This is a genomic window from Microbacterium trichothecenolyticum, from assembly GCF_041938625.1.
GTDB lineage: Bacteria > Actinomycetota > Actinomycetes > Actinomycetales > Microbacteriaceae > Microbacterium > Microbacterium trichothecenolyticum_D.
On the sequence record NZ_CP169427.1, the window covers coordinates 1823859 to 1937018 of the forward strand.

General features: G+C 69.8%; 107 protein-coding genes, 1 tRNA gene and 1 pseudogene (2 of these 109 running past the window's edge). 72 read left to right on the forward strand and 37 right to left on the reverse strand.

Annotation, left to right across the window (positions count from 1 at the left end):
- The 7 genes in view from ACEYYH_RS08220 to der are tightly spaced (at most 1 nt apart) and all read left to right on the forward strand, a layout consistent with a single transcriptional unit that may run on beyond the window.
- Positions 1-212, forward strand: partial view of a ParA family protein gene (locus tag ACEYYH_RS08220; protein ID WP_374977713.1) — the 3' portion only. Its footprint begins 673 nt before the window's first position; 212 of the gene's 885 nt are visible here — the last part of the coding sequence; the start codon falls outside the window, past its left edge; its stop codon occupies positions 210-212.
- A complete protein-coding gene (locus tag ACEYYH_RS08225; RefSeq protein ID WP_374977714.1) occupies positions 196-1017 on the forward strand; it encodes a segregation and condensation protein A in 822 nt (273 codons plus the stop codon). The genes ACEYYH_RS08220 and ACEYYH_RS08225 overlap by 17 nt, the downstream gene beginning before the upstream one ends.
- Positions 1007-1630 carry an SMC-Scp complex subunit ScpB gene (gene scpB, locus ACEYYH_RS08230; protein WP_374977715.1) on the forward strand — a complete coding sequence of 208 codons (624 nt, stop codon included), beginning with the start codon at positions 1007-1009 and terminating at the stop codon, positions 1628-1630. Before ACEYYH_RS08225 ends, scpB begins: the two co-directional genes overlap by 11 nt.
- Positions 1627-2400 (forward strand): pseudouridine synthase, encoded by a 774-nt coding sequence (locus ACEYYH_RS08235; RefSeq protein ID WP_374977716.1) that lies wholly within the window; start codon positions 1627-1629, stop codon positions 2398-2400. Before scpB ends, ACEYYH_RS08235 begins: the two co-directional genes overlap by 4 nt.
- Positions 2401-3507, forward strand: coding sequence for a prephenate dehydrogenase (locus ACEYYH_RS08240; RefSeq protein ID WP_374977717.1), 1107 nt, complete (start codon positions 2401-2403; stop codon positions 3505-3507).
- Positions 3500-4228 carry a (d)CMP kinase gene (gene cmk / locus ACEYYH_RS08245; RefSeq protein WP_374977718.1) on the forward strand — a complete coding sequence of 243 codons (729 nt, stop codon included), beginning with the start codon at positions 3500-3502 and terminating at the stop codon, positions 4226-4228. Before ACEYYH_RS08240 ends, cmk begins: the two co-directional genes overlap by 8 nt.
- 1 nt (position 4229) lies before the next feature.
- Positions 4230-5765, forward strand: coding sequence for a ribosome biogenesis GTPase Der (gene der, locus ACEYYH_RS08250; RefSeq protein ID WP_374977719.1), 1536 nt, complete (start codon positions 4230-4232; stop codon positions 5763-5765).
- Positions 5766-5815: 50 nt separating this feature from the next.
- Here der and ACEYYH_RS08255 read toward each other — a convergent pair whose 3' ends face one another.
- Positions 5816-6244 (reverse strand): GNAT family N-acetyltransferase, encoded by a 429-nt coding sequence (locus ACEYYH_RS08255; RefSeq protein WP_374977720.1) that lies wholly within the window; start codon positions 6242-6244, stop codon positions 5816-5818.
- 83 nt (positions 6245-6327) lie between these two features.
- On the opposite strand from ACEYYH_RS08255, the gene ACEYYH_RS08260 reads away from it, so the two are divergent.
- The 3 genes from ACEYYH_RS08260 to ACEYYH_RS08270 all read left to right on the forward strand — a co-directional run bounded on the left by ACEYYH_RS08260 (position 6328) and on the right by ACEYYH_RS08270 (position 9438).
- Positions 6328-7230: an NUDIX domain-containing protein gene (locus ACEYYH_RS08260; RefSeq protein WP_374977721.1), complete on the forward strand. Its 903-nt coding sequence runs from the start codon at positions 6328-6330 to the stop codon at positions 7228-7230.
- A gap of 85 nt (positions 7231-7315) precedes the next feature.
- Positions 7316-8938 (forward strand): LuxR C-terminal-related transcriptional regulator, encoded by a 1623-nt coding sequence (locus ACEYYH_RS08265; protein WP_374977722.1) that lies wholly within the window; start codon positions 7316-7318, stop codon positions 8936-8938.
- Between the two features lie 104 nt (positions 8939-9042).
- Positions 9043-9438: a hypothetical protein gene (locus tag ACEYYH_RS08270; RefSeq protein ID WP_374977723.1), complete on the forward strand. Its 396-nt coding sequence runs from the start codon at positions 9043-9045 to the stop codon at positions 9436-9438.
- Here the strand turns inward: ACEYYH_RS08270 and ACEYYH_RS08275 are convergent.
- Together ACEYYH_RS08275 and ACEYYH_RS08280 are read right to left on the reverse strand one after the other, a co-directional pair.
- Positions 9350-9733, reverse strand: coding sequence for an RNA-binding S4 domain-containing protein (locus ACEYYH_RS08275; protein ID WP_374977724.1), 384 nt, complete (start codon positions 9731-9733; stop codon positions 9350-9352). The genes ACEYYH_RS08270 and ACEYYH_RS08275 overlap by 89 nt on opposite strands.
- Positions 9730-10407, reverse strand: coding sequence for a lysoplasmalogenase (locus ACEYYH_RS08280; protein WP_374977725.1), 678 nt, complete (start codon positions 10405-10407; stop codon positions 9730-9732). Before ACEYYH_RS08280 ends, ACEYYH_RS08275 begins: the two co-directional genes overlap by 4 nt.
- 37 nt (positions 10408-10444) lie before the next feature.
- Between ACEYYH_RS08280 and ACEYYH_RS08285 the strand changes: the two genes are divergently transcribed.
- Positions 10445-11623 carry a low temperature requirement protein A gene (locus ACEYYH_RS08285; protein ID WP_374977726.1) on the forward strand — a complete coding sequence of 393 codons (1179 nt, stop codon included), beginning with the start codon at positions 10445-10447 and terminating at the stop codon, positions 11621-11623.
- A gap of 9 nt (positions 11624-11632) precedes the next feature.
- Here the strand turns inward: ACEYYH_RS08285 and ACEYYH_RS08290 are convergent, their stop codons facing one another.
- Positions 11633-12220, reverse strand: a complete 588-nt coding sequence (locus ACEYYH_RS08290) for a GNAT family N-acetyltransferase (RefSeq protein ID WP_374977727.1) — start codon at positions 12218-12220, stop codon at positions 11633-11635.
- 131 nt (positions 12221-12351) lie between these two features.
- Here ACEYYH_RS08290 and ACEYYH_RS08295 point away from each other — a divergent pair.
- Positions 12352-12428: transfer RNA gene (locus tag ACEYYH_RS08295), tRNA-Pro, on the forward strand.
- Between the two features lie 70 nt (positions 12429-12498).
- Here ACEYYH_RS08295 and panD read toward each other — a convergent pair.
- Complete coding sequence (gene panD, locus ACEYYH_RS08300) at positions 12499-12885, reverse strand: aspartate 1-decarboxylase (protein WP_374977728.1); 387 nt, start codon at positions 12883-12885, stop codon at positions 12499-12501.
- 97 nt (positions 12886-12982) lie between these two features.
- Between panD and ACEYYH_RS08305 the strand changes: the two genes are divergently transcribed.
- The 3 genes from ACEYYH_RS08305 to ACEYYH_RS08315 are packed head-to-tail and all read left to right on the forward strand — an operon-like array spanning position 12983 to position 18520.
- The gene (locus ACEYYH_RS08305; protein WP_374977729.1) at positions 12983-14455 is read left to right on the forward strand and encodes a DUF3375 domain-containing protein; all 1473 of its coding nucleotides are present in this window, start codon (positions 12983-12985) and stop codon (positions 14453-14455) included.
- On the forward strand, positions 14448-15173 hold the full coding sequence (locus ACEYYH_RS08310) for a DUF4194 domain-containing protein (protein ID WP_374977730.1): 726 nt from the start codon (positions 14448-14450) through the stop codon (positions 15171-15173). The genes ACEYYH_RS08305 and ACEYYH_RS08310 overlap by 8 nt, the downstream gene beginning before the upstream one ends.
- Entirely contained in the window at positions 15170-18520 is a 3351-nt protein-coding gene (locus ACEYYH_RS08315) for an ATP-binding protein (RefSeq protein ID WP_374977731.1), read from the forward strand. The genes ACEYYH_RS08310 and ACEYYH_RS08315 overlap by 4 nt, the downstream gene beginning before the upstream one ends.
- Positions 18521-18523: 3 nt before the next feature.
- On the opposite strand, the gene ACEYYH_RS08320 is transcribed toward ACEYYH_RS08315, so the two are convergent.
- From ACEYYH_RS08320 to ACEYYH_RS08355, 8 genes are all read right to left on the reverse strand, one after another.
- Positions 18524-19129, reverse strand: a complete 606-nt coding sequence (locus ACEYYH_RS08320; RefSeq protein WP_374977732.1) for a GNAT family N-acetyltransferase — start codon at positions 19127-19129, stop codon at positions 18524-18526.
- Complete coding sequence (locus tag ACEYYH_RS08325; RefSeq protein WP_374977733.1) at positions 19126-21228, reverse strand: penicillin acylase family protein; 2103 nt, start codon at positions 21226-21228, stop codon at positions 19126-19128. The genes ACEYYH_RS08320 and ACEYYH_RS08325 overlap by 4 nt, the downstream gene beginning before the upstream one ends.
- Positions 21229-21232: 4 nt before the next feature.
- Complete coding sequence (locus ACEYYH_RS08330; RefSeq protein WP_374977734.1) at positions 21233-23605, reverse strand: GNAT family N-acetyltransferase; 2373 nt, start codon at positions 23603-23605, stop codon at positions 21233-21235.
- Positions 23602-24915 carry a lysine N(6)-hydroxylase/L-ornithine N(5)-oxygenase family protein gene (locus tag ACEYYH_RS08335; RefSeq protein ID WP_374977735.1) on the reverse strand — a complete coding sequence of 438 codons (1314 nt, stop codon included), beginning with the start codon at positions 24913-24915 and terminating at the stop codon, positions 23602-23604. The genes ACEYYH_RS08330 and ACEYYH_RS08335 overlap by 4 nt, the downstream gene beginning before the upstream one ends.
- Positions 24912-26384, reverse strand: coding sequence for a pyridoxal phosphate-dependent decarboxylase family protein (locus ACEYYH_RS08340; RefSeq protein WP_374977736.1), 1473 nt, complete (start codon positions 26382-26384; stop codon positions 24912-24914). The genes ACEYYH_RS08335 and ACEYYH_RS08340 overlap by 4 nt, the downstream gene beginning before the upstream one ends.
- A 60-nt stretch (positions 26385-26444) precedes the next feature.
- Positions 26445-29051, reverse strand: coding sequence for a PEP/pyruvate-binding domain-containing protein (locus ACEYYH_RS08345; RefSeq protein WP_374977737.1), 2607 nt, complete (start codon positions 29049-29051; stop codon positions 26445-26447).
- Between the two features lie 93 nt (positions 29052-29144).
- Entirely contained in the window at positions 29145-30473 is a 1329-nt protein-coding gene (locus ACEYYH_RS08350) for a flavin monoamine oxidase family protein (RefSeq protein WP_374977738.1), read from the reverse strand.
- Positions 30474-30560: 87 nt separating this feature from the next.
- Positions 30561-31049: an adenosine-specific kinase gene (locus ACEYYH_RS08355; RefSeq protein WP_374977739.1), complete on the reverse strand. Its 489-nt coding sequence runs from the start codon at positions 31047-31049 to the stop codon at positions 30561-30563.
- 97 nt (positions 31050-31146) lie between these two features.
- Between ACEYYH_RS08355 and ACEYYH_RS08360 the strand changes: the two genes are divergently transcribed.
- From ACEYYH_RS08360 to ACEYYH_RS08370, 3 genes are all read left to right on the forward strand, one after another.
- On the forward strand, positions 31147-31620 hold the full coding sequence (locus tag ACEYYH_RS08360; protein WP_374977740.1) for a hypothetical protein: 474 nt from the start codon (positions 31147-31149) through the stop codon (positions 31618-31620).
- Positions 31607-33169, forward strand: a complete 1563-nt coding sequence (locus tag ACEYYH_RS08365) for a multicopper oxidase family protein (protein ID WP_374977741.1) — start codon at positions 31607-31609, stop codon at positions 33167-33169. The genes ACEYYH_RS08360 and ACEYYH_RS08365 overlap by 14 nt, the downstream gene beginning before the upstream one ends.
- A 66-nt stretch (positions 33170-33235) precedes the next feature.
- A complete protein-coding gene (locus tag ACEYYH_RS08370; protein ID WP_374977742.1) occupies positions 33236-33910 on the forward strand; it encodes a biotin/lipoate A/B protein ligase family protein in 675 nt (224 codons plus the stop codon).
- A 9-nt stretch (positions 33911-33919) separates the two neighbouring features.
- Here ACEYYH_RS08370 and ACEYYH_RS08375 read toward each other — a convergent pair whose 3' ends face one another.
- The gene (locus ACEYYH_RS08375) at positions 33920-34846 is read right to left on the reverse strand and encodes an Lrp/AsnC family transcriptional regulator (protein WP_374977743.1); all 927 of its coding nucleotides are present in this window, start codon (positions 34844-34846) and stop codon (positions 33920-33922) included.
- Between the two features lie 219 nt (positions 34847-35065).
- Here ACEYYH_RS08375 and ACEYYH_RS08380 point away from each other — a divergent pair, with 219 nt between their 5' ends.
- The 6 genes from ACEYYH_RS08380 to ACEYYH_RS08405 all read left to right on the forward strand — a co-directional run bounded on the left by ACEYYH_RS08380 (position 35066) and on the right by ACEYYH_RS08405 (position 41815).
- Positions 35066-36388, forward strand: coding sequence for an MFS transporter (locus tag ACEYYH_RS08380; protein ID WP_116193743.1), 1323 nt, complete (start codon positions 35066-35068; stop codon positions 36386-36388).
- 7 nt (positions 36389-36395) lie between these two features.
- Positions 36396-38084 (forward strand): amidohydrolase, encoded by a 1689-nt coding sequence (locus ACEYYH_RS08385; RefSeq protein ID WP_374977744.1) that lies wholly within the window; start codon positions 36396-36398, stop codon positions 38082-38084.
- Positions 38081-39745, forward strand: coding sequence for a thiamine pyrophosphate-binding protein (locus ACEYYH_RS08390; RefSeq protein ID WP_374977745.1), 1665 nt, complete (start codon positions 38081-38083; stop codon positions 39743-39745). Before ACEYYH_RS08385 ends, ACEYYH_RS08390 begins: the two co-directional genes overlap by 4 nt.
- Positions 39742-40707: an agmatinase gene (gene speB, locus ACEYYH_RS08395; protein WP_374977746.1), complete on the forward strand. Its 966-nt coding sequence runs from the start codon at positions 39742-39744 to the stop codon at positions 40705-40707. The genes ACEYYH_RS08390 and speB overlap by 4 nt, the downstream gene beginning before the upstream one ends.
- A gap of 89 nt (positions 40708-40796) precedes the next feature.
- Entirely contained in the window at positions 40797-41267 is a 471-nt protein-coding gene (locus ACEYYH_RS08400) for a hypothetical protein (RefSeq protein ID WP_374977747.1), read from the forward strand.
- 137 nt (positions 41268-41404) lie between these two features.
- Positions 41405-41815, forward strand: coding sequence for a DUF2809 domain-containing protein (locus tag ACEYYH_RS08405; RefSeq protein WP_374977748.1), 411 nt, complete (start codon positions 41405-41407; stop codon positions 41813-41815).
- Between the two features lie 30 nt (positions 41816-41845).
- Here the strand turns inward: ACEYYH_RS08405 and ACEYYH_RS08410 are convergent, their stop codons facing one another.
- Entirely contained in the window at positions 41846-42568 is a 723-nt protein-coding gene (locus ACEYYH_RS08410; protein WP_374977749.1) for an NADPH-dependent F420 reductase, read from the reverse strand.
- Positions 42569-42630: 62 nt separating this feature from the next.
- On the opposite strand from ACEYYH_RS08410, the gene ACEYYH_RS08415 reads away from it, so the two are divergent.
- Positions 42631-43605, forward strand: a complete 975-nt coding sequence (locus tag ACEYYH_RS08415) for a L,D-transpeptidase (protein ID WP_374977750.1) — start codon at positions 42631-42633, stop codon at positions 43603-43605.
- A gap of 38 nt (positions 43606-43643) precedes the next feature.
- Positions 43644-44636: an aldo/keto reductase gene (locus tag ACEYYH_RS08420; protein ID WP_374977751.1), complete on the forward strand. Its 993-nt coding sequence runs from the start codon at positions 43644-43646 to the stop codon at positions 44634-44636.
- A gap of 74 nt (positions 44637-44710) precedes the next feature.
- Here ACEYYH_RS08420 and ACEYYH_RS08425 read toward each other — a convergent pair whose 3' ends face one another.
- The 3 genes from ACEYYH_RS08425 to ACEYYH_RS08435 all read right to left on the reverse strand — a co-directional run bounded on the left by ACEYYH_RS08425 (position 44711) and on the right by ACEYYH_RS08435 (position 47205).
- The gene (locus ACEYYH_RS08425) at positions 44711-45241 is read right to left on the reverse strand and encodes a hypothetical protein (protein ID WP_374977752.1); all 531 of its coding nucleotides are present in this window, start codon (positions 45239-45241) and stop codon (positions 44711-44713) included.
- Positions 45190-46500: a hypothetical protein gene (locus ACEYYH_RS08430; protein WP_374977753.1), complete on the reverse strand. Its 1311-nt coding sequence runs from the start codon at positions 46498-46500 to the stop codon at positions 45190-45192. Before ACEYYH_RS08430 ends, ACEYYH_RS08425 begins: the two co-directional genes overlap by 52 nt.
- Positions 46501-46617: 117 nt before the next feature.
- A complete protein-coding gene (locus ACEYYH_RS08435; protein ID WP_374977754.1) occupies positions 46618-47205 on the reverse strand; it encodes a GNAT family N-acetyltransferase in 588 nt (195 codons plus the stop codon).
- A 50-nt stretch (positions 47206-47255) separates the two neighbouring features.
- On the opposite strand from ACEYYH_RS08435, the gene ACEYYH_RS08440 reads away from it, so the two are divergent.
- Positions 47256-48053, forward strand: a complete 798-nt coding sequence (locus ACEYYH_RS08440; protein ID WP_374977755.1) for a glycosyltransferase — start codon at positions 47256-47258, stop codon at positions 48051-48053.
- Positions 48054-48055: 2 nt separating this feature from the next.
- Here the strand turns inward: ACEYYH_RS08440 and ACEYYH_RS08445 are convergent, their stop codons facing one another.
- Complete coding sequence (locus tag ACEYYH_RS08445; RefSeq protein ID WP_374977756.1) at positions 48056-48487, reverse strand: DUF1294 domain-containing protein; 432 nt, start codon at positions 48485-48487, stop codon at positions 48056-48058.
- A gap of 41 nt (positions 48488-48528) precedes the next feature.
- On the opposite strand from ACEYYH_RS08445, the gene ACEYYH_RS08450 reads away from it, so the two are divergent.
- Positions 48529-48957, forward strand: coding sequence for an SRPBCC domain-containing protein (locus ACEYYH_RS08450; RefSeq protein ID WP_374977757.1), 429 nt, complete (start codon positions 48529-48531; stop codon positions 48955-48957).
- Between the two features lie 14 nt (positions 48958-48971).
- Complete coding sequence (locus ACEYYH_RS08455) at positions 48972-49340, forward strand: holo-ACP synthase (RefSeq protein WP_374977758.1); 369 nt, start codon at positions 48972-48974, stop codon at positions 49338-49340.
- Between the two features lie 28 nt (positions 49341-49368).
- Here ACEYYH_RS08455 and ACEYYH_RS08460 read toward each other — a convergent pair whose 3' ends face one another.
- On the reverse strand, positions 49369-50100 hold the full coding sequence (locus ACEYYH_RS08460; RefSeq protein ID WP_374977759.1) for a LuxR C-terminal-related transcriptional regulator: 732 nt from the start codon (positions 50098-50100) through the stop codon (positions 49369-49371).
- A gap of 561 nt (positions 50101-50661) precedes the next feature.
- Between ACEYYH_RS08460 and ACEYYH_RS08465 the strand changes: the two genes are divergently transcribed.
- The 11 genes from ACEYYH_RS08465 to ACEYYH_RS08515 all read left to right on the forward strand — a co-directional run bounded on the left by ACEYYH_RS08465 (position 50662) and on the right by ACEYYH_RS08515 (position 61922).
- A complete protein-coding gene (locus ACEYYH_RS08465) occupies positions 50662-50982 on the forward strand; it encodes a TcmI family type II polyketide cyclase (RefSeq protein ID WP_374977760.1) in 321 nt (106 codons plus the stop codon).
- Between the two features lie 40 nt (positions 50983-51022).
- Positions 51023-52744, forward strand: a complete 1722-nt coding sequence (gene accA / locus ACEYYH_RS08470; RefSeq protein ID WP_374977761.1) for an acetyl-CoA carboxylase carboxyl transferase subunit alpha — start codon at positions 51023-51025, stop codon at positions 52742-52744.
- 10 nt (positions 52745-52754) lie between these two features.
- The gene (gene accB, locus ACEYYH_RS08475) at positions 52755-53309 is read left to right on the forward strand and encodes an acetyl-CoA carboxylase biotin carboxyl carrier protein (RefSeq protein WP_374977762.1); all 555 of its coding nucleotides are present in this window, start codon (positions 52755-52757) and stop codon (positions 53307-53309) included.
- Positions 53306-54814: an acetyl/propionyl/methylcrotonyl-CoA carboxylase subunit alpha gene (locus ACEYYH_RS08480; protein ID WP_374977763.1), complete on the forward strand. Its 1509-nt coding sequence runs from the start codon at positions 53306-53308 to the stop codon at positions 54812-54814. Before accB ends, ACEYYH_RS08480 begins: the two co-directional genes overlap by 4 nt.
- Positions 54811-55077: an acyl carrier protein gene (locus tag ACEYYH_RS08485; RefSeq protein WP_374977764.1), complete on the forward strand. Its 267-nt coding sequence runs from the start codon at positions 54811-54813 to the stop codon at positions 55075-55077. The genes ACEYYH_RS08480 and ACEYYH_RS08485 overlap by 4 nt, the downstream gene beginning before the upstream one ends.
- A 78-nt stretch (positions 55078-55155) precedes the next feature.
- Entirely contained in the window at positions 55156-55647 is a 492-nt protein-coding gene (locus ACEYYH_RS08490) for an SRPBCC family protein (RefSeq protein ID WP_374977765.1), read from the forward strand.
- A complete protein-coding gene (locus tag ACEYYH_RS08495) occupies positions 55644-56078 on the forward strand; it encodes a cupin domain-containing protein (RefSeq protein ID WP_374977766.1) in 435 nt (144 codons plus the stop codon). The genes ACEYYH_RS08490 and ACEYYH_RS08495 overlap by 4 nt, the downstream gene beginning before the upstream one ends.
- Positions 56075-57355 carry a beta-ketoacyl-[acyl-carrier-protein] synthase family protein gene (locus tag ACEYYH_RS08500; RefSeq protein WP_374977767.1) on the forward strand — a complete coding sequence of 427 codons (1281 nt, stop codon included), beginning with the start codon at positions 56075-56077 and terminating at the stop codon, positions 57353-57355. Before ACEYYH_RS08495 ends, ACEYYH_RS08500 begins: the two co-directional genes overlap by 4 nt.
- A complete protein-coding gene (locus ACEYYH_RS08505; RefSeq protein ID WP_374977768.1) occupies positions 57352-58620 on the forward strand; it encodes a beta-ketoacyl synthase N-terminal-like domain-containing protein in 1269 nt (422 codons plus the stop codon). The genes ACEYYH_RS08500 and ACEYYH_RS08505 overlap by 4 nt, the downstream gene beginning before the upstream one ends.
- Positions 58621-58640: 20 nt before the next feature.
- The gene (locus tag ACEYYH_RS08510; RefSeq protein ID WP_374978190.1) at positions 58641-61187 is read left to right on the forward strand and encodes an FAD-dependent oxidoreductase; all 2547 of its coding nucleotides are present in this window, start codon (positions 58641-58643) and stop codon (positions 61185-61187) included.
- A gap of 36 nt (positions 61188-61223) precedes the next feature.
- Positions 61224-61922, forward strand: a complete 699-nt coding sequence (locus ACEYYH_RS08515) for a TcmI family type II polyketide cyclase (protein WP_374977769.1) — start codon at positions 61224-61226, stop codon at positions 61920-61922.
- An 18-nt stretch (positions 61923-61940) separates the two neighbouring features.
- On the opposite strand, the gene ACEYYH_RS08520 is transcribed toward ACEYYH_RS08515, so the two are convergent.
- Complete coding sequence (locus ACEYYH_RS08520; RefSeq protein ID WP_374977770.1) at positions 61941-62825, reverse strand: alpha/beta fold hydrolase; 885 nt, start codon at positions 62823-62825, stop codon at positions 61941-61943.
- A gap of 51 nt (positions 62826-62876) precedes the next feature.
- Between ACEYYH_RS08520 and ACEYYH_RS08525 the strand changes: the two genes are divergently transcribed.
- The 3 genes and pseudogenes from ACEYYH_RS08525 (at position 62877) to ACEYYH_RS08535 (ending at position 64188) form a co-directional block, all read left to right on the forward strand.
- Entirely contained in the window at positions 62877-63176 is a 300-nt protein-coding gene (locus ACEYYH_RS08525) for a DUF1905 domain-containing protein (protein WP_374977771.1), read from the forward strand.
- An 82-nt stretch (positions 63177-63258) separates the two neighbouring features.
- Positions 63259-63369: pseudogene (locus ACEYYH_RS08530) on the forward strand (DUF2510 domain-containing protein); the annotation flags it as partial.
- Complete coding sequence (locus ACEYYH_RS08535) at positions 63370-64188, forward strand: hypothetical protein (RefSeq protein WP_374978298.1); 819 nt, start codon at positions 63370-63372, stop codon at positions 64186-64188.
- Between the two features lie 111 nt (positions 64189-64299).
- On the opposite strand, the gene ACEYYH_RS08540 is transcribed toward ACEYYH_RS08535, so the two are convergent.
- Together ACEYYH_RS08540 and ACEYYH_RS08545 are read right to left on the reverse strand one after the other, a co-directional pair.
- Positions 64300-65688 carry a DUF222 domain-containing protein gene (locus ACEYYH_RS08540; RefSeq protein WP_374977772.1) on the reverse strand — a complete coding sequence of 463 codons (1389 nt, stop codon included), beginning with the start codon at positions 65686-65688 and terminating at the stop codon, positions 64300-64302.
- A gap of 203 nt (positions 65689-65891) precedes the next feature.
- A complete protein-coding gene (locus tag ACEYYH_RS08545) occupies positions 65892-66041 on the reverse strand; it encodes a hypothetical protein (RefSeq protein ID WP_374977773.1) in 150 nt (49 codons plus the stop codon).
- A 599-nt stretch (positions 66042-66640) separates the two neighbouring features.
- On the opposite strand from ACEYYH_RS08545, the gene ACEYYH_RS08550 reads away from it, so the two are divergent.
- The 10 genes from ACEYYH_RS08550 to ACEYYH_RS08595 all read left to right on the forward strand — a co-directional run bounded on the left by ACEYYH_RS08550 (position 66641) and on the right by ACEYYH_RS08595 (position 75443).
- Complete coding sequence (locus tag ACEYYH_RS08550) at positions 66641-67060, forward strand: type IV pilin protein (RefSeq protein ID WP_374977774.1); 420 nt, start codon at positions 66641-66643, stop codon at positions 67058-67060.
- A gap of 81 nt (positions 67061-67141) precedes the next feature.
- Positions 67142-67534, forward strand: coding sequence for a prepilin-type N-terminal cleavage/methylation domain-containing protein (locus tag ACEYYH_RS08555; protein ID WP_374977775.1), 393 nt, complete (start codon positions 67142-67144; stop codon positions 67532-67534).
- Entirely contained in the window at positions 67531-68073 is a 543-nt protein-coding gene (locus ACEYYH_RS08560) for a prepilin-type N-terminal cleavage/methylation domain-containing protein (protein WP_374977776.1), read from the forward strand. Before ACEYYH_RS08555 ends, ACEYYH_RS08560 begins: the two co-directional genes overlap by 4 nt.
- Positions 68064-69620 carry a hypothetical protein gene (locus tag ACEYYH_RS08565; RefSeq protein WP_374977777.1) on the forward strand — a complete coding sequence of 519 codons (1557 nt, stop codon included), beginning with the start codon at positions 68064-68066 and terminating at the stop codon, positions 69618-69620. Before ACEYYH_RS08560 ends, ACEYYH_RS08565 begins: the two co-directional genes overlap by 10 nt.
- Positions 69621-69626: 6 nt before the next feature.
- Complete coding sequence (locus ACEYYH_RS08570; RefSeq protein WP_374977778.1) at positions 69627-70511, forward strand: prepilin peptidase; 885 nt, start codon at positions 69627-69629, stop codon at positions 70509-70511.
- 28 nt (positions 70512-70539) lie between these two features.
- Entirely contained in the window at positions 70540-71574 is a 1035-nt protein-coding gene (gene pilM, locus ACEYYH_RS08575; RefSeq protein WP_374977779.1) for a type IV pilus biogenesis protein PilM, read from the forward strand.
- Positions 71571-72218: a hypothetical protein gene (locus tag ACEYYH_RS08580; RefSeq protein ID WP_374977780.1), complete on the forward strand. Its 648-nt coding sequence runs from the start codon at positions 71571-71573 to the stop codon at positions 72216-72218. The genes pilM and ACEYYH_RS08580 overlap by 4 nt, the downstream gene beginning before the upstream one ends.
- 3 nt (positions 72219-72221) lie before the next feature.
- The gene (locus tag ACEYYH_RS08585; RefSeq protein WP_374977781.1) at positions 72222-72905 is read left to right on the forward strand and encodes a hypothetical protein; all 684 of its coding nucleotides are present in this window, start codon (positions 72222-72224) and stop codon (positions 72903-72905) included.
- Between the two features lie 5 nt (positions 72906-72910).
- Positions 72911-74203 (forward strand): type IV pilus twitching motility protein PilT, encoded by a 1293-nt coding sequence (locus ACEYYH_RS08590; protein ID WP_374977782.1) that lies wholly within the window; start codon positions 72911-72913, stop codon positions 74201-74203.
- 1 nt (position 74204) lies between these two features.
- The gene (locus ACEYYH_RS08595) at positions 74205-75443 is read left to right on the forward strand and encodes a type II secretion system F family protein (protein ID WP_374977783.1); all 1239 of its coding nucleotides are present in this window, start codon (positions 74205-74207) and stop codon (positions 75441-75443) included.
- 108 nt (positions 75444-75551) lie between these two features.
- Here ACEYYH_RS08595 and ACEYYH_RS08600 read toward each other — a convergent pair whose 3' ends face one another.
- Positions 75552-77219, reverse strand: coding sequence for a GspE/PulE family protein (locus tag ACEYYH_RS08600; RefSeq protein ID WP_374977784.1), 1668 nt, complete (start codon positions 77217-77219; stop codon positions 75552-75554).
- Positions 77220-77306: 87 nt separating this feature from the next.
- Here ACEYYH_RS08600 and ACEYYH_RS08605 point away from each other — a divergent pair, with 87 nt between their 5' ends.
- The gene (locus tag ACEYYH_RS08605) at positions 77307-78323 is read left to right on the forward strand and encodes a YihY/virulence factor BrkB family protein (RefSeq protein WP_374977785.1); all 1017 of its coding nucleotides are present in this window, start codon (positions 77307-77309) and stop codon (positions 78321-78323) included.
- Positions 78320-79087, forward strand: coding sequence for an NAD(P)H-hydrate epimerase (locus ACEYYH_RS08610; RefSeq protein ID WP_374977786.1), 768 nt, complete (start codon positions 78320-78322; stop codon positions 79085-79087). Before ACEYYH_RS08605 ends, ACEYYH_RS08610 begins: the two co-directional genes overlap by 4 nt.
- 25 nt (positions 79088-79112) lie before the next feature.
- Here the strand turns inward: ACEYYH_RS08610 and ACEYYH_RS08615 are convergent, their stop codons facing one another.
- The 4 genes from ACEYYH_RS08615 to glgP all read right to left on the reverse strand — a co-directional run bounded on the left by ACEYYH_RS08615 (position 79113) and on the right by glgP (position 85755).
- Positions 79113-79424: a hypothetical protein gene (locus ACEYYH_RS08615; RefSeq protein WP_374977787.1), complete on the reverse strand. Its 312-nt coding sequence runs from the start codon at positions 79422-79424 to the stop codon at positions 79113-79115.
- 76 nt (positions 79425-79500) lie between these two features.
- Positions 79501-80232, reverse strand: a complete 732-nt coding sequence (locus ACEYYH_RS08620; protein ID WP_374977788.1) for a glutamine amidotransferase — start codon at positions 80230-80232, stop codon at positions 79501-79503.
- A 215-nt stretch (positions 80233-80447) separates the two neighbouring features.
- Complete coding sequence (locus ACEYYH_RS08625; protein ID WP_374977789.1) at positions 80448-82985, reverse strand: rhamnogalacturonan lyase; 2538 nt, start codon at positions 82983-82985, stop codon at positions 80448-80450.
- 217 nt (positions 82986-83202) lie between these two features.
- On the reverse strand, positions 83203-85755 hold the full coding sequence (gene glgP / locus ACEYYH_RS08630) for an alpha-glucan family phosphorylase (RefSeq protein ID WP_374977790.1): 2553 nt from the start codon (positions 85753-85755) through the stop codon (positions 83203-83205).
- A gap of 64 nt (positions 85756-85819) precedes the next feature.
- Between glgP and ACEYYH_RS08635 the strand changes: the two genes are divergently transcribed.
- The 3 genes from ACEYYH_RS08635 to ACEYYH_RS08645 all read left to right on the forward strand — a co-directional run bounded on the left by ACEYYH_RS08635 (position 85820) and on the right by ACEYYH_RS08645 (position 88032).
- Positions 85820-86047, forward strand: a complete 228-nt coding sequence (locus ACEYYH_RS08635; protein ID WP_374977791.1) for a response regulator — start codon at positions 85820-85822, stop codon at positions 86045-86047.
- The gene (locus ACEYYH_RS08640) at positions 86037-86666 is read left to right on the forward strand and encodes a CYTH domain-containing protein (RefSeq protein WP_374977792.1); all 630 of its coding nucleotides are present in this window, start codon (positions 86037-86039) and stop codon (positions 86664-86666) included. Before ACEYYH_RS08635 ends, ACEYYH_RS08640 begins: the two co-directional genes overlap by 11 nt.
- Positions 86667-87000: 334 nt before the next feature.
- Positions 87001-88032 carry an IS110 family transposase gene (locus ACEYYH_RS08645; protein WP_374975758.1) on the forward strand — a complete coding sequence of 344 codons (1032 nt, stop codon included), beginning with the start codon at positions 87001-87003 and terminating at the stop codon, positions 88030-88032.
- A 115-nt stretch (positions 88033-88147) separates the two neighbouring features.
- Here ACEYYH_RS08645 and lpdA read toward each other — a convergent pair whose 3' ends face one another.
- Both lpdA and ACEYYH_RS08655 read right to left on the reverse strand, forming a co-directional pair.
- Positions 88148-89545 carry a dihydrolipoyl dehydrogenase gene (gene lpdA / locus ACEYYH_RS08650; RefSeq protein WP_374977793.1) on the reverse strand — a complete coding sequence of 466 codons (1398 nt, stop codon included), beginning with the start codon at positions 89543-89545 and terminating at the stop codon, positions 88148-88150.
- Between the two features lie 10 nt (positions 89546-89555).
- Positions 89556-90236 (reverse strand): copper resistance protein CopC, encoded by a 681-nt coding sequence (locus tag ACEYYH_RS08655; protein ID WP_374977794.1) that lies wholly within the window; start codon positions 90234-90236, stop codon positions 89556-89558.
- A gap of 105 nt (positions 90237-90341) precedes the next feature.
- Between ACEYYH_RS08655 and ACEYYH_RS08660 the strand changes: the two genes are divergently transcribed.
- Complete coding sequence (locus tag ACEYYH_RS08660) at positions 90342-90743, forward strand: hypothetical protein (protein WP_116193711.1); 402 nt, start codon at positions 90342-90344, stop codon at positions 90741-90743.
- A gap of 61 nt (positions 90744-90804) precedes the next feature.
- Here ACEYYH_RS08660 and ACEYYH_RS08665 read toward each other — a convergent pair whose 3' ends face one another.
- A complete protein-coding gene (locus ACEYYH_RS08665) occupies positions 90805-91155 on the reverse strand; it encodes a hypothetical protein (RefSeq protein WP_374977795.1) in 351 nt (116 codons plus the stop codon).
- A 166-nt stretch (positions 91156-91321) separates the two neighbouring features.
- Between ACEYYH_RS08665 and ACEYYH_RS08670 the strand changes: the two genes are divergently transcribed.
- The 3 genes from ACEYYH_RS08670 to ACEYYH_RS08680 all read left to right on the forward strand — a co-directional run bounded on the left by ACEYYH_RS08670 (position 91322) and on the right by ACEYYH_RS08680 (position 93219).
- A complete protein-coding gene (locus ACEYYH_RS08670) occupies positions 91322-91825 on the forward strand; it encodes an FHA domain-containing protein (RefSeq protein ID WP_374977796.1) in 504 nt (167 codons plus the stop codon).
- On the forward strand, positions 91825-92517 hold the full coding sequence (locus tag ACEYYH_RS08675) for a MerR family transcriptional regulator (protein ID WP_116193708.1): 693 nt from the start codon (positions 91825-91827) through the stop codon (positions 92515-92517). The genes ACEYYH_RS08670 and ACEYYH_RS08675 overlap by 1 nt, the downstream gene beginning before the upstream one ends.
- Before the next feature lie 159 nt (positions 92518-92676).
- Positions 92677-93219: a MerR family transcriptional regulator gene (locus ACEYYH_RS08680; protein ID WP_374977797.1), complete on the forward strand. Its 543-nt coding sequence runs from the start codon at positions 92677-92679 to the stop codon at positions 93217-93219.
- 27 nt (positions 93220-93246) lie between these two features.
- Here ACEYYH_RS08680 and ACEYYH_RS08685 read toward each other — a convergent pair whose 3' ends face one another.
- Entirely contained in the window at positions 93247-94461 is a 1215-nt protein-coding gene (locus tag ACEYYH_RS08685) for a trans-sulfuration enzyme family protein (protein WP_374977798.1), read from the reverse strand.
- 133 nt (positions 94462-94594) lie between these two features.
- Positions 94595-95404, reverse strand: coding sequence for a ParA family protein (locus ACEYYH_RS08690; protein WP_116193705.1), 810 nt, complete (start codon positions 95402-95404; stop codon positions 94595-94597).
- A gap of 86 nt (positions 95405-95490) precedes the next feature.
- Between ACEYYH_RS08690 and ACEYYH_RS08695 the strand changes: the two genes are divergently transcribed.
- The 3 genes from ACEYYH_RS08695 (at position 95491) to def (ending at position 101465) form a co-directional block, all read left to right on the forward strand.
- Positions 95491-98898 (forward strand): pyruvate carboxylase, encoded by a 3408-nt coding sequence (locus ACEYYH_RS08695; protein ID WP_374977799.1) that lies wholly within the window; start codon positions 95491-95493, stop codon positions 98896-98898.
- Between the two features lie 73 nt (positions 98899-98971).
- Complete coding sequence (locus ACEYYH_RS08700; RefSeq protein ID WP_374977800.1) at positions 98972-100969, forward strand: AAA family ATPase; 1998 nt, start codon at positions 98972-98974, stop codon at positions 100967-100969.
- A gap of 4 nt (positions 100970-100973) precedes the next feature.
- Positions 100974-101465, forward strand: a complete 492-nt coding sequence (gene def / locus ACEYYH_RS08705; protein ID WP_116193703.1) for a peptide deformylase — start codon at positions 100974-100976, stop codon at positions 101463-101465.
- A 77-nt stretch (positions 101466-101542) separates the two neighbouring features.
- On the opposite strand, the gene ACEYYH_RS08710 is transcribed toward def, so the two are convergent.
- On the reverse strand, positions 101543-103369 hold the full coding sequence (locus ACEYYH_RS08710) for an AMP-dependent synthetase/ligase (RefSeq protein ID WP_374977801.1): 1827 nt from the start codon (positions 103367-103369) through the stop codon (positions 101543-101545).
- A 154-nt stretch (positions 103370-103523) separates the two neighbouring features.
- Here ACEYYH_RS08710 and ACEYYH_RS08715 point away from each other — a divergent pair, with 154 nt between their 5' ends.
- The 3 genes from ACEYYH_RS08715 to ACEYYH_RS08725 all read left to right on the forward strand — a co-directional run bounded on the left by ACEYYH_RS08715 (position 103524) and on the right by ACEYYH_RS08725 (position 106553).
- Positions 103524-104459, forward strand: a complete 936-nt coding sequence (locus tag ACEYYH_RS08715) for an ROK family glucokinase (RefSeq protein ID WP_374978191.1) — start codon at positions 103524-103526, stop codon at positions 104457-104459.
- A gap of 4 nt (positions 104460-104463) precedes the next feature.
- On the forward strand, positions 104464-105153 hold the full coding sequence (locus tag ACEYYH_RS08720; protein ID WP_374977802.1) for a lysophospholipid acyltransferase family protein: 690 nt from the start codon (positions 104464-104466) through the stop codon (positions 105151-105153).
- A gap of 62 nt (positions 105154-105215) precedes the next feature.
- The gene (locus ACEYYH_RS08725; protein ID WP_116193700.1) at positions 105216-106553 is read left to right on the forward strand and encodes a class II 3-deoxy-7-phosphoheptulonate synthase; all 1338 of its coding nucleotides are present in this window, start codon (positions 105216-105218) and stop codon (positions 106551-106553) included.
- Positions 106554-106841: 288 nt separating this feature from the next.
- On the opposite strand, the gene pknB is transcribed toward ACEYYH_RS08725, so the two are convergent.
- Together pknB and ACEYYH_RS08735 are read right to left on the reverse strand one after the other, a co-directional pair.
- Positions 106842-108797: a Stk1 family PASTA domain-containing Ser/Thr kinase gene (gene pknB, locus ACEYYH_RS08730; RefSeq protein WP_374977803.1), complete on the reverse strand. Its 1956-nt coding sequence runs from the start codon at positions 108795-108797 to the stop codon at positions 106842-106844.
- A 74-nt stretch (positions 108798-108871) separates the two neighbouring features.
- A complete protein-coding gene (locus ACEYYH_RS08735) occupies positions 108872-110026 on the reverse strand; it encodes a LysM peptidoglycan-binding domain-containing protein (protein WP_374978192.1) in 1155 nt (384 codons plus the stop codon).
- Positions 110027-110241: 215 nt separating this feature from the next.
- Here ACEYYH_RS08735 and ACEYYH_RS08740 point away from each other — a divergent pair, with 215 nt between their 5' ends.
- Complete coding sequence (locus ACEYYH_RS08740) at positions 110242-110592, forward strand: Rv2175c family DNA-binding protein (protein ID WP_374977804.1); 351 nt, start codon at positions 110242-110244, stop codon at positions 110590-110592.
- Between the two features lie 2 nt (positions 110593-110594).
- On the opposite strand, the gene ACEYYH_RS08745 is transcribed toward ACEYYH_RS08740, so the two are convergent.
- On the reverse strand, positions 110595-111689 hold the full coding sequence (locus ACEYYH_RS08745; RefSeq protein ID WP_374977805.1) for a polyprenyl synthetase family protein: 1095 nt from the start codon (positions 111687-111689) through the stop codon (positions 110595-110597).
- A 63-nt stretch (positions 111690-111752) separates the two neighbouring features.
- Between ACEYYH_RS08745 and ACEYYH_RS08750 the strand changes: the two genes are divergently transcribed.
- The 3 genes from ACEYYH_RS08750 to rsmH all read left to right on the forward strand — a co-directional run.
- Positions 111753-112118 (forward strand): DUF3040 domain-containing protein, encoded by a 366-nt coding sequence (locus ACEYYH_RS08750; protein WP_116193695.1) that lies wholly within the window; start codon positions 111753-111755, stop codon positions 112116-112118.
- 198 nt (positions 112119-112316) lie between these two features.
- Positions 112317-112748 carry a division/cell wall cluster transcriptional repressor MraZ gene (gene mraZ, locus ACEYYH_RS08755; RefSeq protein WP_056367092.1) on the forward strand — a complete coding sequence of 144 codons (432 nt, stop codon included), beginning with the start codon at positions 112317-112319 and terminating at the stop codon, positions 112746-112748.
- 105 nt (positions 112749-112853) lie between these two features.
- Positions 112854-113160: the 5' portion of a 16S rRNA (cytosine(1402)-N(4))-methyltransferase RsmH gene (gene rsmH, locus ACEYYH_RS08760; protein ID WP_374978193.1), read on the forward strand. It continues 659 nt past the right edge of the window; the window shows 307 of its 966 coding nt (coding positions 1-307); its start codon is at positions 112854-112856; the stop codon falls past the right edge of the window.

Below are 113160 nucleotides of genomic sequence, written 5' to 3' on the forward strand. Positions count from 1 at the left end.
ACGCGCGTACGCTCCACTCGCGCGAGGTGCTCGAGCGGGTGGTCGACGCCTTCGGCGACGACGTCCTCGAGACCGTGATCGGCCGCACCGTCAAGTTCCCGGATGCCTCCGTCTCGGGCATGCCGATCACCGAGTTCGCGCCGGAGCACGCCGCCGCGCAGGCCTACCTGCGGCTGGCGCGGGAGCTGGTCGCCCGTGGCGCTGTCGCCTGACGCTTCGGCAGGCTCACCGACCGGGGAAGGGTTCCGGGTCGCCCTCTCGAACTTCGACGGGCCTTTCGACCTCCTCCTCACCCTGATCTCGAAGCACGAGCTCGACATCACCGAGGTGTCGCTGTCGCTCGTGACCAACGACTTCATCGCGTACCTGCGCGATCTGGGTCCGGGTGAAGAGCTGGACGAGGCATCCGAGTTCCTCGTCGTCGCGGCGACCCTGCTCGACATGAAGGTCGCGGGACTGCTCCCGCAGGGCGAGCTCGTCGACGCCGAGTCGGTCGCCCTGCTCGAAGCGCGCGACCTGCTGTTCGCGCGACTGCTGCAGTACCGCGCGTTCAAAGAGGTGTCGACGTGGTTCGAGCGGTGCCTGCGCCGCGAGGCCGTGCGCCACACCCGCTCGGTGCGCCTCGACGAGAAGTACCGCAACGCCGTGCCGGAGCTGGTGTGGTCGCTGAGCGCCGACGACTTCGCGGCGCTGGCGCTCCTGGCGATGACGCCGAAGGAGATCCCGCGCATCGGGTTCGACCACCTGCACGCGCCGCTGGTGAGCATCCGGGAGCAGGCGGCGATCGTGGTGACGCTGCTGCGGGATGCCGGGTCCCTGACATTCCGCGAGCTCATCGCGGGCGTCGGTCAGCCCGGCGTCGTCGTCGCACGATTCCTCTCGGTGCTGGAGCTGTACCGCCACGCCGCCCTGTCCTTCGAACAGCTCGAACCGCTCGGCGAGCTGACCCTCCGCTGGAGCGCGCAGCGCTGGAGCGACGAGAACCTCGCCACCCTGGGAGCCGACTATGACCGATGATGCTTCGACAGACTCAGCGACCGGGGGTGACGCGCCCGTCGTGACCGTGACCGACGTCGCGCGGCGCCTCGAGGCGATCCTGCTGATCGTCGAGGAGCCGCAGAGTCTGGTGAGCCTCGCGACCGCGGTCGGCGCGCCGGTGCCCGCGGTTCGACAGGCCATCGAGTCGCTCGTCGACGACTACGACGGCAAGTCCGTCGGACCGGTCCGAGGCTTCGAGCTGCGTGAAGTCGGCGGCGGTTGGCGGCTCTACGTGCGCGAGGAACTCGACGACCTCGTCAGCGAGTACGTCGGCGGCCAGGCGCCGTCGCGCCTGTCGCAGGCGGCGCTCGAGACCCTCGCCGTCATCGCGTACAAGCAGCCGGTGACCCGCAGCCAGGTCGCGTCGATCCGCGCCGTGAACGTCGACTCCGTCGTGCGCACACTGCTGGCGCGCGAGCTCATCACCGAGCTCTTCGCGGACTCCGAGACCGGCGCCATCAACTACGGCACCACCGACGCGCTGCTCGTGCACCTCGGCATCAACTCGCTCGACGAGCTCCCGCACATCTCGCCGCTGCTCGACGGTGTCGATGAAGTCGAAGACAACCAGGACGAAGGAGTGCGTCGATGACCGGCGGATCGGAATCGACCGAGGGCGTGCGCCTGCAGAAGGCCCTCGCGAACGCGGGAGTCGCGTCGCGGCGCGTCGCCGAGCAGCTCATCGTCGAGGGACGCGTGCGGGTGAACGGCGCAGTGGTCACCGAGCTCGGCTCACGCGTCGACCCCGAGAACGACCTGGTGGACGTCGACGGCACGGCCGTCCAGTTCGACCAGTCCAGGCGGTACGTCATGCTCAACAAGCCCACGGGCGTCGTGAGCTCGATGAAGGACGACCGCGGTCGCCCTGACCTTCGCCGCTTCACCGAGGACTGGGATGAGCGCCTGTACAACGTGGGGCGATTGGATGCCGAGACCAGCGGCCTGCTCGTGCTCACGAACGACGGTGAGCTCGCGCACGTGCTCGCGCACCCGTCGTTCGGCGTCACCAAGGTGTACATCGCCAAGGTCGACGGCCGCGTGACGCCCCAGACGATCCAGAGGCTCCTGAAAGGCGTCGACCTGGAGGACGGCCCGATCTCCGCCGACAAGGCCCGGCTGCTGTCGTCGTCGGCAGAGGGCGGCGGCTCGCTTGTCGAGCTCACGCTCCACTCGGGGCGCAACCGTATCGTGCGTCGCATGATGGCGGAGGTGGGGCATCCGGTCGTCGAACTCGTGCGACGGCAGTTCGGCCCGCTGCACCTGGGAACGCTGCCAGCCGGGCGCGCCCGCGAGTTGACTAAGGTGGAGCGGGGCGCTCTGCTGACTCTTTCGCGCCAAGCCGCAGGTCAACAGGAGGATTAAGTGACAGCGACCTCCCTTGCTCCGCGCGTGCAGGGCACGGTGCGCATCGTCGGCGCAGGCCTGCTCGGCGCGAGCATCGGCCACGCGCTCAGCGCACGCGGCGTCGATGTCGCGCTCGACGACACGTCACCGTCGCAGCTGCGTCTCGCGATCGACTACGGTGCGGGCCGCCGCGCGGCCGAGGGCGATGAGCCGTCGCTGGTCGTCGTCGCCGTGCCGCCGGACGTCACGGCCGATGTGATCCAGCGCGAGCTCGAGCGCCACCCGGGCGCGGTCGTGACGGATGTCGCGAGCGTCAAGCTCGAGCCGCTCCTCGCGCTGCGCGAGCGCGGCGTCGACCTCACGCACTACATCGGCTCGCATCCGCTGGCGGGGCGCGAGCGCGGGGGAGCGATCTCCGCCCGCGCCGACATCTTCGTCGGCCGCCCGTGGGTCGTGTGCCGCGACGAGGAGACGTCATCCGCCGACCTCGCGCTCGTCGAAGGCCTCGCTCTCGACCTCGGGGCGACGCCGATCGAGATGACCCCCGAAGACCACGACCGCGGCGTCGCGCTCGTCTCGCACGTACCGCAGCTCGTCGCGAGCCTGCTCGCCGGCCGCTTCGTCGACGCCCCCGACGGGTCGCTGCGGCTCGCCGGCCAGGGCGTGCGCGACACCACCCGCATCGCAGCGTCCGCTCCCGAGCTGTGGGTGCAGATCCTCGGCGCGAATGCGGCGCCCGTCGTCGACGTGCTCGACCAGATCGCGGCCGACCTCTCCGCCGTCGCCGACGCGCTGCGCGAGCCCGACGCGCCGGGCGCCCGCCGCGCCGTCGCCGACACGATCCGCCGTGGCAACGACGGCGTCGAGCGCCTGCCGGGCAAGCACGGCCAGAACCGCCGCTTCGAGCAGGTCGTGGTGATGGTCGATGACACCCCGGGCCAGCTCGGCCGGCTGTTCGGTGAGCTCGGCGACCTCGACGTGAACGTGGAAGACCTGCGCTTGGAGCATTCGCCCGGCGCCCAGTTCGGCCTCGCCGAGATCAGCGTCGTCCCGAGCGCCGTGCGCCGGGCGATCGACGGCCTCGAGTCGCGCGGCTGGAAGATTGCGAGCACCACCAATGACTGACCCCGCGATCACCAAACCGGGGCCCGACCCGGTCATCGTCGCGATCGACGGCCCCGCCGGCAGCGGCAAGTCCAGCGTCTCGAAGCAGGTCGCCCGCCGTCTCGGTTACGGCTACCTCGACACCGGAGCTGCCTACCGCGCCCTCGCGTGGCACGCGCTCGAGCACGGCATCGACACGTCGGACGCAGCATCCGTTCTCGATGTCTCGGGGAGTTTCGACTACGCGATCTCGCTCGACCCGGACGCGTACTGGGTGCGTGTCGGGTCCAGCGACGTCACCGACGCGATTCGCGAGCCCCGCGTCTCGGACGCCGTGAGCGGCGTCGCCCGCGTGCCCGCGGTGCGCCAGTCGGTGAACGCACTGTTCCGGGCTCTCGTGGCGCGCTCCGGGCGACCGGGCGTCGTCGTCGAGGGGCGTGACATCACGACGGTCGTCGCCCCCGACGCGCCTGTGCGCATCCTCCTCACGGCCGCGCCGGAGATCCGCGCCGCGCGCCGCAGCGCCGAACTGACGACGCACGATGCCGCGTCCGTCGCCGCCGCGCTGCACCAGCGCGACGCCTCGGACTCGGCCGTCGTCGACTTCCTCACCGCCGCGCCCGGCGTCGAGGTCGTCGACTCGACCCCCCTAGATTTCGACCAGACCGTGGACGCCGTGCTCGGCGTGATCCAGGCCGCGCTGAGCGCGCCGGCGGTCGACTCACAGCAGACAGGAGCCTGAGATGGCTGATGACAACACCGACTTCGACGAGTTCGAGGCCGGAGACGACAACCTCGCCGAGAACCTCGCGGACCTCGACGACGAGCTCGCCGAGCAGCGGGCCGTCGCCCTGCGCGTCGGCCTCGACGACTACGACCTGGACGACGAGGACGCCGCGCTGCTCGCGGGCATCGCCCTGGGCGAGGACGGCATCGAGTTCCTGCCGGCGCTTCCGGTCGTCGCGATCGTCGGCCGCCCGAACGTCGGCAAGTCCGCGCTGGTGAACCGCATCCTGGGCCGCCGCGAAGCCGTCGTCGAGGACACCCCCGGTGTCACGCGCGACCGCGTCACGTACAAGGCCGAGTGGATGGACCGCCGCTTCACCCTCGTCGACACCGGCGGCTGGGAACCTGACGCGAAGGGGATCGACCGCTCCGTCGCCGCGCAGGCCGAGGTGGCGATCGATCTGTCGGACGTCGTGCTGTTCGTCGTCGACGCCATGGTCGGCGCCACGGCGACCGACGAGCACGTCGTGCGTCTGCTCCGCAAGGCGAACAAGCCCGTCTTCCTCGTCGCCAACAAGATCGACGACGCCCGCCAGGAGCCCGAGGCCGCCGCGCTCTGGAACCTCGGGCTCGACCAGCCGTGGCCGGTCTCGGCCATCCACGGCCGCGGCGTCGCCGACCTTCTCGACGAGGTCGTGAAGGTCATGCCCGACGTGTCGGCGGTGGCCAAGGCCGAGATCGGCGGCCCGCGCCGCGTCGCGATCCTCGGCCGCCCGAACGTGGGCAAGTCGTCGCTGCTGAACAAGGCCGCGGGCGAGGAGCGCGTCGTCGTCAACGAGCTCGCCGGCACCACGCGCGACCCCGTCGACGAGGTCGTCGAGCTCGGCGGCAAGCTGTGGCGCTTCGTCGACACCGCCGGCATACGCCGCCGCGTACATCTGCAGCAGGGCGCCGACTTCTACGCGTCGCTGCGCACGTCGGCGGCGCTCGAGAAGGCCGAGGTCGCGATCGTCGTGATCGACGTGACCCAGCCGATCAGCGTGCAGGACCTCAACATCATCGATCTCGTCCTCGAGTCGGGTCGCGCGCTCGTCATCGCCTACAACAAGTGGGACCGCCTCAATGACGACGACATGGACGGCCAGGACCGCCGCCGCTACCTCGAGCGCGAGATCGAGCAGGACCTTGCCCACGTGCAGTGGGCGCCCCGCGTGAACATCTCGGCCCGCACCGGTCGTCACCTCGACAAGCTCGTGCCGGCGCTCGAGACGGCACTCGAGTCATGGGATCAGCGCATCCCGACGGGCAAGTTCAACGCGTTCCTCACCGAGCTGATCGCCGAGCACCCGCACCCGCTGCGCGGCGGAAAGCAGCCGCGCATCCTGTTCGGCACGCAGGCGTCCACACGCCCGCCGACCTTCGTGCTGTTCACGACCGGCTTCCTCGACCCGGGTTACCGCCGCTTCATCCAGCGGCGCCTGCGCGAGCTGTACGGCTTCGAGGGCTCGCCGATCGTGATCAACATGCGCGTCCGCGAGCGCCGCCAGCGCTGACGCCAGCTCTGGGATGACGGATGTCTCGGACCGAGGCATCCGTCATCTCTTCATGCGTGCTCGCCCTGACCGTAGCGCGCCGGGCGCACCATCGCGGTCGTGTCGGGCGCGGCGAAGCCGAACTGCCGGTAGAGGCCGTGCGCGTCCCCGGTGAACAGTGTCCAGCGCATGTCGGCGCCCGGTCCGTCGTCGATCATCAGGTGGATCAGGCGCTTGCCGAGTCCGTGACCGCGGTGCGCGTCGACGACGAAGACGTCGGCGAGGTAGGCGAAACCGACACCGTCCGAGACGGCTCGGGCGAAGCCGACCAGTTCGCCGGTCGGGCGGTGGTAGGCGGCGACCACCCGCCACGAATTGTCGAGCTGCGTCTCGACCTGTTCGCGCGTGCGCCATCCTCCCCAGTACGCCTCAGTCGAGAGCCACGCCCACACGGCGTCTCGCTGGACTCGGGTCGGGTCATCGTCGAGTTCGTACTCCATGCACCCCATTGTGGCGAGTCCTCCGGTGACGGCGGTGGGGCCGATTCGGCGTTCGCGGCCCGCTCGTGTGACAGGCTGGCACCGTGACGATCGAGCCTCCCGCCTCTGGTGAGCCCCGGCGTCCGCACGGGCCCCGCGACCCCGGGGACGCGTGGGTCGTGGCGCCGACGGGGGAGCGGTACTGGGGCCGGTTCGGAGCGGCGGGCCTGCTCGCCGTCGACGCCGAACGTGGTGTGCTGCTGCAGCATCGCGTGTCGTGGAGCCACTTCGGCGACACCTGGGCGCTGCCGGGCGGCGCTCGCCACGAGGGCGAATCCGCCTGTGACGGTGCGCTTCGCGAGGCCGCCGAGGAGGCGGGCGTACCGGGTTCCGCGGTGCAGCCTCGCGTGCTGAGCGTCTTCGATCTGGGCTACTGGAGTTACACCACCGTGGTAGGCGACGTGGTGGTGCCGTTCGAACCCACCATCAGTGATCCCGAGAGCCGGGAGCTGTCTTGGGTGCCGGCGGACGCGGTCACGGACTATCCGCTGCATCCCGCTTTCGCGGCGTCGTGGGAGCGTCTGCGCGGTCTGCTCGCCGTGCGACCCGCGATCATCGTCGACATCGCGAACGTCGTGGGTTCGGTACCCGACGGCTGGTGGCGGGACCGCCCGGGCGCGGCCTCCCGCCTCGTCGCACGGATTGCGGGCCTCGCCGCGCGCGGGGTGCCCGCGTCCGCGCTGGAACTGCCCGAGCAGACCTGGTACCCGGAGTGGACCGCGGTGGTCGAGGGGCAGGCACGCCGCGCCGAGGGAGCGCGCGGCGTCGAGATCGTGCGGGCCGAGGCATCCGGTGATGACGCCATCGTCGTGGCGGCGCAGCAGGAGGTCGCCGCAGGGCGACGGGTGACGGTGGTCACGAGCGACCGCGCGCTTTCCGAGCGGTTGACGGATGCAGGAGCCGCGGTCCGCGGCGCGCGCTGGCTGCTCGACCTTCTGGAGGGCTGAGACCCGGCGGACAGCCGGCGGCGTCCTTGCGGGGCCGGCGGGATCGGCGGTACCGTTCCCGCAACATTCGAGGGGCGGGGGCGGCATGAACTCCTCCAGCGACCTCGACGCCGGCCGTGCGGCGGTAGCCGACCGGCGTTGGGCTGACGCGTGGGAGCTGCTCGCCCGCGTGGACGCGCGGGATGGCCTCGGGGCTTCCGACCTGGAGCTGCTCTCGACCGCTGCGCTCCTCCGCGGGGAGGCGCGCGCCTGCATCGACGCGCTCTCGCGGGCCTACGGCGCGCACTTGTCGACGGGGGACACCGCCGGCGCGGCGCGTTCGGCCGGGTGGCTTGCCCTCGATCTGATCGAACAAGGGGACTTCACCAACAGCGTGCTCTGGGCAGCACGCGCGATGCGGATCGTCAACGCCATGCCGGAGCCCGGCGCTCTGGCCGGATTCGTCCGGATGGCTCCCGCCGTCGGTCAGCTCGGCAGCGGCAACAACGCCGAGGCGGTGCACGCGTTCGAGGAGGTTCTCGCGATCGCCGAGCGCGAGGCCGACCGCGAACTCGCGACATTCGCCAGACTGGGCCTCGGGAAGTCCCTCATCGAATCCGGTGCCGTGGCGGAAGGACTCGGTCGCCTCGATCAGGCGATGACCGCCGTCGCAGCCGGCGACGTGGCCCCGCTGCCGACCGGCGTCATCGTCTGCGGCGCCGTCTCCGACGCCGTCCTGGCCTTCGACCTGGACCGCGCGACCGCGTGGACCGGTGTGCTCGGGCGGTGGTGCGCCGAGCAGCCTCAGCTCATCGCGTTCAGCGGACAGTGTCGCGCCCTGCAAGCCGGGCTCCTGCTGGTGCGCGGGGCCTGGACGGAGGCGTCGGCCGCTGTGGAGCTCGCCCTCTCGCGTTTTCGGGCCGGCGACTACCGGGCGATCTGGGGTGCGCCCTATCAGCACGCCGAGCTGTCGCGCCTGCGCGGGGCGTTCCATTCCGCCGAGGAGTCCTATCGACGTGCCGGCGAGTCCGGATGGGAACCGCAACCGGGTCTTTCGCTGCTCCATCTCGCACTCGGCCGCACGCGGCGCGCGCAGGACGAGATCCGACGAAGCGCGGCGGGCGCCGACCCGCTCACCCGGCGGTACCTGCTTCCGGCGGTCGCCGAGATCGAGGTCGCTGCGGCAGATCACGACGCGGCGCGCCGTGCCGTCGAAGAGCTGCGCGACACGAGCAGGACCTCCGCCACGCCGATGCTCGACGCGACGATCGCCGCCACTGACGCGCGGGTGCTGCTCGCCGAAGGCCGGATGACCGACGCGCTGGACGTGGCCCGCAGCGCCGCGCGGGGATGGGACACCCTCGGGGCGCCGTACGAGGCAGCGCGAAGCCGCGTTCTCGCCGGGCGCGCGGCGCGCGAGGCCGGCGACGCGCCGGAGGCGCAGGTGCAGTTCGACGCGGCACGCGCGGTGTTCCTCGCGCTCGGCGCGGAACCCGCCCTCGCCGATCTGGCCGCCGTGATGGGTGACCGGCGCGCCGGGTCGCTCACCGCTCGCGAGCTGGAGGTACTGCGGCTCGTGTGTACCGGTCTCACCAATCGAGGGATCGGCGAAAGGCTGTCCTTGAGCGAGAAGACGGTCGCGCGTCACCTCGCCAATATCTTCGGCAAGCTCGGCATCACGTCGCGAGCGGCCGCGACGGCCTACGCGTACGAGAACGGCTTGGTCTGACCGCGGCTTGCCGACTCTACACAGAATGACCCATATGCGCGCTCCGGAGAAGATGCGCGCTTCGCCCGACGCGGCGCACAGGCGCCCGCGCATACCGTGTGGCCATGGACATCCCGCTGATCGCCGGCACGGTCTCGACCGTCGTGTTCGCGGTCAGCAACCTGCCGATGCTCGGCAAAGCGCTGCGCACGCGTGACGTCTCGTCGTACAGTCTGCCGAGCCTGGTGATGATCAACGCGGCGAACGCGGTCTACTCGCTCTACGTGTTCAGCCTTCCCGTCGGGCCGATCTGGGCGCTGCACACGTTCTACGTCGTGTCGTGCGCCATCATGCTCGTCCTGTGCTTCGCGCAAGGCCGCGTGGCGGTTCGGCGTGCGGCGCTCGACCAGCCGCACTCCGGCGACGTCGCCCTCAGTGATCGTCGCGGCCGCGCAGACGGTCGATCTCGCGCCGCTCGCGCTTCGTCGGGCGTCCGGCGCCTCGATCGCGCTGCGCCATGAGCGGCGTGGGGTCGCGCGGGGGAGTGCGATCCTCCATCGCGGCGGCGACCAGCGGAGCTCCGACGCGCTTCGAGATCGGCTGACGCACGACGAGCATGCGGTCGAACCCGTCGATCCGCACCCGCACCTCGTCTCCGGGTTTCACCGCCTGCGCCGCCTTCGCCCGTTCGCCGCCCACGCGCACGTGCCCGGCGCGGCAGGCCGTCGTCGCGGCCGAACGGGTCTTGTAGATCCGCACGGCCCAGAGCCAGGCGTCCACGCGCACCGACGTGCCCGGGGTCGAGGCATCCGTCATGGAATCACCACCGGGGTCTGCACCTCTCGGCGCGCGCGGACGCTCACCAGCACCCCGGCGGCGATGAGGCCCTGGCCGAGGCAGTAGGTGATCATGACGAGCGGGCTCGTCCAGTCGGGCATCACGTCGGGGGTGAACAGGCGGAACGCGAGCACCGAGTCCGACGTCAGGAAGAACACGCCGCCCCACACGACGAGCGGATGACAGCGGGATGCTGCGAACGCCGTGCCGCCGAGCACCAGACCGTAGATCGCCACGGCGATGGCCAGCCCGCCGAGGTGCGGCCACAGCACGGCCAGGAGCACCACCCACCACACGGCGTAGACGGCGGCCCAGAGGGGGACGCGGCGCACGGCCAGCATCCGCCAGAACAGCCAGATGTAGCAGAGGTGCGCGAGGCCGAAGAAGAGCAGCATCATCGGCACGGTCGGGAGCCACGGCACGAACGTGCCGGCACCGTCGCCGAGCCACGAGAGCCCGATCGCGATGACGAGCAGGGTGTGAGCGGGCGTCCAGCGGGATCCCCACACACCCCAGACGACCGCCAGCCCGAGCAGCGGCATCAGCGCGAGTTTCGTGGGCGCGGCCACGGCGTCGGAGCCGACCGCGAGCGCCGCGACGTGCACGATGGACACCGCGATATACGGCACGAACCCGATCCAGAGCCGACGCATGATCCTCCTCGATACGCAGGGCAACCATAATCGTCGCATGACCGATGTGCTGGCTCGGATGGGCCTCGTCCGGATGTCCGCCCGCGATACGACCGCGGCGCACCGTGTGGCGACGCCGCTCGAGCTGCTGTTCGACCTGGTCTTCGTCGTCGCGGTGTCGCAGGCGTCGCAGAACCTGCACCACCTCCTCAGCGAGGACCACGTGGGCCAGGGCGTGCTCGCCTACCTCATGGTGTTCTTCGCGATCTGGTGGGCGTGGATGAACTTCACATGGTTCGCCTCGGCGTTCGACACCGACGACTGGCTGTACCGCGTGCTCACGATCGTGCAGATGGGCGGCGTTCTCGTCCTCGCTGCCGGCGTGCACGACGCGATGGTCGACTTCGACTTCCTCGTGGTGACGTGGGGCTACGTCATCATGCGATTGGCCATGGTGGCGCAGTGGCTGCGGGCTGCAGCATCCGATCCCGAATCGCGCCGGACGGCGCTGCGCATGGCTGCCGGAGTGAGCGTGGTGCAGGTGCTGTGGGTCGCACGGATCTCCCTGCTCGATGAGACGGCGCAGTTCTGGACGTTCTTCGTGCTCGTCGCGCTCGAGCTGCTCGTGCCGGTCTGGGGCGAAGCCTCGGGGCGTACGGCGTGGCACCCGCACCACATCGCTGAGCGCTACGGCCTGTTCACTCTCCTGCTTCTCGGTGAGAGCCTGCTCGCCTCCGCGAACGCGATCATCGACGCACTGGGCGAGGGGGAGCACGTTTCGGAGCTGGTGACGCTCGCGATCTCGGGGATCGTCGTCACCGCCGGCATCTGGTGGGTGTACTTCTCCCGCGAGCAGCAGCATCGGTTGGAGGGGAGGAAGTCCGCCTTCCGCTTCGGCTACCTGCACTACGTGATCTTCGCGGCGGTCGGTGCCGTGTCGGCCGGCGTGGAGGTCGAGATCGACGAGATCACCGGGCACACCGAGATCTCGCCGGAGATCGCCGGTCTCGCCCTGACGCTGCCGATCGCGATCGTGGTGGCGGCGTCGTGGTTCGTGCTGCTGCGGGCGTCGCTGTCGCGGTGGGCGTCGGCGGCGGTGCTCGCCGGCGCGGTGCTGATCGCTCTGGCCGGCCTGCTGCCGTCGGGGGAGTACGTCGTCGCCGCTGCGCTGCTGGTGGGCGTCGTGGTCGTGCTCGAGGTCGATCGCGTTCGCCGGGAGTCGGCACGAGTGCGTTGACGCCGCGGGTCAGCCCGCGAGATCGAGCGACACGATCGCGAGGTGCGGCTTCGGCCGCGCCACTTCGCGGAACCCGGCTTCTTCGAACGTCGAGAAAACCCCGTGGAACAGCTCGTTGGAGGGGATCTTCTTTCCCGCGTCGGGGTCGAGCGGGTACGCCTCGATCACGCGCGCCCCGCCCGTGCGCGCGTAGTCGATCGCCGCGTCGAGCAGCTTCGCGTTGAGACCCTGGTTGCGGTGCTCCTTGCGTACGACGAAGCAGCTCACCGCCCACACCGAGTCGTCGTCCCACGCCTCCTCCGACGCGCTCGTGAAGTTGCGGGTGCGGCCGAGGCGCACCTGCTTCGTTCGCGGGCCGATGCGCACCCAGCCGGCGGCCGCGCCGTCGACGTACGCGATGAGCGCCGGGGGTGGGCCGGCGTCCATCTCATCGCGGAGCAGCCCCTCGCGCTGCTCCTGAGAGGTCTGCTGCCACTCGGCGTTCGTGATCATCCACCACTGGCACTGGCAGCTGCGCCCGTCCCCGCCGCCGCTGAGCGCGTGCTGCGCGTCGTCGAAGCGATCTGCGGTGGCCGGTTCGATGGTGATGTGCGCCATGCGGCGACGCTAACGCCCCCCACCGACACCGGCAAGCGATCGACGGATGCCACGCCCGGGCGTCCGTCGGTTCGCAAGGCCTCCGCGGAGCGGGTAGGATGGGGGAGTTGTCCGCGCGTCAGCGGAGTCAACGGGATGTGGCGCAGCTTGGTAGCGCACCTGACTGGGGGTCAGGGGGTCGCAGGTTCAAATCCTGTCATCCCGACCAGAAAGTCCCGGAAACCGAACGGTTTCCGGGACTTCGTCGGTTATCGGGCAGTCGGTCGGGTCGACCGCCGTCACCCCGCGTTCGTCAGCACGCGCAGAACGCTGTTCGCCCGCGCACCGGGCGTCGACTCATCGATGTTGACCACGACGGGCTCGTGCTCCCGCACCTCTTCGCGCTCGTACTGCGCGTACGACATCACGATCACGACGTCGCCGGTGTGGACGAGGCGCGCGGCGGCGCCGTTGATCTGCATGACTCCGGTGCCGCGCTCGCCGGCGATCGTGTACGTCTCGAAGCGGGCGCCGTTGTTGACGTCGACGACGTGCACCTGCTCGTGCTCGACGATGTCGGCGAGATCCAAGAGATCGGCGTCGATCGTGATCGACCCGACGTAGTTGAGGTCGCTGCCGGTGACGGTGGCGCGGTGGATCTTGGACTTGAGCAGAGTGCGACGCAAGGGAGACTCCCGGGGATAGTGGATCGAGTCCAATAATACGACCGCTCCGTCCGCTCCGAATCGTGGCCCCGTGCCCGCCCCGGGTAGGCTGGAGGCGATGGGGAACACTCGTGCCGAGGCGGCATATCTGCGCTCGCTGGCGGCATTCCGAACCCCGACCCTCGACCTTCTTCACGGTCGCTACGCCCCCTTCGTGGTCGCGGCCCTCTCGATCGTGTTCACGGTCGATCGCCCGTCGGTCGAGATCTCCGATGCGCACGCCGAGGTCGCCGAGATCCTCGACGAGCTCCGCGCCGCGGGCTACGACGAGGGCGACCGCACCCTCCCCGTGGGCACCGCCCGCGAGATCTGCCGCTACTGGGTGCGGGTCGGCTGGCTCGTGCCGCAGATCGACGGCGACACCGAGGTGTATCGGCTGACCGCGCACGCGGTCGGCGCGCTCGAGATCACCGGGCGCACCGCCGGCGGCCGCACGCGCGTGTCGAACTCGCGCGTCCGCACGCTCCTGGAGGCGGTCGACCGCCTCTCCGATCACGCCGAGACGGACCCCGCCGTGCGGATGGCCCGCCTCATCCAGGAACGCGATGCGCTCGACGCCGAGATCGCCCGCCTCGAGCTTGGCCAGTCCGAGCCGATCGACGACGAGCAGCTCCTCGAAGAGGCCGAGAACGTCCTGCACCTCGCCCGCGAGCTGCCGGCGGACTTCACCCGCGTCGCCGAGTCCATCAAGGCGATGCAGCGCGACGTGGTCGCGGACCTCCGTCGTGATGTCCGGCCGACCGGCGAGGTGCTGCGCGAGTACCTGCAGCGCGGGCAGCACGTCATGCAGTCCACCGCCGAGGGCCGGGCCTTCGCCGGCGCCCTCCGCCTGATCGGCGATCCGGAGCGCGTCGACAGCCTCACCGAGCAGCTGCACACGCTGCTCGCGCAGCCGTTCACGCGCCTCATGGACGGCGAGCAGCGCAAGGAGCTGGACGCCATCGGGCGCCGGGTCGAACTCGGCGTCGAGGAGGTGCTCACGGCTCAGCGCCGCGCCTCGCGCGTGATCACGGCGCAGGTCCGCACCCACGACCCGATCCGCGACCGGCAGGTCGACGACCTGCTCCGCGATGTCATGTCGGGGCTCCAGGCCTGGACGCGCAGCTCGTCGTCCGACGCCGCGGTCGAGCCGCTGCGCAGTCTGCCGATGGCCGACATCGGGCATCTGCGGCAGTCGGTGAGCGACATCCGTCCTCCCGGCGCGCCGGCTCCGCTCACGGCCTCGGACGAGGACGCGGAATTCACGGATGCTGACACCCGCGCGTGGGGCGGACCTCGGTACGCCGAGCTCGAGGCGTACGTCGCCGGCCTCGGCGACGAGTTCGACCTGGGCGACGCGTTCCAGGGAGCGGACGACGACGCCCGACGCCCGGTCGACCTCGTGGGCCTCCTGGAGATCGCCCACCGCAACGGCATGAGCGAAGGCGATGGGGTATCCGTCGTCGAAGCCCTGCGCCCCGACGGGACGACGCGACGGTTCGCGTTCGGGTCCGTGACAGCCCGCACCGCGAAGGAGCACGACGATGACTGAGACCGCCACCGAGAGCGATCTCGATGCCCGCGATCTCGACGCCGGCGACGTCGATGCGGGCGAGGCGTTCATCGCCCCGGCCGCGATGGAAGACGACCTCGACGAGCTGTTCCCCGGCGACCGAGGCGTCCTCGACCCGGCGGTGCGGCGCGTCTTCGTGCACGTCCTGCAGCGGAGGTTCCTGCTCGCGGACCGCAACCGCGACGAGTGGACCGTGCTTCTCGACAACCAGCAGCTCATCGAGTCGCGCCTCAACGATCTCTTCGTGCGCCTCGTGGTCGACCACGACCGCGGGGTGGCCTACAAGCAGCAGGTGCGCTCCGACGAGCTCGAGATGCCGATCCTGCTCCGGGATGCCGCGTACACGCGCTCCGAGACGCTCGTGCTCGTGCACCTGCGCACGGTCTACCAGCGGGAGTCGGCGGCGGGGGAGCCCGCGGCGCGCGTCGACATCGAGGACGTCGAGCAGACGGTCATGAGCTACTTCGTCGACGCCGACGGCGACACCGCTCGCCGCCAGCGGTCCATCCGCAAGGCGATGGACCGGCTCGCGCGCGACGGCATCGTCGACGAGGAGACCACGGGCCGATTCCGCATCAGTCCCCTTGTCGAGATCGTGCTGAGCGCGGAGAAGCTGCGCGAGCTGCGCGACTGGCTGCGCACGCAGGGTCCGCTTCCCGATCTCGAAGACCCCGAACTCGAGGAGGCCGCGCTGTGACGATGCTCGACACGCTGTTCGGGCTGATTCCGGCGGCATCGCGCGGGCAGCAGTGGCTCGCCGAGGACCTCCAGCTCGTCAACTGGGGAGGCTACGACGGCGCGCACCGCGTGCGGTTCTCGCCCGAGGCGACCCTCCTGTGCGGAGGGTCGGGCTCGGGCAAGTCGACGCTGATGGACGCGTACATCGCGCTCATGATGCCCCACACGACGCCGTTCAACGGCGCGTCGAACGGGGGAGTGACGGGTCGGCCGCGCGGCGACGAGCAGCGCAACATCCTGTCGTACGGGCGCGGCAAGCTCGACGAGTCGCGCACCGAGGACGGCACGAAGATCCGTGTGCTCCGCGGCGACGGCGAGGACACGTGGACTGCCGTGGCCATGACATGGATCGATCACGACGGCTCCCGCTTCACCGCGGTGCGCGCCTGGTACATCCCGGCCGGCGCGCGCGTGCTCGAAGACACCGTGCGCGTCCGTGCGACGACGGACCGGGCGTTCGACCTGAGCTCGCTCGAGCAGGCCGCGGCGCTGCGGCTCTCCGACCTCTCGATCAAGAACGCCGGGCTCGACCCCGTGGGAACCGATCGGGAGTTCTCGGCGCGGCTGCACGCGGTGCTCGGGATCGGTGCGGCCGGGGCGGGGGCCAAGGCGATGAGCCTGCTCGCCCGCATCCAGGCCGGTCAGCAGATCACGACGGTCGACGACCTGTACAAGCGCCTCGTGCTCGAAGAGCCCGAGACGATGACCACGGCCGATGCCGTCGTCGCGCACTTCGACGGCCTCGAGAGCACGCGCACGCGCATGCTGACGGCGCGCCAGCAGGTGGGCGCCCTCGAGCCGATCCGCGAGCTGCGCGAGAAGATCGCGGCGGCGGCGGAGCGCGTGCGCCTGATCGACGAGGTAGGGGAGTTCTCCGACCCCTCCTCGCTCGCGACGCTCTGGCGCGCCGACCGCCGGCTGGGCCTGCTCCGCGAGGTCGAGACGGAGCTGCGCGACCGCAAGAACGCCGCCGACACCTCGCTGCGCGAGAACCGTGCACTCGCCGACGCCGCCGAGGCGGAGCGCGACGGGCTCGTCGAGGTGCTGCGGCTCTCAGGCGGGGACCGGCTCGAGACCGCGCAGCGCGAGCTGCGCGAGGTCGAGCGGCGGCTGACCGCCACGCAGAGCCGGCGCGCGGGGCTCGACGCCGACCTCCGCGCGATCGGCGAGGAGGCGACCACGCACGCGGCGTTCACCGCCCTCGTGGATCGCGCCCGGGAGACGCTCGCCGACCGCGACGCGAAGGGCGGCGCCCGCGCTGAGTACGCCGAGGCGATCTCGGCGGAGAAGTCCGCCGCGCGCGAGATCGCCGAGCTCGAGGCCGAGGTGCGACGCGCGACCGGGCTGCAGGGCAACATTCCGCGCACACTGCACGAATCGCGCGAGCTCGTCGCGCGCGCGGCCGGGATCGAGATCGAGGATCTGCCTTTCGTCGGCGAGCTGATCGAGGTGCGCACGGAGTTCGAGCCGTGGCGGGAGGCGTTCAACCTCGCGCTGGGCGGTTTCGCGACGACGCTCCTCATCGATGTGGAGCAGCTCGGGCGCTTCCGCACGGCGATCGACGCGGTGCGCACGCCGGTGCGGCTGCGCTACGAGGGCGTGCACGCCGGACTCGACGAGGCGGACCGGCTCGACACGACCACACTGCCCGGGCGTCTCGACTACCAGAGCACGCCCTTCACCGGCTGGCTGCAGGAGCGGCTCGCCGACCGCTTCGGCTTCGTGTGCGTCGACTCCGCCGTCGACCTCTCGCGCCATCGCATGGCGCTGACGCTCACCGGCCAGATCTCGCAGGGAAGCCGTGGGGCGCACGGCGGCCACGGCCGTGAGAACGTGCTCGGGTTCTCGAACGACCGACGGATCGCCGACCTGGAGCGGCAGCTCGACGAGGCGCGTGCCCGGCTCGCACGCTCCGCCGAGAACCGCAAGCGGGCGGACGCCGCGTTGGATGCCGTCGACGAGCGCATGTCGGTGTTCGCCAAGCTCCGTGATCTCACCTGGGAGCAGGTCGACGTCGCCTCCGTCACGGCCGAGCGAGACCGATGGCTCGCCGTGCAGGACGACGTGACGGCATCGAACCCCGAGATCGCCCGCGTGCAAGGGCAGATCGCCGCCGCCAAGGGCAAGGCGGCGCGCCTGCGCGAAGAGATCGCGCGCACCACGGTCGAACGCGAGCAGATCGAATCGCAGTGGAGCGATGTCATCGACGACGTCGACTCGGATCAGACCATCGTCGACGCTGCGGAAGACGCGGGAAGGATGCTGAGCGCCGACCAGAACGCGTTCCTCGATGACCGATTCCGCCTGACTGAGACGTCGCGGCCGGTGAGCGCGTCGGATGCGCTGGCGGCGTTCGTCGCGGCGCTCACGACGGCCGCGCAGCGGCTCGCCGAGGATCGCCGTGCGGCGTGGGACGCACTCGAGCAGCAGCGCGACGGCGTGCGGCGCATCATGGTGAGCTTCCTCGAGCGCTGGCCGAACCCGAATCTCCTGCCCGATCCTGACGAGTCGATCGACGACTTCGAGCGGATCCTCGAGGCACTCCGGACGAGCGGCCTGCACGAGCTCGAGACCGAGTGGCGCGACAGTCTTCTGAAGCTGTCGGGCAACGACCTCACGAACCTCGACTCGACGCTGAGCCGGTCGATCCGCGAGATCCGCGATCGCATCGAGCCGATCAACGAGATCATGCAGGACCTGCCGTTCTACGACGACGACCACCGCCTGCAGATCACGACGCGCGAGAACCAGTCCGAGGCGCGCCGGCGCTTCCGCCGTGAGCTGCGAGAGGTGCGCGCGCTCATCGAGGCGGCCTCGACGGACGACGAGCGCGAGCAGGTCTACCGTCGGATGTCGAAGCTGATCGGCCACATCCGGCGCTCCGCCCCCGACTTCGGCGACCTCATTGACGTGCGCAACCACGTGCGCGTCAGCGCCGAGCGCGTCGACGCCGTGACCAAGCAGCACGTCGCCCTCTACGACCACATCGGCGAGAAGTCCGGCGGCGAATCGCAGGAGCTCATCGCCTTCATCGTCGGTGCCGCCCTGCGCTATCAGCTCGGTGACGCCGGCGCAGCGCGCCCGCGCTACGCGCCCGTGTTCATGGACGAGGCGCTCATCAAGGCCGACGCCCACTTCACGAAGCGCGCGATCGGAGCCTGGCGCGGCCTCGGCTTCCAGCTCGTGATCGGGGCGCCGAACGACAAGTACAGCGCCATCGAGCCGCACGTCGACGTCGAGTACGACATCCTCAAGGACACCCGCGGCCGTTCGTGGGCCAAGCCCAAGGTCGGCCTGCGGAGCTGACCGCTACGGGCGCGCCCCGTCCGACTCCCACGCGTCCCGCGTGAGGAACGCGAGCTGCCCCGACTTGCCGGGCAGCTCGACCTGCGGGCCGAGGGTGAACCCGGACAGGCGCGCGCGGGCGACGGCGCGCGCATTGCCGACGTCGGGCTCGATCACGATGCGCTCGACTGCGGGCTGCGCGAACAGGAACCCGGTGATGACGTGCGCCACGCGGGTGGTGAAGCCGCGCGCGGGTGCGCCACGGTCGCCGAGGAGGAAGTGGGTGCCGACATCCCCGGCCTGCGCGTCGTACACCTCGCCGAGCGGGTCGTTCTCGGGCTCGTACGTCTGCAGCAGCACGATCGGCAGGCCGTCGCGCCGGATCACGAACGCGTGATGGGTGGAGAGCCCGTCGACATAGGCGTACAGCTCGCCGAGCTCCGGGGCGGTGAGATCCCCGAGACCCCAGAAGCGGGCCGTCGGCGCGGTCACCCAGCGGTGGATCACCTCGAGGTCGGCGACGGGGTCGAGCACGGCGATCTCCATGAGACCGAGCACCGGATCGTCGGCCGTGTGCACGACGGTGCCGGCGGGTCCGCTCACGAGGCGGTCGGTGGTGAAGGTGGTCATGAGGTTCCTGTCGGGGCGTCGGGGCGGAGGCGGGCCCAGTCGGTCACGACCCGTGCCGGTCGGACGTCGGACCACCCCGCCAGCTGGTCGGCGAAGTGCGGTGAAGCGGGGTCGCCGGCGGCGCCGAACGGCACGCTCCAGAGGCTGTTCTCCCGGTCGGCGAGGTCCCACGCCCAGCGGGCGACCGAGCCGCGCCACGACCGGTCGGTGACACCCGGAGTCGAGCCAGTGCACCGCACCGTGTCACCGTCGCCCGACAGCGGCACGTCGAGGTGCGCGCCCGGGTCGGTCGCACCCGGCACGTCGGCGAGCACGTGCACCGGAAGAAGGCGATGCGTCGCGCCCCATTCGGCCGTGTCGGCGGCGTCGTCGAGCGCTGTGGCTGTCAAGGCGTCCACGTCGTCACGCAACGCAGGGTGCGCGAGCAGCCGAGCCAGCGCCGCGGCGACCTGGCCGGTCACCCCGAACCACGGGTCGAAGACCGCGCCGAAGCCGTGCGGCGTGTGCAGAGCCGCCAGCGCAGGGTGTGCGGCGACGCGTCTCACGAGGGCGGCTCGCCATGCCGCGAACATGCCGGCGGCGACGGATGCTGCGTCCATCCGTCCGTCCCAATCCAGGAGCGCGTCGCGCACCTGGGTCGCCGGCGGCGGCAGAGCCCCGCGCGGTACGAACGGGAGCAGGGCGGCCGCCGATCCGCTCGCCGTGTCGCCCCACAGGGGCGCGAACTCGTCCACCGACCCCGGTCGCCGTTCCTCGAGAAGCACGCCGATGCGACCGGCCCGGTGTGGTGAGGAGTACGCCCACCCGAGGTCGATCTCGGCGCGCCCCGGCCGTTCGTTCGCATCCACCGCGGTGTCGTTCACCACGAGTGGGCGCGCGCCCGCTCGATCCGTCGCCGTCTCGGTCAACTCGGCACGCAACGGCAGTCGCCGTTCCGCGCGCGGTCGGTCCGGCGTCACTCCGACCGTCGCGGCGAGCACCGCACCGTCGCGGTCCGCGGCGAGCACGCGGTTGACGGGGTCCACCCATCGCCCGAACGCCGCCACGACATCGGACGCGGACCGCGCTCGCAGCAGACCGAGGAGCGCACCGGCCCCGAGATCAGCGTTCGCTCGGGCAGGCATCCGCACGCTCCACCCGACCAGCTCGTCGCCGTCGGCGCAGAGCTCGGTCACCACCGTGCCGCGCTCCGTCTCGAGAGCCTCGATGTCGACCGGGTCGCCCCCGCGCACCCGGATCACCGAACGCTCGACATCCACACGGCGCCAGCCGTCCGGCCCGAGCGCTTCGTAGCCGCCGCGCACCCCTCGCAGCCGTTCGCGGAACACATCGACGCTGTGCGCCATCGCGTTGGTCACGCCCCACGCCGCGTCGCCCGCGTGCCCGAAGTGCGGGGCCCCGGGCACGCCGGGGAACGCGAGCCCGACGACGTCGAACTCGTCGCACGCCAGCCGCACCTGCTGGTACACGCCGGGCAGCTCGAAGATGCGGTGCGGGTCGCCCGCGATCAGCGGCATCCCGCTCGCCGTCCGCGAGCCGTGCAGCGCCCAGGCGTTGCTTCCCGATGTCGGCAGCGTCTCGTCACCGCCGTCGCCGTACCCCGCGAACACGTCGACCCACGCGTCGCCGAGCGTCGCGGCGACGTGCTCACGCCACAGCATCAGCGGGAAGGTCGAGAACAGCGCGTGCGCCACATGCAGCACGCCGAGCGGGTCGTGGTCCGCCCAGGGCTCGAGCGGGCGCGCGTCTGCGAAGACCTCGTCGAGCGTCCGGAACTCGATCGCACCCGCCCCGACCGCGGCCATCCCGCGCCGGACCCCCGCCGCATAGCGGGTCACGAATGCGCGGGTCTCAGCATCCGTCCCCGAAAGCGCCCGGCGCGCGGTGTCGTCGAGCCGCGCGCGCCGCGCGAAGACGTCCCACGCCACGCCCGCCTCGCCGATCAGCTCCGACAGCCGCCCCGATGCCCGCAGCCTGTCGACCTCGATCTGCCAGCCGCGGTCGCGTGCCGTCACCTCTCCTTGGGCCTCGGCGAGGTCCCCGACGTCCGTCGCACGGAGGTGGGGGATGCCGAGGCGGTCGCGATAGACCTCCGCCATGGCGTCAGACTCCCACAGGCTCCCGCACCGCGGCCGAGCCGACGCGCCAGCGGGCGACCGGGTTCGACAGCGCCCCCGCGTACATCAGCGACGCCGACTGGTTCGCGAGGTCCACCATCTGCAGCGTGTTGCGCAGCTGCAGGCGGTTCAGGCACGAGTGCGCGAACGCGTCGGCCCGCAGATCCACGCGGGACTCGAGAGACGGATGCTGCGCCTCGTGCTCGTCGATGATCTCGGCGGCGATCCGCCAGAACTCGCTCTCGGGCAGCGTGCCGTCGGTGTGCAGGATGCCCGCGAGGTGGCGCAGCACGCCGTCGAACACGTCGGTGAAGATCGCGAGGGCCTTCTCCTCGTCGTCGACCGGCGACACGATGCGGCGCACGTCATCCGGCACCGCGCGGTCGGCGAGCAGCGCGACCTCCTCGCCGATGTCCTTCATGAAGACGCCGGTGGGCACGTGCCCGTCGAGGATGAGGATGAGGTTCTCGCCGTGCGGCATGAACGCGAGGTCGTGCGCGCGCAGGCAGTGCACGAGGGGGCGCAGGTAGACCCGCAGGTAGGCGCGCACCCATGTCGTCGCGTCGATCCCCGACGCCCGCACCAGCGCCGTCGCGTACGAGCGCCCGTTCGCGTCGCGATGCAGCAGCGACGCCATGGTCGCGAGCCGCTCGCCCGGCGCGATCAGCGGCATCGGGCTCTCGCGCCAGAGCGCGGCGAGCATCTTGCGGTGGGCCGACGGCGTCGGAGTGCGGTGGTACGCGTCGCCGGTGTACCCGATCGACGCGCGTTCGCGCAGCACGCGGAACCCCGCGCCGCGGAGCGTGGCGTCACCGGCGACGAGCTCGGCGACCCAGTCGTTGATGGCGGGCGTCACGCGCATATACGCGGGGGAGAGTCCGCGCAGGAACCCCATGTTCTGCACCGCCAGCGCCGTCTTCACGTAGTGGCGCTCGGGGTGCGTCGCGTTGAACATCGTGCGCACCGACTGCTGCGCGCGGTAGTCGTCGTCGCTCTCGCCGATCAGCACCAGGTCGCGGCGAGCGACGTCGGGGGCGAAGGTGATCGCGATGCGGTTCTCCCATTGCCACGGGTGCACCGGAAGCAGGTGGAAGTCGGCGGGGTCCTCGCCGAGCTCGGTCAGCCGCTCCGCGAAACGCGCGCGCTCAGTGGAGGAGAGCTCGCCGGAGAGGAGGGATGCCTCGTCAAGCCCCGCGCCGAGCGCCAGATGCGATGTCGATCGGCGCGCGGCGAGCCACACCATGTGGAACGGCCGACCGGCTTCCGGCGAGTACGCGGCGTGCGCTGAGACGCCGAAGCCGATCCGCCCGTTGTTCGCGACGAACCCCGGGTGTCCCTCGGTCATGGCGGACTCGATGGTCGGGAGATCGGCGGTGAGCAGCTCGTCGGCCGACGGCCCGCCCTGGGCGATCTTGAACGCCGCACTGGCCAGGGTGGAGGCGATCTCCTCGAGGTAGATCGGCAGCAGCTGATCGGAGAGGCCCAGCACCGGCTGCAGTTCGAGGATGAACTCCTGTGCGTCGAGCTCGGCAGGTTCGCCGCCGATGAGCCTGATCAGGCTCGCCTCGTCGAGCACCCAGTGCTCGAGCTCGGTGCGGACCGCCTCGAACCGGTACTGCACGTCGGCGCCGGATACGACGATGCGCCAGCCGTCGACGGTCGGTTCGGGAGCGAGCAGTCGCTCATGGCTGAACTCGGCGATCGCCTTGGCGACGAGGTGGCGCTGGGCGCGGGCGAAGTGCGTGGGGGAGAGGTGGGCGGCGGGGGCGGTCATGCGGGGATCCCTGTTCGTGCGGGTGCGGGTGCGGGTGCGGGCGCCGAGCTCGGAGCGGGCGTAGTCGTCGCGCGTGCAGACGGAGAGCACCGCGGTCTTGGTGTGGTCGCCGTCGTCGATGTCGACGCAGCGCAGCTCGGTGAAGCCGGCGCGGAGGTTCTTGCGCCGGATGCGGTCGTTGCGGGCGTCGGGTTCGACGACGACGCGCTGCGCGCCGAGCTCGTCGAAGCACCACCTCATGACGGCGGCGAAGACGGCGTCGGTGAGGCCGTGGCGCGGTTCGCCGTCGGGCGGGGCGATGAGCACGTGCATGCCGAGATCGCCCGGAAGCGGATCGTGGATGCCGCGCAGCAGCACCTCTGCCGGGTCGTACGTCTCGGCGAAGAACGTCGGCACGCCGTCGACCAGGCCGAGCCAGGCCTGCTGACGCGGGTCGGCCGCGACGCCGGCGAGGTAGGCGCGCACGGCGTCGACGTCGAGATCGCCCATGCCCCAGAACGCGGCGTGCGGATCGGCCAACCACTGCCGGAGCACGGGGGCGTCGCCTCGCGGGTCTGCCTGAACGATGGAGATCGCCGGCGTCATCGGGCGGCACCGACCGTCGCCGGCACGTCGGCCGGTACGCCGAAGTCCTGGAAGGCGATGCGACGCTCGATCGGATAGACCTCGCCGCCGGTGATCGAGGCGAGGATCGACGAGTTGCGCCACGCGCCGAAGCCGAGGTCGGGGGCGGTGAGCCCGTGCGTGTGCTCCTCGCCGTTCTGCACGAACACGCGGCCCCGGCCGCCGTCGACGCTGTAGTCGCGCGCCACGGCGAGGCGGCCGAGCACATCGTGGTCGAGGCGGTCGGCGATCGGTGACAGGAACGGCGGCGTCTGGGCCGCGTACCCGGTCGCGAGCACGAGCGACGCGGTCTCGCGCACGTGCTCCTGGTCGAGCTGGGCGTGGCGGAGCTGCAGCCGGTACCGAGCGCCATCCCATTCGGCGGACACCACCTCGGTGTCGGTCAGCAGCGTCGTCGGCACGGGACCGTCGGCGCTCAGCCGGTAGAGCGTGTCGTAGATGTCGTCGATGAGATCGGCCGAGATGCCCTTGTACAGACTCCGCTGCTCGCGGCCGAGGTGCTGTCGGATGCCGATCGGGAGTGCGTGGAAGTGGTCGGTGTACTCGGGCGACGTCATCTCGAGCGTGAGCTTCGTGTACTCCATCGGGAAGAATCGCGGCGACCGTGTCACCCAGTCGAGCCGGTAACCGCCGTCCCGCGCGCCCTCGAGCAGATCGCGGTAGATCTCCGCCGCGGACTGGCCGCTGCCGACCACCGTGATCGACCCGGATGCCTGCAGCACGGCGCGCTGGTCCACGTACTCCGAGCTGTGGATCACCGGGCCGTCGAGCCCGCGGAGGGCCGGCGGGATGACCGGCTGCGTCCCGACGCCGAGCACGACGTGCCGCGCGCGCAGTTCGCGCTCCTCGCCGGTGTCGGTGCGCATCGCACGCACGACGTAGGCGTCGTCCGCGGGATCGTGTTCGACGGCGATCACCTCGTGGTTCCACCGGAGGTTCGGAAGCTGCCCGGCCGCCCACCGGCAGTACGCGTCGTACTCGGTGCGCAGCGCGTAGAAGCTCTCGCGGATGTAGAAGGGGTAGAGCCTTCCGGTCTGCTTCAGCCAGTTCACGAACGAGAACGGCGACGTCGGATCGGCCATCGTGACGAGGTCGGCGAGGAACGGCACCTGGATCGTCGCGCCCTCGATCATCATGCCGTGGTGCCAGCGGAAGCCGTCCGCGCGGTCGAGGAACACCGCGTCGAGCCCGGTGGGTTCGGCCAGGCACGCCATCCCGAGGTTGAACGGGCCGATCCCGACGCCGACGATGTCGTGCACGTGCGCGCTCATGCGGACGCCTCCGCACCCGCGAGAGCCTCGTCGAACTCGGGCGCGATGCCGGCGAGGGTGGTGGCGGCATCCTTCACCATCGCGAGGATCTGACGGATGTCGTCGATCGTGGTCTCGGGATTGAGCAGCGTGAGCTTGAGACAGGGGCGCCCATCGATGACGGTCTTCGCGACGAGCGCCCGTCCCGACTCGAACAGCACCCTTCGCACGCCGGCCACGAGCGCGTCCCGCGCGGTGTCGTCGACGCCCTCGGGGCGCACGCGGAACAGCACGGTGCTGAGCTGCGTCCGGCCGACCAGGTCGAGCTCGGGATCCGCCGCGATCTCATCGCCGACTGCCACCGCGAGGTCGATGACGGTGTCGAACATCTCGCCGATCCGGTCGGCGCCGAGGGCTCGCAGCGTGACCCACAGCTTCAGAGCATCGAAGCGGCGCGTGGTCTGCAGCGAGACGTCGACCTGGTTCGGCTCGTCGTTCTCGAGCGGGTTCAGGTAGTCCGCGTGCCAGGCGCCGGCCGCCAGGTCGCGTGGCTCGCGCACCAGGATCGCGCTCGACGACACCGGCTGGAAGAAGCTCTTGTGGAAGTCGACGGTCACCGACCGGGCGCGCTCCACGCCCGCCAGCAGGTGCCGGCGGCGCGGCGACACGAGCAGCCCGCAGCCGTACGCCGCGTCCACGTGCAGCCAGACGCCGAACTCGTCGCAGACGTCCGCGATCGCGGCGACGGGGTCGATCACGCCGCGGTCGGTGGTGCCGGCGGTCGCCACGACAGCCATCGGAAGGCGACCGGATGCTGCGACCTCGCGCATCGCGAGCCTCAGGGCCGCGGCATCCATCCGTCCTTCTCCGTCGTCGGGCACCTCGACCACGGCGTCGTCGGAGAGCCCCAGCAGGAGTGCGGACTTGCCGACGCTGAAGTGACTCGACGCCGTCGCGAAGATCGCGAGCCGGGCGATCGCGCGCGACCGAGGCAGGGGGGTGGCCGCCAGCGCGGCCTCGCGGGCGAGCAGCAGGGCGTGGAGGTTGGACTGCGTGCCGCCGGAGGTGAAGACGCCGCCGCCGCGGGTGAAGCCGACGAGGTCGGCGACCCATGCGATGAGCCGCCGCTCGATGAGCGTGCCGACGGCGGACTGGTCGTAGGTGTCGACCGAGGTGTTGACGGCCGCGAGGACGGTCTCGGCAGCGACCGCGGGCAGGGCGACCGGGCAGTTGAGGTGGGCGGCGTAGGCCGGGTGATGGAACCACACCGCGTGCTCGAGGAACAGCTCGTCGATCTCGCGGACGGCCTCCGAGGATCCCACGCCGTCGCCGTCGAGAGGAACGTCGTCGACCAGCCGCTGCAGTTCGGAGCGGGAGGCGCCCGAGAACGGTTGCGTCGTGCTCTCGAACCGGTCGGCGACCTGCGCCGAGGTCTGCGCGATGAGGGTGCGGTAGGCGTCGGAGGTGGAACGCGTGAGCAGGTCGAGCACGGGGAAGAACTCCTTCAGTTAGGGTTGCCTCACCTAACTAAGTCGATCTCGAGGTGCGTGTCAATGTGCGGGTGTCACAGTCACCACGCCCGAAGCGCCGTCGACGGTCACGTCGACGCCCGTCGTGATCGCCTCGGTCGCGCGAGGCACACCGACGACTGCGGGGATGCCGTACTCCCGCGCGACGACGGCGCCGTGGCTGTTGGCGCCGCCCATCTCCATGACCAGACCGCCTGCCGTGAGGAACAGCGGCGTCCAGCCGGGATCAGTCGAAGGAGCTACGAGGATCTCCCCGGGCTCCAGGCGCGCCCCGACCGGGTCGAGGATCACGCGCGCGGGCGCGGTGACGGTGCCGGCCGATGCCGGGGTGCCCCGCAGTGCCCCCGGCTGATCCGCGGCGGCGGCGGTGCCGACGGCCTCGGGCTCCGTCCCGTCGGACAGCAGCATGCGCGGGACGTGGCGGCGCCGGAGCTCGGCGTCATATCGGTCCCGGTGCACGCGCACCGTCGCGCGCATGTCGGTTCCGGCCGCGGCCTGCGCGACCTCGTCGAAGTCGAGGAAGAACACATCCTCGGGATCCGCGATCCGTCCCGCCGCGGCGAGTTCGAGGCCGATGCCGGCCAGCTCCGTGCGGGCCGGGCGCATCGCGGTGATCATCAGGAACTTCGGCATCTCGCGCATGCCGACGAGCGCCCGGGCACGCCGCAGGCAGAACCCGACGGCGGTGGCGCGAAGGGGGCCTCGACGGCGCGCACGACCGATGAGGGTCTCGACCATCGCCTCGGCGTCGCGCGCGCCGTCGGCGAAGTGCTGCGCGGGGGTCGCAGCATCCGTGTCGAGGCGAAGGTATCCCGACAGCACGCCGAACAGGTGGGTGGGGTCGTCGGCCCACCGCGGCATGCCGAGGTCGATCTCGGCGACGGCACGGTGGCCGTAGCGCGCGAGGAAGTTCGCCATCGCGCGCTGCAGCACGGCGGGCAGGCCGCCCGCGCGGTAGGCGTCGGCGAGGTCTTCGGGCGCGCGGGTGCGCAGCGCCGCCGCCGATTCCGCGTCGCGTCGCGCTCGCACGGCGACGTCCCACAGTTCGAGATCCATCTGGGTCGTGACGTTGTCGGGCGCGCTGCGGAGGACGGTCTGCAGGTCGCCCGGCTCGGTCGATCCGCGCAGCAGGCGACCGGCGAGTCCGAGCATCCCGAATCCGACGAGCGCGCCGGGCAGGCTCCGCGGCGCGAGCGGCATCGCCCGGAAGAGCAGATCGACCACCGCGTCGACCCGCGTCGGGATGTCGCCGCCGGACGGGATCTCCCGCGCACGAACCTCGCGGGCGAGCCGCTCCACCCGCCGCTGCGCCGCCGCCGGACTGACGAGCGCCTGCCCGATCAGGAGCGGGAGACGGATGCGGACCGCCAGATGGAGCAAGCCGCGCGCGAAGCGCCGTCGTGACCGGGGCAGCACGGAGAACCGCCGGTCGGCGAAGAGCCCACGCACCACGACGGCGGACCGCGCCTCCATCACGTCGAGCGCCCGCGGCATGATCTCGCGGCCTACGGCAGATCGCAGGACGGGTGTCGCATCGACGAAGATGCGGTCGCCGCCGATCGCGAACGCTCCGGGTCCGTCGGCGATCCGGGCGGGACGGCGACCGATGAGGTCGAGGAACCCTGAGCCGACCACCCGGAAGGCGGCGATGCCCATCGGCGTGATCGGTCGGTGCAGTCCTTGGGCGAGGCTGACGCAGAAGTAGACGCGGGTATGCGCAGCGGGCAGGGGCGCGTCTCGCACGGGCACCGGGAACAGCGTGGTGATCGGCCGTGACTGGGTGAGCCAGGCGTGCCCGTCGGCGTCGAACGCCCACTCGATGTCCTGCGGACTCCCGAACGCGTGCTCGACCCGGTCGCCGAGTGCGGCCAGTGTGCGCACCTGGGCATCGGTCACGCTCGCTGCCCGGCCGCCGTCGCCGCCGGCGCGGCGTTCGAGGATCCGCCCGGTCGCCGTGTCGACGACGAAGTGGTCCGGGTCGACCGAGCCAGACACCACCGACTCGCCGAGGCCGCGCGCCGCATCGAGCACCGCCTGCCGACGGCGGCCGGTCACCGGATCGGCGGTGAACAGCACGCCGGCGGACGCGGCATCCACCATCCGCTGCACGACGACCGCCAGCGCGACGCCCGCGCCGTCGATGCCCTGCGCGGTGCGGTAGGCGACGGCCCGATCCGTCCAGAGCGACGCCCAGCAGCGGTGGACGGCATCCAGCACCTCGTCGATGCCGGCCACGTTGAGATAAGTGTCCTGCTGGCCCGCGAAACTCGCCCCCGGCAGGTCCTCCGCCGTCGCCGAAGACCGCACGGCCACGGGACCCTCCCGCGGCTCCAGGCGGTCGTACGCCTCCCGCACCGCCTGGGCCACCTCGTAGGGGAACGGCGCCTCCAGCACGGCCTCGCGGGCGGCTGCGGCATCCGTGATCGTCCCCGACTCCACGGCCGATCCGCGAACCGCGCGCCGGTACGCCTCGGTCGTGACGCAGAAGCCGGGCGGCACGTCGAAGCCGGCACGGATCAGTTCGCCGAGGTTCGCCGCCTTGCCGCCGACGGCTGCGAGGTCACCGGCCGACAGCGCCGCGAGATCGACCACGACATCGCCCTGCGGTGATGGGCTGGACGCGGGCATCTCATCGTCCTCCCAGGTCAGGGCGGTCCACGTTCGTGGGCTCAGGTGCAGAATCGCACTCCCGACACCCCGCCACAAGATCGACGGGATCCGTCAGTCGGTCCAGGCTCCTTCGATGGGGATGCTGCGTCCCAGCACGTTCTCGGCCGCGCGGTGGCCGGAGAACATCGCCGCGGGCACGGTCGCCGGGTCGTCGGTCCACGTCGCCTCGCCGGCGAGGTGCAGCACCCCGCCGATCGGCGTCGCGAGGTCGTCATGATCGGCCGTCGTCGATCCGACCGTCATGTAGGCGTACGAGCCGTGCGACCACGGGTCGTCCTGCCAGTCCGTGACATGGACGTGCGTGGGCGTCTCGACGCGGTCGCCGTACAGGCGCCGCAGCTGCACGAGGATCGACTCGACGATCTCGTCCTCGGTCCAGTCCCACGTCTCGACAGCCGCGGGTCCGGCCGCGAACGTGAGCAGCGTCGGTGTGCCGTGGAGCGCGGTGAGGTCGTACCAGGAGTGCCACCAGCGGCTCTCGGGCCCCTGCTGACGGATCGCGTACACGTCGTCGTCCCAGAATTTCGACGGGAACCGCAGGAACACCTTCTCGAAACGGTTCATCGTCAGCCTGCTGAGCGCCCCGGCGACCGGTTCGGGGAGCGGCGGTTCGATGACGAACTCGTCCGACTGGAGCACGCCGACCGGCACCGTGACGATCGCAGCGTCGGCGGCGAACAGACCCCGGTCGGTCGTCACGAGGACTCCCTCGGGCGACCACTGCACGTCCGTCACGACATGGATGAGACGGATGTCGAGCCCCTCGGCGAGCCGCCGAGGCAGGCGGTCGTACCCCTCGGGGAACACCACCTCGTCGCCGTCGATGGAGTCGTCGTCGAGGCCGTGCGCGGCGAGGTCCTCGATCCAGGCGCCGTACTGCTCCTCGGAGCGGTGCTCGAGGTACTCGCGTACGCGCTGCGTGCGCTCCGCGTCCCAGCCCTGCGCCGCGAGCGCGGCCTCGGTCACGTCGCGATACGACGCGTCGCGTGCGGAAGCCGCGACCACCTCCCGCAGCGTGGCGTCGACGGTGTGGATGTCGTCGATGTACGCCTGGGCGGCAGCATCCGTCAATCGAATCCCGTCGGGGCCGTAGTACGCGATCGGGCGGCTGTCGGGCTGATAGCCGCCGACGGTGAACTCGACCATGGGCATGCCGAACGCCGCGGCTGCCGCGGCGACGGGGGAGTCGGTGATGCCGTGGATCCACGACGCACCCATGTCGGTCACGGTCCCTGGGAAGTGCCGGTCGGTGGAGACGCGGCCGCCGACCCGGTCGCGGGCTTCGAGCACCACGACGCGACGGCCTTCCTTGGCCAGCAGGCGGGCGGCGGTCAGGCCCGCGACCCCCGCGCCCACCACGATCGTGTCGAAATGATCCATCTGCGATCCTCCCCGGCCGGCGCACCACCGCGCCCCTTCGACGGTAGTGGCATGCGGGCGGTCGCCGATCCGCCGGCGAGGCCGCCGTCAGAGCTTGTAGCCGATGACGCGCAGCAGGTCGCGGCGGTCGGCGACGTCCTGTTCGGTCTCGACGCCGACCGGCGGCTCGCCGTCGATGACTCCCGCGACGCCGCGGCCGGCCTCGGTCACGGCGATGAGGAGCTGCACCGGGTTCGCGGTCGCGCAGTAGATGGAGCAGACCTCGGGCACGGCCTTCACCTGGTTGAGCACGTTCACCGGGAAGCCGTCGCGGAGCATGATCACGAACGCGTGCCCCGCGCCGATCGCCAGCGCCGCATCAACGGCGAGCGCGACGAGATCATCGTCGTTGCCCGTGCGACGCACGAGTCGGGCACCGGATGCCTCGCAGAACGCGACGCCGAACCGCAGCGTTCCGCCGACCCCCGCGAGCGCTTCGTGCAGATCCTCGACGGTCTTGATGAAGTGCGACTGGCCCACGATGACGTTCACGTCGTCCGGCTTGTCCAGCGGGACGACCTCGATGTCGACGGTCATGGGAACCTCCTCCGACGTCGTCAGCCTAGGCGGGATGTATCACGCAGCGGTAGGGACGCTCCTTTGTCGACGGACACCCGTCAACAAGGGAGCAGCTATGCGCATCACGTATCGGATCATCGCGTTCGTCATCTGCGGGCTCGTCGCGCTGCAGGCGGCATCGCACGCATGGGCCTCAGCCGGCCTCGGCGTCTACCTCGCGGAAGGGGGAGTCGTCGACGGCACCGCCGTCGAGGGCCCGCCGCCGTTCCCGGAGGTCACGGGCTTCATCATCCACGGCATGAACGGCATGTTCGTGATCCCAGCCCTGGCCCTCATCCTGCTGATCATCTCGTTCTTCGCCAAGGTGCCGCACGGCGTCGTGTACGCGGTCGTCGTGTTCGGGCTCGTCGTCCTGCAGGTCACGCTCGGCCTGCTCGGGCACGGGGTCGCGTTCCTCGGATTCCTGCACGGGATGAACGCGCTGCTGCTCTTCACGGCAGCACTGCTCGCGGGGCTCAACGCCAAGCGTCGGGCCGTCGAGCCGGCCGGTGCCGTCTCGGTGCCCAGCACGACCGGTGCCACGGCCTGAGAAGACGATCGCGCCGAGCCGATGGGCGCGTCTCGCCCGTCGGCTCGGCGCGATCGTGGGCGTGCTCGCTCTCCTCCTCGTCGCGTGGGCGTGGTGGACCAGCGTCCTTCCCGGGTCGTATTCGGTGATGTCGATGGGAAGGCCCGATTTCGGCGGAGGCGCCGAGGTCGGCCATCATGCGGACGCCGCCGCGCACACCGCGCACGCGGCGGGTGCGGCATCCCTCGCGGAAGACGTGCCCGACCCGGCTGAGCCGCCCGAAGCCGACGTCACGACTCTGACCGCCGACCCCGACCGGCCCGCCGACGTGCGGGTCGAGCTCGTCGCGCGCGCTGAGAGGATCACCCCGGCCGGAGGTCAGCCGTTCGACGGGTTCACGCTCAACGGACAGACTCCGGGCCCGACGATCCGCGCGACAGCAGGGCAGCTGATCGAGGTCGAGCTGCGCAACGAGGACGTCCCCGAAGGGATCACGGCGCACTGGCACGGCGTCGATGTGCCGGGCGCGATGGACGGCGTCGCCGGCGTCACGCAGGATGCCGTGGGACCCGGCGAGACCTTCACCTATCGCTTCGTCGCCGAGCAGGTCGGCACGTTCTGGTACCACTCGCACCAGGTGTCTCATTCCCAGGTCATCGGCGGCCTGTTCGGGGCGCTCGTGCTCGAACCCGAACAAGGGGCGGATGCTGCGGCCGACGCGGTCGCGATGATCCACACGTATCCCGGCGGGCAGCGCACGCTCAACGGCGAGGTCGGGGAGGTGCACCAGACGGCGAACCCCGGCGACATCATGCGCGTCCGGTTGGTCAACACCGACAACTCGCCGACGGTCGCGTGGGTGGCGGGGTCCGACTTCCGCGTGCTCGCCATCGACGGCACAGAGCTGAATGCGCCGACGCCGGTCGAGGGGCGCAAGGTGGGCATCACCGCCGGCGGACGCGCCGATCTCGAGGTGCGCGTGCCCGGGACCGGTGCGGTGCGCGTGCAGGTCCCCGGGGCGTCGTTGGTGATCACGTCGGACACCGTCGACGCGCCGACCGCACCGGCGCCGCGGGAGGCGGTGGATCTGCTGTCGTACGGCTCGCCCGTGCCCGCGGGCTTCGACGCCGAGCAACCTGACCGGGTCTTCGACTACGACATCGGCCGTCTTCCCGGCTTTCTCGACGGACTGCCCGGGTATTGGTGGACCATCAACGGCGGGATCGTCCCGAGCGTGCCGATGTACATGGTCGAAGAGGGAGACGTCGTGGTCATGCGCATCTCGAACGGGAGCGGCGAAGTGCACCCGATGCACCTGCACGGCCATCACCTGCTGGTGCTCTCTCGCGACGGCGTGCCGTCGACAGGAAGCCCCTGGTGGGTGGACTCGCTCAACATCGAGCACGGCGAGTCGTTCGAGGTGGCCTTCGTGGCCGACAACCCGGGCATCTGGATGGACCACTGCCACAACCTCGCGCACGCCTCCGAGGGACTCATGACCCACCTCGCCTACGCGGGCGTGACGACGCCGTTCCGTCTGGGGCGGGACACCGGCAATGACCCCGAGTGAGAGTGGGCGGGTATACACCTGCGTGAGGCGCAGCCGATTCTGCGCACCTGTGAGAGTGTGAGGCTCATGAGTCCGCTCGTGATCCGCCAGGAGGAGCGAGCGGATGCTGCGACCGACCTCGATCGGTCCGTCGAGCTCCTTCGTGCCGTCGCCGACGGCACGATCGCGCAACCGCGGGTCGTGCGGATCTACAGCCCGGTCCCGACCGTCGCGATGAGCCGGCGCGAGAGCCGCATGCCCGGGTTCGAGACCGCTCGGCAGGCGTCGCTCGTCCGCGACTTCACCCCGGCCGTTCGTCCCACGGGTGGGCGCGCGGTGGCGTACGACGAGTCCTGCATCGTGTTCGACGTGATCACGCGCGAGGCCGAGGGCTCGGTCGCTCAAACGAGGTTCTTCCGCGAGATCGGCGACGCGCTCGTCGTGGCGATGCGCGGACTCGGCGTCGACGCCCGAGTCGGTGACGTCCCGGGGGAGTACTGTCCCGGCGAGTTCAGCATCAACGCGCGCGGCGCCATCAAGCTGATCGGAACCTCGCAGCGCGCCGTGCGGGGTGCGCGTCTGCTGAGCGGGATGCTGCCGCTCGATGGCGTCGAGCGGTTCACCGATGTGCTCCTCGCGGTGAACGCGGCGCTCGAGCTCGACTGGGACCCGGCGACCTTCGGGACCCTGGCCACAGAGGTGCCGCGCATGCCGCGGGCGATGGTCGAGCGCGCTCTGATCGCCGCGCTCGCCGGAGAATGACCCGTCCACTCACCCGGCGATCGATCCCAGCGGCTGCGGGATGCCGCCGCCCGCCGGCCGGAGCGTTCGGGCGTAGTCCTCCTTGAGCACCGCGAGGTGGAACCACGCCTCGACCCCGGAGATGCCGGGGATCGCGCGGATCCGCTCGAGGCTCGCGTACAGCGCGCCGGCCGACGGCTCGACGAGCGTCGTGACGACGTCGAAGCGGCCGAGGGTGCGCGCGGCGAAGTCGACGCCGCGCCACGTGCGGAGGGCTTCCGTCACGCGGTCGTCGGTGCCGGCGAGGTTGAGGCCGACGCCCATCGACAGCTGGCGGTGCACCAGCCCGCGTGCTTCGACGGCGCTGATCTTGATGACCCCGCCGTCGACGAGCCGCTGCACCCGGGTCGTCACTGCGGAGGGGGAGAGGCGCACCGCCTCGCCCAGCGCGCGGTAGCTCTTGCGGCCGTCGCGCTGCAGCTGCTCGATGAGCGCGGTGTCGATGGCGTCGATGGTGACGTCGCCGCGGTACTCCGAGACGAAGAACCCCTTGACGACGTCGGTGTAGATGAGGGTGTTGATGTCGGCGACGCCGGGCAGCGCCCGGATCTGCGCGAGCAGGTCGTGCAGCGCGGGCATGGATCCCAGTCGCACTTCGGTGACGAGGTCGTACGCGCCGCCGACCGCCGAGACCAGCACCGTCTCGCTCAGCCCACGCAGGTGCTGCGCCACGGGCTCGACACCGCCCTGCGTGCGGATCGACACGTGAGCGAGCACGTGCTGCCCGAGGAACACCGGGTCTACCGCGGCGACCACCCGCACGGTGCCGTCGGCGAGCATCGCGTTGAGCCGCGCGGAGACGGCGGCGCGGGACTGGCCGAGACGACCCGCCAGCGTGTGGATGCTCGCGCGGCCGTCGACCTGCAGCTCACGGATGAGTTCGGCGTCGAAATCCATCGCGATCCTCGAATTCGTCGATTTCCCTGAGAACGCACGGCCTCGTGCGCAGAATCCGAGTCTAGATCCACCTCCACAGGACGCAACGCGTGATTCTGCGCGAACACTCCTACAGAACCCCAGTCGATCGAGCCCAGCGCTGGAGTTCTGCCCTTGCCAGCAGCATCCGTTCCTCCTTAGCCTTCATCGCATCCCCGATACATCCGCAAAGGAGCGGTCATGACTTCCACTACCAGCAGGGCGCGGCGCGCCGGCATCGCCGCCTTCGTGGGCACCACCATCGAGTGGTACGACTTCTACGTCTACGCGACCGCCGCCGCCCTCGTGTTCGGACCGCTCTTCTTCCCGAGCGGCGACCCGCTCGCCCAGACCGCCGCCGCGTTCGCGACGTTCGCCGTGGCCTTCCTGGTGCGCCCGCTCGGCGGCATCATCTTCGGCCACATCGGCGACAAGCTCGGCCGGCGCGTGTCCCTCGTCATCACGCTGCTGCTGATGGGCGTCGCGACCGTCCTCGTCGGGTGCCTGCCGACCTACGAGACGATCGGCATCGTGGCGCCGATCCTGCTGATCCTGCTGCGCGCGCTGCAGGGCCTCGCGGTCGGCGGCGAGTGGGGCGGTGCGGTGCTCATGAGCGTCGAGCACGCCCCGGTCGGAAAGAAGACGTTCTACGGCGGCTTCACGCAGCTGGGCAACCCCGCCGGCGCGCTGCTGGCCTCGGGCATCTTCGCGATCATGTCGCGCTTCGGCGAGGACTTCATCATGAACGGCGGATGGCGCATCCCGTTCCTGCTGTCGATCGTGCTGGTGGGTGTCGGCTTCTGGGTGAGGTACCGCGTCGAGGAGTCGCCGGTCTTCGAGCAGAAGGTCGAGGGTCGCAAGCAGACCATGCCCCTCGCGTTCGCGCTGCGCGTCAACTGGAAGCCGATCCTCCTCGGCATCGGCCTGCTGCCCATCTCGACCGGGGGCTACTACCTCGCGACGACGTTCGCGACGGCGTACGCGACCGGCGAGCCGATCAGCATGAGCCCGCAGCTCATCCTCGACGCCATGACGATCGCCTCGTTCATCGAGTTCGTCGTGACGCTGCCGGTGGCGTGGCTCGGCGACAAGTGGGGCCGCAAGAACATCATGTACATCGGCCTCGTGACCTCGGTGCTCACGTTCGTGCCGTTCATGCTGGTGCTGCCTGGCAAGGTCGAGCCCGTCATCTTCCTGCTGGCGTCGCTCGTGCGCATCGCGATGAGCGCCACCTACGCGCCCATCGCCGCGATCCTCGCGCAGATGTTCCGCCCGCAGGCGCGCTACACGTCGATCGCCCTGTCGTACGGCGTGGGAGCGGCGATCTGGGCCGGCTTCTCGCCCTGGTTCGCGACCATGCTCATCGCGTGGACGGGCAGCGTCTGGTCGGTCATCTTCATGTTCATCGGAATGGCGCTCCTCGCCGGCCTCTGCACCTGGCTCGCGCCGCAGCACTCCGACGAGGCGCCGGTGACGGACTCCTTCACGCCGCGCACCGACACGACCGCCGCCCGCACGATCTGAGGACGCCATGAGAAAGCTCGCCTCCTTCGACCGCCCCGCGCAGCAGACGTCGCGCCTGGTGATCGCCGGTGCCATCCACACCGTCGACGCGCAGGGCAGCACCGCCACCGCGATGTTGACCGACCGCGGCCGGATCGTCGCGATCGGCACGGCAGAGGAGTGCCGGGATGCCGCGGCCGCCCTCCGCCTGGACCCCGAGGTCGTCGACCTCGGCGACGCAGTGGTCGTTCCCGGCTTCGTCGACGCGCACGCCCACCCGCTCATGTACGGCCAACTGATGACGTGGGTGGACTGCGGTCCGGAGAAGGCCGGCAGCATTCCCGAGATCGTGGCGCTGCTGAAGGCCGCGGCCGCCGATCTCCCCGCGGGTCGTCCCGTGCGGGGATACGGCTACGAGCACCGCAACCTCGCCGAGCAGCGGCATCCATCTCGGTTCGAGCTCGACGAGGTCGCCGCCGACCGCGAGGTGTATCTCATGAACGCGTCGGGGCACGGCGGGGTCGTGAACTCGTACACGCTCGCGCTGAACGGCGTCGACCGCGACACCCCCGACCCCGAGGGCGGCGAGATCTTCCGGGACGCGGACGGCGAGCTGACCGGCGAGATCTCGGATGCCGCGTGCAACATGCTCACCGGCGTGCACGGCGTGAAGATCGGTCACCACGGGCCGAACTTCCACCTCGCCGACGAGCCCGAGGAGCACCTTCGGCAGCTGGATGCCGCGACCCAGCGCTTCCTCGCCGGGGGTGTGACGACGATCGGCGACGCGCAGGTGTCGCGCCGCGAGTTCGACATGTACCTGCGGCTCGCCGAGGCCGGGCGCCTGGAGCTGCGGGTCTCGATGTACCTGCTGTCGCACCTGCTCGACGACGCGCTCGAGATGGGGCTCGTCGGCCAGTTCGGCAACGCGCACCTGAGCTTCGCCGGCATCAAGCTGTACGCCGACGGCACGCTCGGCGGCTGGACGGCGTACTTCCCCGACGGGTACGTCGGCGACCCGTGCCGCACCGGCCAGCTCTACCACGAGCCCGCCGAGTACACCGCGCTCATCCGCAAGGCGCACGCCGCCGGGCTCCAGACCGCGACGCACGCGCAGTCGCCGACGGCCATCGAGATGGTCGTGTCGGCGATCGAGGCGGCGCTCGCCGAGCGCCCCGACGACGACGCGCGCCACCGCATCGAGCACTGCGGGCTGCCGACACCGGAGCAGATCCGGCGCATGGCGGCAGCCGGCATCCGTCCCGTCAACCAGCCCCAGCACTACTTCAACTGGGGCGAGGGCGTCGAGCAGGCGATCGGCACACCGGGGGAGCGGTTCAACCCGCTCGGCGAGTTCGAGGCGGCGGGGGTGCCGTTCACGATCTCGTCCGACGCGCCGGTGGCAGAGCCGATCCCGCTCGAGGCGATCCAGACCGCGGTCACGCGCGTGACGAGGCGCGGGCACAAGCTCGGTCCTGACAACCTGCGGGTATCGGCGGGTGCCGCGCTCCGCGCTCACACGTACGAAGGCGCCGTGTCGCTCGGCCGCGAAGACGACCTGGGGTCGCTCGAAGCCGGCAAGTACGCTGACTTCGCGGTGCTCGGGGCCGACCCGCTGAGCGTCGAAGCGGACGAGATCTCGCAGATCCCGGTGCTCGAGACGTGGGTCGCGGGCGAGCGCCGGTACGCGATGGCCCGTGTCGAGGCGCTGACGTGATCGCCGACGCCCCCGCGCGGTACGCCGACACCGCCGGCCGTGCGGTGCTCGAGACCGTGCGCAACTACGGGGTGACCGCCGTGTTCGGCATCCCTGGCACGCACAACCTCGAGCTCTACCGGCCGCTCGCCGACCTCGGCCTGCGCGCCGTGACGAACCGGCACGAGCAGGGCTCCGGCTACGGCGCCGACGGCTGGGCGCAGCAGACCGGGCTTCCCGGCGTCGTGATCACGACGTCGGGACCTGGCCTGCAGAACGCGATGAGCGCGATCGGCACAGCGTTCTGCGAGTCGCGGCCGCTGCTGGTGATCTCGCCCGGTGTGGCGCTCGGGGCCGAGTTCCGCGACGTCGGCACGCTCCACGAGACGAAGGACGCCACCGCGATGGTCGGCGCGATCGCCGAGTGGTCGCGCCGCGTGACGAACGCGACCGAAGCCGTCGACGCCGTGCACGACGCCTTCGCGCTGTTCCGCACCGGGCGTCCGCGTCCGGTGCACATCGAGATCCCGCTCGACGTGCTCGAGAGCCCGGCCGCCGTGCCCGCGGCCGCGCGCGCGGCGCGGCCGCTTCCGGCTCCGGTTCGCGGTGACGCGGGCGCGGTGCGCGAAGCTGTTGCGTTGCTGACGGATGCTGCGCGCCCGGTCATCGTCGCCGGCGGCGGCGCCACGCGCGCCGGCCGGGCGATCACGGCGCTCGCCGAGCGGCTCGGTGCGCCGGTCGTCACGACCCTCAACGGCAAGGCCACCGTCGACGAGCACCACCCGCTGTCGCTGGGCTCGAACCTCCGCCTCGAGGCCGCGCGCCGCGTCGCCGAGGATGCCGACGTGCTGCTCGTGCTCGGCTCCAAGCTCGGGGAGGCCGAGCTGTGGGCGCCCCGGCTCGAGGCGCGCGGCGCGGTGATCCGCGTCGACATCTCGGCGGCGCAGCTGCACAAGAACCTCGATGCGACGGTGGGCATCGTGGGGGACTGCACCGCGGTCGTCGAAGACCTCCTCGCGGCGCTCGCTGGCGAACCGCGGCCACCCCGAGACGTCGCGGGCGAACGAGAGGCGATCGCCGCCGAGACGGCGTCCGTTCTTCCCGAGACCGTCGCGCTCGCCGAGACCATCGCCGCAGCCCTCCCGCACGACGCCATCGTGGCCGGCGACTCGTCGCAGATCGTCTACATGGCGCTCGCGAACGTGCTGCGCCGGTCACGCCCGCACTCTCTCCTCTACACACCGACCTATGCGACGCTCGGGTACGGGCTTCCCGCCGCAATCGGAGCGCGCGTCGCCCAGCCCACCGAGGGTGGTCGCCCCGTCGTGGCCGTCGTCGGAGACGGCGCGCTGATGTTCTGCGTCAACGAGCTGGCGACCGCGGTCGAGCAGCGCCTCGACCTCACGGTCGTCTGCGTCGACAACGGCGGCTACGCCGAGATCAAGCAGAACGAGGTCGATCGCGGCATCCGCCCGGTCGGCGTCGACCTCGTGCAGCCCGACTGGGTCGCCCTCGCGAACGCGTTCGGCGCGACCGGCCTGCGCGCGTCGAGCCCGGACGACATCGAGTCCGCGCTCGCCGGGGCGATCACCGCCGGCGGCGTGCAGCTCGTCCACATTCCGCAGAGCGCCGGCGCACAGCATCCGTTCCCCGAAACTTTCCCCCCGAGAGGTGAGTCATGACCGACAACCGCGCGCCCGTCGGCCCCGTCGACGCGTCCGTCTACCCGCGCTATGCCGGCATCGCGACCTTCGCGCGGCTGCCGCGCATCGAGGAGGTGCCGCGCGCCGACCTGGCGATCGTCGGCATCCCGTTCGACACCGGCGTCAGCTACCGGCCGGGCGCCCGCTTCGGCCCCTCGCACGTGCGCGAGTCGTCGCGTCTGCTGCGCCCGTACAACCCCGCTCAGGACGTCTCGCCGTTCGCCGTCGCGCAGGTCGTCGACGCCGGCGACATCCCCGCGAACCCGTTCGACATCGGCGAGGCCGTCGCCGACATCGAGACCGCGGCGACCGCGCTGGGCGAGCGCGTCGACCGGATCGTCACGGTCGGCGGCGACCATACGATCGCGCTGCCGCTGCTGCGCGCCGTGAACAAGAAGCACGGGCCGGTCGCGGTGCTGCACTTCGACGCGCACCTCGACACGTGGGACACGTACTTCGGCGCCCCGATCACGCACGGGACGCCGTTCCGGCGCGCGAGCGAGGAAGGCCTCATCGACCTCACCGCGAGCTGCCACGTCGGCACCCGTGGTCCGCTGTACTCCAAGCAGGACCTCGACGACGACGAGCGCCTCGGCTTCTCGATCGTGTCGAGCGTCGACATCGAGGAGCGCGGCATCGAGGCCGCGATCGAGCGCGTCCGCCATCGCGTCGGCGACAAGCCGCTGTACATCTCGATCGACATCGACGTGCTCGACCCCGCGCACGCCCCCGGCACCGGAACCCCCGAGGCCGGCGGCATGACGAGCCGGGAACTGCTCCGGATGCTGCGTGCTCTGAGCGACCTGAACGTGGTCGGCGCGGACGTGGTCGAGGTGTCGCCCGCGTACGATCACGCCCAGCTCACCGGCATCGCGGCGAGCCACGTCGTGTACGAGCTCGTGACCCTCATGGCCGCGCAGATCGAGGCTGCCCGGGGCTGATTCCTAGCGCGCCCGCTGCCCGGTGACAAGCCCCTGCACAGAGCGTTCTGCCCGCCGCAGGCTGGGAGGACCCCAGAAGGAGGACGGTCATGAGCGACCACACAGACGGCAGGGACACCCCGGAGCAGAACGCAGGCGCCGAGGAGCCGATCGCGGCCACGCGCCGCGAGCAGCGCGAGCGCGGGGCGGCGAGCCCCAGCGCCGCCACGCAGGCCGACGCCCGGCAGAACGTCCCGCAGGAACACCATGAATCCACCCCGCACGAGCCCGTGGAGCACAGCGCGACCACCGACCACGACGTGATCCGCCAGTGGGCGGAGGACCGCCACGCGACACCCGCGACCGTCGAAGGCACCGAGCACGACGGCAACGTCGGCGAGCTCCGCCTGGACTTCGACTTCGGCAACAACCTGGAAGACCTCAAGGAGGTCTCGTGGGACGACTGGTTCCGCGCGTTCGACGACCGCGGATTGGAGTTCGTGTTCCAGGAGGGCACGCGCCCCGACGGGTCGGCGTCCAACGACTTCACCCTCGAGCCGGCGGGCCACACGCACACCTGACGTCGGCGCCCCATTGCCGGGCTGCGCCCGCGGGTGCGTGAGACTGAACGCATGGGTTTCACGCGCGCCGAACTGGAGACGTACCGCGGGTGCAGCATCCCGGATCTCCTGCCCGCGCGTGCGGCGGGCGTGCTCTCGTGACCGGCGAGATCGCGTCGGCGCCGCCGCGCGTACGTCGCGTCGTCGCCGCGCTGTTGCTCGTGGCGACGATCGCTGCCGGGCTGCTCGTGCACGGACTGCTGCCGGATACGCCTGCGACCGACATCGCCGGCGATGCGCTCTATGCCGTAGCGGCGTACCTGGCGGTGGTGCTCGTCGCCCCGCGTCTTCCGCCGCCCGCCGCCGGTGCGATCGCGGCGTCCTGGTGCGTCGCGGTGGAGCTGTTCCAGCTCACCGGCTTGCCGCTGTCGTGGGGTGCGCAGTTGTCGCCGGTGATGCTGCTGCTGGGCACGGTCTTCGACGCCCGCGACCTCCTGGTGTACGTGGCAGCGATCGCTCTCGCGACCGCCGTCGATGCGTTGCTCCGTATATCGTCGCGACCGCGCTGAGGCGTTTCGACTCGCTCGTTCCTCGCTCGCTCAACGAGCGGGAGACCCGCCGGAAGAGCGCGCACGCGCGACCATGATCCCGCGCTGCGATGTCGGGAACCGCTCCAGCATCGCGCGCAGCTCGGTGGCGTCGACGTCGGCGCCGAAGGCCTCAGCGCCGGGCTCGAGCATGATCCCGGCAGACAACGGTCCCGCGAACACCGGGTCGAAGCCCAGATCGTCGACCAGCCGCATCACGACCTCGACGTCCGGCGCCGAATCCCCGGCCACCGCGATCGCCTTGCGCCCCGAAGACCCGGCCGGCCGGGCCTCCTCGTCGAGGTCGCGGTAGCCCATGTGGTTGAAGGCCTTCACCACCCGAGCCTCAGGCAGGAACCGCTGCACCGTCTCGCTCGTCGATGTCCGCAGATCGCCGAAGTCGGCGCGCAGGCCGTCGACCTCCCACCAGTAGTTCATCGCGTCGATCACGAGCTTGCCCCGCAGCGCCTCGACCGGCAGCGTGTGGTGCTGGGGGAGCGGCAGCGCGAGCACGATCGCGTCGGCGTCACGTGCGACGACGGATGCCACGACCGCGATCGCCCCCGGAGCCACGGCCTCGATCGTGCCGGCGAAGCGTGCCGGGTCACCCGACCCGGCGATGAGCACGGGGTATCCGGCGGCGCGTGCCAGGCGCGCCAGCACCTGGCCCACGCGCCCGGGTCCGATGATCCCGAGAACCCGGATCGGCCGCTCGAGATCGCCCTGTCTGCCCACCGCCCCAGGCTAACCAGGGGCGGCGGGTTGCAGCATCCGTCAACCGGGCCGACGATGGGGGAATGGGGGATGCCGAGACCGACGGCCCGGCGGCGGACGAGCCTGCCGCGCCGCAAGGTGACGAGCGCGCGCCGTCCCGGCGACGACTGTGGGTCTGGGCGCTCATCGCCCTCGCCCCGATCATCCTCGCGGCCGGCGTCTCTGCGGTGCTGATCCTCCGCCCGTCCGCGACGCAGGCATCGCCCGTCCCCACGCCGACCGCGACCTCGACTCCCACTCCCACACCGACGCCCACGCCGACGCCGACGCCGACTCCGACCGGCTTCGCCGCGAACACCGCATCGTACGACGTGACGACGCTTCCGCAGATCAACGTGTTCGCCGTCATCCCGGCCCTCCCGGTCGACGACGCCGCGTTCACGACACCTCTCCCCGCCCACGCCGTCGCACGCGGCATCGGCGCTCCCGTGTGGGCCGACCCCACGGCCCAGCCCGTCGCGTACCTCCCGCACGAGTACCCCTATGACGGCACCTCGGTCCCCGTGGTCGAGGAGCAGGAGAGCTGGGTCAAGGTGCTGCTCACCGGGCGGCAGGCCGTGCCCTCGCAAGGCAACCCCGCGCAGACCACCGGGTGGATGCGCAAGAGCGACGTCGACCTCGCCCCGACCGACGTGAGTGTCGTCGTGAGCATCTCGGGCCGCACGATCGACATCGTCCGCGGCGGCGTGCCCGAGCGCATCGCCTCCGACTTCGCGTGGGGCACCGATCGCACCCCGACCCCGCTGGGCCGCACGTTCATCATGACGACCCGCGTCGTGCCGGAGTACGCCTACACGCGCGGCCATCCCATCGTCTACCTGTCGGTGCAGTCACCGACCCTCGACGGCTTCGGGGGAGCGGATGTCGCGGTCACGGCTTTCCACTACCACGACGACCGCTCCGGGCCGATTTCGAACGGATGCCTCCGCGTCGACCCGTCCGCGATCACGAAGCTGTCCGAGCTCCCCCTGGGAACCCCGGTCATCGTCAACCCGTAAGCTCCACACGCCCCACCAGAAACACCCGAAGGAACCTCATGCAGCAGCGCACACTCGGCCGCACCGGACGCCCGGTCTCGGCGATCGGCCTCGGAACCTGGCAGCTCGGCGCCGACTGGGGCGCGATCACCGAGGAGGACGCGACAGCTGTTCTCGCAGCATCCGTCGACGAAGGCGTCACCCTCTTCGACACCGCCGATGTCTACGGCGATGGGCGGAGCGAGTCGATCATCGGCCGGTTCCTCGCCGCGCGGCCCGGCCACGGCATCACGGTCGCGACGAAGATGGGCCGGCGCCTCGCGCAGGAGCCCGAGAACTACACGCCCGAGAACTTTCGCGCGTGGACCGACCGCTCGCGCGCCAACCTCGGCGTCGACACGCTCGACCTGGTGCAGCTGCATTGCCCGCCGACCGCGGTCATCGAGGATGACGCCACGTACGACGCCCTCGACGCGCTCGTCGCCGACGGCGCGATCGCGGCGTACGGCGTCTCGGTCGAGACGACCGCCCAGGCGCTCGCCGCGATCGCCCGCCCGAACGTGACGAACGTGCAGATCATCTTCAACCCGTTCCGCCTCAAGCCGCTCGACGAGGTGCTGCCCGCCGCCGAGGCCGCCGGCGTCGCGATCTTCGCGCGCGTGCCGCTGGCGTCGGGCCTGCTGTCGGGCAAGTACACCGCGCAGACGACGTTCGCCGCCGACGACCACCGCACGTACAACCGCCACGGCGAGGCGTTCGACCGCGGCGAGACGTTCTCGGGCGTCGACTTCGAGACGGGCATCCGCGCCGCGAACGAGCTTTCCGAAGCCCTGCCCGCGGGCGTCTCGCTGCCGGCCGCCACGCTCGCCTGGATCGCCTCCCGCCCCGGCGTCACGAGCGTCATCCCCGGCGCACGCAACGTGCAGCAGGCTCAGTCCAACGCCGCCGCGGCCGCCCTCCTCGATGGCGGCTTCGACCTCGACGCGTTCGACCGCGCCGTGCGCGACGTCTACGACCGCGACCTCCGCGCGGCGATCCACCCGCTCTGGTGACCTTGCTGCCCTGAATCACGGATGCCTCGACCCCGCGCAGCGCGCAGGGCCGAGGCATCCGTTTCCGGGGGGTCTCAAGGGGTGGGGTAGTCCACCACGAACTGCGGGGTTCCCGTGTTGGTGTTGTCGGCCCGGCCGCCGACGCCGTTCACGACGTGCTGAACCGTGCCGGCCGACAGGTTCACCGTCATGATGTGGTGCAGCTTCACGCCAGGCGTCTCCGGCACCTCGAACCCGTTGGCGGTGAGGATCGACGGGTTGTTCTGGTTGAACACGTACACGCCGGCGCCGTCGAGCTCGTGATGCTTGACGTGGTCCGCCACCTTGTAGCCCGGGTAGCCGAGCGTGCCGTCGGGCTGCGTCCAGTCCGCCTGGGTGGGCGGGTCGTACGGCAGCTCGTTCTGGTACAGGATGACCCGGCCGTTCTCGCCGTTCCAGAGCGTGTTGTACGTCTGGAAGTGCTCGACGAACAGGCCGGTCGCAGTCACGTCGTCACCGTTGACGATGACGCCGACCGTGCCGGTGTTGGTCGCCCAGCGCTCGTTGTCGCCGTTCACGCCGTCGGTCGGGTCGAAGCCCTCGACGCCGTGGTCGCCGCGCCACACCCAGGTGGGTTGCCGACGCGCAGCAGCACCGGCGAGAGCGTCTCGCCCGCGTCGATGGTGACGCCCGCGACGACGATGCCGTCGGCATCCTTCACCTCGAGCGGAACCGCGCCGTTCACCGCGGTGAGCGTCGCGTGGCCGAGGCCGAGCACGACCGTGTTCGCGCGCTTCACCTCGATCGACTGGGCGACGTCGTAGATGCCCGGCGTGAGGATCAGATGCTGGCCGCGCGCGAGCGCGTTGTTGATGTCTTTCACCGAGTCCGACGGGGTCGCGATGTAGAAGTCGGTGATAGGGATGCTGCGTCCCGCCGTCTCGCCCGCGCCCCAGCTGATCCCGCTCGTGTCGCGCTGCGCCGCGGGCACCCGCACGTTGTAGCGGCCCTCGTCGTCGACGTACAGGTAGGGCTTCTCGCGGCTGACCGGAGTCTCCTCCACCGTCGTGTACGGCGGATCCGGGAAGCCGGCGTCGTCGGGAGCGCCCACGACGCCCGAGAAGACCTGGTTCCAGACACCGTTCGACCAGCCGGCGACCTCGCTGTTGCGGATCAGCCACTGCTGCTGCGAGCCGTTGATCACGAACGGCAGGCGCGAGTCGGCGATGAAACCGCCGCTCGCGTACTGCGGTCCGGCGGTGCAGTAGTCCATGAGCGACAGGTTGCCGCCCGAGATGTCGAGGCGGCGCATCGAGACGGCCTGCGACACAGCCCAGAACTCGGCGCTCGCGCGGCAGCCGTCCTGGCCCGCCTTGTCGATGTCGATCGACAGGTTCGAGATCGTGCGCCAGAAGTTCACGAGCGCGAGGCAGTTGCCCGTGCCGCCGTCGGCGAGACAGCGGTTGTAGACCTCGACGGCGCCATGGACCGTGACGTCCTCGGGCGACGCGCCGAGGCCCGCGACCTCGGAGTAGTAGCCGACCTCGACCTGCAGCGGATCGGCGGCCGAACCGTACTCGCCGGGCAGGAAGTACACCGCCTGGCGCGTGGTGCTCATCTCGGCGTCGACCTGCTGCGCGTGCAGCGCGTCGAGGTCCGCCTGGATCTGGTCGACGGGGGTGTCGGGGGAGTAGATCGTGACGTTCGGACCGAAGTCCGGGTTGAAGGGATCGACCGCGCGCGGCGGCGCCGCGACGGCGGGTGCGGCCAGCAGTGCGCTCGCGGCGAGCGCGGTGCCGGTCACCACGGTGCCGATGCGCACGGCGCGGGCACGTCGGCCCGAACGTGCGCGCGGCACTGCGGAGCGGGAAACGGGGGCGGGCATGGAAAGTCCTCTCCGTTGAGGTGGGGAGCGGCGGGGATGCCGCTTACTTACCGGACTGTAACCAACCGTGGGAGCGGTCTCAAGCCCCAGTTCCCGGCGAGCGCTTGCTGATTCGTTTCAGAAGTCGAGCCGCATGACGAGACGCCGTTTGGTCGGATGCGTGACCTCTCGAAACCCGGCCGCGAGGAACGGGCCGACCGGCCCGACGCTGAGTTCGTCCCACGTGACCTTCTTGCCGTCGGTCAGCATCGGATACCCCTCGACCGCCGCCGCGCCGCGCATCCGGGCGTGCTCGGCCGCCGCCGCGATGAGCGGGTAGGTGAGCCCCTCGCCCCGATGTCCCTTGCGCACCACGACGCACGCGATCGCCCACACGGACTCGTCATCGGGGTCTTGATCGCGTCCCTGCCAGGGCACGGGCGACCCGCGCACGCGTCCGTAGACCCCGCGGCGGTCGACCGCGCACCACGCCACGGGCTCGTCGTCCTGGTAGGCGACGATGCCGATCGTCTCGGTCGCGCGCGGATCGTCGCAGTGCGTCTCTGCGCGCAGGATCGCGCCGCGTTCCGCCTCCGGCATGTACCACCAGTCGTGGTCGCCGAGGCGCTGTCGCTGGCATTGGCACCGCGCTGCGGCGCCCGTGAGGATGGCCTGCAGGTCGTCCCACGAGGCCTCGTTGGCAGGAGCGAAACGCAGTCCGTCCATGTCGGCAGGGTAGCGCTGCGGTCCGACACGCCAGGAGTATGGTGTGGCTTGTGCCCCTCGCTCCTCGCGTCGCAGTTGTGATCCCCTGTCGCAACGACGCGGGTTATCTCGACGCGTGCCTGGCCGCACTGGCTGCCCAGACGCACCGGCCCGACATCGTGATCGTCGTCGACAACGCCAGCACGGATGCCTCGGCTGCCGTCGCCCGCGCCCACGACGCCGTCGTGGCATATGAGCCGTTGATCGGCATCTGGCCGGCGGCGTCGCACGGCTACGACGCGGCGCTCGAGCACGCCGACATCATCGCGAGGCTGGACGCGGACTCACGGCCGCACCCCGACTGGATCGCACGAATCGTCCGTGCCTTCGTCTCGGATCCCACGCTCGGCGTGCTGACCGGCGGCGCCGAGTTCTACGGCGGCACGCCCGTCCAGAACTACCTCGGCGAGCACTGGTACATCGGCGGCGGTCACTACTGGATCAAGAAGTGGCTCGGCATCCCGCTGGTGTTCGGCTCGAACTTCGCGATGCGCACGCGGGTGTGGGAGCGGGTGCGCGACCAGGTCGACCGCGGCAACGCGCGCATCCACGACGACCTCGATCTCACCATCAGGCTCCGCTCGGCCGACGGCGTCCGCTACGACCCGCAGCTGCGCATGCCCGTGTCAGCACGCCCTGTGCAGACCCTGTCAGGCTTGTCGAGGCGGGTGTTCCGGGTCGCGTCGACGTTCGCCGCGAGCTGGCCCGAGGGTGCCGCGTGGCGGCGGTCCGAGCCGTCGCGGGCGGCGTCCGGATCGGGCGAGTGGATGCCCGAGGGTGACGACTGGGCGCCCGAGTACGGTCGCTGAGGTCAGACGCCGAATGCGGAGGCGGTGAGGTACACGTACGCGGCCAGCGCGAGGATGTTCACTCCGACCGTGCCCCAGAACGCACGGCGGAAGGAGCGCTTGCGGGTCTTGTGGCGGAACAGCTGCTGCGCGACGAGCGCTCCGGGCCAGCCGCCGACGAGTCCGAGGATGAGCAGCGTCTGCTCCGAGATGCGGTTCGCCTGGCGCCGCGCGGCTGCCTTGTCGATGCCATACGAGGCGAAGGCGACGATGCTCGCCGCGCCGTAGAGGGCCGGCACCCACCACCCGAGTTCGAACACGAAGCAGGCACCCGCGAAGGCCGGGGCGAAGACGAGCAGTGTGATCCAGCTGAGCGCCGCCGGAAGCGGCCTCGAGAGGTCGCGCCCCGGCCGCTCCGGCGTGGGAAGGGGAGCGCGAGGGCGCGGGTTGGGCATGCGCTCGATCCTATGGGGGTGGGTCGGCGTACGGTGTCACCATGCATGAGCTCACCGAAGAGGCGCTGGTCGCAGCATCCGTCGATGTCGTGTGGCGGGAATTCACGGTCGCGGGTCGTCTGTCGGAGTGGTTCTGGCCGCCGCGCTTCGAGACGACCGCGGTCGTCGAGCTGCGCGAGCTCGGTCGCTGGGAGGTGCGGTCGGTGCCCGTCGACATGGCGGTCGAGGGCACGGTGCTCACCTTCGAGGCGCCGCGCGCGCTGAGGCTCGGCTGGCGATGGGCAGGGGAGGAGCACACGACCGACGTCGAGATCGAGCTGCAGCCGGCGGCGGATGCGACGACCCGCGTGATCGTGCGGCACTCGGGGTTTGCGACCACGGAGGAGCGCGACAACCACATCGACGGGTGGTCGAGCTGCCTGCAGCGCTTGGTGGATCGCCACGGCGGGGCGCCGGGCGAGCACCTCTGAGCGAGGGGAGGCGCGTGATCACCGGCATCGGCGTCGACCTGGTCGAGATATCGCGATTCGAGCGCTTGCTCGAACTCACCCCTCGCCTGCGGGAGCGACTCTTCACACCGGCCGAGCGTGCCCTGCCCGTGCGCTCTCTCGCCACGCGATTCGCGGCGAAAGAGGCTCTCACCAAGGCGCTCGGCGATCCGGTGGGCATGCAATGGACCGAGATCGAGGTCATCACGAAAGGCTCCGAGCCCCCGAGCTTCATCCTCAGCGGATCGACAGCCGCGACCGTCGCGCGTCGGGGGATCACGGGCATCCATCTCACGATGGCGCACGACGGAGACGTTGCGGTCGCCTACGTCGTCGCCGAATCCGCGAACCGAACGCTTCCCTGACAAGCTGCGCGGGGCTGATGCCGGCGACTCACGACTTCGGCGCCGTGTCGTTGACGAAGATCGCCAGCTGCGTACGGCTGCGCACGCCCAGCCGTCGCATGACAGCGGTGATGTGGCTCTTGACCGTCGCGTCACTGACCGAGAGGCGGGCGGCGATCTCGCCGTTGGTCATCCCCTCGGCGACGAGGAGGGCGACGGCGCGTTGGCGTTCGGTCAGTCCGGTGAGGGCGCCGAGCGGTGCGGGGCTCTCCGCCGGGTTCGTCGGCCCCATGGTCAGGAACTGCGCAAGATGGCGGGCGAAGGCCGGGTCGAGGACGAGCTCGTTCTTGGACACGGCGCGGATGCCGTCGATCAACCGCGGCGCAGCGACCCACTGCGAGATGTATCCCGTCACGCCGGCGCGCAACGCCTCGGCCAGGTCGAGGTCGGACTCGGTCTCGGCGAGGGCCAGCACCGCTCGGTCACGACCGCACAAAGCTCGGACGGACTCCTCCGGCGCCTGGCGCAGCAGGCCTTGACGGATGACGATGATCTGCGGGCTCACCCGGTCGGCCAGCGAGCATGCCGAAGCGACATCCGTCGCCTCGCCCACGACGACCATGTCCGGTTCCAGCTCGATCAGCGCTCGCAGTCCGACACGGTAGATCTCGTGGTCTTCGCACAGCAGGATCCGCGCGGGTTCCGCCGCGTGCGCCGGTTCGACTTGCTGCGAGGACGGGCTCGCATCGGAAGCGGCGAATGGTTCAGGCTGTAACGTCATCCGCCTCCCCCTAAAGTGGCAGGACATCGCGACTGCGTGCGTCGCCGTGAGGCAGACCCCCAGGTTTGATCACTCACCTCACTGGGACCGGAATATAGCCGGGAGTCTGACACGAGATCCATCGATCGAGGCAGACAGTAACAAGCCGTTTCCCTGAGCGTCACATCAATCACCCCCCGAAGACGGCCGCACGGCGGGGAGCAGCGTCCGGATCACGACACGGGCCCACAGACCCCACGGAGACCCGGAGTCGGCGCTCGGGCCCGCCGCGGCCGGGCTGGAGTCCAGATGACGGCCTCGCACAAAAGTGGCACGACGTGGTGCGACTTCGGGTGACAGGCCTCGACTTTCGGCAAGGTGCCGTTTCCACCGTTCGGGGGTGGCCTTCTGCACCTTTGGTGGGTGGGGAAATCCCCCAGGTCTATACCTCTGGCGGATGTATCCCTGCGGGGAACTGTCCTAGCTTGTGCATGTCGCCGGGACCGGAGTTCGGGGGAAACCGGGGCGACGATTGCTCCGTACAAGAATACTCGGGGGTAGGAGTCAGTCATGCAACAGCTCATGATCGTCGCGAAGATGCGAAACGAGGATGCTCCGGCAGTGGCGGAGATATTCACGCGCTCGGACGCGACCTCGATGCCGGAGGAGATCGGCGTTGCGGGTCGTTCCCTTTACCGCTTCCACGGACTCTACGTGCACCTCGTCGACTTCTCGCGACCCGCTTCGGAGGCGATGCGAACCGCGCAGCGGTTACCGTCTTTCCGCGCGATCAGTGAGGATCTGCGACCGTACATCACGCCGTACGACCCGGGCTGGAGTTCGCCGCTCGATGCGATGGCCGACCGCTTCTACCACTGGGCGTCGCCGGAACATCCGGCCTGAGCTCAGCCTGCGAGCACGATTCTGGGGATAGAGGCGCGCCATGACGCGAACACTGGAGCCGGTGGTTTCGCCCTCTGCGCGGGCGGAATGGACGAAGTGCACAGGCTGCGATTGCCTGATCTACCACAAGCGACTGGACCGAAACGCGTGGGTGTGCCCCGAATGCGAGCACCATTTGCGAATGGGCGCGCGCGCACGTATCGAGTCGCTGGCCGACGACGGGAGCTTTCGAGAGACCGAATTCGCGCCCTTGATGCCGGACCCGCTCGAATTCTCCGACTCGCGTTCTTATCGGGAGCGGCTGGCTGACGCGACCGCGAAATCTGGGGAATCAGAGGCGGTCATCGTCGGCGCCGCACGCATCGGTGACAGGGACGTGATTCTCGCCGTCATGGAATTCTCTTTCATGGGCGGGAGCATGGGAGTGGAGGTCGGCCGCCGGGTGAGCGAGGCTGCTGCCCTCGCCCTTGAAGCGCGCAAGCCGCTGATCGTCGTCTGCGCCAGTGGCGGAGCACGGATGCAGGAGGGTGTCTTCTCGCTGCTGCAGATGGCCCGCACCGCGGTCGCCTTCGCCCAGCTTCGCGAGGCGGGCGTGCTATCGGTGTGTGTGCTCACCGATCCGACGTACGGGGGTGTCTCCGCCTCCTTCGCCAGCTTGGGATCGGTGGTGATCGCAGAGCGGGGTGCGCACGTCGGGTTCGCCGGCCCGCGCGTCGTGCAGGAGACCATTCGTGCGGAGCTCCCTGCCGGCTTCCAGGCCGCCGAATCGCAGCTCCTGCACGGCCTGGTCGACCGCGTGGAGAACAGGGCCGACCTGCGGTCTGTACTGATCAGGCTGATCGACCTGCATGCCGGGCAGGGTGTTCGCACTCCCGCCGCTTCCGATCCTGCTGGCGTACGTGAGGCCGCGGCGACCAGGCCTCCCGGGTGTGGGGTGAGGCGTGACTCCTGGGCGGCGGTGCAGGCCGCGCGCAACGTGGATCGGCCGACCACGGCAGACTACGTTCGGCTCGTCTTCGACGACTTCGTCGAGCTGCATGGCGATCGTGCGTTCGCCGATGATCCGGCGATCATCGGCGGGGTGGCTTGTGTGGCGGGGCGCCCTGTGGTGGTGATCGGCACGCAGAAGGGCCACACGGTCAAAGAACTGGTCGCTCACAACTTCGGGATGGCGCATCCGGAGGGTTACCGCAAGGTGATGCGCCTGATGGAACACGCTGAGTCGTTCGGGCTGCCGTTGGTCACCTTCATCGATACTCCGGGCGCGCACCCTGGCCCCGATGCAGAGGAACGCGGGCAGTCGATCGCCATCGCGGAGACGATCATGCGCAGCGCGCGCCTTCGCGTTCCGGTTGTCGCCGTCATCACCGGTGAAGGCGGCAGCGGTGGCGCCCTGGCGCTGTGCACATCGGATCGGCTGCTGGTACTGGAGAATGCGTTCCTCTCCGTGATCAGTCCGGAAGGATGCGCGGCGATCCTGTGGCGGAGCGCATCGTCGGCACCCGCCGCGGCCGGCGCGCTGCAACTCGGCGCATCGCAGCTGCTCGGCAGCGGCATCGCCACCGCGGTGGTGCCGGAACCGGCCGACGGCGCGCACGCCGATCCCGCTGCCTGCGCCCGCACGCTCCGCGACTTCATCATCCGGGACCTCGAAGACCTGCGCGATACCGCTCCTGCCGACCTGCTGTCCGCTCGGGAGCAGCGGTTCTCAGGGCTCGGTGCTGCCGCTCCGGTGACGCTGACGACGGACATCGCGAGCTGAGGGAGCGAGAATGACCGCGGACCAGCCGATCACACCGAGGAACGGGGACGCTTCTCGGGGTGCGCCGCTGCTACCTGCCCAGGCCGGCCCTGAATCCATGCTCGAGCTGCGGCAGGAAGCCTCCGAACTCGCCCGCACGCTGCCGGGGGCCCTTCGCCGACTGCGGGTCCGGGGCGGCGACCGCGAGATCGAGGTCGAGTGGGCCGAGCAGGTTGCAGCGCCGGAGTCGACCATCGATCGGCAGGCTGCATCTCACGCTGCCACGACGGGGCTTCATACGGAGGCAGCCTCTCCGCCGACCGTGGACGAGACGCTCACCGCGGTGCGGGCACCGCTGGTCGGATGCTTCTACACCGCACCGTCCCCGGGCGCGGAACCGTTCGTGCAGGTCGGCGATGAGGTGGAAGCGGGAACCACGGTAGCGATCATCGAGGCCATGAAACTGATGAACACGATCGTGGCCGGCGAGTCAGGCGTGGTCGCCGAGGTCCTGGTGAGCAACGGTGAATCCGTCGAATACGACCAGGTTCTCCTGCGTCTTCGCCCGAAGGAGCAGGCAGCATGATCCGAAGACTGCTCATCGCCAATCGCGGTGAGATCGCCGTTCGCATCGCCAGGACCTGCCGCGAGCTGGGCATCGAGGTGGTCGCGGTGCACAGTTCCGCCGATCGGGATTCCGAAATCGTCCGGTCGGCCGACATCGCGGTGAACATCGGCCCTGAGGCGCCACGACGGAGCTACCTGAACATCCCCAATATCGTCGAGGCTGCCTTGCAGACGGGCGCCGATGCCATCCATCCCGGATATGGCTTCCTGTCCGAGGACCCGGACTTCGCGGAGATCTGCGAATCGGCGGGCGTGACGTTCATCGGGCCTCCGCCGTCGGTGATGCAGGACATGGGCAACAAGGCGACGGCGCGCAGGCTCATGAAAGAGGCCGGGCTGCCGATGCTGCCCGGAGTCGTGGAACCGGTGCGCACGGTGCGCGATGGGCAACAGATCGCCGAGGACATCGGGTATCCGGTCATCATCAAAGCGGCAGCGGGTGGCGGGGGCCGCGGGATGAGCGTCGTCCACAGCGCAGCGGACTTCAGTGAAGCGTATGTGAGCACTCGCGAGGTGGCGAGAGCGGTGTTCAACGATCCGGCTGTCTACGTGGAGCGCTACCTGGCCGGTGCGCGCCACGTCGAGGTACAGGTGCTGTGCGACCAGCATGGAAACGGCGTCTTCCTCGGCGAACGGGATTGCTCACTGCAGCGCCGCCATCAGAAGCTCCTCGAGGAGGCTCCGGCCTCCCACATGACGATCGCGCAGCGCGAACAACTGGGCGCGCTCGCCGTCCGCGGCGCGCTGTCGGTCGGCTATACAGGCGCGGGGACGATGGAGTTCCTCGTCGATCATTCGGGCGAGCCGTACTTCATGGAGATGAACGCCCGGATTCAGGTGGAGCACCCGGTCACCGAGATGCTGACCGGTATCGACTTGATCCGCGAGCAGATCTTGATCGCCGACGGGCTGCCGCTGGCGTTCGGCCAGCAGGACGTTCGATGCACCGGTGCCGCCATCGAGTGCCGGATCAATGCGGAGGACCCATCGCGGGGCTTCGCGCCGACTCCCGGTCGCCTGGACGTCTACAGTGCCCCGGCAGGGCCTTGGACACGGCTGGACACCGGGTACCGGGAGGGGGATCGGGTCAGTCCGCACTACGACTCCCTGCTGGCCAAACTCATCGTGTGGGCACCCACCCGGGACCAGGCGATGTCCAGGATGGACCGGGCATTGGCCGAATTGGCGGTGGAGGGTCCCGGCCTGTGCACCACAGCGACGCTGCACCGCGCACTGCTACGGCACCCCGACATCCGCGCAGACCGCCATGACGTCCAGTTCCTCGACCGCATGATGCCGAGCCTGCTCGCCAGTGCTGCCGAGATCGATGCGCGGGGGCGCGGAGTCGCAGTGCCCTCGCTGACGGCCGATGTCATCCATGCCGTCTCAGCCCCCGCGGAGCCGTCCCGGTCTCGCGGCGTATCCCCACGCAACACCATCGAGCAGGAGGTCACCCCAGCATGAATGACAGCTTCACGATCAGCGATCTCATGACGCTGCTCACCAGGAAGGCAGGTCTGCCGATCGAATCCCAGACCGACGACCCGGCCGCGCGGTTCTCCGATGTCGACCTCGACTCGCTGGCATTCCTCGCGATGCAGACCGAGCTGGCAAGCGCCTACGGGGTCGAGATGCCCGACGATCGCCCGGAGCATTACACGTTCGGCGAGATCGTCGACGTGGTGCAATCCCAACTCGCGAGGCGTCCCGTCGAGCGAGCGTCCTGATCCGGAAGAACGGAAGAGGCGATCGGAGCCTGGCCCATGAGCAATGAATCGACGAGTACGCCACAGGAGTTCACGACTGTGGAAACGGAAGGCCACACCGACAACTCCATCTTCATCGCTGCCCCGCTGGATCACGTGTGGCAGATGACGAACGACCTCCCCAGCTGGCCGAACCTGTTCACCGAGTACGCCTCCATCGACATCCTCGAGCAGCGCGACGACAGCTATTTCCTGTTCCGGCTGGCCATGCATCCCGACGCCGATGGGACGGTCTGGAGCTGGGTCTCGGAACGCACTTTGGACCCGGTCGCCCACCGAGTGCGCGCACGACGGGTGGAGCCAGGTCCGTTCGAGTTCATGGACATCGAGTGGACGTACCAGCCGGTCACCGGCGGAACGATCATGCGCTGGGTGCAGGACTTCCGGATGCGCCCCACGGCGCCTGTCGACACCGCCGCCATGACGAGGCGAATCGACGCGAACAGCAAGATCCAGATGGCCATCATCGCCCAGAAGGTGCATTCAGCCGCCGACGGGGCTCTCGTATCGACCACCAAGGAGTCCCCGTGACCATCAATGTGCACCCCCCGTCGACCGTCATCTGCGGTCCGATCGTGCATCGCCATGACGTACAGCCGAACTATCGGCGCGGGGGAGACATCCGCACCCTGCTGTCGCCCGCCAGTGTCGGTGCCGCGGCCGCCTTCATGGGAACACTCACTCTCGCGCGCGGCGAGATTGTGACGGAGCACTGGCATCCGTACTCCGAGGAGTTCCTCTATTGCGTCTCCGGCGACGTCCTGATCACCGTGGACGGAGAGGAGCGCCGATTGACGGCGGAATCCGCGATCCACATTCCCGTCGGAGTGCGTCACCGCATCATCAACGATGGTGACGGCCCTGCGTTCTTCGTCTTCACCTGTGGTCCGCTGGCGCCGCGCCCCGAGCTCGGTCATGTCGACACGGAACCGTCTCCCGGCTCCCTCGGTGGCGTCCGATGAGCACCGGGCGAAGAGTCGTCGTCACCGGTGTGGGAGTCGTCGCACCGGGTGGCGTGGGAAAGCACGCCTTCTGGAACCTGCTGACCGAAGGTCGCACCGCGACCCGCAGGATCAGCTTCTTCGACCCCGCGCGGTTCCGATCGCAGATCGCCGCAGAGGTCGACCTCGACCCGCTGGCCGCCGGCCTGACGCCGCAGGAGATCTACCGCAACGACCGCTTCATCCAGTTCGCCATGATCGCGGCGGATGAGGCCGTCGCCGACAGCGGTCTCGAGCTGCACTCCGGGACGGGCGTCGACCACGACCGGCTCGCAGTTAGCCTGGGCAGTGCGGTCGGTGCGACGATGCGGCTCGAGGACGAATACGTCAACGTCAGCAACCACGGCAGGGACTGGCTGGTCGATCCCGCATACGGGTCGAAGTTCCTGTACAACGCGCTCGTCCCCAGCAGTGCGGCCACGGAACTGGCGATCCGCTTCCAGGCGCACGGGCCGGCGTCGGTCATGTCGACCGGCTGCACATCGGGCATCGATGCCGTCGGATACGGCGCCCAGCTGATCCAGGACGGAGATGCGGACATCGTCATCTCGGGGGCGAGCGACGCGCCCATCTCGCCGATCTCGGTCGCCTGCTTCGACACGATCCATGCGACATCCGCGCGAAACGACGATCCCGAGCACGCATCCCGGCCGTTCGACGCGACCCGCGACGGGTTCGTGATGGGCGAGGGCGGCGCGGTGCTCATCCTGGAGGAGTACGGCCACGCGCGGGCGCGGGGCGCCCACATCTACTGCGAGATCGGGGGCTTCGCCAACCGGTGCAATGCGTTCCACATGACGGGACTGCGGCCTGACGGCGTGGAGATGAGTGCCGCGATCGATGCCGCTCTCGACCAGGCCAAGCTCGACCTGTCGACCGTCGATTACGTCAACGCCCATGGTTCGGGCACGAAGCAGAACGACAGGCACGAGACCGCCGCGGTCAAGCGCAGTCTCGGTCACCACGCCTTCGATATCTCGATGAGCTCGATCAAGTCGATGGTCGGGCATTCGCTGGGCGCGATCGGCTCCATCGAGCTTGTCGCGTGCAGCCTCGCCATCGAGCACGGCGTCGTCCCGCCCACCGCGAACCTGGAGAACCGCGACCCCGAGTGCGACCTGGACTACGTGCCCCGAACGGCGCGGGACCTGCCGGTGGATGTCGTCGTATCGGTGGGCAGCGGATTCGGCGGGTTCCAGTCGGCCATCGTGCTGGCGAATCACGAGGTGGCGGCATGACCCGCGTCGTGGTCACGGGGCTCGGCGTCATCGCCCCCAGTGGCGTCGGCGCCGACGAGCACTGGAAGAGCATCCTGGCCGGCGAACTGAGCGTGCGTCGCATCTCGGCGTTCGATCCGACCCGCTACGCCACCACGCTCGCCGGCCAGGTCGAAGGATTCGAGGTCGCCGAGCATGTAGACCCGCGCCTGGCGGTGCAGACCGACCGCTGGACCTGGATGTCGCTGGCGGCAACGCAGATGGCACTGGACGACGCCCGCTACGACCCCGCCAATCACAGCCCATACGCCACATCGGTGGCGCTTGCAGCGGGATCGGGCGGGAACGAGTTTGGCCAGAACGAGATGACCGGCCTGTACACGCGAGGTCCCCGAGCAGTGGGTGCCTATCAGTCGATCGCGTGGTTCTACGCGGCCAGCACCGGACAATCCTCGATCCGGCACGCCACCAAGGGCCCCGCCAGCGTCCTGGTGACCGAGGGAGCCGGCGGCCTGGACAGCCTCGGTCATGCGCGGCGAGTGGTTCGCCGCGGAACCACCGCCGTCATCGCAGGCGGGACCGAGGCCCCGCTGTCGCCCTACGCCCTGACCTGTTACACCACGAGCGGGAGACTGACCACGTCGGCTGACCCACGAGCCGGCTACAAGCCCTTCGACGAGCAGGCGAACGGTTACGCGCCCGGTGAGGGTGGGGCAGTGCTTCTCGTCGAGGACCGCCGCACCGCCCTGGAACGCGGAGCCCCTCAGATCTACGGAGAGATCGCCGGTTACGGATCCACACACGACGCCTTCGACCCGAATGCGCCGGCGGAGGATGCGACGCAGATGGCCCGAGCGATGAGGCTGGCGATGGCAGATGCCGGCGTGACCGCCGATGACGTCGACCTGGTCGTCGCCGATGCGGCGGGCGTCGCGGAACTCGATGCCCTGGAGGCATCCGCGTTGCGGATGGTCTTCGGCGACCGGGTCGGGAGCGTGCCGGTCACCGCGCCACAGGGTTTCGTCGGTCGGCTCAACGCCGGGGGTTCCGCTCTCAGCGTGGCCACGGCGCTGCTGGCGATCCGCGAGGGCGTCGCGCCGGCGGTCGGCAACCTCGACACGCCGCATCCGGCGTATGGACTCGACCTGGTGCGGGTGCCCCGCGAGCTCGACCTCGACGTCGTGTTGATCAACGCGCGCGGCTTCGGCGGGTTCAACAGCTCGATGGTGCTGCGGAGGGTCGCCGCTGCGGACCTCGAACGCGTCGCGGAGGCAGGTGCGTCGTGAGCCAATCGACGATCAGGACCGTGCTCAGGATGCGCGCCCGAGAGGGCCTGGAGGCGGAGTTCCAGGATGCCTGGGCCCGGGCGGCTGCCGAGATCAGTCGCGTGCCCGGGAATGTGCGACAGGAGCTTTCGCGTGACGTCGACGACTCACGCACTTTCGTCATCACCAGCGAATGGACCGACCGCGCGGCGGTGGATGCGTTCGGGCGCAGCGATCAGCGCGAGGCGCTGACCGCGGGTCTGCGTGATCTGCGCGAGGACGCCGCACGGAGCACCTATGAGCTGCTGACGACGGTCCCCGCGATGAAGCCGCTGCCCATTCGCATCGACCTGACCACCAGGGTGAGCCCGGGGGAGGAGGAGGCATTCGAGCAGGCTTACCGGCTCGTGACCTCCCGGCTCGAGGGCACGCCCGGTCTGGTGCGCGAGGAGCTGCTCAAGGAGCCCGGGTCGTTCATCTACCACATCTTCGCCGAGTGGGAGTCCGAGCAGGACTTCATCAACTGGGTCGAGGATCCGTCCCACGCCGACCAGAGCGGCCCGCTGGCCCGGTGGCTTTCCGTCGAGTTCGCGCGGCGCGTGTTCGAGATCCGCTATCGCCCGCCCGAGCACAAACCGGCTCCGGGCACCCCGGAGTTCCCTCCGGTTCGGGCCGCCTCCCCGCGGGCGGCTCTCGGCGCGGGTGCTCCGGCTCCGGCACTGGTGGCGGCGCCGGAGCCGGTCACCGCCGCCGCGCCGGCACCTGCGGCCGCCGCGCCGGCACCTGCGGCCGCCGCGCCGGCACCTGCGGTCGACGAGGCGCCGGCAGACTCACCCGCGGCTGCGGCGTCCCCAGCGCAGGCGGCTCCATCGGCGCGTCCTGCGGCGGCCGCCACCGCCGCCCGGCCCGTCGGGGGAGCCGACATCGAGGTGCTGGTGGTCGGTGGCGGGCCCGTGGGGCTCACCTGCGCCATCGAATTGGCTCGCAGGGGCATCGCTGTGCGCATCATCGACAAGCGTCCGGAGGTCGCGACCCAGGCGGACAAGGCGATCGGCATCCACTGCCGGACGATGGAGATCTGGGAGGACCAGGGCGTCGTCGCGGAGGCGATGCGCGCGGGGATCTGGTTGCACGGCCAGACGGTGTACGTGAATGGCAAGCAGACTCACCAGGTCGACTGGTCCGGACTCAGCGAGCTTCCCTACGCCCACCTGGGACTGCCTCAGTACGAGACGGAGCGCATCCTGCGCGAGCGGCTCGCGTCTTTCGGAGTCACCCTGGAATGCGGTGTCGAGCTGGTCTCCTTCGAGCAGCACGACGAGGGGGTCACCGCGACGCTGAAAGACGTCTCCGGTGAGGAGACCGTGACGCGAGCACAGTTCCTGGTCGGCTGCGACGGCGGACACAGCGTGGTGCGCGAGGGCATCGGGCTGAGGTTCGAGGGCGGGCTGTCGATGTTCCCGCAGCTGTTCATGCTGGGCGACGTCCGGCTCGACTGGACGATGCCGCCGGGCCATCTCCTGCGTTTCGTCCGTATCGAAGACGACGGCGACTTCACCGGGATGCTGGTCTGCGTCCCGCTGCCCGGCAAGGGGCGCTACCGGGTTGCCACCCTCGCGCCGCAACAGCTGCAGAAGACGATCGGGTCGGGGGTGGTCCCGGCCGGGTTCTGGAAGGAGTACGCGCCACCGTCCCTCGCCGACATCCAAGCCGTACTCGACGATCTCGCGCCGGAGCCGACGACGGCCAGCGACCTGCGGTGGTCATCCATCTTCCGCATCAAGCACGGCATCGTCGACCGATACCGCGCCGGCCGGGTCTTCGTCGCCGGCGACGCCGCACACCTGCATCCTCCGGCCGGCGGGCAGGGCATGAACACCGGCATCCAGGATGCCTGGAACCTCGGCTGGAAGCTGGCCCTGGCCGTCCGCGGAATCGCCGCGCCGAGCCTGCTCGACAGTTACGAGGCCGAGCGGCGCCCGGCGGGCAAGGCGATCGTCGATCGCGCCGTCGCGCTCGCCTTCACCGACGAGATGGACATGGAGGATGAAAAGGCGCAGTTCCTCCTCGAGATGCAGATGACCATGAACTACTCGGGGAGCCCTCTTGTGGGCGAAGACGTCGGGGCGTACTCGGCTCCGGGGGGTCCGGCGCCAGGCGAGCGCGCGCCCGACGTGCATGGCCTGACGAGGTTCGGAGTCGGCCACCCTCTTCGACTGTTCGACGTCATGCGTGGAACGAAGTCGACCCTGCTGCTGTACGGCGACGACGCAGTGAGCGAGGACGAGCTCGTGGAGCTTGACGAGCTGGCCGCCTCGGTGCGCAATCGATCTTCGGGCGAGGTCGACGCCTACCTGATCGCGAGCAAAGCGGCGCAGGTACCGGCGCATCTCGGCGTTCCCGTCCTGCGTGACAGCGCCGGCGCATTCCGCACGACCTACGACGCCCTGGGACTCACCGCCTACCTCATCCGACCCGACGGTCACGTCGGGTATCGCAGCGCAAGAGCGACGCTCGCCGGAATCCAGGGCCACCTCCAGCACATCTTGACCGATGCCCCGACGCCGACCGTTCGATCGAGCGATTGACCCGGCATCCCGAGCAACCGAGCGAAAGAAGAAGTCATGACCTTCCGCCCTTACCGCAACGTCATCGTCTGCCACATGGTTCGAGGCAGCGAGGACAAGGTCGGTGCCGTCTTCGGCCACTACGACCAGATCACCCGACCGCAGGACCTGGGTGTCATCGGCCGGAGCCTGCTGTCCCACGACGACCTCTACATCCACGTCCTCGATCGCAAGCAGGATCCAGCGATCTCCGGCCAGCGGCGTGGTCTTCCGGCCTTCCAGCAGATCGCCGAAGAGATCGGTCCGTATGTCACGCCGTACCCGAGCTACTGGGAGAACCCGTCGCACTCGGTCGCGAAGGAGTTCTACAGCTGGGTGCCGGACGGCGATGTTCCGGCGGACCGGGCCGTGACCGTCATCGTTCAGCGGATGAAGCCCGACTCAGAGGCCGATATCGCCCGTGTATTCGCCGAGTCGGATGCGGGTCCGCTGCCGATCGAGACAGGCGTGGCTGGGCGTTGGCTGTACTCCATCGACGACGTCTTCGTGCACGTCCTGGAGCAGGACAAGGTCAAGGCGGCAGAAGTGCGGCAGAACCACGAGTCCCTCCGGCCGGCTTTCGCCAGTGTCATGAAGAACCTCAGCCCGTACCTCTCGCCGTACCGGCCGGAGCGCTGGCAGACCCCGAAGGATTCGGTCGCCAGCATGTTCTATCGGTGGGATGCCGAAGACTGGATTCCCCCAACTGACGACTGAGGCCAGACGACGAACGGCTTAGGACGGTGGCCGGACGTCCGGCGGGCACGGGGGGCCTGCGGGCTCCGCAGAGTCCGTGGCTGTCGCGTCGGTGACGGATGCTGCGACCCGCGTGATCGTGCGGCACTCCGCCTCCGCGGCCTCGGTGGTCAGCACCGCGTCGAGTTCAGGACCGGTGCAATCGTGGCCGGCGTCGGCGATCTCGATGAAGCGCGCGTCGGGAAGCGCCTCCACCATTTCGAGCGCCGCCGCGCGTGGACTTCGCACGTCCTGCGCCCCGCGCACGATCACGGTGGGCGTGCGGATCGAGGGGAGTGCCGGGCGCAGGTCCATCGTCATCACCTCGAGCAGCGCGGCCGTGGTCGCCGGACGCCAATCGTCGAGCAAAGCCCGCGCCATCGCACGCCGCTCGAGAGCCGCATCCGCGGTGAAGACCGAGTCGAGAAATCCAGCGGCCCACTCGTCGACCGGATGATCGATCGTGAACCGCACCGCCTCCACTCGTTCCGCGAGCGCCTCGGCGTCGAGCGACCCGGCCCATCCGGCATAGGCGCCGATGAGCACGAGGCTGCCGACGGCATCCGGGTGGTCTCGGGCGAGCAGCAGCGCCAGCACCGATCCCATCGAGAATCCTGCGACGCACGGGGCGGTCAGTCCGAGCGACGTGACGAACGAGGCTGCCGCATCGGCCCAATCGCGGTCGGTCCACCCGGCAGGAACGTCGGCCGACTCTCCGCATCCGGGGGCGTCCCAGGCGATCAGGTCGACGTAGGGCGTGAGGCGATCGAACTCGTCGGTCCAGATCCTCGAATCCTCGAAGGCTCCGTGGAACAGCACGAGCGGCGCACCGCGTCCCTGCCGCCGATACTCGATGCGGATCCCACCGGCCATGATGTCGGCCATGGCCCGGATTGTACGCTCGCACCGTCGGACCTGCTCGCTACCCTCGTGTTCGTGATCATCGAGTTCGACGGGGACGTCTTCCGCTGGGACGCGCGCGAGGATGCGGCCTGGTTCTTCACCTCGGTGCCGCCCGAGCTCAGCGAGGAGATCCGCGAGATCCCGCGCCCGTACCGCGGCTTCGGCTCGGTGCGCGTGCGTGCGCAGATCGGTGGAACCGAGTGGACGACGTCGATCTTCCCTTCGTCCGACTCGGGCTCATACGTGCTGCCGTTGAAGAAGGCGGTGCGCGATGCCGAGGGCCTGGTCGACCGCGGACCGGTGACCGTGAGGCTCGAGGTACTCGACGGCTGAGACCCGCGCCGCGGGTTTGGTACTGGCGGTCCAGCCGCTCCGGTATGTTTGCGCTCGGGAAATCATTCTGCTGGGGAGCATGATGACGGACGGGTCTCAGGGGGGACCGCCGCCCGGTTGGTACGAGGATGACTCGCGTGCTGACCGCCTGCGGTGGTGGAACGGCGCTGCGTGGACGGACGACTACCGTCCGGTGGCAACGGATGCTACGGCCACGCCTGCGACGGACGTCGTGGGTGGTGCGGGGGCGCCGTCGAGCCCGCCGATGAGCCGGGCGCAGCTGCGTGCGCGGCGATCGGCGGATTCGGGTGCTGGTTCTGGCGAAGCGTCAGGGGTCTCCGGTGCGGCGGCTGGGTCGCCCGAGGCGCCGTCGGTCGTCGAGGAACCGCATGCCGCCGCGGTGTGGCCGGCTCCGTCGTCGCTGGCTGAGCCCGCGGAGGCGCGGGACGAGGCATCCGTCGATCCGCCTTCGGTCGTGCCGGAACCGGAAGCCTCGGCGCCGGCGCCGACGCCGCCCGTTGCTTCGTCGCCTCGTGCGCCGGCGCCGCGCGAGGTCCCGACGAACGGTTTCCGGGATGCGAAGGGCGCGACCTTTCCCGACCAGATCACGCCCCGGCGTCCGGCGCCGGTGGACGAGCGGATGCCGACGCCGATCGTGTACCAGCCGGTGTCGAGTTCGTATGTGGGGGAGATGCGGCCGCCGCTTCCTGAGGCGAGTCCGGCGAACATCCCGGCGCGTGCGTCGATCGTGCTGATCGTGGTGGCCGCCCTCGGCGGCCTGGCGGTCGTGTTCTGGCTGAGTGGCTGGAACGAGTCCCTCGCGGGTCTGATCAGCCTGGTCAGCGTGGCGTTCGCGGCCGGTGCGTTGTTCCTGGCGATCGGCGGGCTGATCGTGGCGGCGCAGCGCTCGACGAGCCGGCTCCTGTCGGGGATCGCGGTGGTCGTGTCGATCTTGCTGGTGGCGTGGCTTGCGATCGTCGCGACGCAGCAGGCGTTGGCGATCCTGAGCTGAGTCCGCGCGAACCGTCCGCTCGGGGCGACCGCGCAGTCGTGCGGCGCCGACGAGAGTGCGGGCGCGCCTAGTGCGGGCGCCGGCGAGTGCGGCCTTGCGGTGAAGCGTGCGTCAGAACGGTGGTGGTTCCACCGGGACCGTCAACGATGTGGGCGACACCCACCATCTCGCGCCGCTGATCTCGTCGCGATAGAGCACCCATTTGCTCTTGGTCTTGATCACGTGGTGTGGCTCGCATAGCGGACCTGTGTTGGTGTCGGCGGTCTTCCCGCCGTATTGCCAGTCCAGCAGGTGGTCGATGTCGCAATCTCGGGCGGATCTCATGCATCCGGGGCCGGTGCAGACCTGGTCGCGAACCCCGAGCCAACGTCGCAGCGGTTTCGGAACGCGGTAGGTGGTGCGGTCGACGTCGAGAACCGTGCCGGTGACGGGGTGGGTGAGGATGCGGACCCAGCTGGATGCCTCCCCCGTGAGCCGCCGCGCGGTTTCGGTGTCGATCGGCCCGTAGCCGTCGAGCGTGGCGGGCTCGTCGTCCTGTCCGAGAAGCGTCAGGACCGGCACCGTCAGCGCCACGGATGCACGCGCACGCCAGGTGCCAGACTCGGTGCTATGCGACATGCCTCGTGCGGTGAGGTCGACCACGATGTCTGCACGGAGTTGCGCGAGCGTCCGCTCCTCACCTTCCTGGGCCCGCAGGTGTCGCGCGAGTGCATCCGCGTACCGCTCGAGCGCGATCACCTGGTCGGCAGTCGTGAACACTGTGTAGGACGCCATCCCGTCGGCCTCACGCTGGAACCAGACGTTTCGCTCGTCCTTCGCCCGCTGGTGCCGCTCATCGATGTGCTCGGGGTGTATACGTTCGCGGACGACCCTGGCCCGCACACGGAACTTTCCCGGCGCAAGCGTCTGCGCCGAACCCGCGAGCTGTTCATCGAACTTCGCCCAGGCGTCCTTTGCGCGGGCGGGGAGGGTTGCGGCCTGCGCCGCCGCCGTCGCCGCGTTCTGGGCGACGATGCGCCCCGACCGGAACGCCTCCCAGATCTTCGGGCATCGCTCGCGCAGCGTGTCGGCGTGCGCTGCGCGCGTGCGAACCACGTTCTCCGACATCCCCAAACGCACCGAGAGCTCGAGTGCCGCGGCTCGCACCGCGATGTTCCGCCGCTCGGCGCGCACGGCCGCCGCGGACCGTCCCTGCGGATCGAGCCACGCAGGATCCAGCGTCGGGTCCGGGCCGACCCACGGGTCGGGACACGCGGCTGCGTCGCGCAGAACGTTCGCGATACCCGCGTACTCGTCCGCGATGAGGACGCGAGCCCGCGCGTTGATGCCTTCGAGTTCATGCATCGCGGCAGTGTGTGATTCGCCGCTGGCGTCGAGCTCGGCGACGTCGAACTCCGGCGGCTCGATGCCCAGTTCGAGCGCCTCTGCCTCGGTGAGGAATCCGTCGGGATCGTCGTCGATCCACGGATCTAGCTCGTCTCCTAGCGATGAAAGGTTCACACCTTCAGACTATTGAGGGGCTCCGACATTCGATGAAAGATACGAGGCTACGGCGACGGATGCCGCGCTCCCGCCCAGCGAGCTGACTGATCAGTACGGCGAGACCGACGCGACGGTACGGAGCGCAACCCAAACCACCGCGATCGAGGTGAGGACGAGCGCGAAGACCGCCTCGCGCGTGCGCCTCGGGCGCAGCAGCGCGATCACCATGCGACGATCGCGAGTACGAACGCAGCCGCGGCCATGAGGAACCACAGCAGCGACAGGATGCCGAGCAGCCAGTGGTACTGCAGGATCTGCGATCCGACGGCCAAGGCGAGCACCGCGATCCCGAGAGAGCCGAGCAGCTGCACGAGGACGAGGATGAGCGCCGCCTCTCGCCGGCCTGTTCTTCGCCGTCACGGCGGCCTCTGCTTGGGGTCAGTGCCGATCGTCGTCCCCTACATCGGCGCCGGGGGTCAGCGGGAGCGCATGGTGGGTCTAGCCGGCGCCGTCCCATCAGCGGGTCTGCGCCGTCGACGGGTCGTAGATCTATCCCGGCGGCGGCAGTTGCGCCTGCGGTGCAGGCTCGTCGGCGCTCACCGCGCGATCGCCGAATCTCGCGCGCGTGACGTCGTCATCGAGGTCTCCCAGTCCTTCGACCGGACGACGGATGCCGCCGCCCGCCGCTTCCCCAGGGCGCCGGGTGACTGGGTCACCCGGCGCGCGGCGCAGGTCTTCGCGCGGTCTGACTGAGGCTTTCTTAGGCGAACACTGTGCGCGCCGTCGTTGACAGGTTGCCAGGGCGGGTGAGAGGTTCTATGGCGGGAGGGGATTCACGCTTTGCGCGTGTGTCTCAAACCCAGCTCTAACAGAGTCTGGGATGTGTTACTGGGGTGTTTGAGACCGCTGCGCATTGGCGCGCCGGTCGGTTAGAGCTGACCTATCAACTCACACTGGGGAGAGACGCGCCATGCGTGCAACAATCAAGAACTACATCGACGCTGCCAAGCGGCGTCGTGAGGAAGAGGGCGAAGAAGGCTTCTCCCTCATCGAACTCATCATCGTCGTCGTTATTCTCGGCATCCTCGTCGCGATCGCGATCCCGATCTTCGCAAACATTCAGACGCAGGCCCAGACGAACGCGCTGAAGGCCGCCGCAGCGAACGGAGCATCGGCTGCGGCCGCCGCCTTTGCGCAGACGGGTGCTGTCCTTGCGGACGGCCAGGCGGCAGCGACGTCGGCGGGAGACGCCACCCAAGGGATCACTACTGCCCTGACCAGCACAGGCACCACGGTCGACTCGGTGTGCGTTTCGGCGACCGGCGGGGACGGTTGGCCCGACGCCGTCTCGTCCGGCCCCGGCTGCGCTGCCGAGGAAGAAGAAGAGTAGGACCCTGTCACGGGGATCGGGAGCAAACCGGTCCCCGTGGCACCATTCAGGCGGTGAGCTCTGCGTCGTGGGAGGTGCGCGGTGAAGAGGAAGGCTCGTGACTCCGGAGGGTTCAGTCTCGTCGAAGTGGTCATCGCGACGTTTCTCCTGGGCCTGATAGCGATTGCGCTTCTGCCGGCTCTCGTGCAGGGACTTCAGCTTTCGGCCAAGCAGTCGTCTGTCGCGACTGCCACGCGGCAACTGAACAGCCTCATCGAAGACGCGCGTCAATCGCCTTCTTGTACGGCAATCGCCAATGCGGTAGCAGTCAAGTCGGGCTTCGCCGACGGTTCGGATCGCCCATTCGAAACGCGCGGCGTTGTCCACGGAACTTGCGCGGCGGGATCGGCAGTTTCGATCACAGTCACTGCTATTCGCGGCACAATCGAGCTCGCCTCGCTTGATGCCGTCATATACATGCCGGCCGCATCATGACGGAACAAGAACGGCACGACGCCGGATACTCGCTCCTCGAACTCATCGTGGTCGTCGTTGTACTCGGCATCATCGGCATCGTGATCGCGACGATCCTGTCGAACACCTGGCGCGCTCAAACCAACGTGACGGATCAAACGCAGGCCGCTAGTCGGGGGCAACTCATTGCAAGCGAGATTGAGCGCGCGATGCGCAACGCTGTCGCGTTCGAAGTGGAAAGCGGCGGAACAACACTGAAGGTGAGCACTTCGCTAGACGGCGCGCTGAAATGCCAGGGCTTCACTTTCCAGGCGGGTCAGCTTCGCATGACCGTGACGGACGCGCCAGACTCGAGCCCCGCCGCGTGGCCGCTGTGGCAGGACCAAGTGCAGCAGTCCGGTACGACGGCTTACTTCGCGGCTAACGGATCGAACGGAGTGACGTACACATTCGACGCCACAGCCAACGATCCGACGGTTTCGGGCACGGCACCCGTGCACTTCGCCGGCAACGCCTTCATGAGAAACGCAGCAGAAGGGACGATGTCGCCATGCTGGTGAAAGTCCGTGGCCGAGTGCTTCCCGCGATGTTCTCCCCGAGTGTGCGAGCGGTGGCGCGCGACGATGCCGGAGCTGCCCTTGTCGCAGTAATGGTGGTGATGTTCGTCGGCGTCATCGCCGCTGTGGTGATTGCTGGTTCGGTGATCTTCGCAATGCGCACCAACGTAGAAAACAAGAGCGACACTCAGGCGTTCGTGTCGGCGGAATCCGGGCGCGACATGATGCTGCAGGCCGTGATGGCGAATCCGTGCACCAAGTCGATCGCCGCATCGACGACGTCGCCACTGTACGAGAACGTGAGTGCGCAGTTCGGAACAGACTTCGACCATCTCACCGATGCGTGCTTGAGCACGGCGGCATCATCGGTGATCCGCATCACCGCTACAGGAAAAGGTGGCGATGGTTCGACGACGACCATCGTCTCGGACTACCAGCGCGCAGTGACCTACGAGAAGCAGCCCGGCGGAACGCTCGCGTACTTTGCGGGCCAGTTTAAGCTCACCCAGTCGACTTACGCTGGTGATCTTGTCATTCGAACGGGCGACTACAACTGCAACTCCACGACCTCGATCGATGGCGACCTGTGGGCACCGAAGGGCTCGATCGAACTGAGCGCCGACTGCCACATCACGGGCAGCGTCTACGCCAATGGCACCATCACGACCAAAGGGTCGAAGGCTCTCGTGGACAAGAACGTCGTTGCCAATGGTGAGATCATTCTCGAGTCGACCAATGGCGCCGTCGGCGGAAACGTCATGTCGGGGACGAAGGTCACGGTGAAAGACATGACGGTGGCGGGCAACGTTCAGTCGCCGATAGCGCCCGATGTCAAGACCTCCGGCCTCGTTGCGGGTACTGTGACAACCGCGCCGTTGCCTGGTGACGCATTCGTCCCGACTCTTCAGGCCGTCTACGACATGACGACATGGGTGGACTTCCCCTCGACGCGCAGCGCTTGGGGTACTGATGTCGATTGGCGCACTCCGTCGTCATGCACGTCGAACATCACAGCGACCGTGGCTGCGGCGCTGGCAGCCGGGACGACCCGTGTCGGGATCGACTACACGGCGTGCACAACCGCCGTCAAGATCATCCTCACTGCCAGCCCCACCATCACGAAGGACGTTCTCTTTCTCGTTCCGCCCGGCGTCAAGATGAACGTCGACATTCAGGGTTTGACCACAGATTCAGTCGACCGTCAGCTCTTCTTCATTCACGCCGACAACGTGGCGAACCGCGCAGTCACCTGCCCGGCTTCTGTTGGATCAGGCGGCGACGAGATGACTCAGCTGGCGAGCGGTGCAGCGAAAGTCATGCTGTACACGCCGTGCGGCATCACTAAGGCGCCCAAGAAGGAGGGCTTCCGCGGTCAGTATTACTCGGGTGATAGCGGCAGCATTAAGCTCGAGCAGCCTGACTTCGATTGCCAGCCGATGACCTGGACACCGCGTATTGATCTAGGCTGCAAGCTGGCTGAGGCGCCAGACGGCTCAGGTGAGATCATCACCAAGCTTCTGCCACCGACGATGCTGACACAGACGGAGTAACCAACCTTGTCCGCCGCCATCGCCTTCCTCGTCGTCGTCGCGGGAATCCTCGGCCTCCTGATCGGGTCGTTCCTCAACGTCGTCGCCTACCGCGTGCCCGCAAAGATCTCGCTTCTGCGCGAGAGCCGCTGCGCGCACTGCGACATGGCGATCAAATGGTGGCAGAACATCCCGGTGATCTCGTGGATCGCCCTGCGAGGAAAGTGCGCGAACTGCAAGGCACCGATCTCCGCGCGATATCCGATCGTCGAGGCAGCCACGGGCATCGCCTTCGCGCTCGTGACGTGGTGGGGTCTCGTGGTGTACGAGGGCCTTCTCGGCATGAGCCTGACCGAGTACTGGCTCCTGCCGACGGTCGACGGCACAGTCCACGCCGCCGACCTGTGGGCACTGGCTCTCGTCATCGTCGCGTACCTCTACTTCGCGGCGATCTCGATCGTCCTCACGCTCATCGACCTCGACACGCACCGGCTCCCGAACAGCATCGTGCTGCCGAGCTACCTCGTGGCCGGCATCCTGTTCACGGTTGCGGCCTGGCTTACGGGCGATTGGGCGGCACTCGCACGCGCGGCGATCGGCATGGCCGTGATGTACCTCTTCTACTTCCTGCTGCGCGCGGCACGGCCCGGCGGCATGGGTGGCGGAGACGTGAAACTCGCCGGGGTGGTCGGTATCTACCTCGGCTGGCTGGGATGGGGCGCGCTCGCTGTGGGGGCGTTCGCGGCCTTCCTGTACGGGGGAGTGTTCGGCATCGCGCTCATGCTGTTGCGCCGTGCCGGACGCAAGACCGCCATTCCGTTCGGGCCGTGGATGATCCTCGGCGCCTGGACAGGGGTGTTCGCCGGCGAGGCCGTCGGCAAGTGGTACGTGAATCTCTTCGTCGGCGCCTGACACCGACGATCTTTGGGGAGGGGAAATCATGGGGAAGACGATTGTCGGGCTGGAGGTGACCGAAGAGAGTGTCCGCGCTGCGGAGATCTCGCTCGGTCGCAAACCCCAGCTCGTCGCCTACGGCGAAGTGCCGCTGCCGCCCGAGGCAGCGCGCGATTCTGAGGTGCTCGACTCGGGCGCCGTCGCGGTCGCGCTCCGGCAGCTGTGGACCGGCGCGAAGTTCAAGAGCAAGGACGCCGTGCTCGGCGTCGCCAGCCGTCGCATTCTCGTGCGCGAGTACACGACGCAGGCGATGCGGCCTGATCTGCTCCGCGAGGCGCTGCCGTACCAGGTGCAGGACCTGCTGCCGGTGCCCGCCAGCCAGGCCGTGCTCGACTTCTTCCCGCTGTCGCAGGAGGGTGACCAGGTCTCGGGCCTGCTCGTCGCGGCGGTGTCCGAGAACATCGAGCAGATCATCTCGACGCTCGCGAAGATCAAAGTGCGCGCGCAGGCGGTCGACCTGTCGGCGTTCGGCCTCGCTCGCGTCACGGCACCGCTGGCGTCCCGCGAGGAGACGGTGGCGACGGTGAACATCGGAGATCACACCACGCAGGTCGTGATCTCGCGGGGCGGCGTTCCGCTGTTCGTGCGCTTGCTGCCGATCGACGTCGCGACTGCGGCGAGCCGCCGGCAGAGCGTGGAGGTCGCTGAGCCTGAGCTGGCGCTCGCCGTCGCCGGCAACGGCATGGGCGCAGGTGCCGGCCTCGCCCCCGCCGGTCGCACGCGTGGGGCCATCCGCGCGGCCACACCCCCCGGTGTCTCCGACCTCGCGGCACGGCTCCGGAGCACACTCGCATTCTTCGGCAGCCGTCCCATGGCAGCGCCCCTGACGCGAATGTTCGTCACGGGCGCCGGTGCCGGAGTCGAAGGCGTGCTGCCTGCGCTGGCCGCTGCCATCGATACCCCGACGACCGTCGTCTCGGTCGGTGACGTCATCTCGATGTCGACCCCGCCGCCCGCCGGTGAGGTCGCGCTCAACCTCGTCGGCACCGTCGGCATCGCACTCGGGGAGGCCTCGAAATGACCGCCATCCCCGTCCCGTTCTCGGGAGCACCGCGCGTCAACCTCATGCCGCGCAGCGAGATCGCACGGCGTGAGCGCGACTCACTGGTTCGGCTGTGGGTGTGGATCGCACTCGGCGCGACCCTCGTCGCGGTGCTCATCATCGCCGGGGCGTTCGCCTTCAAGTTCTTCGCGGATCAGCGACTGGTCACCGAGCAGGCCCGGACCAACGCGCTTCTCACCGAGATCGCATCGCTTGCGGAGGTCAGCCAGGCGCTGGCGACCGAGTCGGAGCTCACGGACTTCCGCACCGACGCTATGGCGACCGACCTCGCCTGGACGCCCGTGATGGCGAAGATCACCGGAGTGCTGCCGCCTGACACGACGATCACCGGCGTGGACCTCGCCGTGGGCGGCGTGCCTCAGGGTGACGACCCGACAGCCGAGCAGGGTCTCGTCGGCACCGTCACCTTCGACAGCCCGACCCCGCTGGACATCGTGGCTCTCATCCGCTCCCTCCGCGGGGTGGAAGGCGTGCTGTACGCCGACGGGCAGTCGGTGACCTCGAGCCAGGTCTCGGCAGACCGCTTCTCGTATCTGCTGAACGTCGAGTTCGACCAGTCCGTGTACTCGAACGAGTTCGCGGCCGAAGAAGGGGGTGAGTGAGCGATGCCCAAGCACCTCGTGACCGCCATCGGTCTGATCGTCTCGCTGGGCGTCATCGCCCTCGGTGTGTTCCTCGTCGCCATGCCCCTCTATTTCCAGGCCGTCGCCGTCGACGCGCAGACGGCCACAGTCGCCAGCACGAACGCGCTCTACCAGGCGCAGGTCGACGAGCTCACCGCTCAGCAGGAGAACCTCGACGAGATCACCGCGAACGTCGCCGGGCTGCGATCGCAGATCCCCGCCACGGGCCAGTACGACGACGTCTTCGAGGTCGTCGGCAATGCGGCCGCGGCATCCGGCGTCGCGATCACCTCCGTCACGGCGGGGGAGCAGATCGTGTACACGACCCGCACCGGCGCGACGGAGGGGGACCCGGCAGCTGCGGCAGCCGCCCCCGCACCGGAGGCGACGGATGCTGCGACCGACCCGAACGCGGCCGCCGACGCGAACGCGACCGACGTGAACGCGGCACCGGCACCCGACGCCGCTGTGGCAGCGGGCAGACAGCAGGTCGACTTCGTAATCAGTGCCACCGCGGCCGACATGGCCCAGGCGACGGCGTTCGTGGACGCCTTGCGCGCGGGCCCGCGTCTGCTGAACAGCATGGCGGTCACGATGACGCAGAGCGGCGAGGGCACCGTCGACATCCAGATCACCGCCCTGAGCTACGTCGACGAGGAAGGGTGAGGACGATGGAAGACCTCGACTTCGAAACGCTCCTCGCGTACGGCGCTCGGCACCGGGCATCGGACGTTCACATCACCGCCGACGCGCCGCCGCTGCTGCGCGTCGACGGCGACCTCGTGCCCATCGAGGCGTACCCGACCCCGCTGTCAGCCGATTGGGTCGAGCGGACCGCGTTCGCCCTCATGACCGAAGGGCAGCGCGCGGAGTTCCTCGAGCACGGCGAGGTCGACCTCGCTCACGCGACCCCGGGCATCGGTCGATTCCGCACGAACGTGTACCGGCAGCTCGGCTCGATCGCGATCGCCCTGCGCTACATCCCCGACCGGGTGTACTCGCTCGAAGAGCTCGGCGCACCGGCGATCGCTCGCGACCTGGCCCTCCGCCCGCGCGGCCTCGTGCTGCTCACCGGTCCGACGGGCTCGGGAAAGTCGACAACGCTCACGGCGATGGTCGACATCATCAACCAGCTCGTGCCGGCGCACATCGTCACGATCGAAGACCCGATCGAGTTCCACCACCAGTCGAAGCGCTCGCTCGTGCATCAGCGCGAGGTCGGACGAGACACGAACTCGTTCGCAGAAGCCCTGCGCCGCGTGCTGCGTCAGGACCCGGACGTGATCCTCATCGGCGAGCTCCGAGACCCCGAGTCGATCGCGACCGCTCTCTCAGCGGCAGAAACCGGTCACCTCGTGCTCTCCACGCTTCACACGCAGGGCGCCGCGAAGAGCATCAACCGCATCATCGACGTGTTCCCGGCCGACCAGCAGCACCAGATCCGCACGCAGCTCGGCGACACCCTGCAGGGCATCATCAGCCAGACGCTGTTGCCGCTCGCGCAGGTCAACGGGCGCACGATCGCGACCGAGGTGCTCATCAACACCCCGGCCGTCGCGAACATGATCCGTGAGGGGCAGGTCGCGCAGATCTACTCCGCGATGCAGGCGGGCTCTGAGATCGGCATGCACACGCTCGACCAGGATCTTCGTCGCCTCGTCGCCGAAGGCACCATCGCGCGTAATGTCGCCGTGGACTTCGCGGTAGACCCGAAGAGCCTCGACGGCGTCTACATCAAGCCGCGCGACCTCGACGCGGAGGAGTGGGCGCACCACGCGGGCGAATGGCGGCAGGGTGAGCTCGCGGCTCCGGCAGCGAACGCGGCGCAGGGCACCGGGATCGGCATGGGCTCACGCTTCGGCACGCCGACGGTCGGCGGTCGTGTCGACCCGACGGCACGCGACGTCGAGTGGGGTGGCATCGACGATCTCGAGGCGTGGGCCACCGCCAACGGGGAGAGCTGACATGGCCGTCGTACAGGAGTTTGTGTATCGCGCGGTCGATCCGCGCGGGGGATCGGTCGTCAAAGGCACGATCGAGGCCGCGAGTGAGTCTGCCGTCACCGGCAAGCTCAAGGCGCAGGGGCTGACACCGCTCGAGGTGACGCTCAAGTCCAACACTGGGCTCAACAAAGACATCAAGCTGCCCGGCGCGACCAAGACCGTCTCGGCGCGCACGCTGGCGGTGTTCTCACGCCAGATGGCGGGCTTGATCAACGCCGGCCTGCCGCTGATGCGCACGCTCGCGATCCTCATCGAGCAGACCGACGACAAGAAGCTGCAGCCAGCGCTTGTGCAGGTGCAGGCGGACGTCGAGTCGGGGTCGTCGTTCTCGGCGGCGCTGGCGCGGCACCCGCAGACGTTCCCGCCGCTGATGCTCTCGATCATCAAGGTCGGGGAGGCGGGCGGCTTCCTCGGCAGCGCGCTCGGGTCGATCGCCGACAACTATCAGCGCGAAGCCGAGCTGCACAACAAGATCCGCGCGGCCGTCACGTACCCGGCCATCGTGCTCGTGATCGCGATCATCGGCGTGCTCGTCATGGTGACGTTCGTCGTGCCGATCTTCGAGGGCATGTTCAAGGGGCTCGGCAGCTCGCTGCCGCTGCCGACGCAGATCCTTGTGACGATCTCCAACAACATGTGGTGGATCATCCCGGCGATCGTTGTCGTGGTCGTCGTGGCGCTGATCTGGTGGCGCACCAACCGTCACACCGAGCAGTACCGTCGGTTCGTCGACCCGATCAAGCTGAAGATGCCCGTCTTCGGCAAACTCACCACGAAGATCGCGGTCGCGCGCTTCGCACGCAACTTGTCGATGATGCTGAACGCCGGCGTGCCGATCATCCAGGCACTCGCGATCGTGGGGCAGGCGTCCAACAACTGGAAGATCGAGCAGGCCGTCCGCGACGTGCAGGAGTCGATCCGCCAGGGCCGCTCGTTCGCCGCCCCCCTCGCAAAGGCGGAGGTCTTCCCCGCGATGGTGCCGCAGATGGTGTCGGTGGGCGAGGAGTCAGGCACCCTCGTCGAGATGCTGTCGTCGATCGCGGACTTCTACGAGGACGAGGTCGAGACTGCCACCGCGCAGCTGTCGTCGACGATCGAGCCGATCCTCATCGTCGGCCTCGGCATCGTCATCGGCGGCATGGTGATCTCGCTGTACCTGCCGATCTTCACGCTGTACGGAGAGCTCGCCAAGCAGGCGTAGAGACTCGGCTCACTCGACGACCGGTGCGCACGGGCGCCGGTCGTTGAGTGTGCGCCGGGTTCGGCGCGTTTCGACTCGCTTCGCTCGCTCAACGAGCGGGGAGGGGACTCACACCGTGACCCGAAGCACTTCCTCAATCGTCGTCAACCCCTGCGCAACCTTCGACCAGCCGTCCTCGCGGAGCGAGATCATCCCCTGCTCCAGCGCCACCTGACGGATCTCCGATCCCGTCGACCGCGTCACCACCAGCGACTCGAGCTCGTCGCTCAGCGTCATCACCTCGTGCAGCGCCACACGTCCGCGGTATCCGGTGCCGCTGCAGGCGGGGCATCCCACCGCCTTGTACAGCTCGGGCACGTCCGCCGGGTCATGCGGGAATCCTAGCGACGCCAGCACCTCCGAAGGCTCCACCAACGGCTCGCGGCACCGCATACACAGCCGTCGCGCCAACCGCTGGGCGATCACCGCCGACAGGGCGGTCGCCACGAGGAACGGCTCGCACCCGATCTCCGTCAAGCGGGTCAGCGCCGAAGGCGCGTCGTTCGTGTGCAGCGTCGACAGCACCAGGTGCCCCGTCATCGCCGCCTCGATCGAGATGTTCGCCGTCTCGAAGTCGCGGATCTCGCCGACGAGCACCACGTCCGGGTCCGACCGCAGGATCGACCGCAGTGCCGTCGCGAACGTCAGCCCGGCGCGGTTGTTCACCTGCACCTGGTTGATGCCGGCGATGCGGTACTCGACCGGGTCCTCGACGGTGATGACATTGATCTTGGGGTTCGCGATCGAACGAAGCGCGGTGTACAGGCTCGTCGACTTGCCCGACCCCGTGGGCCCGGTCGCGAGGATCATGCCGTGCGGCTTGGTGATCGCCTCGCGGAACCGCTTCTCGTTCGTGCTCGAGAACAGGAGGTCGCGCATGGACATCGTCTGCCCGGTGTTGTCGAGGATTCGCATGACGATCTTCTCGCCCCACACCGTGGGGAGGGTCGCCACGCGCAGGTCGACGGTGCGGTTCTCGTGCGTGACCGAGAGGCGGCCGTCCTGCGGCTTGCGCTTCTCGGCGATGTCGATCGACGACATGATCTTCAGGCGCGAGATGATGCCGTCCTGGATGGCCCGGTCGGCCTTCTGCATCTCGTGCAGCACGCCGTCGATGCGGAACCGCACCGTGAGCTGCTTCTCGCCGGGTTCGACGTGGATGTCGCTCGCGCGGTCGTTGATGGCCTGCGCGATCAGCAGGTTCACGAAGCGGACGATCGGGGCCGCGTCGTCCTGCTCCTCGAGGCTTTCGGTGAACGCGGCCTGGTTGGCCTCGCTCGACTCCTCGATCGAACTCGACAGCTCGCTGAGCTCTTCGTCCGAGCGCAGGAAGCGCTCGAACATCTGCGTCAGCGCGTCTTCGGCAACCACGACCGGCTCGACGAAGAGATCCGTGATCGAGGCGACGTCGTCGAGAGCCACGATGTCGGTCGGATCCAGCACGCCCACCGTCAGCCGATCGCCGCGGCGATCCACCGGAATGAGGCTGTACTTGCGACAGAGGTTGCCGGGCACCATCGCGATCACGTTCGGATCGAGAGTGGTGTTGGCCAGGTCGACGTACCGGTGGCCGGTGTGCAATGCGATCGCCTCGGCGACCTGCGACTCGGTCACCAGCTTCGCGTTGACCAGCGCCCTCTGCAGCTCGGGCCCGTCACCCACCTCCGCGAGCGCGGCTGACATATCTGCTGCTCGTACGGCTCCGGTGAGCACGAGCGTCTGTGCAAGACCCCTCATGGTGATTCCCCTTATCCCCAGGGACATACTATGTGCCGCACGTCAACCCTGGGATGCTCCACTGCGCACGCTCGATAGGGTCGTGCCATGGCGGACCTCATCGCGAAGCTGACGGCCTGGGCACTCTCCCTCCGACCGGTGCGCGTGTGGTTCCACTACCTCGAACGCCGCGGCCCCATGCTGTCCGACAGCGTCACCTACCGTGCGCTGTTCTCGGTGTTCGCGGGGGTCCTGCTCGGCTTCTCGTTCGCCTCGGTCTGGCTCGCCGACAACCCCGCTGCGTGGCAATCGCTGATCGATGCGGTGGATGCTGCGATCCCGGGCCTGCTCGGAACCGGAGACGACGGACTCATCGACGTCTCCACCATCGAAGCTCCGGCCGGCCTCACGGTCGCCGGCATCCTCGCGCTCGTCGGTCTCGTCGGCGCGGCGATCGGCGCCATCGGGTCGTTGCGCGTCGCGTTGCGCACCCTCGGCGACAAGGTGCACGACGACGTGTTCTGGATCTGGGTGATCCTGCGCAACCTGCTCCTCGCCATCGCCATCGGCGGCGGGTTCGTGCTGTCGGCCGGCGCTACCTTCATCGGCACGTCGTTCGTCGGCGCGGCGCTCGACTGGCTCGGCATCAGCCACAGCGGAGTGGCCGACTTCGTCACCCGCAGCGTCTCGATCGTCGTCGTGTTCCTGCTCGACATGGCCATCGTCGCCGTCGCGTTCGTGTCGCTCAGCGGCACCAAGACACACGCCGCGTCGCTGTGGTCCGGCGCGCTGATCGGCGCGACCGGGCTGACGGTGCTCCAGCAGCTCTCGACCCTCTTCGTCGCCGGGGCGAGTGCGAACCCGCTCCTCGCGTCATTCGCCTCACTCATCGCCCTGCTCCTGTGGTTGAACCTCTCGGCGCAGGTCATCCTCCTCGCCTCGACCTGGATCATCGTGAGCGAACGCCAGCGGGTCGACCGCGTGCGGGAGCGCTTCGGATCCCCGACGTTCGCCTTGCGGCGGGTGCGTCAGGCGGAGGATGCTGTGCGCGTGGCCACCGAAGAGCTCGAGCACGCGCGCGCCGACGCGGAGCGCGAGAAGCTGGCCGGACAGGTCCGCACATGACCGAGCGCGTTCCCACATACACCGCCGAACAGGTGCGTGCGGCGGAACGCCCCCTGCTCGAGGCCGGCACGCCGCTCATGCACCGCGCCGCCGCGGCCCTCGCCGACGTCGTGCGCTCAGAGCTGGCGACGCCCGAGACCGTCGTCACGATGACCGGCGTCCTCGAACCGGTGATCCGAGAGACACCGGTCGCGCTGCGGCCGCGCGTGCTGGTGCTGGTGGGAGCCGGCGACAATGGCGGCGATGCCCTCTACGCCGCTGCGCGCCTCTCCCGCATCGCAGATGTCGACGCGCTGCTCGTCTCCGAGCGTTTCCACGTCACCGCCCTCGCCACCGCGGTCGCCGCCGGCGTTCGCCGCGTCGACCTCCCCGAAGTCGACGACGCCGTGCGCCATTACGCGCTCATCGTCGACGGCATCCTCGGCATCGGCGCCTCGAGCGATCCGGCGTTGCGCGGCCGAGCTCGCAGCGCGGTGACGGCGATCCGCGACGACCTCCGCAGAGGGGGACGGATGCCGCGGGTCATCGCCGTCGACGTCCCCAGCGGTCTTCATCCCGACACGGGCGAGGCCGACGACGCCGTGCTCGCAGCATCCGTCACCGTCACGTTCGGCGCGGTCAAGAGCGGACTCGTCACCGGGCGCGGGCCCGAACTCGCCGGCGACATCGTTCTGGTCGACATCGGGCTCGGTCCGGCGCTGGAATCGGTCGAGCCGGCGGGCGAGGCATCCGTCGTCCGAATCGTCACCGCGCCGACCGACTGATCGCGGCGCAGCCGCGGAGCCGCGACTACTCGTCGTCGCCGCTGTTGCCGGGGAAGTCCGGGTCGTCCTTGTGGTGCCCCCACGCCTTGCCCTTGCCGTTGCCCGGGCCGTCATCGTCGGCGTCCCCGCGGCCGTTGTCGCCGGGGAACTCCGGCGAGTCTTTGCGGTGGCCCCACGCGTTCCCGTTGTCGCCCGGCGCGCCGTCCGGTGCGACGACGCTCGTCGCGGGCAGCACCCGAGCAAGCGGCACGCCCGACGCGACGGCCGGCACGATGATGGCGGCGGACGCGACCACGGCGATCACCGCACCCGTGATGAGCAGCTTCTTCGAACCCATGACGCACCTCGATCTCCCCAGGCGGAGGCAGCCGGTGCGGGGAGCGTACCACCGCGCCCGCGCGGGGCGAAGGGGCTCAGCGCGCGTAGCGCTCGACGAACGTGCGCAGCATGCGGCTCGGGTGCGAGACGGCGGCCCGGCGCACGGCGGCGAGGGTGAGCTCGAGCTCGTCGGCGGCGAAGTATCCGTAGCCGGCGTACGCGTGGATGCGGGTCGTGATGCCCGCGACGTCGAGCTCGGGGTGGAACTGCGTCGCGTACACGTTCGCGCCGACCCGGAACATCTGCACCGGACACGTGGGCGAGGACGCCAGCAGCGTCGCGGACGCGGGCAGCCGCGTGATCGCCTCCTTGTGTCCGACGAAGGCGCCGAAGGTCGCAGGGATGTCGGCGAGCAGGGGATCGGATGCCCCGGCCTCGGTCACCGTCACAGGCACGACGCTGATCGGCTCGGAGTAGGTGCGGTCGATGAGCGCGCCCTGGTGCGCGCCCAGCGTACCGACGCCGTAGCAGGCGCCGAGGAACGGGAAGTCGCGGGCGACGACTTCGTCGAGGAGGATGCCGAACTCCTGCTCGACCCGGCGCTGCGTCGGCGACTTCTTGTCGAGCGGGTCGGACGCGTTGAACGGCCCGCCGCCCACGAAGATGCCCGACAACTCGTCGAGGTCGATTCGCGGCATCGGCTCGGCCTCGAGCCGGACCCGGATGAGCTCGTCGGGGGAGAGCCCGGTGTACCGCAGGAAGAGCGCGTACTCCTCGTCGGCGGGCACGTCCTCCGCCCGGGTCGCAAGGAGGACGAACGGCTTCACCGCACCAGCCTACGTGCCCTCGCGCCGCTCGTTGAGCGAAGGGCGCTCTGGCGCCCGAAGTCGAAACGCCCTGGGTTTTTGGGAGCGTTCGGGCCGGGGTATTGCGCCGGGTTCGACGCGTTTCGACTCGCTCGTTCCTCGCTCGCTCAACGACCGGGAAAGGGCGAATGCCTCGGCCCCGCGCACCGCGCGAGGCCGAAGCATCCGTCATCCCGCTACTTGCTGAACTGGTGCGTCCAGGTCGACTCCGCACCCGAGGCGGTGGCGAAGCCGGCCTTCGGGACCGCGGTCACGCGCACCTCGGAACCGGCGGGCACCTTGACCAGCGGCTTCTCGGCCTTCACGCCGTTGACGTAGTAGTCGAACGACGGGTCGGGCGTGACGACGACGTGGTCGGAGTTCGAACCCTTCGGGTCGGTGAACTTCGGCGCGCCGGGCGTCGCGGCGGTCGTGAGCACGGGCACGTTCGCGAAGTCCATGTCGCTCGCGAAGTAGTAGCTCGTGTACGACGGCTGGTTGTAGGTGGTGTTCTGGCGGGCCACCTCGGCGCGGTACTGCACGTCGTGCAGCAGCGTCGGCAGCTTGTGCGTCGTCACCTCGGTGCTCGTGTAGATGCGCAGCGCGCTCGAGTCGGCGGTGCGCACGAGCAGCTCCTCGCGCCAGTCGCCGAGCACATCGGCCACGAGCGACGGGTTGCCCTTGGTGCCGTTGTTGGTGCGCGTGCCGTCGGCGGTGAGCACGCGGCCGCGCGTCCAGTCGTCGATCGTGACGTTCTGGTCGCCGCTGCCGTTGACGATCTGCGTGGTCATGTCGGCGGCCCAGCGGATCGACTGGTTCGTGCCCGGGATCGTCGAGCCGAGGATCTGGCCGGTCGAGCTCAGCAGGCCCGAGGCCTCGGTGCCGCCGGGCATGCTCGCCCACGCCTCGAGTCCCGGCACATCGGCACGCACGTCGCCGATCATGCTGCGGCCCGTGTCGCGGCCCGAGTAGGCGCCGAAGAGCACCTCGCCGGTCGCGGCATCGCGCATCGCCGAGCCGTAGGGGGCGAAGGTACCGCCCTCGTGCGCCGTCCAGATCTCGAGACCGGGGCGGTTCGGGTCGATGTCGGTGACGTGCATCGCGTCGCCGTGGCCGAGGCGCACGTTCTGACCGGGGGCCGCGCTGCCGGCGGGCAGCACGTCGAACGAGCTGTACAGCAGCCCGCCGTCGTCGTCGAGCGTCGCCGAGCCGTAGACGATCTCGTGCTTGCCGTCGCCGTCGACGTCGGCCGCGCTCAGCGAGTGGAAGCCCTGCGTCGTGATCGAGCCGTACACCGGGTCGGTGCCGTCGCGGCCGTGCGGGCCGTCGTTGAACGGGTTTGCCATGGGCACGTGGCCGCTGTCGATCGCCCAGCGCGTGGTGAGGTGCTCGCCGTCCCAGTCGTACGCGTGCACCGTCGTGCGGGTGTAATAGCCGCGTGCGAACACCGCCGACGGGTGCGTGCCGTCGAGGTACGCGACGCCCGCGAGGAAGCGGTCGACGCGGTTGCCCGGCTCGATGCGTGCCATCGCGTAGTCGCCCCACAGCAGGCCGTCGTCGTCGCGGCCCGGCTCGTAGCGCACGGTCTCGAGCTCTTCGCCGGTGGCCGAGTCGAACACCGTCAGGTACTCGGGTCCGTCGACGATGAAGCCCTCGAAGTTCCTCAGCACGTTGCGGGTGCTGCGCGACGGGGCGTACGTGTCGATGAAGTAGTCGACGAGCTGCTCTGCGTCAGCCTGCGAGAGCGGGTAGTCGTAGGCGACCGGGATTCCGAACGCCTGCTCGAGCGTCGCGGGCCAGTTGCCCGCGACGACCTCGGGGTGCTCGCTCCATCCCTGGAACATCTCCACGAGGTGGGCCTCGTAGTCCGCCGCGCTCATGCGGTAGTCGTCCGTCGCCGCATAGCCGGCCGCGAGGTCGTCCGCGAGCATCGTGATCGGCGTCTCGGACGCGACGCTGCCGTCCGCGTTGTACCGGATCGAGGTCGTGCCGGGCGCCGTCTTCAGCATCGTCTCGGACCGGCCGTCGCCGTCGAAGTCGTACACCATGAACTGCGTGTAGTGCGCGCCCGCGCGGATGTTCACACCCAGGTCGATGCGGTTGAGCAGCGTGCCGTCGAGCTCGTACGTGTCGATGTAGACCGGGCCGGTGTAGCCCACCTGAGACACGTCCTTGGAGTTCGACGGGTCCCACTTGACGACGAACTCCAGCTCGCCGTCGCCGTCGACGTCGGCGACCGAGGCGTCGTTGGCCGAGTAGCTGTACTTCTCGCCGGCCGCGTGGATGACACCGGGCGGCGTCGTCCCATCGGCCGGCTTCTGCAGCGGCAGGTCGTAGAACCCGTCGCTCCACACCGACACGGGCGCGGACTGCTCGCCGGTCACGTCGTGCCATGCGGGAGCGACCGTGTAGACGGATGCTGCGGTGCCCTCGGTATCCGCGAAGTTCGTGCTGTCGTCGACCGTCGCGATGCGCTCACCGTCGCGGAACACCGCGAACGACGGGCCGCTCACGCCCGTCTCGGTCGCGGGTCCTGCCTCGGTCGCGAGCAGGCGCCAGCTGAGGAACACGCCCTCGCCGGTCGACACGGCGACGAGACCGCGATCGAGGGCTTCGAGTTGCGCGCCGGCGGCGGAGGCCGGCTCGGCCAGCGCCGGTTGGGCCAGTCCGAGTGTGAGTGCGCACGCGGCCGAGCCGGCCACGAGCGCGCGGACTGAGGTGCTGCGGAGGTTCATCGTCGAATCGCTCTCCCGAGGTTGCGGTCCGCCTGGGCGCGGACCTTCATCGTTGAAAACGCAGGGAATACGTTTTCCCGCACGACCTTAGGTCAGCCGCCGTCGCCCGGTCAATAGCTCGGCCGAAGAGATTGGAACGATTTAATGTGCTGGCTCAAAGAGACGGCCGCTGCGGCCCGGCGCAGTCCGCCGGGCCGCAGCATCCGTCCATCCGAACTCAGGAGGCGTACGTGACGAGGCCGAGCTCCACCGGCGACACCAGCTGGGCGTGCGCCGGGCGCACGCGGACGGTGTAGCCGAACGTGCCGGTCACGCCGAGCGGAAGGGTGCCGCTGAACACCGTGGCACCGTCGGCCGCGGAGGCGCCGGGGGAGAGGCGGGACACCGAGTGGTCGCGCGAGAGCGCATCGTCTTCGTTCGTCGCGCCGTACAGCAGCTCGACCGCGACGTCGTCGGGCGAGAGGCCGTCGAGCCGCACGTCGGCGCGCACCTCGAGGGTGTCGCCGGCCTGCGCCTGCTGCGGGATGCCCGAGCTGTCGACGCTCGCGATCGACACACGGCCCCATGCCTCGCGCACGCGGCTGACGAACGCCGCCACCGCGCGCGCCTCGAGGAAATCGTCGGCCCGGAGCGCGACATCGTGCGCCGCCGCCGGCACGTACAGCCGCTGCACGTAGTCGCGCACCATGCGGTCGCTCGTCGCCTTCTTGCCGAGCTCGGTCATCGTGTGGCGCACCATGTCGAGCCAGCGCAGCGGAATGCCGCCCTCGCGCTCGTAGAAGCGCGGCACCAGCTGGTGCTCGATGAGGTCGTAGAGGGCGGCCGCCTCGGCGTCGTCGCGCTCCTCGTCGTTCGCGGCGGTGTCGGCCGTCGGGATCGCCCAGCCGTTCTCGCCGTCGTACCATTCGTCCCACCACCCGTCGAGGATCGACAGGTTGAGCGCACCGTTGAGTGCCGCCTTCATGCCGCTCGTGCCGCACGCCTCGAGCGGGCGCAGCGGGTTGTTGAGCCACACGTCGCAGCCGGGGTAGAGGTCCTTGGCGAGCGTGATGTCGTAGTCCGGCAGGAATACGATGCGCCCGCGCACCTTCGGGTCGCGGCTGAAGCGCACGAGCTGCTGGATCAGGATCTTGCCCGAGTCGTCGGCCGGGTGCGACTTGCCGCCGATCACGATCTGCACCGGGCGCTCGGGGTCGGTGAGCAGGCGCGTCAGCCGCTCGGGGTCGCGCAGCATGAGCGTGAGGCGCTTGTACGTCGGCACGCGACGCGCGAAGCCGATCGTCAGCACCTCCGGGTCGAGCAGATCCTCGACCCACGAGGGGGTGTGGCCGTTGGACACGGATGCTGCGACCCGCCGCCGAGCCTCGGCCACGAGCTCGCCCTTCATCTCCTGGCGCACGCCCCACAGCTCGGCATCGCTGACGACGTTCCGATCGGTCCAGTCGTGCGTGTCGGTGTGCGCATCGCCCCACGCGCGCTCGCTCACGGCCTTGAGTGCGGGGTGGACCCAGGTCGGCGCGTGGACACCGTTGGTGATCGACGTGATCGGCACCTCGTCGGTGTCGACGCCCGGCCACAGCATGCCGAACATGCCGCGGCTGACCTCGCCGTGGAGCACCGAGACGCCGTTGGCGTGCTGGCCGAGGTGCAGGCCGAGCACCGCCATGTTGAAGACGCCCTGGTCGCCGCCCTCCCAGGTCTCGAGGCCGAGCGAGATCGCGCGGCCCGCGTCGAGGCCCTGGAACAGGCCGCTCGAGAGGAAGTCGGCGATGAGGTCGCGCGGGAAGCGGTCGATGCCCGCGGGAACCGGCGTGTGGGTCGTGAAGACCGTACCCGCGCGCACCTGAGCGAGCGCCTCGTCGAAGCTGAGGCCGTCGTGCGTGATCAGCTCGGACATGCGCTCGAGGCCCTGGAACCCGGCGTGGCCCTCGTTGGTGTGGTAGACGTCCGGTGCGGGGCGACCGGTGAGCTCCGACCACGCGCGCACCGCGCGCACGCCGCCGACGCCGAGGAGCAGCTCCTGCAGCAGGCGGTGCTCGCCGCCGCCGCCGTAGAGGCGGTCGGTGACGCGGCGCATCTCGTCGGTGTTCGACGGGGTCTCGGAGTCGAGCAGCAGCAGCGGGATGCGGCCGATGTCGGCGACCCAGACGCGGGCGGAGAGGCGGCGGTCGCCCGGCAGGTCGAGCGTGATCTCGACCGGGGCGCCTTCGCGGTCGCGCAGCAGCGTCAGGCCGAGGCCGTACGGGTCGAGGAGCGGATAGCTCTCGCGCTGCCACCCGTCGTCGCCGATGGACTGGCGGAAGTAGCCGGCGCGGTAGAAGAGGCCGACGCCGGTGAGCGGCACACCGAGGTCGGATGCGCTCTTGAGGTGGTCGCCGGCGAGGATGCCGAGGCCGCCGGAGTACTGCGGCAGCGAGCCGTCGACGCCGAACTCGGGGGAGAAGTAGGCGATGTGCAGGGGCTTGTCGCCCTCGAGCTGCTGGAACCAGCGCTCGCCCTCGAGATAGGCGGTGAGGCGCTCGTCCTCCTCGCGCACGCGGGCGATGAACTCGTCGTCGCGAGCGAGCTCGTCGAGGCGCTCCTGGCCCAGGGCGCCCAGCATCCGTGCGGGGTTCGCGCCGATCTCATCCCACAGGGCGGGATCCATCGAGGCGAACAGCGCGTGCGTCGCGCGGCTCCACGACCAGCGCCAATTGGAGGCGAGGCGGTCGAGCGGGGCGAGGGATTCGGCGAGGACGGGGCGGACGGTGAACGTTCGGATGGCCTTCACGCACGCGATTCTAGGGGCAAAACCTGGAAGCGCTTGCACCGAGGTGTGGGTCTACTCTGGCGCTATGGCAATCGCACGACTGCACGGCGGACCCCTCGACGGACAGATCATTCCGCTCGACCCGACCGTCTCCGACTCGTACATCGTCCCCTACGGCGAGGGGCAGCTCGTCTACCGCCGTGAGGGCGAAGAGACCCACACGGGCGGCCAGGACGGCCCGACCGAGACGCGCTTCGTCTACATCGAGGCCACCGAAGACATCGACCCGAACCCGGACGGTCGTGACGACTGACGGTCGGTCGTCCAGCGTCGAGGTCGAGCTGAAGTTCGACGTCGACGAGTCCACACCGCTGCCCGACTGGTCCGCGCTTCCGGGTGTCGCGAGCGTCGGCGACCCCGAGCTGCGTCAGCTCGATGCCACCTACCTCGACAGCGACGACCTCGCGCTCGCGCATGCCGGCTATGCGGTGCGCCACCGCACCGGCGGCCCCGACGAGGGCTGGCACATCAAAGGCCCTCGCGGCGCCGACGGCGGCCGGGTCGAGCTGCACTGGCCCATCAGCCCGGTGAATGAGATCCCGGATGCTGTCGCCGACGCGGTCTCGAAGATCGCGAGCGCGTCGGACTTCGCGCCGATCGCGCGCATCCGCAACCAGCGCACCGCCTACGCGCTGCAGGACGAGTATGGCGGCCTCGTCGCGGAGTTCGTGGACGACCATGTCACCGCGACCGACGAGCGCTCGGGCACGGATCGGTCCTGGCGCGAGTGGGAGTTCGAACTCGGGCCCGCCGCCCCGGCCTCCGACGACGAGCGCGGCGCGCTGCTCGCGGCCGCCGAAGCGGCGGTGCGGGCCGCGGGTGGCCGGGCCGCAGCATCCGATTCCAAACTCGCCCGCACGCTCGGCGCCTGAGGTCGCTCGCAAGTCCGACGCGTTTCGACTTCGCGCGCCAGAGCGCGCTCCGCTCAACTGTCACTGTGGGTAGTGGCTGACCGTGTCTGCTGGCAGGGTCGGCTTGGTGCTCGCTGTCGGGTGTGACTCGCCGCTCAACTGATCACGCCTGGCGTGTGTCTTCCGCTCGAACTGTCCACTCGATGGTGAGCGCCGACGCCGGGTCCTGCCCGTCGTGGTGACTTGATAGAAGCACGGCCGTGATGGCTCATGACAGTTCTGTCCCGCGACGACTCCATCAGAGCCCGGGCGTCGGCTACGACCGCCCCGTCCGCTCAAAGATCAGGAGATCGCAGTGACCATCGTCGCAGACAGGTACCGGTTCGTCACCGGTGTCGACACCCACTCCAAGAAGCATCAATACGCCGTCGTGGACCACACTGGCCGGCTCGTCGACGAACGCGCGTTCCCCACCTCCCCGGCAGGCATCGCCCGCGCTACGAAGTGGCTGGACACCATCGTCGGCGGTCAGCCGCTGCTGGTGGCCATCGATGGTGCCGGTTCCTACGGCCGACAGCTGGCCGAGGCGTTCGCGGGCACCGGTGCCCGGATCGTCGAAGCCCCGTCCATCCGCTACCGCCCCGCGGGCAAGGACGACCGCCTCGATGCCCGCACCGCCGCCACCACCGTGCTGCCGATGGACGCCGACCGGCTCACCGACCGCAAGGCCGGTGCCGAACGCGACGCGATCCAGGTGCTGCTCACCGCCCGGACCGAGATGACCCGGGACCGCACCCGCACCCTCAACGCGCTCACCGCGCTGACCCGCCGGTTCGATCTCGGCATCGATGCCCGCCGCTCCCTCACCACCGCGCAGATCACCACCATCGCGGCCTGGCGCACCCGCCCCACCGACCCCCTCGACGTCCGCACCGCCCGCGCCGAAGCCGTCCGGCTCGCCACCCGCGCCCGCACGCTGACCACAGACCTCGCCGGCAACAAAACCACCCTGCACCAGCTCACGGTCCAGCTCGTCCCGCAGCTGCTGGCCGAGCCCGGCATCGGGCCGGTCAGCGCCGCGCAACTCTACGCGTCCTGGTCACACCCTGGCCGGGTCCACTCCGAGGCCGCGTTTGCTCGCCTCGCCGGCGTCGCCCCGAAGCCCGCCTCCAGCGGCGACCGCGTCCGCCACCGCCTGGACCGCGGCGGCGACCGGCGCCTGAACGCCGCCCTGCACCGCATCGTGATCACCCGCTGGCGCGCCCACCCCGAAACCCTCGCCTACATCTCCCGACGCCGCGCCGAAGGACGCACCGACCGCGACATCCGCCGCTGCCTCAAACGCATCATCGCCCGACACCTCTACCGCCTCCTCGAAGCCGGTTGACGAACATAGAAGCTTCGACCGGTGCCCTACTTTCGGTCGTTGAGCGAGCGAGGAACGAGCGAGTCGAAACGCCCTGGGTTTCCGAGGAAGCCCAGGGCGTTTCTGCGTCAGTCGATCAGAGGTTGATCATGTGGCCGGCGAGGCCGTGGAAGGCCTCCTGCACGGCCTCCGACAGCGTCGGGTGCGTGTGGACGTTGCGCGCCGCCTCGAGAGCGGTGAGGTCCCACTTCTGCGCGAGGGTGAGCTCGGGCAGCAGCTCCGAGACGTCGGGGCCGATGAGGTGGCCGCCGAGCAGCTCGAGGTGCTCGCCGTCGGCGATGAGCTTGACGAAGCCGATGGGCTCGCCCAGGCCGTTCGCCTTGCCGTTCGCCGAGAACGGGAACTTCGCGACCTTGACGTCGTAGCCGGCGTCGCGGGCCTGCTGCTCGGTGAGGCCGAACGAGGCGACCTGCGGCGAGCAGAACGTGGCGCGCGGCATCATGCGGTAGTCGCCCAACGTCTGCGTCTCGGCCTTGCCGATGGTCTCGGCGGCGACGACGCCCTGCGCCTCGGCCACGTGCGCGAGCTGCAGCTTCGCGGTGACGTCGCCGATCGCGTAGATGTGCGGCACGTTCGTGCGCATGTGGTCGTCGATGTCGATCGCGCCGCGGTCAGTCAGCTTCACGCCGGTGTTCTCGAGGCCGTAGCCCTCGACGTTCGCGGCGAAGCCGATCGACATCATGACCTTGTCGGCGTCGATGGAGCCCTGGGTGCCGTCCTTGGCGGTGTAGGTCACGGTGACCTTGTCGCCGTGGTCGGTGACCGTCTCGACCTTGGTCGAGGTGAGGATGTCGACGCCGTAGTTCTTGTACTGACGGGCGATCTCCTTCGAGACGTCCGCGTCTTCGTTCGGCAGCGCACGGTCGAGGAACTCGATGATCGTGACCTTGACGCCATAGTTCACCATCACGAAGGCGAACTCCATGCCGATGGCGCCGGCGCCGACGATGACGATCGACTGGGGCAGGTCACGGGCGAGGATCTGCTCCTCGTACGTGACGACGTTGCCGCCGAGCTGCACGCCCGGGAGCAGGCGCACCTTCGAGCCGGTCGAGATGATCGCGTTGTCGAAGGTGACGCGCTCGGTGGTGCCGTCGGCCTTCTTGACGTCGATGGTGTTCGCGTCGACGAACGACCCGCGACCCTCGTACTCGTCGACCTTGTTCTTCTTCATCAGGTAGTGGATGCCCTTGACGTGGGTGTCGGCGACCTTGCGGCTGCGGTCCCACGCGACGCCGAAGTCGAAGTGCACGTCACCCGAGATGCCGAACAGATCGGCCTTGTGGTGGAACTGGTGTGCGAGGTCGGCGTTTTTGAGGAGAGCCTTCGAGGGGATGCAGCCGACGTTGAGGCATACACCGCCCCAGTACTTCTCTTCGATGATGGCGACCTTGAGGCCGAGCTGCGAAGCGCGGACGGCTGCGACGTAGCCGCCGGGCCCCGCGCCGAGGATGGCGACGTCGTAGTGAGGCATGGTCTCAAGCCTATCGGTCGGCGGGAGGCTCGGAGTCGGGCTGCGGGGCACCGCCGGCGGGGGCGGCCGAGCCGTTCGCGAGCGCCTTCTCGCGGCGCGAGCGGGAGACCAGGAGGTAGACGACGGCGCCGATGAGCGCGAGGGCCAGCAGGCCGGCGATGATCCAGGGGAGAGTGGTCGATCCCTCGTCCGACACGGGCTCGCTCGTGACCGTCGGCGTGGGCTCGGCGGACGGGGTCGGCGCCGTGGTCTCGGTGGGCGTCGGGGCCGCGGTCTCGGTCGGTGCCGGCGCGCCCTCGACGGTGAACGAGTACTCGCCCGAGATGGGGTGCCCGTCGCTCGAGACGACCTTCCACAGGACCTTCACGGCACCGGATGCTGCGCCCGCGAGCGGCTGCGTGAGCACGTTGTCGCGCACGGTCGGTGTGCCGCCGGTGAGCGATGTGCCCGCAGCATCCGTCACCTCCACGACCGAGGCGCCCTCGTCGTCGGCGATCTCGGCGCTGAACGTGAGCGTCAGCTGCGCGGGGAGGGCGTCGAGGGTGCCGCCTGCGGCCGGATCGCTGCCGATCAGCTCGTCGTGCGCGCTGGCCGGAGACGCCGCGGCGAGGACCATTCCGAAGGCGATCAGCAGTGCGGCGAGGAATGCCCAGACCCGGGCGGGAAGCGGCTTGTGAAGAGTTTGTGACATCACCCGATCGAGCCTATCCGGCTCTTTGCTGGGGACCCTGCGAGGTCTAGCCTGGCGACAGGCGGGCCACCTGCCCGCCGTTCCCCACGCGGAAGGATCCGGCGGATGGACCAGATGATGATGGGCGCCATGTCCAAGGACATGATGTCGATGCCCGGCATGGAGACCATGGACATGTCGGTCATGCAGGCCTGTATGGACGCCTGCTCGGCTTGCGAGCAGGCATGCACGGTGTGCTCCACGCAGATGATGTCGTGCGCCCCCGCGTGCATGAACTGCGCGGACATGTGCAACACGATGATGCGCGCCATGATGCGGATGCAGGGCATGACCCCGGCGACCATGATGTCGATGCTCGACGCCTGCATGGCGATGTGCCAGATGACGATGGACGAGTGCATGGAGCACGCGGACCACAGCGAGGTCTGCAAGATGTGCGCTCAGGCGTGCAAGGCGTGCATGGACGCCTGCATGGCCATGAAGGACATGATGATGGCGATGAGCTGAGGCTCGTCGCTTCGTTGTGTGACCGCGGTGCGGCGTTTCAGCCGCTGAGCCTGTCGAAGCGTCAGCCGCGGAGGACGTTGAACCGCGCGCCGCCGACGGCGAGCACGTGGTAGCGCTCGTGGAGCGCGACCGGCGTGCCGGGCGTCGCGGCGGCGGCAGCGCCGGTGCCGTTCCACAGCGCGACCGGAGCCCAGTCGGAGAGCGTGCGCACGATCACGAAGCCGGAGCGCTCGTCGGACGCCTCGACGATGGCGTCGGCCCAGTCCGACGGCGTCGCCGAAGCGAGGCGCGCCTGGATCAGGTGCAGCGCGTGACCCGGTGCGAACGAGGAGCAGGTGTCACCGTGGTCGCACATGCACGCCGCAGCCTCACGCACCTCGAGGGGCGGGATGTGGCTGTGCGGGCTCGACACGGTGGTCTCCTTCTGGTCAACGGATCTTTGCCGGTCCTGCCAGGGTAGGAGGACGGCCCTGTCCCGGGCATCCCGAGTGACACGCGACGAAACATTGCCGGAACGGCGAGCGTCCTCTTCCGAGCCGGGGGCGATCGGATAGGCTGGCCGGACGAAGGAGGAAACCGTGGAGCACGACCGCCGACCCGATCAGGGCGACATCCGCCGGGCCGCAGGGTCCGACGCGCACGAGTCCGACCGAGCGTCCGACACGACGCAGACGTTCGGCCACGATTCCGACCTGTCGTTCGTGCCTTTCGGCAGCGAGCTCGACGAGGCCGAGCTCGACGCGATCGACGCCCTTCCGTCCGGCGCCGCGCTGCTTCTCGTCCGCTCCGGACCCACCGCAGGCGCCCGCTACCTGCTCGATGCCGACGTCACCTCGGTGGGGCGGCATCCCGAGGCCGACATCTTCTTCGACGACGTCACCGTCTCGCGCCGCCACGCGGAGATCAACCGCACCGGCACCGCGTTCGAGCTCGTCGACCAGCGTTCGCTGAACGGCACCTACGTCAACGGCGAGCGGGTCGACCGGGCCGCGCTCACCAACGGCGCCGAGGTGCGCATCGGAAAGTTCCGACTCAACTTCTTCGTCTCACCGGCTGACCTCTCCAGGGCGACGGGGGCCTGATGCCCGCGGCTTCCGCCCGTGAAAGGGCGTCGTCCGCGGGTCTTCTCAGCATCGGTCAGGTCCTCGCGCGTCTGTCGCCCGAGTTCCCGTCGCTCACGTCCAGCAAGCTGCGCTTCCTCGAGGTCCAGGGGATCGTGACGCCGCTGCGCACCGAGTCCGGCTACCGCAAGTTCTCGCAGGACGACCTCGAGCGCCTGCGGCTCGCGCTCACCTTGCAGCGCGACCACTACCTGCCGCTGTCGGTCATCCGCGACTACCTCGAAGACGTGGACGCCGGGCGCGACCCTGCGACTCCCTCGGCGGTGCCGCCGCCGTCGATCGTGCCGGCGCCGCGTCGCTACCGCCGCGACGAGCTGCTGTCGGCGGCCGGCGCCGCCCCGCAGCTGCTCAACGACGCCATCAGCACCGGCATCCTCGCCGGCGCCGAGTCGTACACCGAGCAGTCGGTGACGCTGCTGCGCGCCCTCGTGGCGCTCGACCGGCACGGCATCGAGCCGCGTCACGTGCGCGCCCTGCGGCAGAGTGCCGAACGCGACGTCGCGCTCGTCGAGTCGGCTCTCGCGCCGTTGCTTCGGCGGACGGATGCCGCGTCCCGCGGCCGCGCCGGAGAGCTCGCGCCGGAGCTGACCCGGCGTCTCGACGACGTGCGCGCGATCTTCGTGCGCGCGGCGCTCGACCGCATGCTGTCCTGAGGTGCCGGCACGTCGCACTTCTCCCACCGGTCGTTGAGCGAGCTTGCGAGTCGAAACGCAGAAGTGCGCGACACGCCGACCCCCGAACGCCGGATGTCGTTGCCGCGAGGGGGAGGCTGATCTAGCGTGGAACTATCCGATCCGGAGGGGGGAACGAGCATGACCGGAGACGTGGCTCCTGGCGAGCCGTTCAGTGCAGAACTCCTCTTCACCGACGGTCTTCCCGCGATGGATGACGAGGTCGGCTACCGCGGCGCCGCCGCGGCGAAGGCCGCCGGCATCACCTATCGCCAACTCGACTACTGGGCGCGTACCGAGCTCGTCGAGCCGACCGTCCGGGGTGCCAGCGGATCCGGTTCGCAGCGACTGTACGGCTTCCGGGACATCCTCGTGCTGAAGCTCGTCAAGCGCCTCCTCGACACCGGCATCTCGCTGCAGCAGATCCGCACGGCCGTCGACCAGCTCCGCGCCGCCGGAATCCGCGACCTCGCCGGCACGACGCTGATGAGCGACGGGGCATCCGTCTATCTCTGCACGTCGAACGACGAAGTCATCGATCTCGTCAGCCGCGGTCAGGGCGTCTTCGGCATCGCCGTCGGCAAGGTCCTGCGCGAGGTCGAGTCGGAGCTCCTCGAGTTCGAGGTCGAGAAGCCCGACCCGATGGACGAGCTGGCGGTGCGCCGCGCAGCCCGCTCCGCGTAGAGCCGCGCGCCGCCCGCTCCGCCGGAGTCAGCCCAGCGCGGACTCCACCCGCTCCCGCTCGCCCGCCGTCGCGGTGAGTGCCTGATCGAGGTCCGCGATGAGGTCGGCCGGGTTCTCCAGGCCGATCGAGAGGCGCACGAGTGCGTCCGACGGCTTCGCGTCGGCGGTGACCGGTCGGTGGGTGAGCGCCGCGGGATGCTGGATGAGCGAGTCGACGCTGCCGAGCGACACCGCGTGCGTGAAGAGTCGGACGGACGCCGTCAGCACCCCCGCCGCGTCGAACCCGTCGGCGAGCTCGATCGCGATCATCGCGCCCGGCCCGCTCTGCTGGGTGCCGACGAGGCCTCGGGGGTCGCTGTCGGCGAAGCCCGGGAAGTGCACGCGTGCGACCTCGGGCCGGGTGGTCAGCCACTCCGCGACGACACGCGCGCCCTCCTGCTGTGCGCGCATGCGCACGGGAAGCGTCCCCAGACCCCGGTGCAGCAAGTAGGCGGCGAGCGGGTGCATGATCGCGCCGGTGATGGCGCGGGTGCGCCGCAGGGCCGCCGCGAGACGCGCATCGCATGCGACGACGCCGCCCACGACGTCGCCGTGACCGCCGAGGTACTTCGTCGCGCTGTGCAGTGACAGCGAGGCGCCGAGATCGAGCGGGTGCTGGAGCACCGGGGTCGCGAAGGTGTTGTCGACCAGCACCGGAACAACACCGGCGGCTGCGGCGACTCGGCGGATGTCGACGAGCTCGAGCGTGGGGTTCGCGGGGGTCTCGAGCACGACGAGAGCGGTGTCGTCGCGCACCGCGGCGGCGACGTCATCGGGGGAGCAGAACGTGGTCTCGACGCCGAGCAGACCCGAGGCGAGCAGGTGGTCGGTACCGCCGTACAGCGGGCGCACGGCGACGACGTGACGCTTCTGGGACTGGTGCGTGAGGGCCAGCAGCACTGCGGTGACCGCGGCCATGCCGGACGAGAACGCCACCGCCTCCTCCGCGTGCTCCAGGCGCGCGAGGGCCTCCTCGAAACGGGCGACCGTGGGGTTCCACAGTCGCGCGTAGACGTTCGACCCGCCTTCGAACGGGTGCCCGCCGGTGGCGAGCACCTCGTACGACATGCCGCCGAGCTCGATGCCCGGGAGCGGATTGGTCGACGAGAGGTCGAGGGGGAGAGCGTGCACGCCCAGGCTCGCGAGATCGTCGCGGCCGGCGTGCACGGCAAGGCTGTCAGGGTGCAGCGTCATCGGTGCCATGGCGATATGGTCAGCGAAATCGCGACGAATGGCAAGTCGAGCTCATTCGCACGTGCACAAATGGCGCAATGTGCTCACCGAATGAGCAAACTGGTCACCCTCCCGGATGCCGCGGGGCGCAGCATCCGTGATATCAGGCGCGGGAGTCCTCGGGGACCGGGATGCGACCGGTGCGCATGATGCGGTCGAGGAGCGAGTCGAAGTCGGCGGCGAGCTCCTGGGCGGAGTCGCCGGGCCAGATGTGCAGCGGCTTCGCGGCGCCCTGCGCCTGCTGAAGCGACGTTCGCTCGGGGAGCTGGGGCGAGAGCACGAGCGGGCCGAACATGTCGCGGAGCTCCTTGATGCGGAACTGGTGCTCGATCGACTGCGGGCGCACGCGGTTGACCACGATGCCCAGCGGCTGCAGGCGGGGGGAGAGGCCGCGGCGGATCTCTTCGATCGCACGCAGTGCGCGGTCGGCGGCGGCGACGGAGAAGAGTCCGGGCTCGGTCACGACGATGACGCGGTCGGACGCCGCCCAGGCGGTGCGCGTGAGGGCGTTGAGCGACGGCGCGCAGTCGATGAGCACGAGGTCGTAGTCGGCCTCGATGGTGGCGAGCGCTTCTTCGAGCTTCCAGACGTCGCGGACGCTCGGGTGCGGGCCGTCGAAGTTGATGGCCGACGGGCTGCCGATCATGACGTCGATCGTGCCCGGGTGCACCTTCGCCCAGCCGCTGGACGTGATGGCCTGGCGGACCGTCTTCTCTTTGGGATTGGCGAGGACATCGGCGACATTCAGGCGGCCTGCAACCTGGATGTCCATGCCCGTCGAGACGTCGGACTGCGGGTCGAGGTCGACGACGAGCGTGCGGACACCGCGGGCGAAAGCCGCCGACGCGAGTCCGAGAGTCACGGTCGTCTTGCCGACGCCACCCTTGAGCGAGCTGACGGATAGGACGTGCACAAGCCACCACGTTACCGTCCCCTAGGCTGAGAGCACACTCAGCCCGTTTTTTCGGGCCCGCCTGCGCCGCCGCACACGGAGGTCTCATGTTCCGCAAGATCCTGGTCGCGAACCGAGGCGAGATCGCCATTCGAGCGTTCCGAGCCGCCTACGAGCTGGGCGCGCGCACGGTCGCCGTGTTCCCTTTCGAGGACCGCGGCTCGCTGCACCGCCAGAAGGCGGACGAGTCCTACGAGATCGGCGAGAAGGGCCACCCGGTCCGCGCCTACCTCGATGTCGACGAGATCGTCCGGGTCGCCCTGGCGGCCGGTGCCGACGCCATCTACCCGGGCTACGGCTTCCTGTCGGAGAACCCTGAGCTGGCCGAGAAGGCGGCCGCGAACGGCATCGCCTTCATCGGTCCGCCCTCGAAGGTGCTCGAGATGGCCGGCAACAAGGTCACCGCGAAGCAGCACGCGATCGCCGCCGGCGTGCCCGTGCTTCGGTCCACCGATGCGTCCGACGACGTCGACGCGCTGCTCGCCCAGGCCGACGAGATCGGGTTCCCCATCTTCGTGAAGGCGGTCGCCGGCGGCGGCGGACGAGGGATGCGACGGGTCGAGCGCAAGGAGGAGCTCGCGCCCGCGCTGGCCGAGGCGATGCGCGAGGCCGGCAGCGCCTTCGGCGACGCGCGCGTCTTCCTCGAGCAGGCGGTGCAGCGGCCCCGTCATGTCGAGGTGCAGATCCTCGCTGACAAGACCGGCGAGACCGTCCACCTGTTCGAGCGCGACTGCTCGGTGCAGCGCCGTCACCAGAAGGTGATCGAGATCGCGCCGGCGCCGAACCTCGACCCGGCCATCCGCGACGCCCTCCACGGCTATGCCGTCGCGTTCGCGCGGTCGATCGGCTACGAGAACGCCGGCACCGTCGAGTTCCTCCTCGAGACCGCCGGCCCTCGCACCGGCGAGGTCGTCTTCATCGAGATGAACCCGCGCATCCAGGTCGAGCACACCGTGACCGAGGAGGTGACGGACGTCGACCTCGTGCAGTCGCAGATCCGCATCGCGGCCGGTGAGACGATCGCCGACCTCGGCCTCACGCAGGACCGCATCCAGCTGCGCGGCGCGGCCCTGCAGTGCCGCATCACGACCGAGGACCCGTCGCAGGGCTTCCGCCCCGACACCGGGCGCATCACCACGTACCGCTCGCCCGGCGGCGCCGGCATCCGCCTCGACGGCGGTACGACCGCCGCTGGCTCGCAGATCAGCCCGCACTTCGACTCGATGCTCGCGAAGCTCACGTGCCGCGGCCGCGACTTCCCGGCCGCCGTCGCGCGCGCCCGCCGGGCCCTCGCCGAGTTCCGCATCCGCGGCGTCGCCACCAACATCCCCTTCCTGCGGGCCGTGCTCGACGACCCGGCCTTCGTCGAAGGCGACGTCAGCACCTCCTTCATTGACGAGCGTCCGCAGCTGCTGACGAGCAACCCGTCCCGCGACCGCGCGACGAAACTGCTCGCCTGGCTCGGCGACGTCACGGTCAACCGTCCGTATGGCGAGAAGCCGCTGTCGGTGTCGCCGGGCAGCAAGCTGCCGGCGATCGACCTCGCCGCGGCGCCGCCCGCCGGCATGCTCGACCGCCTGCGCGAGCTCGGCCCCGAGGGATTCGCCCGAGCCCTGCGCGCGCAGAGCGGCCTCGCCGTCACCGAGACCACGTTCCGCGACGCGCACCAGTCGCTGCTCGCGACGCGCGTGCGCACGCGTGACCTCGTCCGCGTCGGGCCGCACGTCGCGCGCATGACGCCGCAGCTGCTGTCGGTCGAGGCGTGGGGCGGGGCGACGTACGACGTCGCGCTGCGCTTCCTCGCCGAGGACCCGTGGGAGCGCCTCGAGGCGCTGCGTGCGGCGATGCCGAACATTCCGATCCAGATGCTGCTGCGCGGCCGCAACACCGTCGGCTACACGCCGCGTCCCGTCGCGGTGACCGACGCCTTCGTGCGCGAGGCCGCGGCCACGGGCGTCGACATCTTCCGCATCTTCGACGCCCTCAACGACGTCTCCCAGATGCGTCCGGCGATCGACGCCGTGCGCTCCACCGGCACGGCGATCGCCGAGGTCGCGCTCTGCTACACGTCCGACCTGCTCGACCCTGCCGAGAAGCTGTACACGCTCGACTACTACCTGCGCCTCGCGGAGCAGATCGTCGAGTCCGGCGCGCACATCCTCGCCATCAAGGACATGGCGGGCCTCGTTCGTCCCGCGGCCGCGGCGAAGCTCGTCACGGCGCTGCGCGAGAACTTCGACCTGCCCGTGCACCTGCACACGCACGACACCGCGGGCGGCCAGCTTGCGACGCTGCTCGCGGCGAGTGCCGCGGGAGTGGACGCGGTGGATGCCGCGGCCGCACCGATGTCGGGAACCACGAGCCAGCCGTCGCTCTCGGCGCTGATCGCCGCGCTCGCCCACACCGACCGCGACACCGGCCTCAGCCTGCAGGCGGTCAGCGACCTCGAACCCTACTGGGAGGCCGTGCGCCACCTGTACCGCCCGTTCGAGTCCGGCCTCGCCTCGCCGACGGGCCGCGTCTACCACCACGAGATCCCGGGCGGGCAGCTGTCGAACCTCCGTCAGCAGGCGATCGCGCTCGGCCTGGCGGATGATTTCGAGCTCATCGAGGACATGTACGCCGCAGCCGACCGCATCCTCGGCCGCATCCCCAAGGTGACCCCGTCGTCGAAGGTCGTCGGCGACCTCGCCCTCGCGCTCGTCGCGGTGCGCGCGGACCCTGCCGACTTCGAGGCGAACCCGCAGAACTACGACATCCCGGACTCGGTCGTTGGCTTCATGGCGGGCGAGCTCGGCGACCTGCCGGGCGGCTGGCCGGAGCCTTTCCGGACGAAGGTCCTCGAGGGACGCACGATCTCGATCGAGATCCCGCCGCTCACCGCGGACGAGCAGCGGGGCCTCGCCGGCGACCCCGCGACGCGCCGCCGCACCCTCAACCGCCTCCTGTTCCCCGGGCCCGCGCGCGAGTTCGAGAAGAACCGCGAGACGTACGGGGACCTGACCGCACTCGGCACTCCCGACTACCTCTACGGCCTCAAGCCGGGGGAGGAGCACGTCGCCGAGATCGACCCGGGCGTGCAGCTGTATGTCGGTCTCGAGGCGATCGGTGAAGCCGATGCCAAGGGCATCCGCACGGTCATGACGACGCTGAACGGCCAGCTGCGTCCGGTGTTCGTGCGCGACCGCAGCATCAAGGTCGAGACGAAGCAGGCGGAGCGGGCCGACACGTCCAAGCCGGGCCAGGTCGCCGCGCCGTTCTCGGGCGTCGTCACCCTCAAGGCTCAGGTGGGGGACGCCGTCGTGGCCGGTCAGCCGGTGGCCTCGATCGAGGCGATGAAGATGGAGGCGGCCATCACCGCACCGGTCGACGGTGTCGTCGAACGCCTCGTGATCGCCGAGACCGCGCAGGTCGACGCCGGTGACCTTTTGGTCGTCATCCGTCCGGCGCAGTAGCCTGGAAGGCGGCATCCGCCCCTAGCGCCCGCGGCATTGAGCACCGGCGCCGTCTTTTCAGGAGAACTCCGCAGTGACGCCCGATCGCACCGAACACACGCCCGACGAGCCCGAGAACGGCGTGCTGTCCGACACCGGAAGCATCGACACGACCGGTCTCGGCATCCTGGGTGGTGCGACGGCGCAGGTGAACGTCGAGCTCCCCTCCGAATCCGACGACGACCGCGACGACGACGGCGTGATCGACGACGAGGTGCCCTTCGTCATCGAGATCCCGGCCGACGCCGACCTTCCGGTCATCGAAGCCGCACCGGCGGAGGAGTTCTCCACCGAGACAGCGGAGGCCGAGATCGTCGAGAACGCGGCCGACCTCGAGGAGTGGACCGTCGAGGGCGAGGGCTTCGCGCCGGCCCCCTCGGTCGAGGACATCGCCGACGCCGAGCTCGTCGAGGTGATCGACGCCGAGCTCGAGGGCGAAGACCACGACGTGGTCGAGGAGGCATCGGCAGAGCCTGAGGTCGAGATCGAGGCGCCCTCGGTCGTCGAGGAGCCCGCGGCGGCGGCCGAGGAGCTCCGTCCGTTCGCCGACGAGCCCGTCGAGGTCGGGTCCGCGCAGGAGGTCGTCGCCGAGGCGCCCGCGGCCGAACCCCAGGCCGCCGAGTCCGCACCTGCGGAACCCGCGGTCGACGAATTCGCGATCGCCGACTTCGACGCCGTCGAGTTCGAAGACGCGGATTTCGAAGGGGAGTTCGATCCGGCCGAGTTCGACCTCGAGCTCGCCGACGACGGCGTCGAGTCGGCCCTGGCGGAGAACGCCGCAACGGGAGACGATGTCATCTCGACCGACGACACCGCGGAGGAGCCCATGAGCGCCAAGACCCCGGCCGACGACGAGACGCCAGCCGTGACCCCGGCGCCGGCCGCGCCGAAGCCGGCGCCCGCCCGCCCGTCGGTCTCGGCGGCCGCTGCGGCCGCGCAGACCGTCCCCGCGCCCGCGACGCGCCGCGAGGCCAACCACACCGGCGCCCAGCCGGTGGTGGGGCGCTCCGCGGTCGAGCGCGCGCCGTTCCCGCGTGCGGACGTCGCTCTCACATCGAAGCGCCTCGGCGAGTTCGAGGCCGACCGCGAGACCGCCGACCTGCTCACCGCTGATCGCCTGCTCGACCCGCACCAGGTGATCCGTCCCGAGCCCGAAGGCGCCTGGCAGCACTTCCTGTACTCGATCTCGGGCAAGCGCATCAACCTCGGTGACAGCAAGCGCGCGAAGGCCCGCAAGGACCTCGACCGTCGCATCGCGGCTCCGCTCGCCGGAGGCGCCCGGTTCGTCCCCGTGCTCTCACGCAAGGGCGGCGTCGGCAAGACGACCGTGACGACCCTGCTCGGCCAGGCGCTGGCCGATGCGCGCGACGACCGCGTGATCGCGATCGACGCCAATCCCGACCGCGGCACGCTCGCCGAGCGCATCACCCGCGACAGCGGCAAGACGGTGCGCGACCTGGTTCGCATGAGCCCCGAGGTCGTCGGCTTCAACGATCTGTCGGGCATCGTCGCCCGCGACGAGACGCGTCTCGACGTCGTCGCTTCCGACACCGACCCGCGTGTGTCGGAGGCGTTCAACGACGCCGACTACCGGGATGTCGCAGCCCTCGCGGCGCACTACTACTCGGTGGTGCTCACCGACACCGGCACGGGCATCGTCCACTCGGTGATGGGCGCCACGCTCGACCTCGCCGATCAGGTCGTGATCGTCGCCGGCCTCAGTGTCGACGAGGCGCGGCTCGCATCCGAGACGCTCACGTGGCTCGAGACGAACGGCTACGCCGACAAGGTGCGCAGCGCCGTCGTGGTGCTCAACAACGCGCGGCCGGGGCATCCGCTCGTCCAGCTCGATGAGCTGGAGTCGCACTTCCGCACCCGCGTTCGCGCCGTCGTGCGCGTGCCGTACGACCCGCACATCGCGGCCGGCAGCGCCATCGTGTTCCGCGAGCTGCAGCCCGCGACGCGCGAGGCCGCCCGCCAGCTCGCGGCGACCGTGGTCGAGGGCCTGCGCTCCCTCGCGTCGGCGGCCTGATCCGATGGCGGTCCGCCCCATCCGCGTCTTCGGCGACCCCGTCCTGAAGTCCGTCAGCGCCCCCATCGGCGAGATCGACGACGGCGTGCGCGCCCTGGTGCGCGATCTCGTCGACACCGTCGAGCTGCCCGGCCGCGCCGGCGTGGCCGCACCGCAGATCGGCGTCGGCCTGCGCGCGTTCAGCTACAACATCGACGGCGACATCGGCTACGTCCTGAACCCTGTGCTGGTCGAGGTCTCCGGCGAGCCCGAGGCGATCGGCGAAGGCTGCCTGTCGGTGCCGGGCCTGTGGCACGACGCCGTCCGGTACCCCTGGGCGAAGGTCGTCGGGATCGACCTCGACGGCAACGAGGTGGTGCTCGAGGGCGAAGGGCTCCTCGCGCAGGCGCTGCAGCACGAGACCGACCACCTCGACGGCACGCTCTACCTCGATCGGCTCACGAAGGAGCAGCGTCGCGTGGCGATGCGCGAGATCCGCGAGTCCGACTGGTTCTGAAGGACCCGCTCCACCGCGAAACGAGAAGCCCCGGGCCCTGAAGAGGGCCCGGGGCTTCCGGCATCCGTCGCCCTTCGCTACGAGAGCGAGACGTTCGTCGTGTTGACGGGCACGGTGTAGATCTCTTCGATGTCGCCGGCGAAGTCCTCGAGGATGACGTTGCGCTTGATGCTCATCTTCGGGGTGAGGTGGCCGCTCGACTCGGTCCACTCGGTGGGGAGGATCGTGAACTTGCGGATCGACTCGGCGCGCGAGACGTTCTTGTTCGCGATATCGATCGCGCGCTGCACCTCGGCGCGCACCGCGTCGTTCTTCGCGGCGTCGGCGAGCGACATGTCGCCCGGCAGGTTGTTGTTCGACAGCCACGCCGGCAGCATCTCGGGGTCGAGGGTCACAAGAGCCGCGATGAACGGCTTCTGGTCGCCGACGACCACGACCTGCCCGACGATCGGGTTGGCGCGGATCGGATCCTCGAGGGCCGCAGGCGAGACGTTCTTGCCGCCGGCGGTGACGATGATCTCCTTCTTGCGACCGGTGATCGTGAGGAAGCCCTCGGAGTCGAACGCGCCGATGTCGCCGGTCTTGAACCAGTCGCCGTCGAACGTGGCCGCGGTGGCCTCGGGGTTGCGCCAGTACTCCTTGAACACGTTGATGCCGCGCACCTGGATCTCGCCGTCGTCGGCGAGACGGATGCCGACACCCGGGAGCACCGGACCCACGGTGCCGATTTTGGACTTGGTCGCGAGGTTGACGGTGGCGGGCGCCGTCGTCTCGGTGAGGCCGTAGCCCTCGAGGATCGTGACGCCCAGGCTGTGGAAGAAGTGTCCGAGGCGCGGGCCCAGGGGAGCGGAGCCCGACACGGCGTACGTGACGTTGCCACCCATGGCGGTGCGCAGCTTCGAATAGACGAGGCGGTCGAAGAGCGCGAACTTGATCTTCGTGCCCAGCGGGATCTTCTTCCCCTCCTGCTGGAGGCGCGAGTGCTCGATCGCGGTGTGCGCGGCGGTGCGGAAGATCTTGCCCTTGCCGCCCGCCTCGGCCTTCTGCTCGGCCGAGTTGTAGACCTTCTCGAACACGCGCGGCACGGCCAGCAGGAACGTGGGCTTGAACGACCCGAGGGCGGGCAGCAGCTGCTTGGTGTCGGGCTGGTGGCCCGTCTTCACGCCCGCGTGGATGTCGAGGATCGAGATGAAGCGCGCGAACACGTGCGCCGTCGTGATGAACAGGAGCGTCGAGGCGCCCGGCGTCTCGACGACCTCGTGGAGCGACTTGGCGGAGTTGCGCGCCAGCTCGACGAAGTTGCTGTGGGTGAGCACGCAGCCCTTGGGGCGGCCGGTCGAGCCCGACGTGTAGATGAGCGTGGCGATGTCGGCGCCGTTCGCGATGTTGCGACGCCGCTCGATCTCGTCGTCCGAGACGCTCGCGCCCTCGGCGACGAGCTTGTCGAGGTCGCCGCTGTGCATCTCCCACGCCGAACGGATCAGCGGGAGCTCGGGGCGCGCCTCGGCGACGCGTGCACTGTGGTCGGGCAGCTCGGTGATGACGGCGATCGCACCCGAGTCGGTGAGGTTCCATGTGATCTGCGCGCTCGAGCTCGTCTCGTAGATCGGCACCATCACCGCGCCGGCATAGAACAGCGCGAAGTCGACGAGCGTCCACTCGTAGGTGGTGCGGGCGATGAAGCCCACCTTGTCGCCGGGCTCGATGCCGCCCGCGACGAAGCCCTTGGCCAGCGCGACGACCTGCTTCTGGAAATCGGCGGCGGTGATGTCGCGCCACCCGTCGCCCTCGGGCACGGCGAACAGCGCGAGGTTCGGGGTCGCCTTGACGCGCTCGACCAGCAGGTCGGTGATATTCGCGTGTGGGTCAGCGGGGACGATAGCGGGGACTTCGAATTGGACCACGGCAGCTCCTTCGGTACCGGACGACTGAATCTCTCGGGTGGATCTCATCCGAGTCTAATCAGGTGTCACGTCAGACTCAGCGGGGGATGTGGAGAGCACCGCCTGGATAGACTTCAAGGCGCTGTCGCGCGTGCGGCGGACGGAGAGGGAGAACGTGCTCAAGGTCGGCATCGACATCGGCGGAACCAAGATCGCGGGCGGGGTCGTCGACTCCGACGGCACCATCGTCGAACAGCTCCGTGTCGACACGCCCACCGACACGGTCGCGCTCGCACAGGCCGTGGTCGACATGGCCCGCTACTTCCGAGCCGCGCACGATGTCGCCGCCGTGGGCGTCGCGGCCGCCGGCTTCATCGACCGCGACCGGGCGACCGTCATCCACGCCCCCAACATCGCATGGCACAACGAGCCCCTGAAGGCGACGCTCGAAGCGGGGATCGACCTGCCGGTCACCATCGAGAACGACGCGAACGCCGCCGGGTGGGCCGAGTTCCGCTTCGGCGCCGGTCGCGGGGTCGACCACATGGTCATGCTCACGATGGGAACCGGCGTCGGCGGCGCCATCGTCCTCGACGGCGAGCTCTTCCGTGGCGGTCACGGCATCGCGGCCGAGCTCGGGCACATCCGCTTCATCCGCGACGGGATCCTCTGCGGCTGCGGCCAGCACGGATGCCTCGAGCAGTATGCGTCGGGCCGCGCTCTGCAGCGCGAGGCCAACGACATCGCCGACGGCGGCGGCATCGGCGCCGCGCTGGCGGCCCACCGTGCCGAGAACGGCAAGATCAGCGGACCGGCGGTGTCCCGCCTCGTGCTCGCCGGCGACGCCGGCGCCGCCGAGGCGCTGCGGCGCGTCGCGACCGCGCTCGGCGAGGCGTGCGGCGGGTTCCAGGCCGTGCTCGACCCCGAGCTCTTCGTCATCGGCGGCGGTGTCGCCCAGCTCGGCGACGCTCTGCTCGCGCCGATGCGCGTCGCGTACGAGAAGTCGCTGCCCGGCTACGGCGACCGGCCGATCGCAAGCTTCAAGATCGCGAAGCTCGTCAACGACGCGGGCCTGATCGGAGTGGCCGATCTCGCGGGGACAGAGGCGTAGCGCGATGTTCTACTGGCTGATGAAATACGTGGTCATCGGACCGATCGTCAAGGCGATCTGGCGCCCGTGGATCGTCGGCCGTCGCAACGTTCCCGCGGAGGGGGCCGCGATCCTCGCGAGCAACCACCTCTCGTTCGTGGACTCGATCTTCCTGCCCCTCATGCTCGATCGGCCCGTCGCGTTCCTCGCCAAGAGCGACTACTTCACCGGCAAGGGCCTCAAAGGCTGGGCGACGCGCATGTTCTTCAAGGGCACGGGTCAGCTCCCCATCGACCGCTCCGGCGGCAAGGCGTCCGAGGCATCCCTCAACACGGGTCTGCAGGTGCTGGGTCGCGGCGATCTGCTCGGCATCTACCCCGAGGGCACCCGCAGCCCCGACGGCAAGCTCTACCGCGGCCGCACCGGCATCGCCCGCATGGCGCTCGAGGCGCACGTGCCGGTCGTGCCGGTGGTGATGGTCGACACCGACACGATGATGCCGATCGGCACGAGAGTGCCGCGGATCGTGCGGGTCGGCATCGTCGTGGGCGAGCCCCTCGACTTCTCGCGCTTCGAGGGCATGGAGGGCGACCGCTACATCCTGCGCTCGATCACCGACGAGATCATGGTCGCGCTGCAGCGGCTGGGGGAGCAGGAGTACGACGACGTGTACGCGTCGACCGTGAAGGACCGGCTGAAGCCGAAGACCCGCTGAACGCCTGGTGGCCGGTCGTCACGCGGCGCCGGTGCCCTCCGTGCCACGGCTAGAATCGGGGGATGCTCCAGCACCTCGACGCACTCGACCATTGGCGAACCCTGCCCATCAAGCAGCAGCCGCAGTGGTATGACGCGGACGCGGTGGCTGAGGCATCCGCCGAACTGGCGACTCTGCCGCCGCTGGTGTTCGCCGGCGAGGTCGACAACCTGCGCGACCGCCTCGCGCGTGCCGCGTCGGGCAAGGCGTTCCTGCTCCAGGGCGGCGACTGCGCCGAGACGTTCGCCGGCGCCACCGCCGAGCAGATCCGCAACCGCATCAAGACGGTGCTGCAGATGGCCGTGGTGCTCACGTACGGCGCCTCGATGCCCGTCGTCAAGATGGGGCGCATGGCGGGCCAGTTCGCGAAGCCCCGCTCGAGCGACACCGAGACGCGCGGCGACGTGACGCTGCCGGCCTACCGCGGCGACATCGTCAACGGCTACGACTTCACCGAGGCGTCGCGCAAGGCCGACCCCAACCGGCTGCTCAAGGGCTACCACACGGCCGCGTCGACCATCAATCTCATCCGCGCGTTCACGCAGGGCGGCTTCGCCGACCTCCGCGAGGTGCACTCCTGGAACAAGGGCTTCGCGCAGAACCCGGCGAACCAGCAGTACGAGCGTCTCGCGACGGAGATCGACCGCGCCATCAAGTTCATGGAGGCTGCCGGCGCCGACTTCGACGAGCTCAAGCGCGTCGAGTTCTACACCGGCCACGAGGGCCTGCTCATGGACTACGAGCGTCCGATGACGCGCATCGACTCGCGTACGAACACTCCGTACAACACGTCGGCGCACTTCCTGTGGATCGGTGAGCGCACGCGCGAGCTCGACGGCGCGCACGTCGACTACTTCTCGAAGATCCGCAACCCCATCGGCGTGAAGCTCGGCCCGACCACGACGCCGGAGACGGCGCTCGCGCTCATCGACAAGCTCGACCCGAACCGCGAGCCCGGCCGCCTCACCTTCATCACGCGCATGGGTGCGGGCAAGATCCGCGACGCGCTGCCGCCGCTGCTGGAGGCCGTGAGGGACTCGGGCGCGACCCCGCTGTGGGTCACCGACCCGATGCACGGCAACGGCATCACGACGCCCACGGGCTACAAGACGCGTCGCTTCGACGACGTCGTCGACGAGGTCCGCGGCTTCTTCGAGGCGCACCGTGCGGTCGGCACCTTCCCCGGCGGCATCCACGTCGAGCTCACCGGCGACGACGTCACCGAGTGCCTCGGCGGCTCCGAGCAGATCGACGAGGCCACCCTGGCGACCCGCTACGAGTCGCTGTGCGACCCGCGCCTGAACCACATGCAGTCCCTCGAGCTCGCCTTCCTCGTCGCTGAGGAGCTCGAGAAGCGCTGACGCCGCGCGCCTGACACGCAGAAGATCCCGGATGCCTCGCCCCGAGGCATCCGGGATCTCTTTGTTGCTCCCGTCCCGCTGCGGGCTCGTCCCGTCTGGCGCTGCCTGCGCGAGGTCGCGGCGGTCTGGGCGACCGGCATGCCCGCCGGCGGAAGGCCGTGCTATCCGCGAGACCGCGCGTCAGCACCCGAGCGAAGAGCGTCGCGGTGCTCTTGTGGGTCTCGTCGCGAAGCCGGCCTCGGGTTGCGCGGGCGTAGCGACGCCGGCGGCGGTCTCAGCCGCGGCGGGTCAGAGGGCGGCGGCGATGCGCAGCGAGATGACGGTGCCCTTGGGCTCCATATCGCCGGCGTCGGGCTTCTGCGACTCGACCTTGGTGAACGGATCGGGGAAGGCGTCCCAGCGGTCGTCGTAGTCGATGCTGAATCCGGCGTCCGCGGCAGCCTGTCGGGCCTCGGCGAGCGTCATCCCCTCGAAGTCCGGGACCTCGAACAATGCGGGACCGGTCGACACGACGAGGGTCACGGTGTCGCCGGGGGCGAGCCAGCTGCCGTCCTCCTTGCCGAGGAGGCGGATCACGCGGCCCTCGTCGACCGAGTCGCTGGACTCGGTCTGGCTGGGGTCGGCCACGACGAGTCCGAGACCCTCGAGCGTGCTGCGTGCCTTGCCCTCGCTCTGGCCCGCGACGTTCGGGAGCGGTCCGAGCGACACCTGCAGGCGCGCGGTGTCGCCCTGGTGGACGGTGCACCCGTCCATACAGGCGACATCCTGCGAGCCGTCCTCCGGCGCACCGGCCGGGCGGATGACGACGCCGATCACGACGTCGGGGGCCGCGTCGGTGAAGAACTTCGCGCTCTCGTCGGGGACGGACACCGACTGGGCCTGGAGAGCCGCGCGCGCGTCGGCGTCGGGCATTCCCGAGAACGACGCGAACGTCGCCTCCTGCGGGCCGAGCGAGACGTAGACGTTCACCTCGGCGCCCTTGTCGACGCGGGTGCCGCTGCCCGGATCGCTGCGGATGACCTGGCCCGTGGCGACGTCGAGGCTGTACTCGCCCTGCTGCACGGCGACGAGCGAGTCCTCCTGCAGGCGCGCCGACGCCTGCTCGAACGTCAGGCCGGTGACGTCGGCGACGGGGACCATCGACCCGGGACCGGAGCCGAACCACCAGCCCAGGCCGCCGGCGAGCGCCGCGAGCACGACGACGAGGGCGACGAGCCATCCACCCCGCGCGCGGCGGCGCTGGGTGGCGCGACGGAGCCGGCCGGCGTTGTCGACCTCGGCCATCGTGGCGACGGGCCCGGTCGCCGTGCTGGGCAGCACCGCCGTGAGCTCGCCGGTCGGGGCGACGTCGTCGCGCACGATGCCGATGGGGCCGGTGCGGGCGACGACGGGGGAGATGCCCAGCTCGCGTTCGATGTCGCGCAGGCGCTGCAGCATCTCGCGCGCGTCGACGGGCCGTTCGTCGGGCGACTTCTCGGTCGCCCACAGCACGAGCTCGTCGAGGGGCTCGGGGACGCCCGGGTTCTTCACGCTCGGCCGGGGCACCGAGTCGGTCGCGTGCTGGAACGCGATCTGCATCGGCTGCTCGCCCTTGTAGGGCTGCTCGCCGGTGAGCATCTCGTACAGCATGATGCCGATGGCGTAGATGTCGCTGCGGGCGTCGGCCGTGCCGCGCGTGACGAGTTCGGGGGCGAGGTACGCGATCGTGCCGAGCAGCTGCGCGCCCGACGCGGTGTTCGCGGTCGTCGCGCGGGCCAGGCCGAAGTCGCCGATCTTGATGCGGCCGTCCTCGGCGAGGAGCACGTTCTCGGGCTTGACGTCCCGGTGCACGATACCGGCCTTGTGCGCGGCGGCGAGACCCGACAGCACGGCGTCGAGGATGGAGATCGCCTGCGGCACCGTCAGCCGGCGCTGCTCGCGCAGGAGCTCGCGCAGCGTGATGCCGGGGAGGTACTCCATGACCAGGTACGCCATGTCGCCGTCCTGGCCCTGATCGAACACGTTGACCACGTGCGGATCGGCGAGGCGGGCCGCCGCGCGGGCCTCCTGGATGAAACGGCTCTGGAAGACCGTGTCGTCGCTCAGGTGCGAGTGCATGACCTTGAGCGCGACGCGGCGCTCGAGGCGCAGATCGGTCGCCACATACACCGTGGCCATGCCGCCGCGGGCGATGCGAGCACGCACCCGGTATCGGCCGTCGACGAGACGGCCGATCAGCGGATCCGTCTGCTGACTCGTGCTCACGCTGAGAGTCTACGGATCCGTGCCTGCGAGCCGGCGGAGCGGCTCACCCGCGAGACCGCAATGTGACCCGCACGTCACCGAAGCGCGGCGAGCCACGAGTAGGCCGAAGCCTCCCACTTCGCGTACGCGTCGGGGTATGCCGAGATCTGCACCGCCTGGGCCGCCTGCGTGAAGGTCAGCTTCTCCCAGCCGGGGATGTCGAGCAGACCGCGGGTCCTCGAACCGTTGGGGTCCCCGGCGCCGCCGAAGAAGGCGCGCGTCGCGCGCGCGGCATCCTGCACCTCGGCGGGGGTGCCCCAGCCATAGCTCGGGCGCTGCTGGAACAGGCCGAGCGAGTCGCGGTCGCCCCACGTGACGTTGCGCAGCGACGACTCCTGCATCGCGGTCCCGAGGGCGATGGCGATACCGCGGTCCGAGACGCCGAGCTCGCGCCCGATGCGCACGATCAGCTGCGCGTTGGAGACCTGCTCACCGGAGAGGCCGGGGATGGACGACGCTGCGGCCGGGATCTTGATGGTCTGCCCGGGGTAGATGATCGACGACCAGCCGAGCCCGTTGGCCGAGAGCACCGCGTTCGTCGTCACGCCATACCGCTTCGCGATGGAGCTGATCGTCTCGCCCGCGGCGATGGTGTGCGAACCGCCCGCCGTCGCGTTGGGCGCGGGAACGGGCGCCGGCGCGGGTGCAGGAGCGGGAACGGATGCTGCGGGCGCGGCCGCGCCGGGGATCTTGATGGTCTGTCCCGGGTAGATGATCGACGACCAGCCGAGCCCGTTGGCCGAGAGCACCGCGTTCGTCGTGGTGCCGTGGCGCTTGGCGATCGCACTGATCGTGTCGCCGCGCTGCACGGTGTACGTGCCGGTGGACGGGGCCGGCGCGGGTGCCGCGGGTGCCGGAGCGGCGGCCGCCGCGCTGAGCGTGAGCACCTGGCCCGGGTAGATCGTCGACGACCAGCCGAGCCCGTTGAGGGTGAGCACGTCGTTCGTGCGCAGACCGAACCGCGCCGCGATGCGGCTCACGGTGTCGCCGCGCTGCACGGTGTACGTCGCGGGGGCGGCCGCGGCCGCGGCCGTCACGCGGACGGTGGGCAGGGCGGTCACGCGGGGAGCGCTCACGGCAGCGGCGCCAAGCGTGCGCGGCACGCTCAGGGGCGCAGCATCCGTCGTCGCGGCGTTCGCGGGCACCGCCGACAACGTCAGCGCGATCGAACCGGCGACCGCCACCGGGATGCCGGCGAAGATCGCTCGTGACGGTGTGCCTCCGTGGTCGACACGACTCCTTGCATTGCGTACCTGTCGCACGAGTTTCCCCCCTCAGTCGACTTCGAGAACCGTGTCACGGATGTTTATTGGTGTCAACTGGTGTTAATAAGGGAGGTTTCTGTTACTCGTGTGACCAAAGTGCGGTGGACGAGCGCTCGATCCGATCTGAGATAGTTGCTTTCGTGACCTCTGACGCCGCCCCGCGCTTCGAGACCGACTGGCTCACCCTGCCTGACCTCGTGGAGGTGCTCGGCGAACCGCTCGGCCGCGTGCGCCGACTGCTCGACGAGTACTACCTCGTCGGGTCCAAGCGCGACGGCGTGTTGAAGGTGCCGTCCGTCTTCGTGGTCGACGGGCACCCGCTGCCGTCGCTGCGGGGCACCGTGTTCGTGCTGCACGACGCCGGCTTCTCGGACGACGAGGCGATCGACTGGCTGCTGACCTCCGAGGACACGATCGGGATCGCGCCGATCGAGGCGCTCCTCGCCGGTCGCAAGAGCGAGGTCCGCCGGGTCGCCCGCACTCTGGCCTGAGCTCAGGTCGTGCGGACGGTCGCGGCGCGCGCGAGATCGCGCAGCTCGCCCACGGCCGCGTTGCCGAGCCGTGCGCCCGACAGGGCGCGATCGGCCTCGTGCGCGTAGTCGGCGATGAGTCGCTCGACGCGGTCGAGGGCGCCGGTGTCGACGATCGTCTGCTGCAGGGACGCGATCTGCGACGCGTCGAGGTCGGGGTCGCCGACCAGCTCGTCGACGATCCGCCGCGCGGTGGGGGCCAGCGCCTCCCGCGCGAACGCGATGAGCACCGTGCGCTTGCCCTCGCGCAAGTCGTCACCGGACGGCTTGCCGGTGGCGGCCTCGTCGCCGAACACTCCGAGCACGTCGTCGCGCAGCTGGAACGCCATGCCGAGCGGGTGCCCGAACGCGGCCAGCGCCGCCGCCTGTGCAGCATCCGCCCCCGCGAGCGCCGCGCCGATCGCGAGCGGCTGCTGCACGCTGTAGCGCGCGGACTTGAACGATGCCACGCGCAGCGCGCGCTCCGCGTGCTTGTCGTCGGGCTCGCCGGCGAACGCCGATTCCTCGGCGACGTCGAGGAACTGGCCGAGCGTGACCTCGCGGCGCATCAGGGCGTACTGGCTCCGCGCTGCCGCCGCGCGGTCGGGTGAGGTCTCGGCGAGCCCTTCCTCGAGGAGGTCGTCGCTCCACGCCACGAGCAGGTCGCCGAGCAGAATCGCGGCTGAGCGGCCGAAGGCGTCGGCGTCGCCGAGCCAGCCCGAGCCGCGGTGTCCGGCCTCGAGGGCGCGATGCGCCGACGGACGGCCGCGTCGCGTGTCGGAGTTGTCGATGAGGTCGTCGTGGACGAGCGCCGCGGCGTGGAACACCTCGAGGGCGGCGGCCGCGGCGATCACGGGGGCGGGGGCGGCGCCGGCGGGGCCCGAGGCCTCCTCCACTGCCCTCCACCCGGAGATGCAGAATCGTCCGCGAAGGCGTTTTCCGCCAGTGACGGCATCCGCTCCCGCGGTGACGAATCGGGCCGCCTCGGGGCCGGCATCGGCCGCACTCTGACGTTGAGCCGAGATGAACATGTCCACTCGCTGGGAAATGGCTTCGATCGGCGAGGCGGAGGCGGACACGGGCCTAGCCTAGTGAGGAACGGCACGCGTACAATCGAGCCACCGAAGTACAGAGGGGGAAGCATGCCACTCTCCGAACAGGAGCAGCGCCTGCTGGACGAGATGGAACGCCATCTCATGCGCAACGACGCGGATGTCGTCAGCGCGCCCCGCGACGGACGCACTCTGAGCTATCGCAACATCGTCTACGGCACGATCCTCGTGCTGCTCGGGCTGGGCGGTCTGATCGTCGGGGTATCGCAGCAGTTGATCGTCGTCGGCGTGATCGGCTTCGTCGTGATGCTCGGCGGGGTCCTCCTCGCCGTCACTCCCGGGCGTGGTCCCGGCAAGGTGAGAGTCGAACCCGACCGGCCCGCCAAACCCCAGAACAGCTCTTCGTTCATGGATCGCATGAACGATCGCTGGGACAAGCGGCAGGAGGAGCGCTGAGCGTCCCCGCCGCCTGAACCGGCACGAGAAGCACCGACCTTTGGGTCGGTGCTTTTTTTGTTGCCCGCACGCCGCCCATACGTGTCTCCGGGAGGGGAGCGGGGGAGCGTCAGATCACGAATTGGTAGCGAAGTGGAGGAGAGTGGAGTAAAGTGGCGCACAACCCGGGGGGCCGGACGAAGGGGGTGTGATGTACCGATGCTTTTGGGCACGCACACACCCAAGCTCGATGACAAAGGGCGCGTCATCCTTCCGGCGAAGTTCCGCGACGACCTTGGTGGGGGTGTCGTCGTGACGCGCGGACAGGACCGCTGCCTGTACGTGTTCAGCGAGAAGGAGTTCGAGCGGGTGCACGACCGCATCCGTGAGGCGCCGCTCGCGAACAAGCAGGCGCGTGACTTCCTGCGCATGTTCCTCTCGGGCGCGAGTGCCGAGAAGCCCGACAGTCAGAACCGCATCACGATCCCCCCTCCGCTGCGCGCATACGCCGGCTTGGAGCGCGACCTCGTCGTCACCGGCGTAGGCGCCCATGCCGAGATCTGGGACGCCACGGCGTGGAACACCTACGCCGAGGCCAACGAAGAGAGCTACGCCGAGCTGGAGCAGGAGGTGATTCCGGGCCTGTTCTGAGCCCTCGGCCGTGACTCCCAGCTGCTCGTGCCCTGACGCCACTTCCCCGGTGCCAGGTCGGAGCGGATGGGGATCAGGGCTTGGGGCCAGGACCGCCAGGCGATTATGAATCTGCGTGACATCCACACCCCCGTCATGCTCGAGCGCTGCATCGAGCTGCTCGCGCCGGCCCTGGAGCGCGACGGCGCCGTCTTCGTCGATGCCACGCTCGGCATGGGCGGCCACTCCGAGGCGTTCCTCCTGCGCTTCCCGAAGCTCCAGCTCGTGGGCCTCGACCGCGACACCGACGCCCTGCGCATCGCGGGGGAGCGCCTCGCCCCGTTCGGCGACCGCGTGCACCTCGTGCACACCGTCTACGACGGGATCGCGGATGCCGTGACCTCGAGCGGTTTCGCGGCGGCCGACGGCATCC

Excerpts from the sequence above, each read along its gene's own strand:
- ACEYYH_RS08725 (WP_116193700.1), top strand. The coding sequence starts at position 105,216 with ATGCTCCAGCACCTCGACGCACTCGACCATTGGCGAACCCTGCCCATC.
- ACEYYH_RS08595 (WP_374977783.1), top strand. The coding sequence starts at position 74,205 with ATGGCCGTCGTACAGGAGTTTGTGTATCGCGCGGTCGATCCGCGCGGG.
- ACEYYH_RS08345 (WP_374977737.1), bottom strand. The coding sequence starts at position 29,051 with ATGCCCGCGTCCAGCCCATCACCGCAGGGCGATGTCGTGGTCGATCTC.
- ACEYYH_RS08380 (WP_116193743.1), top strand. The coding sequence starts at position 35,066 with ATGACTTCCACTACCAGCAGGGCGCGGCGCGCCGGCATCGCCGCCTTC.
- ACEYYH_RS08330 (WP_374977734.1), bottom strand. The coding sequence starts at position 23,605 with ATGACGCCGGCGATCTCCATCGTTCAGGCAGACCCGCGAGGCGACGCC.
- ACEYYH_RS08385 (WP_374977744.1), top strand. The coding sequence starts at position 36,396 with ATGAGAAAGCTCGCCTCCTTCGACCGCCCCGCGCAGCAGACGTCGCGC.
- ACEYYH_RS08560 (WP_374977776.1), top strand. The coding sequence starts at position 67,531 with ATGACGGAACAAGAACGGCACGACGCCGGATACTCGCTCCTCGAACTC.
- ACEYYH_RS08280 (WP_374977725.1), bottom strand. The coding sequence starts at position 10,407 with ATGCGTCGGCTCTGGATCGGGTTCGTGCCGTATATCGCGGTGTCCATC.
- accB (WP_374977762.1), top strand. The coding sequence starts at position 52,755 with ATGACCGCGGACCAGCCGATCACACCGAGGAACGGGGACGCTTCTCGG.
- ACEYYH_RS08305 (WP_374977729.1), top strand. The coding sequence starts at position 12,983 with ATGGGGAACACTCGTGCCGAGGCGGCATATCTGCGCTCGCTGGCGGCA.
- ACEYYH_RS08610 (WP_374977786.1), top strand. The coding sequence starts at position 78,320 with ATGACCGAGCGCGTTCCCACATACACCGCCGAACAGGTGCGTGCGGCG.
- ACEYYH_RS08515 (WP_374977769.1), top strand. The coding sequence starts at position 61,224 with ATGACCTTCCGCCCTTACCGCAACGTCATCGTCTGCCACATGGTTCGA.
- ACEYYH_RS08375 (WP_374977743.1), bottom strand. The coding sequence starts at position 34,846 with ATGGATTTCGACGCCGAACTCATCCGTGAGCTGCAGGTCGACGGCCGC.
- ACEYYH_RS08625 (WP_374977789.1), bottom strand. The coding sequence starts at position 82,985 with ATGAACCTCCGCAGCACCTCAGTCCGCGCGCTCGTGGCCGGCTCGGCC.
- ACEYYH_RS08255 (WP_374977720.1), bottom strand. The coding sequence starts at position 6,244 with ATGGAGTACGAACTCGACGATGACCCGACCCGAGTCCAGCGAGACGCC.
- ACEYYH_RS08750 (WP_116193695.1), top strand. The coding sequence starts at position 111,753 with ATGCCACTCTCCGAACAGGAGCAGCGCCTGCTGGACGAGATGGAACGC.
- ACEYYH_RS08290 (WP_374977727.1), bottom strand. The coding sequence starts at position 12,220 with ATGGCGCACATCACCATCGAACCGGCCACCGCAGATCGCTTCGACGAC.
- ACEYYH_RS08355 (WP_374977739.1), bottom strand. The coding sequence starts at position 31,049 with ATGACCGTCGACATCGAGGTCGTCCCGCTGGACAAGCCGGACGACGTG.
- ACEYYH_RS08660 (WP_116193711.1), top strand. The coding sequence starts at position 90,342 with ATGGACCAGATGATGATGGGCGCCATGTCCAAGGACATGATGTCGATG.
- ACEYYH_RS08325 (WP_374977733.1), bottom strand. The coding sequence starts at position 21,228 with ATGGCGGAGGTCTATCGCGACCGCCTCGGCATCCCCCACCTCCGTGCG.
- pilM (WP_374977779.1), top strand. The coding sequence starts at position 70,540 with ATGGGGAAGACGATTGTCGGGCTGGAGGTGACCGAAGAGAGTGTCCGC.
- ACEYYH_RS08415 (WP_374977750.1), top strand. The coding sequence starts at position 42,631 with ATGGGGGATGCCGAGACCGACGGCCCGGCGGCGGACGAGCCTGCCGCG.
- scpB (WP_374977715.1), top strand. The coding sequence starts at position 1,007 with ATGACCGATGATGCTTCGACAGACTCAGCGACCGGGGGTGACGCGCCC.
- def (WP_116193703.1), top strand. The coding sequence starts at position 100,974 with ATGGCGGTCCGCCCCATCCGCGTCTTCGGCGACCCCGTCCTGAAGTCC.
- ACEYYH_RS08265 (WP_374977722.1), top strand. The coding sequence starts at position 7,316 with ATGAACTCCTCCAGCGACCTCGACGCCGGCCGTGCGGCGGTAGCCGAC.
- ACEYYH_RS08480 (WP_374977763.1), top strand. The coding sequence starts at position 53,306 with ATGATCCGAAGACTGCTCATCGCCAATCGCGGTGAGATCGCCGTTCGC.
- ACEYYH_RS08635 (WP_374977791.1), top strand. The coding sequence starts at position 85,820 with ATGGCAATCGCACGACTGCACGGCGGACCCCTCGACGGACAGATCATT.
- ACEYYH_RS08285 (WP_374977726.1), top strand. The coding sequence starts at position 10,445 with ATGACCGATGTGCTGGCTCGGATGGGCCTCGTCCGGATGTCCGCCCGC.
- ACEYYH_RS08430 (WP_374977753.1), bottom strand. The coding sequence starts at position 46,500 with ATGCCCGCCCCCGTTTCCCGCTCCGCAGTGCCGCGCGCACGTTCGGGC.
- mraZ (WP_056367092.1), top strand. The coding sequence starts at position 112,317 with ATGCTTTTGGGCACGCACACACCCAAGCTCGATGACAAAGGGCGCGTC.
- ACEYYH_RS08520 (WP_374977770.1), bottom strand. The coding sequence starts at position 62,825 with ATGGCCGACATCATGGCCGGTGGGATCCGCATCGAGTATCGGCGGCAG.
- ACEYYH_RS08450 (WP_374977757.1), top strand. The coding sequence starts at position 48,529 with ATGCATGAGCTCACCGAAGAGGCGCTGGTCGCAGCATCCGTCGATGTC.
- speB (WP_374977746.1), top strand. The coding sequence starts at position 39,742 with ATGACCGACAACCGCGCGCCCGTCGGCCCCGTCGACGCGTCCGTCTAC.
- ACEYYH_RS08655 (WP_374977794.1), bottom strand. The coding sequence starts at position 90,236 with ATGTCACAAACTCTTCACAAGCCGCTTCCCGCCCGGGTCTGGGCATTC.
- ACEYYH_RS08505 (WP_374977768.1), top strand. The coding sequence starts at position 57,352 with ATGACCCGCGTCGTGGTCACGGGGCTCGGCGTCATCGCCCCCAGTGGC.
- ACEYYH_RS08400 (WP_374977747.1), top strand. The coding sequence starts at position 40,797 with ATGAGCGACCACACAGACGGCAGGGACACCCCGGAGCAGAACGCAGGC.
- ACEYYH_RS08420 (WP_374977751.1), top strand. The coding sequence starts at position 43,644 with ATGCAGCAGCGCACACTCGGCCGCACCGGACGCCCGGTCTCGGCGATC.
- ACEYYH_RS08485 (WP_374977764.1), top strand. The coding sequence starts at position 54,811 with ATGAATGACAGCTTCACGATCAGCGATCTCATGACGCTGCTCACCAGG.
- ACEYYH_RS08590 (WP_374977782.1), top strand. The coding sequence starts at position 72,911 with ATGGAAGACCTCGACTTCGAAACGCTCCTCGCGTACGGCGCTCGGCAC.
- ACEYYH_RS08310 (WP_374977730.1), top strand. The coding sequence starts at position 14,448 with ATGACTGAGACCGCCACCGAGAGCGATCTCGATGCCCGCGATCTCGAC.
- der (WP_374977719.1), top strand. The coding sequence starts at position 4,230 with ATGGCTGATGACAACACCGACTTCGACGAGTTCGAGGCCGGAGACGAC.
- ACEYYH_RS08370 (WP_374977742.1), top strand. The coding sequence starts at position 33,236 with ATGAGTCCGCTCGTGATCCGCCAGGAGGAGCGAGCGGATGCTGCGACC.
- cmk (WP_374977718.1), top strand. The coding sequence starts at position 3,500 with ATGACTGACCCCGCGATCACCAAACCGGGGCCCGACCCGGTCATCGTC.
- ACEYYH_RS08680 (WP_374977797.1), top strand. The coding sequence starts at position 92,677 with ATGACCGGAGACGTGGCTCCTGGCGAGCCGTTCAGTGCAGAACTCCTC.
- ACEYYH_RS08695 (WP_374977799.1), top strand. The coding sequence starts at position 95,491 with ATGTTCCGCAAGATCCTGGTCGCGAACCGAGGCGAGATCGCCATTCGA.
- ACEYYH_RS08270 (WP_374977723.1), top strand. The coding sequence starts at position 9,043 with ATGGACATCCCGCTGATCGCCGGCACGGTCTCGACCGTCGTGTTCGCG.
- ACEYYH_RS08275 (WP_374977724.1), bottom strand. The coding sequence starts at position 9,733 with ATGACGGATGCCTCGACCCCGGGCACGTCGGTGCGCGTGGACGCCTGG.
- lpdA (WP_374977793.1), bottom strand. The coding sequence starts at position 89,545 with ATGCCTCACTACGACGTCGCCATCCTCGGCGCGGGGCCCGGCGGCTAC.
- ACEYYH_RS08320 (WP_374977732.1), bottom strand. The coding sequence starts at position 19,129 with ATGACCACCTTCACCACCGACCGCCTCGTGAGCGGACCCGCCGGCACC.
- ACEYYH_RS08500 (WP_374977767.1), top strand. The coding sequence starts at position 56,075 with ATGAGCACCGGGCGAAGAGTCGTCGTCACCGGTGTGGGAGTCGTCGCA.
- ACEYYH_RS08685 (WP_374977798.1), bottom strand. The coding sequence starts at position 94,461 with ATGGCACCGATGACGCTGCACCCTGACAGCCTTGCCGTGCACGCCGGC.
- ACEYYH_RS08600 (WP_374977784.1), bottom strand. The coding sequence starts at position 77,219 with ATGAGGGGTCTTGCACAGACGCTCGTGCTCACCGGAGCCGTACGAGCA.
- ACEYYH_RS08350 (WP_374977738.1), bottom strand. The coding sequence starts at position 30,473 with ATGGATCATTTCGACACGATCGTGGTGGGCGCGGGGGTCGCGGGCCTG.
- ACEYYH_RS08335 (WP_374977735.1), bottom strand. The coding sequence starts at position 24,915 with ATGAGCGCGCACGTGCACGACATCGTCGGCGTCGGGATCGGCCCGTTC.
- ACEYYH_RS08460 (WP_374977759.1), bottom strand. The coding sequence starts at position 50,100 with ATGACGTTACAGCCTGAACCATTCGCCGCTTCCGATGCGAGCCCGTCC.
- accA (WP_374977761.1), top strand. The coding sequence starts at position 51,023 with ATGACGCGAACACTGGAGCCGGTGGTTTCGCCCTCTGCGCGGGCGGAA.
- ACEYYH_RS08585 (WP_374977781.1), top strand. The coding sequence starts at position 72,222 with ATGCCCAAGCACCTCGTGACCGCCATCGGTCTGATCGTCTCGCTGGGC.
- ACEYYH_RS08580 (WP_374977780.1), top strand. The coding sequence starts at position 71,571 with ATGACCGCCATCCCCGTCCCGTTCTCGGGAGCACCGCGCGTCAACCTC.
- ACEYYH_RS08550 (WP_374977774.1), top strand. The coding sequence starts at position 66,641 with ATGCGTGCAACAATCAAGAACTACATCGACGCTGCCAAGCGGCGTCGT.
- ACEYYH_RS08445 (WP_374977756.1), bottom strand. The coding sequence starts at position 48,487 with ATGCCCAACCCGCGCCCTCGCGCTCCCCTTCCCACGCCGGAGCGGCCG.
- ACEYYH_RS08720 (WP_374977802.1), top strand. The coding sequence starts at position 104,464 with ATGTTCTACTGGCTGATGAAATACGTGGTCATCGGACCGATCGTCAAG.
- ACEYYH_RS08235 (WP_374977716.1), top strand. The coding sequence starts at position 1,627 with ATGACCGGCGGATCGGAATCGACCGAGGGCGTGCGCCTGCAGAAGGCC.
- ACEYYH_RS08465 (WP_374977760.1), top strand. The coding sequence starts at position 50,662 with ATGATCGTCGCGAAGATGCGAAACGAGGATGCTCCGGCAGTGGCGGAG.
- ACEYYH_RS08605 (WP_374977785.1), top strand. The coding sequence starts at position 77,307 with ATGGCGGACCTCATCGCGAAGCTGACGGCCTGGGCACTCTCCCTCCGA.
- ACEYYH_RS08360 (WP_374977740.1), top strand. The coding sequence starts at position 31,147 with ATGCGCATCACGTATCGGATCATCGCGTTCGTCATCTGCGGGCTCGTC.
- ACEYYH_RS08435 (WP_374977754.1), bottom strand. The coding sequence starts at position 47,205 with ATGGACGGACTGCGTTTCGCTCCTGCCAACGAGGCCTCGTGGGACGAC.
- ACEYYH_RS08615 (WP_374977787.1), bottom strand. The coding sequence starts at position 79,424 with ATGGGTTCGAAGAAGCTGCTCATCACGGGTGCGGTGATCGCCGTGGTC.
- ACEYYH_RS08565 (WP_374977777.1), top strand. The coding sequence starts at position 68,064 with ATGCTGGTGAAAGTCCGTGGCCGAGTGCTTCCCGCGATGTTCTCCCCG.
- ACEYYH_RS08675 (WP_116193708.1), top strand. The coding sequence starts at position 91,825 with ATGCCCGCGGCTTCCGCCCGTGAAAGGGCGTCGTCCGCGGGTCTTCTC.